The organism is Bifidobacterium catenulatum subsp. kashiwanohense JCM 15439 = DSM 21854, from assembly GCF_001042615.1.
Classification (GTDB): Bacteria; Actinomycetota; Actinomycetes; order Actinomycetales; family Bifidobacteriaceae; genus Bifidobacterium; species Bifidobacterium catenulatum.
Genome location: NZ_AP012327.1, coordinates 173,014 through 288,356, shown reverse-complemented (window position 1 = coordinate 288,356; position 115,343 = coordinate 173,014). Strand labels below are relative to the sequence as shown.

The window sequence follows — 115,343 nt, the reverse complement described above, 5'->3', positions numbered from 1 at the left end:
TGTGGAACATCTGATTAAGAACATCGTCGATTTTCCCGACGATGTTTCAGTGAAGTCCCATGAGAACGCGCGTGGCGAACTCATTCGCGTGCGCGTCAACCCGGAAGACATCGGTCGCGTCATCGGACGCAGCGGACGCACGGCAAATGCGATTCGCACCGTGGTGCAGGCACTGGCCGACCACAAGGTGCGCGTCGACATCATGGACGTGCGCAGGTGAGATCCTAGCGTGGTGCGTGATATGCATTCTGACGACCCTCAACAGCCCGAGCTGCTGAGGGTCTGTCGTATCGGGCGTGCGCAGGGACTCAAAGGTGAAGTCACCGTGCAAATCTTTACGGACGAACCGGAATACCGGTTCGCTCCCGGTGCTGTGTTGTACACGAAAGACGGCGAAGAAGAGTATGTGGTGGAGAACTCCCGTACCTTCAAAAACCGTTGGATCGTCAAGTTCGAGGGCATTGACAACCGCGACCAGTCCGAAGCGGCCAACGGCATTGTGCTGTATGGCGAGGCGGACGATCCGGAAGACATGCTTGAAGCCGACGAGTGGTATCCGAAAGACCTCATCGGCCTTGAGGTGCGACTAGCCGAAAACAATATGCTTGGTCTCGAACCGGGCGTGGTGGTCGGCAAAGTCGTTGACGTGATAGAAGTGGCCCAATGGCTGCTGAAGATTCGTCTCGCCAATCCGGTGAAGGATGCCGACGGCGTTGTGGTTGAGAACAGCGCGCTTGTGCCGTTTGTGGATGAGCTCGTGCCGGACATCGACCTCGAAGAGGGCTATCTGACCCTCGATCCGCCCGGAGGACTTATTCCGGGTCTGTGATCGTTTGCGATCACATATCTATCTCAAGGTGGGCATTGGATTTCCAGTGCCCACCTTTACGTTTTCCGTCACTTGGCAGACATCCCGGTATTCTGAACATTATGAAGATCGATATCGTGTCTGTTTTCCCGGAATATTTCGAAGTGCTGAACCTCAGTCTGCTCGGCAAAGCGCAGACGAAAGGTCTTGTGGAAGTGACCGCGCACAATCTGCGCGACTGGACGCACGACGTGCACCATTCCGTCGATGACACTCCTGTCGGCGGAGGCGCGGGCATGGTGATGAAGCCAGAGGTGTGGAGCGAATGCCTTGACGAGCTGCTGCAGCTTCAGCCGGCTACAATCGAAAATACGAAAAATATGGAAAATATGGAGGATTCCGCAGATTCCTGCGATACTTGCGATTCTGGCAATTCTGCAACTGTTGCAGTTCCCGCAGAATCCGGCAATTCCGGAAAAACTGACACTGCACAATCGTCCGCAGGTCCTGTGCTGATTTTCCCGAATCCTTCCGCCCCACTGTTCACACAACAGGATGCGACGGAATTGAGTCATGCCGATCATCTGCTGTTCGGCTGCGGCCGTTACGAGGGGTATGACGCGCGTATTCCGCAGTATTACCGCGCGCAAGGCATTGACGTGCGTGAATATTCGATCGGCGATTATGTGTTGAACGGCGGTGAGGTCGCGGTTTCGGTCATGTTGGAGGCAATTACGCGACTGCTGCCCGGTTTTATGGGCAATGCAGAATCGATTGTTGAGGAATCGTATACGGGCGAGAACGCGCTGTTGGAACATCGCCAGTACACGAAGCCTGCCGAATGGCGTGGCATCAAGGTTCCGGACGTGTTGCTTTCCGGCAATCATGCGAAAGTGGATCGTTTCCGCCGTGATGAGGCGCTCCAGAAAACCGACGAGTTGCGTCCGGATCTGATCGAAGCGCTGGATTGCACCAAACTCGACAAAGCCGATCGCAAGACGCTGATGGCGCTCGGTTGGGAGGTTTCCGCCGCTCACCCGCGCAAACGCTAGCTTTCAAACGCTTGTTTTTACGCGGAATAATCGCAAGTTTTTTGCGATTATTGCTGATCGTTATCGGAGATTGGCTCGCTGGGTTCAATGTAGTAGACGGCGGTTTCGCCATAGTCGCGCCGATCGGTGATTTCCCAGTTTGCGGGGGCCGTGGGAGCTTCGGAACGGGTAGATCGTTCCAGCATGATCACCGTGTTGCTGGAGGTCAGTCCACGGCTGGCAAGATCGGCGAGCAGCTGGTTGCAATCATTCGTTTCGAAGGCGTACGGCGGGTCGATGAACACCATGTCGAACGGTTCAACGGCCGAAGCCGAAGCCGCGTATTTTTCCGCGCGGGCCTTCACCACGCGGGCGCTCATGCCATGTTCCCACGAACGGTTATGCTTCAACGCGGTCAGCGTCTGCGCGATCAATGCGGCCGCCGGAGCGGAGGATTCCACCGCTACCAGCTCTCGCGCGCCACGGCTCAATGCTTCGATGCCCAAAGCGCCGGTTCCTGCAAACAAATCGAGCACGCGGGCATCGTCCAACACTCCCCACGAATCAAGGTGCGAGAAAATCGCCTCTTTGGTGCGATCTGTAGTCGGTCGGGTACCCGACTTCGGTGTGGTCAATGCCACACCTTTGAATCGTCCTGAAATTACGCGCATACGCACTACTTTAGCGTGGCGGGCTTAATTTTGGCGCGCCCGGCTCTTTTAGGCGTGCCAAACTAATTGCTGGTCAGGAACATTTCGTTGCCGCGCGTGAAATCCAATACCGCTCCAGCCAACTGCACAAATCCAAGCAAATCGGGATCGGCCGCAACAAGCTGCGTGGCCTCGGCCCGTGCCTGTTCGATGATCTTCATATCCTTGACCACGCGCAGCAGCTTCAATCCCGTTTTTCCGCCGGATTGCGCATCTCCGAGCACGTCGCCGGCTCCACGGAATTCCAAATCGGCCTGTGCGATTTCAGCACCATCCAACGTGCCCTGAATCACGTCAAGACGGCGGGCGGCGTCACTGTCCGCAGGCGCACGCGAAATCAGGAAAGCCCCCGAATCGGTGCCGCCACGGCCGACGCGCCCTCGCAACTGGTGCAATTGCGAAAGTCCGTACCGATCCGCGTCGAAGATCACGATGCAACTGGCTTTCGCAACGTCCACGCCGACTTCGATCACCGTGGTCGCCACTAGAATCGGCGTTATGCCGGCTTCAAAATCAGCCATAACCTGCGATTTTGTGGTGTCATCGTCGCGCCCGGTCAATGTTGCGAATCGAATGCCTTTGAATTGCGGCAACGATTGCAGACGCTCCACGATTTCTGCGACGGAATGCAACGGGGGGCGTTGCGCGCGCTGTTCATCGTCTTCACCAAGATCGTATGCTTCGTCAAAGGCGGGAACCGGCGAGCCCGTGGTTTTCGAGCTTGAAGCAGCCGACTCCGCCAACACGTCGTCCGCATTCTCGGAATCGTCGTCGATACGCGGGCAGACCACGTAGGCGCGCTCCCCCGCATCAATGCGCTTACGGATCAGGGCGAACATTTCGCCCATCAGCGACGCATTGCTTTCCGGCACCACGAATGTGCGAATCGGCTTGCGGCCGCCAGGAAGTTCGGTCAGCGCAGAAATATCAAGATCGCCGAACCAGGTCATGGCTGCGGTGCGCGGAATCGGCGTGGCCGTCATGACCAGCAGATGCGGCGCAGTAGCCCCCTTGGAATTCAACGATTCGCGTTGCTCCACACCGAAGCGATGCTGTTCGTCGATTACCGCCAGTGTGAGGTTCGGTGCCTGGAAACTCTTGGAAAATGCGGCGTGCGTCGCCACGACGATACAGGGCATGCCTGATGCGGCTGCGGCGAGTACGCGGCGACGTTCGGCAAGTCGCATGCCTCCCGTAAGGAGAAAGACGGGAATTTCCCCATCTTTTGTGCCGAATATATCGTTCCCTTTGCTTGGAATACCCACTTTTTGTGCATCGGAAATATGCGATTGCTCACTTCGTAATGTAATCGAATTGTCGTTATTTGAGTTATCCACATTGGAAATTTCGGCTATGTCAAGCAGATCGGCAAGTTGTGCACCTTTATCCACAGCATTATTGTTGATAGTTTGTTGTGCGGATTCCCCATTTTGTTGGATTGCTGACGCTTTCGTTGGCGCAGTATTTTCCCGGATTTCAGAAGCTGTTTTATCGTCTGCATCCGTCAATTTCGCCACCATTTTGGAAATGCTCGCATAATGTTGTTCGGCAAGAACCTGCGTTGGCGCTACAAGCACGGCCTGCCTGCCTGATCCCACAGCCTGCATCATGGCTGCGACCGCGACCACGGTTTTGCCGGATCCAACCTCGCCCTGCAGTAATCGTTGCATGGGGTAGTCGCGCGTCATATCGGCGGAAATATCGGCAATAACCTGCCTTTGGCCGCTCGTCAGAGCAAACGGCAGTGAGGCAATGAAATCGTCTTTCAACCGCGTTACGGAACATGCGGTCGCCTTGTTTTTGCGTGATGCGTCGCGTGCTTTGACGAGTGCGGTCTGGCAGATCAGCGCTTCCTCGTATCGCAACGTTTGCAGGGCGTTGTCGAAATTCTTGCGATCGACCGGATCATGAATCGCCATGAATGCTTCAGCGCGATGCATAAGCCCATATTGCTCACGAAAATCTTCCGGAATAATGTCGGGAATAGCAACAGACAACGATTTAATCTGCACTTCACGATCTACTTGAGGAGCGTCAAACTCCCCTTCTTGTGCGATATTATCCGAGGAATTATTTGGCGTTTGCGATGGCAAATACTCGCTTCCACGCAACGCATCCATGTATTTCAATACCGATTCGTGAATATGTTCGCTGGAAATCCTGGAATTCGCATGATATACCGGTCGCGGACGGCAGACTCGTTTCAATGCTTCATCAACCGTTTGCGCATCGTATTTCAGATTACCAAGCGGTGGATTTGCAGGATCGCCGAAACCGTCATTCCATTCCCCGCTTTCTGCCTGCGATTGCACGGGATTGATGGTAAGCAGGTCGGGATGTGTGAATTGCAAACGATTGTCATACACGCTTGGCTCGCCTGCGACGACCAGCAGCGCTCCCGTGTGCAATTTGCGCTGCACCCAGTCGACATACGATTTGCGATATGAGAAGAAAACCAGCGACGCCAACGATTTTGGGGTGTTGCGACGGGCTGCGAAATCATCGTCGGTGACTGTTGCGATCAGACGGAAGCCACGACGAGCCATGGGGAAAACACGCGTTTCGAGCACATGCGCGGCGAATGCCATTTTCTCCCCGATTTTCGCCTCGTGCAGTGCGTGTGCTGGAACGGGGTCGGTTACGCGGAACGGATAGTAGGTCAGGGCGTCGCCTACGGACACCACGCCAAGCGATTTCAGCGCGCCAACCCTGCGGCGGTTGCTTTCGATTGATGAAATCGGTGTTTCCAGTGTGGTGCTCATAACGCACCATTCTCCCCATTTATGCCGACAGATGCGGTTTCAGCGGGCAAAATTCCCCACCCACTGGAACAATCCGGACGCTCACAAGCCCTTCAACGGGCAAAATCCTCCACCCACTGGAACAATCACCCCGCAAACAAGCCACTCAACGACCCAAAACGTCCACCCACTGGAGAAATCCGGACGCAACACAGCCTTCCGACGGGAAGATTGTTCCACCCACTGGAAGAATCGGTACGCTCAGAACCCCACCAACGCTCCAAAACCTCCACCCACTGGAACAATCCGGACGCTCATGACCTAGGCGCACAAAGCAAAACCCCGGCGACCAGTGGTCTACCGGGGTTTCAAGCTGTTATTTCGCGATTCACGCTTCAACGCGCTGAACCTTGCCAGCCTTGATGCACTTGACGCAAACGCGAACGCGAACGTTCTCGCCGTCGATGGTGGTGCGAACCGGCTGCAGGTTCGGGCGGAAGGTGCGCTTATTGCGAATATGTGAGTGCGAAACGGTGAAACCGGTCTGCGGTCCCTTGCCGCACACTGCGCAACGAGCTGCCATAATGGACTCCCTATAAATTACTATTGACTTGCAAGTCTGCGCGTTCGACACCATACAACTGAATGCACGGCAGAACACACAACTTCTCAACTATACAACCAGCCCCAGCCAATCGCAAACCAGATTGCAAACCTGTGGATAGAAATCGCCTTGGATTCCCCGGAGTCATGGCGCTTGTTCACAATACTGAACATCAATCACGCATCAGTCGCAATGTTCATGCATTGTTCATGCGTAACGGCAGAGCGCATCCCTTACGTCCATTTAAGATGAACTGTAGTGTATACAACAGTGAATTGACGGTTTATTCGAAAGAGTCAACAATCATGTCTGAACGCGCAACAGCGCCCACAACTGCGCCCGACGCAACTTCCACGCCCGCAGCTTCTGCAACATCCGCAACATCCGCAGAAAATCTGCTGAAACCCAACGCAAAACTCACCACCCGCGAAAAAAAGTGGATCGTCTACGATGTCGGCAATTCCGCATTCGTGATGCTGTCGACCGCCGTCGTGCCAATCTACGCGAACTCGCTGCTGCAGTCCGCCGGCCAATCGAATATCGTGTCAACATGGGGGTACGCGCAGACCATCGCGTCGCTGATCATCGCGGTGATGATGCCTGTGCTCGGATCCATGGCCGACGTGCAGGGCATGAAGGTGAAGTTCTTCACCGGATTCTTCCTGACGGGCGTGGTCGCCTGCTGTGCGATGGCGTTGCCGCTCAGCTGGCTCGTTTTCCTGGTGGTGTGCATTCTCGCCACGGTCGGCCTGAACGGTTCTCTCACGTTCTACGATTCCATGCTGGTCGATATCACATCGAATGAGCGTATGGACCGTGTGTCCTCACATGGTTTCGCATGGGGCTATATTGGCTCCACGATTCCGTTCATCGCCTGCATCGCGCTGATTTTCGGCGGTCCGTCGTTGTTCGGATGGTCCACGGTGGCATGCACGCGCGCTTCGTTCGTAATCACCGCATTGTGGTGGGTGGCGTTCACCATTCCGCTGCTCACCAGCTATAAGCAGGTGCATTACCGCGCTACCGCGGGTCAGACCGGTGAGGCCATCCGCGGCACACTCGCAGAGCTCGGCTCCACTTTTCGCGCAATCCGCAAGAACAAGCCGCTGTGGATGTTCATGATCGCGTTCTTCTTCTATATTGACGCGGTGAACACGGTGATTTCCATGAGCACCTCATACGGCACGCAGTTAGGCATCGACTCCACGCATCTGGTAATGGCGCTGCTGGTCACGCAGTTCGTGGCATTCCCGAGCGCAATCGCGTACGGCAAGCTGGCTGGGCATTTTGGCGCAAAAACCATGATCGCCACCGCCGTGATCGCTTATATCTGCATTGTGCTGTTCGCCGCGTTCTTCTTGCGTTCCGCTACGGAATTCTGGATTCTTGCGATTCTTGTCGGCTTGTTCCAAGGTGGTATCCAGGCGTTGTCGCGCTCGTATTATGGCAAGATCATCCCAAAGAACCGTGCCAACGAATATTACGGTTTCTACGATATTTTCGGCAAAACCGCTTCGATTATCGGCACTTTCCTCGTTGCGACCACCACGTCGCTGACCGGCAACGCTTCGGTAGGCGTGCTTTCAATCGCAATCCTGCTGATCGTCGCCCTCATCTTCCTGCTCCTGCAGAAGGACCCAACGCAAGCGTAATGTCCAATCAGCAACAGGAACGCCGAAGCAGCGATAAAACGGCAGACCCTACCGCCCGAGCAGCGACCTGAAACAATTTAGCCCTGCACAACGCACATATTTTGACAGGGCGGTAGTTGTCGCAAATTCTGCGACAACTACCGTTGGTAAATCGAACGCTATAATCAGAAACTTTCAGATGCTGAGTTCCATGCAGTACCCCCTGTGACCGCAATGCGGGCAGGTAAGCTTGCGTGTCTTGGGCGTGTGTGCGGCGAATACGAACTCTCGCATACCCGGCTGGAAGGTCTCATGGCAAGCCGGACATAGGTACTGCACGCGGGAGCGATAGTACTTCATCGCCGCAACAGTGAGCGCAATCGCCAGCAGAACGGCGACCGGCAGCGGCCACCATACGTCTGTCATCACACCGATGACGAGGCATGCAATTTGCAACAAAGTCGCGGGCAATGCGATTGCCAGCATGACAAAATATGTGGTACGCAGGGAATGAGTGGTTGTGGTGTTCATAACGGTTGCCATGTCGGTTAATGTTGACGATACGAAGTCCGACGCCGAGACCGTCAGTGCTTTGCGCAGCTGCAAGCAGTCATCAAGACGTTGCTTCTGCTCGGCGATACCCGACTGCAAGGATGCCGTCTGCTGATCCAGCAAATCAACCAGCACCCGTTCCGGCCGCTCGTCCGACAGAATCGAGCGAATCTGCTCCAGCTTGAAGCCGAGTCCTTTGAGAAAAAGGACTGTAGAAAGACATCCGACCATCGCAATTGCGCACTGGTTCACAGTGAATACCCCGAACCAGTTAGACGGCAGAACAGAATTACAGCCACACCTGTTCTTCAGGCTTTACCTCGCCGACCGCATTGGCCACACGTATGGCATCATTCCGACTCAATCTACCGGTGAATCCCTGTAGATCCGACCGGAGGAACCGCACCAGCTGCGCGCAGCGAGCGGTCGTCAGATGGGTAAGCCCGGCATGCTCATACTCGGGCAGTTGCACATCGCCCGCCCCATGCCAGGTTGGATTGCTGGTCAGTTTCACAGCCACTCCACCGTCGTCGTCGGCTTGTATGACGATGGCGGCCACGTAATGGTTGCGTGATTTCGTCGGATCATCCTCGAACCGCACCTGCATGCGATACACGTCGAAGACATGCAATTGCTCCGGAACCGGCATCAATTCCGGAATATCATGATTATTCGCCATCGCGCCACGCCTTGGGCAGTACGGCAACACCATCGGCGCCCCGGCTTGGATTCAACACCATGGCGTTCGGCACTTCGACCACCGGATATCCCTGTTCGTCGACCCCACGGTACGTAACTCCATTGGCGGCAACACGTCCCACGCGAGGCAGCACGGGTTCAGGCGCCTTCACCTCGAACGGAATACGACGCTGCGACACCAACTGCACGCTGGCCATATTCACGAACGTATTGAAATTCAATCCCATGGAATCAAGAATGGCGTTCACTTCGGCTTTGAGATCATCATCCATGCGAACAGTGGTAGTGCTCATAATGAATCCTTTCCAAAGCCAATTATATTACTAATGACTTCTTTTCTCAATATAATCCGTAGGATGCTTAACGCTTTTGCATCATGACCTTGACATCGGGACAATCCCGCGTGAAACCAATCTCTGACTTTGCGCTCATCAGCTGGGGAGCTCACGGTCACACTCATACGTCGCAGACCACGGGCCTCACGCGCTTCCTCATTCCACATCTGTGTTAACAACATGTGTTAATCGCATGCATCGCCACCATGATTCCCCGATGATTTCAAGGGTTCCCCGGTCTCACTATTGTTTCTTCCCTAAGACCGCTTCGACCATCGGCACCTCCCTGGTGGCCACGACCACGTCGCTGACCGGCAACGCTTCGGTAGGCGTGCTTTCAATCGCAATCCTGCTGATCGTCGCCCTCATCTTCCTCCTCCCGCAAAAAGACCCCACCCGTAAGTAGTACTTGTCTACTCAATGCGCATGTAGATTCAATCGCCACAACCGATTGATTCTGCGTGCGCATTCCTAGGTGATGCCGTTTTTCCGATGTCAACTTACGTCTGAAAAGTCATGCATGGCAAGAGTCGACCGCGTAGTAATCGCAATTGCATTCTTCTTCAGAGTCTGCGAAGAAACGCAATGTTGATTCGAAAATCAGAAGAAATTGAGGGCACGTGCCACTTCGTCGACGATGTCGAGCATGGCGCTGCGCGCACGTTCAGGCTCTCCCTTGGCGATCGCGTCGGCTACGGCATCATGCGCGTCAAGCGCGGCGGACTTCGGCTTCATCGGGTATTTGCCGAGTTCCACGCGCCCGCGCAGCACGGTGGCGATGGTATCGGAAAGCGCGGCGAACAGCTCGTTGCCGCTTTCATGCAGGATCAGCGTATGGAATTCCACGTCAAGATCATGGAATTGTGCGAGCCCGGCTTCGCCTTCCTCGTTGGCTTCGGCGATCTGCCGCATTTGCGCCGCGTACACGGGGAATTTCGCCTTGACGTCGATGGGGGCAAGACGTGCGGCGGAAGCTGCTGCAGCCGGTTCGACCGCTAGCCGCAGTTCGGTGAGGGACGACAGCTGCTGCTCGCGTTGCGCGGAGTGGAGGCGCCATTCAATCACCTGATGGTTGAGCGCCTGCCATTCGCCGAATGGGCGTGCGACAAGTCCGATGCGACGTTTGACGAGTACCGCATTCATGGATTCCAGTGTTTTCGCGACTTCTCGCGCCACGGTTCTGGAAATACCGAAACGACTTTGCAAGGCTTCCAACGTAAGGCTTTCGCCAGCCTTCCACTCGCCGTCAAGCATTTCGATGGCGAGCGTTCGACTCACCGAATCCTGCATCAGCTCACCGCCGGCATTTTCTGCGATTACCGTGCCTTCAGCCATCGATCGCTCCTCCCTTGCCCACTCCACAACATGCCTGCTTTGTTTCACGGTATGTTTCACATATTCTGCGACACGCACAGCAATCACAAATCGCAGATGATTGCATATCTGCGATTGCGTAATTTACCGCCATTTTGCACTATCTCCAGCATAGCAAGTCACACGATTTTTCCAATTCGTAGTACTTTTTATTTGACTGATACTACTTTTACGGTTTATAGTAATCTTATTCCTGGTGCGAAGCGGCACAGGATCGTCAATAGCAAGGAGAGCAACATGAGCATTCACGTAGTGGTGATGGGCGTTGCAGGATGTGGCAAATCCACCGTCGCAGAAGCCATCCATGAACGACTCGGATACGTATACGCGGAAGGCGACGACTTCCATCCGCAGGCAAATATCGACAAAATGTCAGCCGGCATTCCACTCACCGACGAGGACCGCTGGCCGTGGCTGAACGTCATCAACTCCTGGATGGTGGCACGCGAGGCGCTCGACGAAAACACTGTGGTGTCCAGCTCCGCGTTGAAGCGCAGCTACCGCGAGGTGCTCGCCAAGGACGTGCCCACATTCTTCATTCACCTCAACGGCAGCCACGAGCTCATTCAGCAGAGACTCAGCGAACGCAAGGGCCATTTCATGCCGCCCGCGCTACTGCCAAGCCAGTTCGCCATTCTTGAGCCGCTTGCTCCCGAAGAGAACGGCGTGGAAATCTCCATCGAAGGCAGCGTCGACGAAATGGTCGACCGTGCCATCGAAGCGCTGAACGCCTATGCGGCAACCGTGGCCGCGACCGTGACAGCCCAAACCGCAACCCAGGCCGCCTAACCCGCCATCCCCTGGTCCAAATGTGTCCGATTCTGCCGAAACGGACAGCCACACACCCAAAACCAGCCTGCGAACGTCCGATTCTGCAGAAACGGACACGTACGCACCCAAAATGGGCTTCCATATGTCCGAATCTCCAGAATCGGACAGATCTAGCACGCCAAACCCATGAATCGAGGAGGATTCATGAACCTCATTGCAGCGGCGATCATCGGCATCGCCATCATCGTTCTACTTATCGCGGTATGCAAAGTGCATCCGTTCCTCTCCTTGCTTGCCGGCTCGTTCACGATGGCCGTATGTGCAGGCGTGGAATACGACGAAGCGTTCGGCAGCTTCACCTCCGGCGTCGGCTCCACCATCGCCAACGTCGGTCTACTCATCGCGTTTGGCTCGATCATTGGCACGATCCTGTTCAAGTCGGGCGGCGCCGACACCATTGTCGACACCATCATGGCCAAAACGCCGTTGCAACGCTTGCCGTGGGCAATGGCACTGATCGCGTTCATCGTCGGCATTCCCATGTTCTTCGAAGTCGGCGTAGTCATTCTCATTCCGGTGGTGCTCTTCGCAGCCCGCCGCGCCAAGGCACCGGTTGTGCTGCTGGGCATTCCGGCCCTCGCAGGCCTTTCCACCCTGCACGCGTTCGTGCCGCCGCACCCCGGCCCGCTCACCGCAATCGGCGCATTGAACGCCAACCTTGGCATCACCCTGGCACTCGGCCTGCTCGTAGCCATCCCAACCGTAATCATCTCCGGCCCGATCTTCGGCAAACTCGCCGCCAAGTGGGTGCCGATCACTGCCCCCGAAAACAAGGCTGAGGCCGAAGCGCCAAAATCCGCGGAAAACCGCCCGTCCTTCGCATCCGCAATCGCCGTCATCCTGCTGCCGGTCGTGCTTATGCTCGCCGCTTCCATCGTGGATCTGACCGGTCAAAGCGAAACCACGTGGGGTCGTGCACTCGCTTTCATCGGCACTCCGTTGACCGCGCTGCTCATCACCACCGTCTTCGCCATGGTCGCCCTCGGCTACCTGCAGAAGTTCTCCCGTGACGCCGTCAACGGCATGGTCGGCCAATCCTTCAGCTCGGTCGCCGGCATTATCTTGATTGTCGCGGCCGGTGGTGGCTTCAAACAGACGCTCGTCGATTCCGGCATTGGTGACGTGATCGCCAATTCGATCACCGAATCCGCCATGAATCCGCTGATCGCAGGCTGGCTGGTCGCCGTGCTCATCCGCCTCGCCACCGGTTCCGCAACCGTCGCCACCGTCACCGCTTCCGGCATTATGGTGCCGCTCGCCACCGGCATGAGCCCGACGCATTTGGCACTGCTGGTGCTTGCCATCGGCGCAGGATCCGTGTTCTTCTCACACCTGAATGATGCTGGATTCTGGCTGGTCAAGGAGTATTTCGGCATGACTGTCGGCCAGACGTTGAAGACCTGGTCGTTAATGGAAACGATTCTGTCGGTCACCGGCTTGGGTTGCGTCATGCTGCTTTCGCTAGTGCTTTGACGCACGATATTCCACACATGAATTGAGATATACGATTCGCACGTCTCATATCTGAACAACATATCTGAGATGCAGAAATTACAGACCTGCCGTCCATCTGTTGCTTGTCGCCTTCTCTTCTGCATTGCGGAAGGCGACAGCGATGTACGGGCGGCACCAATCCCAATCAAATCCACAATTCCACATCAAACACAACCGTAGAAAGAAGAACATCATGCAGTTGGCAATGATCGGTCTGGGCCGAATGGGTGGCAATATGGCGAAGCGCATCACGGCAGCCGGGCACGAGGTGGTCGGATACGACCGCTCCCCCGAATCGGATCGCACCGTGGCAAGCCTCGAAGAGATGGTGACCGCGCTCACCGCGCCGCGCATCGTGTGGGTGATGGTGCCCGCAGGCGAGGCGACCGACAGCACCATCAACGAATTGGCGGAACTACTTGAGCCCGGCGACATGATCATCGATGGCGGCAATTCCCGTTACACCGATGACGCGCGTCACGCGGCCGAACTCGAGCCGAAGGGCATTCACTTCATGGATTGCGGTGTTTCCGGCGGCGTGTGGGGCATCGACCGCGGGTATGCGCTCATGGTGGGTGGCAGCGAAGAGGATTTTGAACGCGCCCGACCGATTTTCGAAGCGCTCAAGCCTGAGGGCGATTCCGGACTCGTGCTCGCAGGACCGGTTGGCGGCGGCCATTTCGCCAAAATGGTGCACAACGGCATCGAATATGGCATGATGCAGGCGTTCGGCGAAGGTTTTGCCACTATGGTGAAATCCGACCTCATCAAGGATCCGGCCGCCGTAATGAGCTCGTGGCGAGACGGCTCCGTAGTGCAGTCCTGGCTGCTCGATCTGCTGGCCATCGCGTTCAAGTCGGATCCGACACTCCAGTCCATGCCGCCGGTGGCCAACGAATCCGGCGAGGCGAAGTGGATGATCGAAGCGGCTCTCGAACTGGGCGTACCAACCCCCGCCACCGCGGCCGCACTGTACGCACGTCAGACTTCCCGCGGCGGTGCGGATGACATTCTGCGCGTAGTTTCCACCATGCGCGCCCAGTTCGGCGGTCACGTCACCAAGATTGACGAAATTGCCACACACTGATTGCGTCATGGTCGGCGAGCGCCACGTACCACGCGCCGACCATGCATCTCGTTTCGTAGATTTCGCCCGGTCTCCCGCCTCCACCGATTTCGGGCGAACCCATATCCGCACACATCAAAAAACAATATTCGTTATATGTGGCAGATTCCCCATCTCAGGAAAGATGATATTCGCTATATGTGGCAGACCTACTAGGCCAAACGTCACTTAGGGGGCAGGTTTTATCCCCCCTAACCGTCGTTTTCCGCATAAACCTGCCACATATAGCGCAAACGACTTTTTCAGCGGCCGTAGACTTCGTGCACGAACTTTTCAAGCGCGGCGATGGAACGCTCCACCTTCTCCGTGTTGATGCAGTACGCCATGCGGAAGTAGCCGGGCACACCGAAACTGTCGGACGGCACGAGAATCAGATCGTAATCCTTGGCTTTCATGCAGAACGCGTTCGCATCCTCCTCAAGCGCCTTCGGGAAGATGTAGAACGTACCACCCGGGCGCACCACGTCGAATCCGAGCCTCACCAGCGCGTCGTACAGGAGGTTCATGTTCTTTTCGTATACGGAAAGATCGCTGGTCTCGTCCACCACCTTGGCCACAGCCAGCTGCACGCTGGATCCTGGGCAGTTATGTCCGGTTTCGCGGCTGACCTGCCCGCACATCGGCACGATCAGTTCGGCGTCGGTGGCACGCGGATTCACCGCCACATAGCCGATGCGCTCGCCCGGCAATGACAACGACTTGGAGTACGAGTAGCACGAGAGCGTATTGTCGTAGAACTTGCTCGGATACGGCTGCACACCCCCATCGAATACGATTTCGCGGTACGGTTCGTCGGAGATCAAGAAGATGTCATGGCCGTATTCAACTTGCTTGGCACGCAGGACTTCAGCCAGTCGTGTCAGCGTTTCGGCGGAGTAGACGGCTCCGGAAGGATTGTTCGGCGTGTTGATGAGCACCGCGGCGGTACCCGGGTTCAACACCTGTTCAAACGCTTCGAAGTTGATTTGGAAGCTTTCGGTATCGGCTGGCACCACGGTCAGGTGCGCGCCGGTTCCGTTGACGTATGGCTGGTACTCAGGGAAGTAGGGGGCAAACGTGATGACTTCGTCCCCCGGCTTGGTCACCACGCGCAGTGCGTGGGCCAGCGCGCCAGCTGCTCCTGTGGTCGGGAAGATGTAGTCGGCCGTGTAGTCCATGTCGAAACGACGGTTGAGGCTTTCTGCAATGGCCGCACGCACCGAGGCAATGCCCAGCGACGGTGAGTATCCGTGCAATGCGACCGGTTCCACCCCCTGGTACAGGGCGATCATCTCGTCGGTGAAGCTTTGCGGACAGGGCACGCTCGGATTGCCCAGCGAATAGTCGAACACGTTCTCATAGCCGATTTCGGCGCCGCGCACGGTCGCATATTCGCTCAGCTCGCGGATTACGGATTTTCCGCCGAGCATGGCTTTGTAGGCTTCGTTGATCATGGACAACCTCCCCGTCGTTCGTTCATTTCGCGCTTTCGCACGTTCGCGCTGCCACGCACGTTCGCATGTGTTCGCACATTTGCGTTTTTCGCAGGGCAATCCGCGGAAAAACGCCGCTATATCGTTTTTACCACCGGATTGTCACAGCCGGCTTTCGATGGTCACTTGGCAGACGGCGGCTGCTGTTGCGAAATCGCCATGCTGGGCACGAATCCTTCGCTGAAGATCCTGCGCCAATATTCGAGCATGTCTGCTTTCGACATCGACATGAACATGCCTGCCGCAAGCACGGCGACGTCCTCGTTGAATACGGTGTCGATCGGCAGTTTCTCATGCAGTTTCGGCCAGCGCTGCAGTACGGAAAGCATTCCGCCGACTGTGAAGTCAAGCATAAGATCGGTTTTCAGATCGAGATTGTCGGCGTTCAGCCCAAGTACGGAAATCATGGTGAGTCGCCCGAATTCCTTGAGTGACGAGACGAGTTCCGGCGAGCTGTGCGGGCCGGCTAGCAATGCCAGTCGGTCGAGGCGCTGGCGCTGTTCCGGATCGCGCAGTAGTGCGGTGACGTGTTTGCGCCATTCGACGTCCGGATCGAAATCTCGTCCCGGTACGCCCGGCATTGGCGTGTTTTCAACGGCATGCAGGATTGCGGAGTCGGCGAGTTCCGGCAGTCCGGAGAAATGGTAGTAGAAGGAATTGCGATTCACGTCTGCCGCGCGAACGATGTCGGTGACGGTGATTTTGTTGTACTCGCGTTCCGAAAGCAGCTCCCAGAATGCGTTTTCGAGACGTTCTTTCGCCGGCAGGATTTCTGAGTCTCTGCGTGGTCGTGGCATCAGTACCCCCTGATAATTAGTCACGCTGCCTTATAACCACATTTATTGTACAAGCTGTCTAGACCAAATTTCGGCAAATGTCGTATACGAATTCACGCTTACGACACAAGTACGCTACATGCACAGCGCCCGCCCATGTTCGCACAGTGCTCACACCTCATTCGCACTTCACTTTCGCTGAACTTTCGGATTGCGCGCGAGCGCCGCCTGCAACAGAATCACCAGCGCCTGATTGATGTTGCGCCGATCCGCACTGCTCAAGCCAACATATGTGCCGAGCATTTCGGGAATTACTTTCGGACCGGCTGCCACGATCGCGGAAATACTGCCCGCCCCGGAAGCTTCGAGCACGGAGAACAGCGCGTCGACCGCATGCTCGCGCTGTTCTTTGGAAAGTCCCGCAAGCCAGCCGTTCAGCGACTTGTTGAACACCACTGAACTGTCGGCCACATCTTCGGCCTTGGCGAATTCACCCCCGTGCATCTGCCACGAGAAGGCGAAATGCTGCATGATGCCATCCACGTCGGATTTCACCACCACGCAATGTTCGGGAGTTTCAAACACCATGCCCACCACCGAGGAGTCCGGCACGATTTTCACGATGCGGTCGCTCACGCTCGCATATTCGAAGCTTTTCACCACTTCCTCGGGGAAGCCCGGCCCGTCGAGCGAGTAGATGCGTTCAACACGATCCTTGATCTCGTCTTCGGCGTTCATGGCCGCATATACGGCCAGATTACCGCCTTTGGAGTGACCGGTCAGCAGTATCGGCCCATCCCACAGCGAGGCGACTTTTTTCAGGTATTCAGCTGCGGAAACCTGTGCTGGAACCGGGTATTGGAAGGCCATGTTGAAGTCTTCCTTCCATCCGACCAGCGAATCATCGGTGCCTCGAAACGCCACAACCAACGTTCCCGACGGTAGCCGGAAAGTCACTGCCGCGAACTGCGTTTGCGCGTCGCCATCAAACTGCTCGCAGTACGCGCTCATTTCAACGTCGGAAAACCGCGGGTTCGCCGCCACAGCATGGTAGAAGTCGTGCGTCACCTGCGGATCGACCAATCCCACGTTCTCCACGTCATGGTCGGCTACGGGCTTGTCGTGGTTCAGCTCGTCATCGGCACGCGCAATCGTCGCACCGCCAAACGGGGGCGTGCGCAGCATACGCAATGATGCGATCGGACGTCGAATATCGAATTGCTTCGCACGCGCCTGCAACGTACCGTATTTCGCTACCAAATCGTCCAATAGCAGCACGCATTTCGGCACTTCGTCGTACGAAAGCTGTGCCAACACCAATGCGTCGGCCTCGCGGAACGGCAATGCCTCGAAACTGCGCGTTTCCGTGCGCGCATAGTCAATAATGTTGCCCATCACGCATCCCCCTCCTTGTCGTTGCGCAGTTCACCGACAGCGACTTTCGCCGCACTGGCTGGAATCGCCTTGAGCACATCTTTGATGAGTTCGCGCGTTTCGACGTCGGTGCCCCTGGCGGCCGCCACGATTTTCGGCAGCGAATCCGTCCAATTCGCCGCCAAATCAGCGATATTACCGTACCCCGCTGCTGCGAAGATGTCGTACATCTGGTTGATGGCCCGTTCGCGCTGTTCCTGGCTTACGCGGTCGAACCATCCATCAATGGTTTTGCCGATGAGTTGCGCGCCGCTTGTCAGCTCGCTTGCCCGCTCGAATTCGCCGGATTGCGTCACCTGCCAGCTTGATCCCATATGCTGCAGAATGCTTATGGCGTCGGCTTTGACGAGGGTTGGTTTGATTTGCGATTGCAGCAGCATGCCGATGATGGAGGATTCCGGCACGGTCTTGTCGATTCGTGCCGCGATTGCCTGATATGCGCGGCTATGCACCATGACTTGCGACATTCCAGGCCCATCATGTGAGAAGATGCGGGAGATTCTGCAGTTGCGTCCCGGCACGCTTCCGCCGAGTGCCGGTAGCAGTCCGAGCCGCTGCGCGCGCTCGCTGGTCGCTGCAATATCGCTTTGTGTGATTTGCATGGCCGCGTATACCGCCATGTTGCCGCCTTTGGAATGCCCGCCGATCATAATGCCGGGCGATTCTTTCGCCGAGAGCAAACGTTCCGTCCTATCCAAAATTGAGTCCGCATATCGATATGCCGATTCTTGCGACGGCACTGGGCAACGCACCGCCATATTGAAATCCTCTTTCCAACCGACGAGCGTGCCGTCAGTGCCACGGAACGCAACATATAAGCCGAAATCGGCACCCAAATCGAAAGTCATCGCAGCGAATTGCTGCTGCTCGCCCTCATCCAAACGTTCGGCATACTCCCCCACCCGCAATCCGCGGAATCGCGGTGATTCGCAAACCGCACGCAGCAGCGAAAGCCGGTAATCATTCATTTCAGAGGAATTCGAAACAAACATCTCATCGTAGCTTTCGGCGCGCAGCAATTCACGAATCGGCACGGTCGCCACCGACTTGGCCTCGCCGAATACTGGAACCAAACCCAGCAATCGCATGTAGGAAAGCTCGGAAAGCACCAAGGAATCGACATTGCTGAACGCCAATTCGCCAAACCCGCGGAACTCTCGGCGCACATAATCCACCACATTGCCCATGCCTCAACTTTAGCCCGTTCGCGGCTCCGACCACATGCCACCACGCGCATTTCCCCACATGTTCTCGCACACACCCCCGTACACCCACGCTCAAACCGACTCAGCCACACACTGTAGGATATGTGCGAACACCAGTTGCAAACACACATCGCAGGTGCAGCGAACGCAAATCGAACGCACCAGTAATGCATGCAACAAACTTATGAAGGGACGCTCCAGAACACCATGGAACCGATTGAAATCGCTGTGGATTGGCTGAAAACCAATTCCGGAAAAATCATTCTGCTCATTGTCGTCGCACTGCTTGCGGCCGTTATCGACAAGGCGCTTACCCGAATCGTGAGCAAAGTGCTGGACCGTTCGCAAGTGCCGAACGCTTCGATTTTCATCAATATTCTGCGCGCGGTGGTGTGGACGTTGGCTGTGGGCACTGTGCTGCAGCCGGTGTTCGGCATTAATCCGACCACGATTTTCACCGCGCTCGGCATCGGCGGCCTTGCGGTGTCGCTCGGCATGAAAGATACGATCGCGAATATCATCGGCGGTTTCGGTCTGATGCTTGGCCGTGTAATCCAGCCGGGTGATCTGGTGAATGTGGCGGGCACCGATGGCGTGGTCGAAGATATCAACTGGCGTCAGACCGTGGTGCGCGAGCGCAATGGCAACGTCAAGATCATTCCGAATTCGATTCTGAACACCACGTCACTGGAAAAACTCAATCCGTCCAATGAGATGCTGGTTCGCGTGCCGTTCACCGCCAAGGCCGGCACCGACATCGACGAGATGACCCGTCAGGTGGTTCAGGCCGTGCAGCGCGATACCGCCGATTTGGCCGATCCGCGCTTCCCTCCGAAAGTGAGACTGACCGGCTACTCCCCTTACGGCATCAATGTCGAAGTGTGCGCGTACGCCAAGCCGGGATCGTTGCTTCCCGACATGATCAACGCCGTGGCACGTTCCATCGCCAATGCTGATTTTCTTGAGAATCGCGCCATCAATGGGGAATCATAATCCCCTCACGAACACAAGAAATCGCGATTGACCCATATATATAAAAAGTGCCGCATGCAGTATTCCACATGCGGCACTTTTTTATACTGGAATTATTACCTCATTAGGTTGATTGCCGTAAGAATAACCGTCACTACAATGTAAGTAATTACACCGACGTTCAGTATTGCCGTTCTCGTGCGAACGCCGCGAGGCAGTTCTTCCGGTGCGGTATAGAATACAAAATTCTTACGTTCACGAATAAGCAGCACCACACCCGCAATGATCAGACCGTAATACAGCAGCATATAGATGCCGAATATCATCGTTCCCGTCGCATTCTGGCCCATCCACTGCATCATGGCTGTTCCGTCGCCGTTTTCCGCACTGGTCAGCACGTTCATCAGACTGTCGATGTCAATGTTCGTCACCACCCATGGCGCGACCACGCCGCCCATGAAGTTGACGCACATGTGCATGACCACCGAATAACGCAGTTTGCTGGTACGCACGTACACGTAGCCGAACACAAGACCCAATGCGAATGCGTAGAAGAACTGAAACAGGTTCATGTGCACTAGGCCAAAGAACATCGCGGAGAACACGATCGCGGTTTTTTCGCCGTATTTGCGCGTACGGCTGATGAGTTCCTTGCGGAAGATCCATTCTTCGAACAATGGTCCGAGAATCACGAGAAACACCACGTTCCACACGTCGAATTGCATGGCCAGATCACTTACCGAATTGCTGGCTTTGCCTCCGGAAAGCAGCGACGCCAGCATATTGCCGATGAGACTGCCCACATACATGAGCGGGAAGCACATGACCAGCAGTTTGAAGAATTGGCCCGGCTTCATGTCGAACTTGCGTGTTTCAATGACCGACGATTTGCCCATGATCAGTACCGTGAGCGGCATGGCCACGAGATACAAAGGGGCATCCGACGCCACATACACCGCCCAATTCGGCAGATTCGTGGTGTGCAGTACCTGATAAAGCACGCCGGAAATCACCGTTGCAAGCGCATACCAGATCACCACCATCAGGCACATGCCTACGCCGATGCGGGAGAACACGCTTTTCACGCGCCTGAGCCAACGTTCATAAGGATTAACTTGCGGCCGCGGATACTGCGGTTGTTGCTGATATTGGAATGGCTGCTGCGGATTCTGCTGTTGCGGCCGCTGCGGATATTGTGGGTACTGCGGAAACGTCATATTTGCCTTTGCGACGACGTGCACGGGGTGCATATACGAAAATGCTGATATTCAGCACCTTAATACAGGAATGCTGAATATCAGCTTACAATCTCATGACCGTCGTCATGGGCGTCCGCAACGAAACAGCTCATACGGCGAGCGCGGCGATCGGACGCGGAGCCACCACCACTTCGGATCCAACCGTCAGACCGGCAGGAAGCTCATTGGCTGGCAGCTGCACGGTGACGGGCAGGTGGCCCGCACCTGCGGCAACCGTCAAGTCAACGCGGACGAGCGCGCCGAGGAAGTGCACCATGTCGACGCGACCACGCTCGCCTACCATGTTGCCATCGTTTGCGGCCAGAGTGATCACAAGGTTTTCCGGCCGCACGAGCACGGTGGAGGCGTCGCGCTTGGAGGCTTCGAGCAGCGGCACGCGCTGACCGAACACCACGGCTTCCTCACCATTCGTGATGCCGGGGAGCCGGTTAGTCAGGCCAATGAAGGTGGCTACGTATTCGCTGGCCGGACGGCGGTACAGCGTCTGCGGGTCGGCGATCTGTTCGATACATCCGTGGTTCATTACGCCGATGCGGTCGGCAACGGCGAGCGCTTCTTCCTGATCGTGGGTCACGAACACGGTGGTGGTGCCGGCTTCGAGCTGGATGCGGCGGATTTCGTCGCGCAGCTGCACACGAACTTTGGCGTCAAGTGCGGAAAGCGGCTCGTCGAGCAGGAGTACGCGGGGGTTCACGGCCAGTGCGCGGGCGAGCGCCACACGCTGCTGCTGACCGCCAGACATCTGCTGCGTGTATTTGCCGGCCTGATCGGCAAGGCCTACAAGTTCCAGCTTCTCCATGGCCTGCTTACGTCGTTCCGTCTTGCCCATGCCGCGGATCTCCAAGCCGAATTCCACGTTCTGCAGAGCGGTCATGTGCGGGAACAGCGAGTACGCCTGGAACACCATGGCCATGTTTCGCTTGTTGGCGGGCACACCGGTCACATCTTGCCCGCCGACGAGAATCCGACCGGCCTGAATGTCTTCCAAGCCTGCGAGGGAGCGCAGCGCGGTGGATTTGCCGCAGCCGGAGCCGCCGAGCAGCACGACCATTTCACCAGGATTGATTTCTAGGTTGAAGTTGTCGAGCGCCTTGTTGGTGGCTCCTGGGTAGATTTTGTCTACATTAAGCATTTGCACGCCGCCGCCGCGTTCCGCGGAGTCGTTGAGGACTTCGCGTGCGGCTCGGGTTACGGTTTCGGCACTCAGATCGGCGTCTACGAACGCTTCCGAAGTGCGTGCTATGGTTGCTTTCTGATCAGCGAGAGTCATGATTCGTTGCTTTCTTTGGATTTACGCAGTGCGTCGGAAATAAGATCGAGGGCTACCAGCAGGATCACGCCGAACAGTAGTGCCAGCAGCGACATGGCGGTGGAGATTTGGGAGTTGGATTGACCAAGCTGGTAGAGCGCCACCTGCAGGTTCATGCGTCCAAGCAGCGATGCGACGGTGTATTCGCCCAGCACCACGGCTATGGAGATGAACGATGCGGAGAGGATCGACTGCCACAGGTTAGGGATGAGCACGCGGAAGAACACGCGCGGCCAAGAGGCTCCGAGCGAGCGGGATGCCTCGCACAGCGTTTTCACGTCAATGGAGTTGAGGCCCACGGCGAGCGCGCGGAATGCAAATGGCATCACCAGAATAACGTAAGCGAAGCACAGCCAGATCGGGTTGGTGTTGAGCACGTCGGCGCTGAGCCAGCGGTAGATCGGTCCTAGGCCGACTACGAGCACGATGGCGGGGATGGTCAGCGGCAGGGTGGCCACCCATTCGATGGCGCGTTCCAACTGCTTGGAGCGAATGTGCACGATCACCATGGTGGGTACCATGAGCAGCAGCATGATGACCACGGTCACCACACATAATCCCATGGACGATCCAAGACCGTTCCACAATGTGGACAAGTCAGCACCAAGCGCACTGCCATCGCCGGTGAAAATCGCAATCCACGGATCCAAACTCCACTTGCCGGAAAGCGGGTGTCGAATCGTGAACACAAACATAGACACCAGTGGCACGAACAGAAACAGCAGCGTGAACGTGAGAATGATCGCCTTGATCACGCGCTGCTTGCGCACGCGGGCGGCACGCAGCTGCGGGGGCATTGTTTTAGTATGATTCACTGCCATTGTCCGGTCCTCTTTTCTACAGCGTGGCTCAGCATCATCACCAGAGCGACCACGATGATCATCGCGAAGGCGAGAACTTGCGCGAATCCCTGCTGATTCGGATCCATTTCGTTGCGCATGGCGCCCTGAATCATAAGCGGCACCAGAATCGAACGCTGTGAGAACAATGCGGCGGCTGTCGCATATGCGGAGAACGCACTGGCGAACAGCAGCAGCAATGCGGAAATGAAACGCGGAACCAGTATCGGCCCCGCAACGCGCGTCCAATACTGGAAGGTGTTGCCGCCGAGCGATTCGCAAGCCTCACGCCACTGCGGACGAATCGAATCGACTGCAGGCAGGAAGATGATGATCATCAGCGGAATCTGGAAGTAGCAGTAGACCGTGATTAGGCCAGGCAGGGAGCTCAACCAGTTCGGGTTGACGGTCAGTCCGGTCAGCTGGCGGATCAGCATGGTGCCGACGCCATTGATGCCGATGGTGGCGATGAAGGCGAAAGCGAGCATCACGCCGCCGAACTGTGCAAGCACCGACGAAATGGCACTGACCATGCGGCGCAGCAGTCCGTTCGGTTTGCTGCCAATCACCAGCGCATACGAGGCGACCGCACCCACGACCGCGCCGATGAGTGCGGAGATCACGGAAACGAGAATGGAGGTGGCGAACGCGGCGATGGTGTTCGCTTCGAAGAGTTTACTGAAGTTATTGAGGGTAAATCCGCCATCGACGTTCTGGAATGCGCCGACAATCACGATAACGGTAGGCGCGAGCAGGAAGCAGGCGGTGTAGGCGAAAAACGGGATGGTCACGACGAATGTACCGATTTCGCGGCGATGCGTAGCGAAATCGGAGGTTGCGGAGGGGCCGTTTTCTCGCGTCCCTCGGGCTTCGCGTACGTTACACCCGCCGATAACTCCCGCTTTGGGGGTGATTGCTGCAGTCATGGTTGCATGCATGCTTTCATACGATTGATATGCGGTGAGATTGCATAGGATTGTGGGATTGCGCTATTGCGCTGGAGACATGCTTCAAGACCGGCTGTTGCGGCAGAAGACGTCGGGGAACTTACTTCAGCCCGTCGTATCCGCCGGTCTACCGGCCTTGGATTACATTGTTTCCGATTGTGTTCCAACGCTCGTTTGCATTGCTTACGAGCGGTTGCCAATCAGTTGCCGATGGTCTTGTCCCAGTTGTTCTGGAGCCATTCGGTGATGCGAGTGGAATCGTCGTTGGTATAGGTCACTGGATCGCCTTCGATGGTGATGGCGGTCTTCAGGGTGTCCTGGTCAACCGTGCCGTCTTCCTTCATGGAGTCGAGGAGCACCGGGTTGGCACCACCCTTGAACCATTCGTTCTGAGCGTCGGCGGTGTACAGGTATTCCTCCCACAGGCGTGCTGCGGCCGGGTGCGGAGCGTCCACGTTGATGGCCTGGTTGTAGTAACTGACCACCTGGGCGTTCTTGAAGGTCTTGAACTTCCAGTTCACGCCCTTCTCCTTGAGGCTCTTCTGGTAGGAGGCCTGGTTGTAGCTCCAGTCCATCACCACGCCAGTCTGGCCGGAGTCGATGGTTCCGTCGGTCACGTCAATGGTGGTGAGGTTGCCAGCGTCCTTAAGCTTCTTGCAGTAGTCGAGACCCGGCTGCAGGTCGTTGATGTCACCACCTGCAAGCTGGTTGATCATGAGGTAGCCGTTGAATGCGGCGCCAGCTTCGGCAGGCTTGCCGTTCAGAGCCACGGTGCCGGCGAACTTCGGATCCATCAGATCGTCGAGGTTGTTGATGTCGCCGTACTTGTCGGCGTTCCAACCGATCGACATGATGCCGGTGTAGTCGGCGTAATACTTGCCGTCGGCATTCTTCACGGAATCCGGAATCTTATCCCAAGCCTGCACCTTGTAGGAGGCGAAGTTGTCGGTGCTGGTGGAGGCCACGGCCAAGCCAAGGTCGAACACGTCGGGAGCAGCGTCGGTGCCTTTGTTGGTCTTGGCTGCGTCCACTTCTTCCTTGGATGAGGCGTTCGGGTTCAGCTCGTTGATCTTGATGTTCGGATACTTCTTCTTGAAGCCGTTGATAACCTCGCCATAGTTGGACCAGTTGTGAGGAAGTGCGATGACGTTGAGCTGGCCTTCCTTTTCGGCGGCGGCAACCAGATCGTCCATCGTACCGAAATCAGCCAATGAAGTAGCCTTTGCGGACTTTTCATCAACCTTTACGGCCTTGCCGGAAGTGGAATCAGCTGAGGAATCCGTGCTGTCCGATCCGCAGGCGGCCATGGAGAAAGCCAGAACGGCAGCAAGGGAGCCGGCAGCCAGTTTGCGCAGAGAAATCATGGAAATCAATATCTTTCTTATGCCTTGTTCATAACAACAAGAAAGAAGATAAGCCCTCAAATCAACGCGATACTGACCTTACAGTAAATATGCAGTTTATTTTGAATCGGAAAAACTAAATTTCCCCAAACTGCAGGTAAATTGGTGAAATATGTCAACTGGCACCAACGCAATGTCAGCATTGATGCCAGTCTCATGCAAATCGAATCAGCCTAAAGCAGGCCAATATAAATCAAGCCACCACACAATCGAAATTAGCGCAGCACGCCTTCGATCAGCGTGGTGATCAGGTCGGTATAGCTCACGCCGGTCGCCTCCCATGCCTTGGGATACATGGAAATCGGGGTAAAGCCCGGCATGGTGTTGATTTCGTTGACCATCACTTCGCCATCGGCCGTCACGAAGGTGTCGACACGGCTCAGACCGGCACCGTCGACCGCGATGAACGCTTTTTTGGCAGTTTCGCGCACGCGGTTCAGAGTTTCTTCCGGCAGGCTTGCGGGCACTTCCACATGGCTTGCGTCGGAGTTCACGTACTTGCTGTCGAAATCATAGAACTGGTCGTCGCCCTCGGCACGCTTGTCAAGCACGATTTCGCCCGGCCAACTGGCCTGCGGAGCCTCGCCGGCCTTCGGGCAGAGCACGGCGCATTCGATTTCACGCGCGTCGATACCCTGTTCCACAAGCACACGCCAATCATGATGGGACGCTTCGAACACGGCGGCGGCAAGCTCGGCCGCATCGCCCTCATGCTCGACCTTGGTCACGCCGAAGCTGGAACCGGCGCGGGACGGCTTCACGAACAGCGGGTACTGCAATCCGGCCTGCTGCACCGCGACAAGCATCTCGTCCGCTTCGGCGGCGAATTCGGAAGCGGCATCATAATTACGCACATCCAACGTGATGCCGGGAGCCACGGGAATACCAGCCGCAGCCAGCAATACCTTCGTATAATGCTTGTCCATGCAGGCGGCGGAAGCGAGCACGCCGCAGCCAACGTACGGCACGTTCATCATGTCGAACAGGCCCTGAATCGTGCCATCCTCACCGTACGGACCATGCAATACCGGAAGCACGGCGTCCACGTGGCCAAGCGAAGTCAGCGTGCCGTCATCTTCACGAGCGAAGAAACCATCCTGTCCGAGTGCCACATCCAGCACCACATCTTTGGAGGAATCCGTCTTCTCCGCCGTCGGCAGGCCTTCGCTCATGTTCCACTTGCGTGGATCCTCGCCGCCTACGATCCACTCGCCGTTCTTGGTGATTCCCACCTCAATGGCTTCGAACTTGTCAGTATCCAACGCGCGCAGCACGCCCGCCGCAGAGATGCAGGAAATCGAATGCTCGTCGGCTTTGCCGCCATACATCACCACAATGCGCTGTTTTGCCATCTTTGTCTTATGCTCCATAAGTTGGTCCGTTGAACGCACACGCGTCCAACACCGTCTGCCAATACTGTCTGTACTGTCTGTCTTCGCGATATCGCGCCGGTTCGCACTTCTGTTCGCCCGCGATACCACGCATTCGCAATATCGCAGTTCAGTATACAAACCGCACCGGTCTATCGTTCAAAGAACATACGTTCCGCGTCCACCAATTTCAGCGAATTGTCCTGTTCAGCCTTCGCAATCGTTGCATCTCCGGCTTTATATTTGGTGAACAATACGTATTGTCGTGCATAGTTGCTTTTAATGAGCGGCGAGCACGATTGCAATGTTGCGATGGTTTCGCTTTCGTTCACCGTATTGCGCCACTTGCATTCACCCAACAGCAGCTGTTTGTTGATGGAATCTTCCATAACGATATCAATATCGGCTTGGGCTTTAGCTTGCGGATCGTTGCCCCACCATTTGCCGATTGCGGTTGGCAGGAACGCCATTCGCGCTTCCTTGCATTCACGTACCAGCCATTGCACGCACATTTCTTCGAATTGCTGCCCGACGTATGTGGAGAATGCCGCTCCGGACGTGCTTTGCATCGCCGCCGCGTGCGCCAATCCGCGTTCGACCAGCACTGAGGCGGGGCTTACGAAACGGTACCAATAGAAGAAGAATGGGTCTTTGAACTGCCATAATCCCTTGCGCGAAACCGCCGCGTTCTCCCCGAACGGCACTTTGCGTTCGACGATGCCAAGTCCCGCCAAGGTGGCGAGATATGTGCTCACCGATGAACGGTCCATGCCGATATAGTCGGCGATAACGGTCGGCGTATTACGCCCCGATCCAACCGCATTCAGCAAGCCGTTGTACAACGCGGGTTCCCGAAGTTCCTGCCGCATCAGCATGTCTGGCTCGGCATACAGTATGCCGGAAATGTTGAAGCAGAGTCGTTCGATGTTTTGCGCATACGAATATTGTTCGGAAAGTTGTTCCAAATAGTAGGGGGTACCACCGAGCGTTGCGTAATAGTTGATTTTGTCTTCCCAACTTGCGTTGGACGGCATAAGTTTGTCCGCGTCGAACAGATCGAAGGGTTTCAGTGGAATCTGTGCGGTTCGCCTGCCGTAGAGCGGACTTTTTCGTCCGAGTACTTCGCTTTCCATGAATCCTTCGTTGCTTCCGCACAGCACCATTGTCACGTTAGTGTTTTTGAACGCGTGATCGATGACGATCTGCAGCGTCGACGGCAGCGACTTTTCAGATTGCGCGGCGTACGGGAATTCGTCGAACACCAGCACGAACGGGTGTTCGCGGTCCCCCTGCGCCCGCATTGCCACATATTCGAAGGCGTCTTTCCAGTTGGCGAATGATCCGGCGGTTTCAGGTATGCCGAAGAATGCGTACACTGCTTGCGAGAAGTCACGAAGATTTTCGGATTTGCTCAATTCTCGCGCGGTGAAGGTCAGCGCACGTTTGCCTTGGCAGAATCGTTCGATCAATGCCGTTTTTCCGACTCGCCTACGGCCATAGATCACAACCATCTGGAATGCGTCTTTGCCGTACGCCTGTTCCAGCGTTTCCAATTCCGCGTTTCTCCCAACGAAATTCATATATTCCGCCTTTCATCTGCGGTCATCTTCTGTTGCCATCATGCTTTTCGTAAAGCCGGCCGTCACCACATAAAGTTTGTCTAATCACGATTATACTAATTACGATTAGACTATTTTTATACAGATTTACTATTATTGTCGAATATACAGCGATTGACGATTGACAAATTCCGATTGACGTTTTACGCAATCGCATGCCTCGAAAAATAAAAAGACCGCACCTGAAAGTGCGGCCTTATCTGCAATTGCGATGTTGCGGAAAGCTTATTCTTCGCTGATACCTTCGCCGAAAAGTTCTGACAGCATTTGCGCGCAGGAGATGCCGTCGGAAAGTACGTGGCTCATGGCGGTGGCGAGCGGCGTAGGCACGCCATACTGCTTGCCAAGCGCCACTACCGCATCGGCGGTCGGCACGCCTTCGGCCACGCCGTTGCTCACCTTGGTGGCTTCCTCAACGCTCAGGCCCTTGCCTAGGTTGGAACCGAACGTGTAATTGCGGCTCAACGGGGATCCGCAGGTGGCGATCAGGTCGCCCACGCCAGCCAAACCAGCGAACGTCTTCGGATCGGCGCCTGCCGCCTCGCCCAAGGCGGTCAGTTCGGCTAGACCACGGGTTTCGATCATGGCGGCAGTGTTTTCGCCGTAGCCGGCGCCGCGGGCCATGCCCACGGCCAGCGCGACCACGTTCTTCAGCGATCCACACATTTCCAAGCCGATCACGTCGCGGGTTACGAACGCACGGAAATAGTCGGTGGTGCAGGCGGCTGCGATCTTACGCGCATTGTCGAGATTTTCGCAGGCGACCACGGTTGCGGCCGGCTCGCGGTCGGCGATCTGCTTACTCAGGTTCGGTCCGGAAATCGCAGCGAAGCGGTCGACCGGCAGGTCGAGAGTTTCCATAACGACTTCATCCATGCGCTTGTCAGTGGTGCGTTCGATGCCTTTCATCAGCGAGGCGACGAGTGCGGTTTCGGGAATCAGGCCCTTGAATTCGGAGAGCGCCACGCGGGCGAACTGTGCGGCGATGGCCACGATCACAATGTCGGCGTTGGCCACGGCTTCGGCACGATCGCCGGTGGCGGTCATGTTGCTTGGCAGCACTTTCACGCTGGGCAGGCGAACACCGTTGTGATGGTGGTCGCGAATGCCTTCCACGATCTCCGGTTCGATGGCCCACATGGTCACATTGTTGCCTGCATCGGCAAGCACCTGACCGAAAGCGGTTCCCCAAGCTCCTGCGCCCAGTACCGTCACGTTCGTCATATTTGCTCCTTGCATCGCTCCGGGCATCATTCATAGCCGGAGTCTTGGCTCGAAAATTGCTTTTCCTATGCTACCGCCGGCTGCGCACACCGCGATGCATACTGCAATACGCGCCACACGTACGCGCAATCGGCTGGCAGTATTTCGATTACTTCATTTCAGCAATCGAGTGTTCGGTTTTTCGATTCAGTCCTTTTCGATTCGGCCTTCTTCGATTCAGTCCTTCACTCGGCTCATCGTGCGATAATCCCAATATCCGTCGGGGGCTTGTTCGCCGCGGATTTCGGCCATGACTTCGGTCATGCGTACGCGGATGCGTCGAGTGAGTTCGTTGGCGAGATCTTCCGGCACTTCCTCACCCCAGGAATCGCAATCGGCAAGCAGATCAGCATAATCAAGCGCCTCGTCGTAGCACATGACCACGTTTTTACGCGGCCACGGCCACCAATGGTTGATGCTTGCCGCACCCCACGTTACCGCGCAATATAGCGGAATCTGGTAGCCGAGTCGGCGTGAGGATTCGAGGGCGATTACACCCACGCCGTTTTTCATGCTCATCGGCCACTTCTGCGGGTCTCGCGTTACCGTGCCTTCCGGCCATACGGTTAAGGGCCGGCCGGAGGTGAGGATTTCCACGGAGGTCTCCTCAATGGCTTTCGCCTTGCCCGCACGTCGTTGCACGGGCTGCATGCCTACCAGCTGGAACCATTTGCCAATCAGCGGCCACGAGGCCATTTCGGCTTTGGCCATATAACGCGGGCGGCGGCCTTGGTGGAATATGGAGATCATGGGCACGAACACGTCGAACATGGTGACGTGCGTGGCCGCGGTGATGAACGGACCGGTTTCCGGCACATGTTCGATGCCCCACGCCTTGAGTTTGGTGCGATTACGAAATACGATGTCGCATCCGGTGAGCAGACGGTGGGTCGCTTTTGGATTCTGCGCCGCGATTTCGGCTTCATTGGCTTTGCGCGGCCCGCATGGAAAATCATGGGTCGGGTCTACAAGATGATGCTTCTGCGCGAGTTTTGCGACTTGCTCGTCGCTCAGTGGCTTCACTGCAGAGCGCGGCGACGGTTTTCCTTTGGATGCCATGGTCTCCATTGTGCCACCGGCCGCCGATACGTATGGAACCGTATCGGCATCAGTTTTCATTCATGGCATCAAGCCGATGCTGCAACTCATCGATCTTCTCCTGCAGCATCGCGATTTGTCGTACTTGCTGGTAGATGATCAAGTCGCGCACGTCGAACATCTTTCGTCCGTTTTTACTGGCCCCAATAGCCATGAACGCCGCATTGGCGATGTTGTAATTTTCCAGCATGGTCTTGGCTTTGGAATCCCCCACCCCCCAGATTATGTTTAATCACCCGTTATGCAATGAAATTGCGTATCTTCAACGGTTTTCGTAAACCCGTCGAAAGGGGAAAGACCTGTAAAGTTGGTTCAGAACCCGAAAGAAAACACCATTTCGATTGTTCTATTTTTCAAAAAAACATCAGATTTATTGCAAAAGGTTTCATTGTTTTCTGCCCCATTTTCTTATCAAATGATGCAGAAAAAGAAATCATGAGGCAGCAAGATCAAAACACAGGAAGACTTCGCACATCCACAGCAATCGCCAGAAAAACAGAACCGGCACCCGCGTGAAGCGAGTGCCGGTGAAAGGCGGTACGGACGTTCGACGCGACCATTCAATCGCAAATCATCAGCCACGACTGGTCAGTCGCAATAATCGATCACACTCCACCAATCGCGATCGGCCTATCGGACCAATCAGAGCCGATCAATCGGAATCGGCGAGCATCTCATGCTTCCGCTTTCTTATAACGACGGTTGCGGGTCTTGCCTAGGGCGACTAGGCGTCCCCGTTCAACCAATTTACCGACTTTGCGTCTCACAGCACGAACATCAGAGCCGCTCAATTCTGCAATTTGGGCAATGGTGATTTCCTCGTTATTGGACAATAAGCACCTGACAGCATCCTCAATACTGTTAGTTGTATCACCCGTTTTCCCAACCACCCGCTCAGCCATGTTTTCATGCTCAACCTCATGCTCACGGATGGGTACAAATGCCGTAAATACTAATCCATCATTAAAGACCGGCTCACCCCCAGAATACAGCTTCGTATACTTCATAAGATTCCTTACCCCGCTACCCAGCTCCTCAGCAAGACCAATTTGCATAAACACATCGGCAATCACAGGATTCTTAGGTACAGGTGTGAAGTTGTTTAAATCAATCTCACCCTCAAAAACCGGGCGGCTGGCATTGCGGGTCTCAATTCCTTCATTCGTAATGGTAATTTGAGCCGGAACCGGACTGGAATATTCACGGTGCACGAGAATATTCGACACCAATTCTCTAATGATCCAATCGCGCGCACTAACAGCAGTGCCATTTTCCGCGTGGTAACGATCCGGTAATGACTTGCGCATAAACGCTGAAAGTTGACTATACGCATCAATTAGATTGGTGCGAACTATAAGCCGGTCATCATATCGGTTCAGATTTTCACGTCTCACCACGGCATCCGTCTTGTACGCAGGAAGCAAATCCGCAATTACTTCATCCTTGCCCAGCAAAAGTCCCGCAGCCAATGTCAGCCCTTCAGCTTTGCTACCATAATCTCTCGCATATAGACGAGCACTACGCAACAAGGTTTGATCATCCATTCCACCCCACGGATGATCAGGAGTCTTTCTCTCCGCCATCGCACGAATTCTAGCTATCAAATTCAAATCAAGATCGTCAATCGACAATCCTGGATAAATACGCTGTTCCGTGAATATGTTCTGTTTGCGAATATACATCTGAGTAATCTGCATCTCACCGTCAATTCGCCTATCAGCATCCGCGACGCGATCCCATATCTGCCCTTTATAACGGAACACAGATGAAGTCGGCGGTACCCATATGCGGATCACGGTTTTCCCGTCATATTGGAAACGTTCCGTTTCCACAAATAATGTCGGAGAAAATGACTGCGGTTGTCCGGTTACATTAGCTATATTGCGCTCAATACTCAACGCTGACTTATTGGGAACCCCTAGTACTGTGCCATCATCCTTTACACCAAGGAAAATAGAACCTCCAGCATGATTGGCGAATGAACATATCGTCTCGTAAGTGTCATGTTCAGGATTGCCACCGCACCGTTTAAATTCCACAGTCGAACTCTCACCCGCATGAAGAATGCCCTCAAACTCTGCAATATCCATTGACTCACCTCATCACAGAAGTCATTCACCAACTTATTTCGACCGCGATTCGACCGCGATTCGACCGCGATTCGACCGCGATTCGACCGTTTAATTCACATTAAACCACACTATAAAACTATATGCGTTGACTCCTTTTGCCAGCACGAAAACCAACACCTATAGGATCTCGACAAAACAGCCTCAACGATGCAAAGTAACGCAATATCACCACACAAAAACAAAACCGGCACCCGCGTGAGGCGAGTGCCGGCGAAAGGCGATATGGACGTTCAACGCGACCGTTCAATCGCGAATCATCAGCCACGACTGGTCAGCCGCAACCGATCCTGACCGATCACGGCGAATCAGTCGAAATCTGCGCCGAGAGCTTCAAGCTTGCCACGGAAATCGGCATAACCACGGTCAATCAGGGAAATGCCCTGCACATTGGACGGGCCCTTTGCCGCCAACGCGGCGATCAGATGGCTGAAGCCGCCACGCAGATCCGGCACGTCAATATCGCGGCCGGCCAGCGGGGTCGGTCCGAAAATAACCGCGGAATGCTTGTAATTACGCTGCTGGAAACGGCATGGCAGCGATCCGAGGCATTCACGATACAGCTGAATCGTGGCACCCATCTGCACCAACGGCTTCGTGAAACCGAAACGATTCTCATACACCGTTTCATGCACAATCGACAGGCCCTTCGCCTGCGTCAATGCCACCACCAGTGGCTGCTGCCAGTCGGTCATGAAGCCCGGATGCACGTCCGTTTCGATCGCGACCGGCTTCAAATCGCCGCCCGGATGCCAGAAACGAATGCCGTTATCGGTGATATCGAACTCACCACCGATCTTGCGGAACACGTTCAGGAACGTCATCATTTCAGGCTGCGTGGCACCTTTGACGAAAATGTCGCCATGCGTGGCCAATGCCGCGGAAGCCCAGGAAGCAGCCTCGATGCGGTCGGTCAGCGAAGTGTGCGTGTAGCCCTTCAGTTCCTTCACGCCCTCGATACGGAACGTACGATCCACATCCACGGAAATAATCGCGCCCATCTTCTGCAGCACGCACACCAAATCCATGATTTCCGGTTCGGTGGCAGCGCCGGAAAGCTCCGTTTTGCCTTCCGCAAGCACTGCGGCAAGCAGTGTCTGCTCGGTAGCGCCCACGGACGGGTACGGCAGATGGATCTTCGCGCCATGCAGGCCGTTCGGCGCGGTGATATGAATGCCGTCCTTATGTTCTTTATCGACGTTGGCGCCCAACTTGCGCAACGTTTCCAGATGGAAATCGATCGGACGACCGCCGATATTGCACCCGCCGAGAGCCGGAATGAACGCCTCACCTAAACGGTGCAGCAGCGGGCCGGAGAACAGAATCGGAATGCGCGACGAGCCGGACAGCGTATCCACGTCGGCCACATCAGCAAGCTGCACATTCGTGGCATCGATCGTGACCACGCCGTGATCGCCGTCCACCGTAACGTCCACGCCATGCAGACGCAGCAAGTCGGAGACCACATGCACGTCGCGAATCTCCGGAACATTCTTCAACACGGACGTGCCCGGGGCGAGCAGCGCCGCCACCATGGCCTTGCTCACGAAGTTCTTCGCGCCACGCACCTTGATGGTGCCGTTCAGCGGCTTGCCACCTTCGACGTGCAGAATGTCGTTGTTATTGTCAGACACGCTCAACCTCTTTCGACCCGCTATCGGATCAAATTTAAAGAAACACTGCCTTTCAGTTTGCCATAAGGCATGTAGCATATTCGCGGAAAACGGAATTCAGCGCAGTGTCTCCTTAATTTCGCGCGCGAGATTCGCGTCCCACATGGCACCCGTGGCACTCATCACCGCATTCGCACCAGCCTTACGGTACGCCTTGTAATCTTCCGGACGAATCACACCGCCCACGCCGACGATCGCAAAATCAAGCCCCAGCTTCTCACGAATCGCGTTCAAACGACCGACCATATCGAGGCCTGCGCCACGAATCGCATTGCCACACACGCCAGAACGGTCACGGCCCGCGCCAGGCAACGCCTGATTGCCGTTCGCATCCACCAGTTTCGCGGAAATCGTGTTGATCGTGGAGAAGCCCTGCACCGCGCCGTGGCCTACAGTTTCCTTCACCATGATCTCCAAATCGGTATCATTCGGAATGTATGCGAGCTTCACGATCAGCGGACGATCGCCGATTTCGTTCTTCACCGCTTCCGTAATCTCGCCGACCAAATGCGGATCATGGCACAGCAGACGATTATGCCCCTCATTCGGGCAGCTGGTATTCATTTCCATCAGGCCAGCGCCAGTTTCGGCGACCAAATGCGCGGTGGTGACATGATCGGCAATGTACGCCTCGCGATCCATGCCTTCAACGCGAGATCCCTGAAAGCTCGGCACCAGCAGCTGGCCATCGCCGGCCGCTGCGATCGCCTTTTGCATATCCGGCTGCCACTCGTCCGGATCACGGGAGGGAACGCCAAAACTGTTGGAAATCGAAATCGGAAGCTCATAGCGGGTATCGGCAAGCACACCCTCGTCAAGTTCGGCACTGCCGGGAACCAGCGAACCATCAGCATTCCTCGGATGCACGGCAAGCACGTTCGGGAACGCATTGCAACCCCATGCGCGGGAGCGAACCGTCTTATACACGGCCAAATCGAAGCCCATGAGGAAGGCAGCCGTGGTGAAACGCTCGTTCAGCAGCGGACCTGCCGGAATGCCAAATGGCAGATTCACGCGAAAACCAAGGAATTCCTGAGCTTGAGCCTGAACAACATGGGCAGCCTGATTAGTCTGAGCAGCATGATCTTCACTGTAGGAGTTGGACGCAACCGCATCAACAGGAGCGACCGAATCTACAGAATCAGACGAATCAGCCTTCAACACTTCGGCAAACGCGCCGAACGGCCCTTGCAAATAGTTATCTTCATACGTGCGATTGACATCATAAAACGGCGCGAAACCCTGACTCATATTTCTCTCCGAAAGCTACGAAAGCGCAAAACAATAAGCCCACCATAGCGCGTCTCATATGCAAAACCCGCGCAAATCTCACATAATCAGCAATCCAAACACCTAATCCTTAATTATCAGCCACTAGCTGGTATTTGCGACCACGGCCAACACCAACCGGCTGAATCGTGCCCGCTTTCACCAGGTCGGCCAGTATTTCGCGTGTGCGCGTGAGTCCCAACCCCAGTACCTGCGCCAAATACGAAGTTTGACAAGGTCCTTCATCAATCAGCGTACGCGTGATTTTCTCCACGTAGCTCTTCGACTTGATCGCAGATTTTCCCATAGTTTCCACATCTGAATCATTCCCAGCGCTTCCAGCATTCTCATGCAAAGCATTCTCACGCTCCACATCACAATCCAGAGAAGAATTATCAGTCACCACGCGAATACCGCCAACGGAAGAGCCAGCTGAAGTTCCATTTGAAGGCATCACATTATAATCGGCATAGTGCGGGAACGCACGCGGATACAATGTGAGCTGTACCCGGCCTGGATTATCGGTCACCCTCAATTCGGGAACCGCAGTACCGGCAAACTCACATCCAGCACGCATTACGTCGAAACCACTTCCCGCTTTTTCCCCAACGCCAATCAGATTGAATATCTTCATCAGCGTAGGATTGCGGGCATCCGAAATACCGCCATACACAACCTCGTCAACGGAAAGACGCAATCCACCTGGATTCGAAAACACAATTCGATCCGCATATTGCACGATCACCGTTCCGCGACGAACGTAATAATCCGCATGAACAAGCGTATTGGTCACAGCCTCACGCACCGCTTTATCCATTGGATTATCGTCTATTCTGTGCATATCTGCACCCAGCTGGAACGGATGCGCAACCGCGTACCGCAACCGATTGACCACTTTCTCCCAGAAATCATAGATATTGCCGGACCAGTCCCCATCATCCGAAGTGATGCGATCACTCCAACGATCCGCACCATTAAACATCTCACGATAATCCAAAAAATAGTAGGGAAACTCTTCAATAATATTCCAGGCATGTCCGAACATCAGCAATCCGGCACGAGTGGGGCGAGCAAGAGAACCGTCAAGCGAAAGCGCACCAACACGCAAGAGAAAATCCTCATCCGGAATCTCAGCCCACGGATGCCCCGGCCGTAAACCACGAAAACGCTGACGGTATGCGCGAATGGAGTCACCATTCAGCACATCCCCGGTCATGCCCCCAACAATCTGCCGATCCAGTGGCTTCAGTTCACTATCACGCAGCATGGCACGCACGTCTTCCTCATCACATAGATAATCACCATCACCATTGCGCCTGTAAGACCCTTCCATCGGATTAGGACCGACATACACGGGGACCCTCTCCCTAGACGCGCGCGGAACATTAATGCAAATAACGTTTCCATGACTGGTGTGACGTATGTTGACATCATCATCGCTAAGGACCACCGAACTGATTTTCGACGTATCGTGCACGGTATTCCAAAAATCCTGAACCATCTTGTGTGCATCATCAACACCCGTAATGCTCAACGAATGATCGGAATTTTCAGAAACGCCGAGCAGAATCATTCCACCATCAGTATTGGCGAAAGAACTGTACGTCTCCCAAATACTATGCGGCAGACCACCTTTCGCACGCTTTGCCTCAAGACGGTTATGCTCACGCATGCGAGGAATCTCTCGCTCCCACCACTTATCTTCATCTTGCAATTGCAATCGAGATTGGGACACCATTGCCACCGCCTTTCCACTCAGCATTGTGCGTTACCAGCAATTTTACCACCGCTTTTAGAATTTACCATCGCTTTTTGTAAATTTATCACCGCTTTTATTGCGACCTCTCCAAAAAGCGACGGCAAAAGAAAAGGCTGGTGCGGCCCGCTCTCCATCACGGAACGAAACACACCAGCCTGAAGCTAAAACCCCGAAAGCTAAGAAGCCGCAGCTCTAGCCAACTCAGATAATGCCGCGATCGGCAAGCGGACCCTGCCAATCCGGGTATTCGCCTTCGCGCGCAGAAGCGATCGTCTGCTCCGGTTCGCACTTAACCGGCAGCGTCTTCGGCTTGAACGGGAACTTTTCGGCACGCATCTTTTCGTATGCCACGATATCGTCTTCATGCTGCAACGTCAGATCGATGTCGTCGTAGCCGTTCATCAAACGCCAACGGGTGTAGTCGTTCACCTCGAACGGCAGCGTCACATCGCCGCACGTCACCGTGCGATCCTCTAGGCTCACGGTCATTTCACGGCCCGGCTCCTCGTCGAGCAGCTTCCACAGCAGCTCAACGGATTCCTGCGGCATAATCGCAGCCAGCACGCCGTTCTTCGCGGTGTTGCCATAGAAAATGTCAGCGAAACGAGACGAAATCACCACGCGGAAACCGTAATCGTGCAGCGCCCACACGGCATGTTCACGCGAAGAGCCGATACCGAAATCCGGTCCGGCAACGAGAATCTTGCCCTGCTTGTATTCCGGCTGGTTGAGCACGAATTCCGGATCGCGACGCCATGCGTAGAACAGCGCGTCGTCAAAACCGGACTTCTGCACGCGCTTCAAAAACACGGCGGGAATAATCTGGTCGGTATCGACGTTGGAGCGGCGAAGCGGCACGGCCACGCCGGTAAGAGCAGTCAGTTTTTCCATTTCAACATTTCTTTCGATTTACGATTCACAGGATGCCGGAAATCCAAGATTTTCCGAGGATTTCCAAGGATTCACAGGTCGGCCGGAGACGAGATGGTACCGCGGATGGCGGTTGCTGCGGCGACTGCCGGTGATGCCAAGTGCGTACGCGATCCCTTGCCCTGACGTCCTTCGAAGTTGCGGTTCGACGTGGAAATGGAACGTTCGCGGGCCACCATCTTGTCGGGGTTCATGCCCAGGCACATGGAGCATCCGGCGTTACGCCATTCGGCACCGAAGTCCTTGAATATCTTGTCGAGTCCTTCCTTTTCCGCCTGCAAGCGCACACGCGAGGAGGCCGGCACCACGAGCACGCGGTGAATGTTCTCGGCCTTGTGATGCCCCTTCATAATGGAGGCGGCCACGCGCAGATCCTCAAGGCGTCCGTTGGTGCAGGAGCCGATGAACACGGTATCCACGGCAATGTCTTTGATGGGCGTGCCCGGAGTCAAACCCATGTAGGCAATGGCACGCTCGGCCGCGGTGCGCTCGGTCTCGTCGTTGAACGAGGCCGGATCCGGCACCACGCCGGAGATCTTGATGCTCTGGCCCGGATTGGTGCCCCAGGTCACGTACGGTTCGAGGTCTTCAGCCTTGATGGTCACTTCCTTGTCGAACACGGCGTCATCATCGGTTTTCAGCGTCTTCCAGTATTCGACGGCCTTGTCCCACATTTCGCCTTCCGGCGCGTGCGGGCGGCCCTTCAGGTATTCGAACGTCACTTCGTCCGGCGCGATCATGCCGGCGCGGGCGCCTGCTTCGATCGACATGTTGCAGATGGTCATGCGTGCGTCCATCGACAGTTTCTTGATGGCTTCGCCGCGATATTCGATGACGTGCCCCTGGCCGCCACCAGTGCCGATCTTCGCGATAATCGCAAGAATAATGTCTTTTGCGGTGACGCCCTTCGGCAGCTCACCTTCGATATTCACGGCCATGGTCTTGAACGGCTTCAAGCTCAGGGTCTGCGTTGCCATAACATGTTCGACTTCGGAGGTGCCGATGCCGATGGCCATGGCACCGAACGCGCCGTGCGTGGAGGTGTGCGAATCGCCGCACACAATCGTCATGCCCGGCTGCGTCAGACCCAGCACCGGCGCGAACGCGTGCACCACGCCCTGATCGGCGTCTCCCAGCGGGCACAGACGTACGCCAAAATCCTTGCAGTTCTTTTCGAGCGTGCTCAGCTGCAGCGCAGAGATCTTATCCGGATTCGGGCGGTCGATGTCGGCAGTCGGAGTGTTGTGATCTTCCGTTGCGATCAGCTGGTCAAGGTGACGCGGCTTGCGTCCGGCCAATCGCAAGCCTTCGAATGCCTGCGGACTGGTGACTTCGTGCATGAGCATCAGATCAATGTACAGCAAGTCGGGAGCCCCATCACTACCCCTGCGTACCAAATGATCGGCCCAGACCTTCTCGGCCAATGTCGTTCCCATTGCGGGACCTCCTCGGATTTTTCCTCGCTTTTTCCTCGCAGGTATTGCCAACCCGCGCTGTTCGTGCTATAAGCCTATGGTGTTTGAGCCCGGTTCGAATGCGTCTATGCCGGTATATGAGATACTTGCATGCAACGCACGTATCATGCATGCGTCGAGTTCACGTTAATTCACGCTAAAAACACGCAAAATGCGACATACCTCTCCGTATGAGCCAACATAATCGTTGAAAAATCAGCATTTTCCCAACTTTTCCTTTGCTGAATAAAAGTTAGAAAATTTCTGCTTTACCGCAGTCCGACATTGCATATATTTTGCATTTCAATATGTGAGATGGCATAATCCCTCTTATGACTTCTTCGAATACAAGCACCACCATGCCTGAATCGCAGTCAGATGAGACTGAGCTTCAAGCTGAGACCCACCACACGACGTCTTCTCAAAGCAACGAGATTCATTCCGGCGTGGGCGTGCTTGACAAGACCGTCAAAATCCTTGACGCGCTTGAATCCGGTCCGGCAACGCTCGGACAGCTGGTTTCCTCAACGGGCTTGGCTCGACCGACCGCACATCGACTGGCGATTGCGCTGGAGCGTCACCGTTTTGTGTTGCGTGATCAACATGGCCGTTTCGTGCTTGGTTCGCGTTTTGCGGAATTGGCCGCAGCCGCCGGCGAGGATCGTTTGCTGACCGCAGCCGCGCCGATTTTGCAGACGTTGCTGGATCGTACCGGCGAATCCGCGCAGATTTACCGCCGTCAGGGCGATATGCGCGTGTGCATCGCCGCTGTGGAGCGCGCATCCGGTTTGCGCGATTCCATTCCGGTTGGTGCGATGCTGTCGATGGCGGCCGGTTCCGCAGCCCAGATTCTGCTGGCTTGGGAGGATTCTGAACGCCTGCATCAGGGGTTGCGCCACGCCAAGTTCACCGCGTCCAAGCTTACCGCCGTGCGCAAGCGCGGTTGGGCTGAATCCGTGAACGAGCGCGATGAGGGCGTATGCTCGATTTCCGCGCCGATTCGCAATGCTTCCGGCCAAGTGATTGCCGCGATTTCGATTTCCGGTCCGGACGGTCGTATGGGGTCCAATCCCGGACGCCGTTACGCCCCGCTGGTTATGGCCGCTGGTAAATACCTGACTGACGCCCTGATTAAGGCTTCTTCCGGCCGCTGACAGGCGGTTACGATCTTACGACCGTATAGCTTCGTAAGCTTTTCGACCGTGCTTTGCAACGCATGCAAGGTACGGTTTTTCATTGGCGGTTTTCATTTGCCGCGATTGCCGTTTACTTGCGCAGCCAAGACAGCAGTTTGCTCCACCAGGTTGACCTATGCAGCAGATCCACGCCTTCGGATTCGGGCTTCGACTCGCTGGTCATACCATATGCGTACGCCTTGCCCGCGCTCGGCTTGCCCACCAATTCGCCGTATTCCAGTAGCTGCGTGCGCGGCTCGTACGGATGTCGAATGTCGAACTCAATCAGACGTGCGGCCCTCTTCTGCGGAACCGGACCGTACGATCCAAAACCGCTGGTGGGCGACGCGATCATCATCAGCCTGTCAATCACCTTCGGTGGAACCTTCGCCGTCTGCGCATCAGCGGAATTCTGCGAAATCGGTACTGTTCCAACGAACGCATTGCGGTGATCATGCCCCGCGGAAATCGCGAAATACCCGTATTGCTCCAAAATCGCAAATTCGCCGCTGTCGGCATCGGGGCAGCTGATGCCCTCCCCCAAATAACTGCCGGGAAGCGTTTTTCCCTCGTCCAAAACGTAGTGTTTCCCAGCGTAATTGCGGTAGCCTTCGATCGCGCGCGCCGCATTCGCCGCAGCCGGCTTCAACAGTTGGTAATACTGTTGCACCGGAAAATGCTGAAATACCATGCACGGCACCGCCTGTTCCTGCGATTTCGCGGTTTCGTGCAATTCTACCTTTTTCTGAGATTGCGTGGCCATCATTTCCGGCACTTCGGCAAGAAATCGCAACGCCTCCGCCGACGGGCTTCCGTACCCGCCGGAACGTGCGTAATCGCCTGAATCCAGCAATACCAGGCCAAGCACGGACGTCGTATGATCCACGTCGGAAACCGGTAACGCGAATGTGCCCGGCTCGCAGGCAAACACGCGTTGGCTCGGCAAATATTGCTCCGTCTGAAGTCGCGCAGGATCAGGATTCAGGCATCCAGGAACTTCCCTGCAAATGCTTTCGATTTCCGCATTGCCCAACCCGCACTGAAAATCATGATTGCCGAAGGTCACCGCCCACGGAATACCGCGGTCGGCAAGCGGACGCACGAGCTGTTCGACGGTAGCACGCACGGATGCGCGTGTACGTTCCAGCGCGGCTTCGAACCATTCTGACGCTTCGGAAGACTTGGATGAGGCGGGCTTACGCACAGTTCCGACAGAAACGCTCCAGCGACGCTTGCGCGTGGTTTGCGCGTATGCGGGATCGTATCCTGCGATCTGATTGCCGGTGAAGATAACAATATCCGGACGTGTGGCATCCAGCGACGCTTCGATGAGTTTGACGGTGTCTTTGCTGACTTTCGGTCCGTCTTGGATGTCGGTAAGCTGCAGCACGCGGAATTTGCCGGATTGGTGGAATTGCAGTCGCCCCAGTCGCGCGGATATGGAAAGCGGACGATCGTCGCCTTCTTCCGCCGGTTGGATGCGCGGTCGCGTGGCCGCGGCTTTTGCTGCGTTCTGCAATTCAGTCATGTTTCCTAGGGTAGTGCAATTTTCTTGGACCGTGCCATAGTGACAGACTTTACTTGCAAAAAACAAAAAACCCTCGCATCCGCGAGGGTCATTGGCTGGGATGCCTGGACTCGAACCAAGAATGGCTGAACCAGAATCAGCTGTGTTGCCAATTACACCACATCCCAATTTGGCAGGCGTGGCAACTCCGAAAAGTTGTCCGTCGTACCCCCGACCGGATTTGAACCGGTGTTGGCGCCGTGAGAGGGCGTAGTCCTAGACCGCTAGACGACGGGGGCTTGAGTTATCGCTGTGATTCTCAGCCAAGCCGTGAACCGCAACGAGTGATAAATATACGCGAATCCTCAGAAGTGCGCAAGTCACGGCGTGTCGCACCATTTTCCACCATTCTTAAGCACCATCTCAGGAACAACAAAACCCGCTGGAACAAAACATTCCAGCGGGTCAACAGTTATGCAGTCATGCAAACGCACGAATCAGCGCATCACAGGTGCTCGCGCAAACCCTGCAGGCGAGCGACGGCAATCTCCTTGCCGACGATCTCCATGGATTCGAACAGCGGCGGAGACACGCGGCGGCCGCTCATGGCCACGCGCACAGGGCCGAATGCCAGACGCGGCTTGTAACCGCCATCCTCGATCAGCGCCTTGTTCAGCGTCTCATGCAGGAAGTCGGTCTTCCAATCAGCCTCATCGACAGCGGAAAGCGCGGCAATGGCGGCGTCGAGCACCGCCGGAGCGGAATCCTTCAACTGCTTCTTGGCATCGTCGTCAGGCTCGATATAGCCCTCGGTAGAGAGCAGCGAGCCGACCATGCCCGCAACCTCGCCCAGCAGGCGCACGCGCGGCTGCACGAGATCTACGGAAGCGGACAGCACTTCGCGCTCACGGTCGGTCAGCGCATCCCAAGAATCAGCGGAAACCACGCCATCACGGTTCAGATACGGCACGGCACGGTTCAGGAAGTCCTGCGGTTCGAGCATGCGAATGTGTTCGGCGTTGATGGAAATGGCCTTGTCAATGTCGAAACGGGCCGGATTGGCCTTGACATCACGCACGTCGAACTTCTCGATCATTTCTTCCATGGAGAACACGTCGCGGTCGGCGGCGATGGACCAGCCCAGCAGCGCCAGGTAGTTCAACAGGCCTTCGCGAATGAAGCCGTTGTCGCGATGCAGGAACAGGTTGGATTCCGGATCGCGCTTGGAAAGCTTCTTGTTGCCCTGGCCCATCACGTAAGGCATGTGGCCAAACAGCGGCATTTCCTTGGCCACGCCCAGCTCGATCAGGTAACGGTAGAGCACGATCTGACGCGGGGTGGAGCTCAACAGGTCCTCACCGCGCAGCACCACGTTGATATTCATCATGGCGTCGTCGACTGGATTGGTCAGCGTGTACAGCGGATCGCCGTTCGGGCGCACGATCACATAATCCGGCACGGAACCGGCCTTGAATTCGATGCGGCCACGGATCAGATCGTCGAACGCGATATCCTCGTCGGGCATGCGGATACGCAGGGCGGGCTTACGGCCCTCCGCACGGAAAGCGGCCTTCTGCTCTTCGGTGAGATTACGGTCGTAACCGTCGTAGCCGAATGCCTTCGGGCGGCCTGCAGCCACGTTGCGGGCTTCGATTTCTTCCGGAGTGGAGAAGGATTCGTACGCATAGCCGGCTTCGAGCAACTTGGCTGCGACATCCTTGTAGATGTCGCCACGCTCGGACTGGCGGTACGGACCGTCAGGACCGCCTACGTTGATGCCCTCATCCCAGTCGATGCCCAGCCAGTTCAGGGCTTCGATGATCTGGTTGTAGCTTTCCTCGGAGTCGCGCTGGGCGTCCGTATCTTCAATACGGAACACGAACGTGCCCTTGGTGTGGCGGGCCTCAGCCCAGTTGAACAGTGCGGTACGGACCATGCCGACGTGCGGAATGCCGGTCGGAGACGGGCAGAAGCGCACGCGAACATTCTCAGGAAGTTCCGGTTTGGTGTTTTCAGCTTCAGTCATAGGTTCCATTGTGCCCCGCAAACCGGACGTGCCGCCCATCCCCACACACCGGCTCGTCAACAACGCCGACAACAATCAGTTTCTCAAATCGTCAATTATATGTATCTTATATCTTATTGCTGATAAAATATAAAATACATATAATTAAGTCCGAGGGCCACCATGAAATACACGCCGACAAAAGTAAGCAGAACACTGCGAAAGCTTGGTGAACACACACAAATCCAACGAAAACTCCTTCGCCTCACCTTGGAGGATGTAGCCATCCGCGCGGGAGTCAACATCAATACGGTGCGCAGCATCGAAAGCGGCAAACCAGTGCGCACCGACTCGCTTTTCGCAGTCATGAACATCCTGCAACTTATCGACCCAATGATCGAAGCCACCAATCCCTACAACACCATGCTGGGCATGAGCCGCGCCATCGACGAGCTCCCCCAACGCGTCAGAAGATAACCCAAGTCAGAAAACAATTCTCATGAGCCAAACCATACAAGTGCACACTACGTTGCAGGGGCAAGACGTACAAGCGGGCACCATCTTCGCCCAAAACAACCGCATCACTTTTCGCTACACCCCTGAATTTCTCGCGTCAGACAATGCGTACGACCTTACGCCGGCATTGCCGAGAGTATCCGACGCGCCGTTCTTCTTCGAGGGGCTTGGACCATTCTCAGACAGCGCGCCAGACCGGTGGGGCAGAAAACTCCTCAACCGCGCGCTCAAACGCAAGCGTGTTTCCGAAATCGAGTACCTGCTTGGCGTCGACGACGCGACCCGACAAGGTGCGCTACGCTACTACATAGATGGCACCCCTCAAGCGAGCGGCAATGACATACCAAAACTCACCGACCTGCCAAAACTACTCGACACAGCCGATGCGGTGGGAGAAGACCGCGAAGTCGCAGACATTGACCTGCGCCGACTCTACCGCGCCACAGGCTCGCTCGGTGGGGCTCGCCCTAAGGCATGCATCTACGACAAGGGCATGCTTTGGCTGGCGAAATTTCCCAAACCATCCGGAGACGAATGGGATATTACTGGCTGGGAAGCAGTAACCCTGCAACTAGCTGATATGGCAGGAATTCGCGTGCCGAATCACCGTACCATCAGCATTACTGACAGCCAAGATCGTCACCGCAGCGTACTACTTACTTCAAGATTCGACAGACAGCCTTCAAAAGAGGGTCCATCATTCATGACGCGAATCCCCTACTATTCCGCAATGACAGCGCTCGACGCACACGACGGAGAAGGTGGAGATTGGCTTGATTTGGCGGAATTTGCACGCAGTATGGGATGCGATCTTCATGAGCTTTGGCGTCGAGCCATGTTCGGCGCTGCCATCGGCAATTGCGATGACCATCTGAGAAATCACGGGTTCATACGAAAAGACAGTACATGGGAGCTATCTCCCGCATTCGACCTCAATCCAGAGCCCTACGATGAAAACCTATCGGACGAGCATCAGCTTACATTGTTTGGAGACGGACAAGTCACCCCCGAACTCCTCATGCGCAAAGATGCCCTGGCTTTATTCGATATTCCCACGTCAGCTGCAATCAGCTATACAGAAAAACTTCGCTCCGCATTGAGCCAAGCGCTATCTTTGGCACGCAAGACACGCATAGACAGTCATTCGCTAGCCATTATGTCAGGTCGTTTCCAACACGGGTTGGAAACGTTGGGATGCCTTGTCTGAGCGCCCGCAAGCCATGCACAATTCAAGTACGGTCAGACGGGATTTTGAGGAGGTTGTCAGGACTGTTTCGTACTGCAATACTTTTCGGTATTTCTATACCTATAATGAAAGAGTATTGATTTCACTTTTGATGTCGATTCACTTTCCGAAAGGGTATCTAATGACGGACCCCAACCAATATAATCCACAAAACCCGCAGCAACCCCCGCAATACGGCGGCTACGGCTCCTACGGGCAGAATGATTACGGCCAGCAGGCACCGCAATACGACGCACCCGACTACGGCCAGCAGGCACCCCAGTATGGCTCACCGCAATACAGCGCACCGCAGTACAACAATGCCGCCGGCTACAACCAACAGCAGCCGCAGTACGGCGCGCCTCAGCCTCAGGGGACCAACGGTTTCTTCGCGCTGACCGCTCCGCTCGATCAGCCGGCATATAACTGCACCATCGGCGAGGCGTTCATCCGTTTCTGGAAGAAATACGCCACATTCAAGGGTCGCGCCTCCCGCGGCGAATTCTGGTGGTGGATTCTGTGCAACTGCATCATCATCGCGGTTCTGGACGCCATCATCGATGGCGACGCTGCCAACGGCATTCAAAGAACTGTCAACGCCATTTGGGGACTGGCAACGATTATTCCCTCCCTCGCACTTTCCGTTCGCCGCCTGCACGACATCAATAAGCCAGGTACCACACTGGTCATCCTCTATGTGGCTAACCTCATTGGCGCAACTGTCATTGGCGCAACTGTCATCGGCGTCTTTTTGATGGGTATCCGCTTTATCTCAGCAATGGATGGAGTTGGCAAATCAGATCTTGCCGGACTTTTACTGTTCCTTTTTGGCCTCGTCACCTTCCTGGCCACGTCGATCATATTCATCGTGCTCATGGCCAGGAAGACCGATCCGGCCGGCGTACGCTTCGACGACCCTGCAGCCGGCAACGGTTATACCCCAGTTCCGGCGGCACCGACCCCAACCCCTGCAGCCACAAACGCTCCGTACGGCACCCCGTATGGTTCCGACGGATCCGACGACCCTACCGTGGAAGGCAATATCCGTCACTGACGAACGTCGCGCACAACCCAATCACAACCACGTCACAGCAAAATATTATCTGCAACAATCAGTAATAAAAATCCCGGTACCGAAGTCGCAAGTGCCGGGATTTTTATATTGTCACGTCAATACCATCATTCGATATCGCGACGAGATTTCATATTCTAAATTTATTTTCAGAATATCTGTTTTGCAGTATTTTGATTATTCCGAATCGCGTTCTGAAGTGCCGCCTTCCGCATCTTCGGTTTTCGCAACGTCTGAAGCTTCGCTCGAATCAGACGAATCGTCCTTCGTCAATTTGAACTTTTCAGCAAGCGCCTCCTTGCTCTTACGCTCGTCCTCTTCCTTGGCTTCCCGTTCGGCCTTCTTCGGATCCCAGCGCAGGCAATCCGCATGATACGACCATTCCAAGCCCGCCTGCGGAATCATCATGTTTGCGGTTATAAGGAAAGTCCGCTCGCAGAAGGAATTGACCTCGACCGGAACGATTCCATCCATGTGGCGTATGGAATCGCGCATTTCAACCAGTTGCAGCAGGGCCGCATCACCCATGCAGGTCGGCGGAATGGCCATCTGCTCGCACAGCTCGTTGGCGTACAGCAATACCGGCAGCACACGTATGACCTGCTCGCCCAAATCGTCAATGCCGTCGCACATGAGATTCATCAGTCCGTCGCACACCGCAACAGATGCAAGGTAACGGCCGGTGAGCTGCAACGGATCAACTGTGGTGGCATAACAGAAGCTGACGTTCTTCGACGCCTCGCCGTCGAATTCGAATCCGGAGCTACCGCGAATGAGGTGAGTGACGCTTTTCATCACACTGCGGATGCTCTTTTCGACGTGGGCGTCGATGAAGATACCCAGAATGTCGGCCGCTTTGAAGAACAGGTCGGCATTGTTGGTTTCGGAATAATCGCGCATCACGTCGTACGCTTGATTGGCTTTCTTCAGGGCCTGCACCACTGCTGGATCGCAGCCCGGTATCTCATCCATTCCCTCATATACGGCTTCCGCCACGGATATGTCGACTTCATCCGGCAAGCGCAGCAACGCCCTTGCCATCATGCAGGAGAATCCTACCTGCAGATCTTCCATATACTTGGCGTCGTTCTCCATCTCCTGCGCGGTTTGCAGCGGCCACAACTCCACCACTTTGACGCAATATTCGATAGCCAACTGCGTATGAGGCATATTGTAGAGCGGGTAAAGCGCTTCGTTGTTGATCTTAAAAGGCATTCGTGCTCCTTTGCAGCCTCGACGTCCATATCTTCGCTAAGCCCATCAGGAGACCCAGCCCTTCAATAATGGCATGGAATCCCCTTCCTTTCAACAACCGACGCACGTTACCTGCCGCATATCAGCCACCACAACCATCCGCCGCGCGTTTCACGCATTATTTCACGCCGGCAGCGGGGTCGACATACGTGATCGACAAAACCTTTCGCGTATCGCAATCGTAGGTAATGGAAGTAATGGAGGCGAGCGCCGTGTGGCGTAGCAGCATATTATGTTCCGGGTGCCCAGTTTCCAGCATATGCCTGTAGCTCCAGATGGGCGATTCGTGGCTGACTACAATGATTTGCTCACCCGGATGCTCCCCCACTTTTTCAAGGGCGAACGCTTGCACACGATGCGCGATCGACTGGTAGCTTTCACCCCAGCTTGGCTTCCACAGGTTGCGCACCAGCTTCCAGTTACCGTTTTTCCAGAGCGCGCCTTCGCCGTAGCCGATGCGCGTGCCGCGGAATTCATTGCGCGCTTCGATGATGCGCTCGTCGGTGGTGAGTTCCAGCGGCTCCTCGCCACGGGTTTCACGCACTTCGTTGAGTGCGGTGAGGATTTCGCCGGCCGTTTCGCGCGTGCGTTCCAGCGGCGACGAGTAGATGGCGGAAACCGTGTTGAGTTGCGGACTGACGGCAATGTAATGCGCGGTCGCCTGCGCCATGCGCACGCCCACTTCCGACAGGTGAAATCCAGGCAGTCGTTCGTAGAGCAAATGCCCCGGATTTTCGACTTTGCCGTGACGTACGAAATGGATGGTTGTTGCGGGCATCCCTACCGCCTTTCCGCAAGATGCTGCCGGACTGCTGACGTTGACCGATGGAACGAAAATCCTGCAATCGCAAGCTTTAGAAGCGTTGCGTAACCATTTTGCAACAACCGTCTTTCGCCCGCCAAACATCTTTTCGCCCACCAAGTGAACGTGTGTTGAGTACTTACAAAATAGCCAATCGAATTATGTCTGCCAACCTCAATGTACCGCGTGTTGCGACAGTACCTCCGCATAAAGTTGTCTAAGTCAAGAAAATGACACACAACCAATCTCCACCCCCTATGCAACACGCCGAAGCGTCAATCGATTGACGTTCAAGCAAGGTTGAAGAGAGAGACTGGGACTGGAGAGAAAACAACAGAAAAACAATCAAGGCAGAACAAGGGTATATCAAGCGGTCTGCGGCAACGCAAAGCGGCGGATGCAAGCACCAACCGTGAGCAGAAAGGAGCGGCAAAACATGACCAATTCAGTCCTCGCCGGTGCCAAAAGCATCGGCCAACGTCTTTTCGGAGGGTATGCGGAGCTTCTTCGCATACCGCACACCGCCCGATTTTCGGTCGGTTCAGTAATCGCATGCATGCCGTTCCCGATGGTCGGCATGACAATCACGATTTCCGTGCAGCATTATTACGGCAATTACTCGCTGGCAGGCGCACTGACGGCCGTGCAGGCGATCGCGCTGGCCGTTGCAAGCCCAGTGCTTGGCAAGTTGGTTGATAAGTTCGGCCAGCGCCAGGTGTCGATTCCGACGATCATTGTGTGGATGATCGCAGCGACCGCACTGGTTTCCTGCATCACCGCGCGAGTGCCCTCATGGATTCTGTTCTGCATCGTGCCGTTCATGGCGGCGATTCCGCCGTGGGGCGCGATGAGCCGTCAGCGTTGGACGACGCTGCTTAAAGGCGATACGGAGAGAACGAACCGTGCGCTTTCGCTTTCCGGCGTGTTCGACGAATGCATGTGGGTGATCGGCAATCCGCTCGCCTCCACGCTGGCCGTGATTTCCGGCCTATTGGCGTTCTCGTTCACCGGCGTGTGCGTGGTGGTCGGCGCGCTCATGTTCCTCACTGAGCTTTCCACCGAGCCGAAATCGCAGACGCAGCTGGCTCGCGAAGCGGGCATGACCCGCAAGGAATACCGCGAGCGCGAAGCCGCCCGTTCCAAGGCGTTGCAGGCTGAAGCGGCAATCGAATACGCTCGCGATCGAGCACGTTCCGAAGGCAAAACGGCTGCGGAAGTGCAGGCCGCCATGGATCAGGCCGCCGCGGATGTGAATGCCGGGCGCAAGGAGTCGATTTGGGGGCCGGGACTGATTGCCGTGTGCGTGACATGGTTTGGCTTGGGTGCGTTCCAGTCGGCTGCCGGCATTTCGATCGTCGCGTTCGCTACGGAAGCGAATATGAAGCAGTACACGGGTTTCGTGTTCGCCTGTTTCTCGTTCAGTTCGCTGATTGGCGCACTCGTGTATGGTGCGAAGAATTGGACGATTCCGCTGTGGAAACGTTTCTACTTCTGCCTTGCCGTGGTCGATCTAGGCATCGGCTCGTTCATGTTCGCCAAACATCTGTGGGTGATCATGATCATCTACCTGTTCATCGGCGTGTGCCAAGCACCAACGTGGGTGAACGGCAACCAATTGATGCTGCACTTGGTGCCACCCACACGCTTCACCGAAGGCATGGCCTGGATGGGTGCGATGAACTCGATCGGCGGTTCCGTCGGTTCGGCGATTGCCGGCCAGTTCATCGACCGTATGGGATCACACGGTGGTTTCATTGTGGTGACGGCTTTGGCGCTCACCTCGCTGGCGATCGCCCTGTTCGGCTTCAAGCAGATCAAGGACTCCACTGAGCAGCCCATGCTCACCACCGTAAGCGTGTGACCTTTCGCGCTTAAAGCATGCAAAGCATATGAGAAGGCGGTGCCTCACACCTTTGTATAGGTGTGAGGCACCGCCTTTTCATATTCAGGACTGCCAGGACGTCTGCACAATTCGGAAATCGGGGCAAATTTCCGAGTTGTGCAGACAGATTTTCCGAATTCAAGACTACTTGGGCCAGCCGTTGGGAGTGTGCTCCAGCGACCATATACCAAGCTTGTGCGAGAAGCTGTTCTGCCACTTGGCTTCCAACTCCTCCGGAGTCAGGCGGTTGTCGGCTTTGCGCAGACGGTTCATGGCGTTGGTATGCGTATCGTCGAGCAGCCATTTGCGCGTCAGGAAGTTCCACACCATCACTACGGCGGTTGCGATGAGCTTGCCGACATTGGTACGGATCAGATATTCCGTGCTCTGTGACACGTATGCATCATGGTTCATGCCATACGTGGAGATCCAAATAATGGCGTCGTTCATGAACAGGCCGATCAGCGCGCCAATCACGAAAATAAGGATTTCCATCCAGCGGGCCATGTCGTCACGGTGCTTGAACACCAGTTTCATGCTGGCGACATAGTTGAAAATCAGGGAAATAACGAACGAGATGGTTGCGGCGAGCACGTTGTGCATGCGGAATACGCCGACGAGAAGATTCAGAATGCCCCAGTCGATAATGAAGGCGATTACGCCAACGAGGCCAAATTTCATAAGCTGTTCAATCAGTTTTCTCACAACGAATATTTAACACGCGCACGCAGACCACCTTGGAAGCCATTCAGACAAAGCCCAAAATTTCTCACGCAACCACCCCGACTGCGCCGTTCGACGCCTAGACTGGAGGTGAACCGCAAAGGCTGATTTCAACAATTCAAGGAGAGCATCATGCCAGTCATTCATACCCATGTTTCCGTGTCCACCACCGCCGAACAGCGCGAGGCGCTGAAGTCCGCATACGGCAAGGCGATCACCGCCGTTCCCGGCAAGTCCGAAGGCTGGCTGATGTGCCCATTTGAAGACAATATGCCGATTTATTTCGGCGGCGACGATTCCAAGCCAGCCGCATACGTCGAAGTGAACGTGTTCGGTCGTTCCGTGCCCGGTTCCACCTGGGAGAAGCTGACCGAGCAGATCATGGCCGCATTGGAGAAGGAACTGGGCATTCCAGCCGACCGCACGTACATCCGTTACACCGCCACCACCGACTGGGGCTGGAACGGCGGCAACTTCTGACGAAGTTACCATCGTTCCTTCGGGGTTCGCCCATATTGCGAACCTCTCACCTCACCTACGGGAAACACACCGTGTTTCCCGCCTCACGGTTCGGGGCGACAACTTCTGACGAAGTTACCACCGTTCCTGCGAGGTCATGGCGTTGCGACGTTCGCTAGAAACCGCCAAAATTAGGGTGCAAAAAGGGCGACCACCTACGTATATACGTAAGCGGCCGCCCTAAAACGTTGCAATCAGAACGCTACGACTCGTTTATCACACGATCTTCGGCATCGGCGTAGTCAGCGAAGTGGTGAGATTCACATGCACCAAACCGGCACCGGAATGCACCTCAACCTTCTTCAACGTAACCGTACGCTCCTCAGCCGGAGCAGAATCGTTGTCAGTCATCGTGGCCGGAGACTTCACCGCAACCAGCGCGAGCGAACCGAAGTCAACGTCGGCGCTGGCGCACAGGTCCATCGCCTTATTAAGCGATTCAGCAAAACCGTCCTTCAGAATCACACGGTCCGCCGGCACACCGTACGCGTTTTCGGCAACCCAACGCACGTTCTCCACCAGAGCCATACCCTTGCGGCTGTGCGGCGTGGCCGGCATGGAACCGTTCACCACCGCGTCAACAAACGCGTCAAGCTGCGGGGCGAGCGCATTGCCGCCGTCACGATACAGGTTGCCGATAATCGGTTCACGGAACTCCAGATCCTTGGCGGTCTGCTGCAAAGCCGGAATCTGATCGTCTTCGCCATCCCACAGGTTAATCAGCGGGAACGTAGGAATATCCAGACCTTCCAAGCGCTGCACATGGAACGGGTAACGCCAAGCGAGCGCCGGATCGTCACGCCAAGTGGAAGCACGAGTCACCACAATCGCAGCGGACGGCCACTGTGCGCCATACTCGCGGCAAGCAATGTCAAGCCACTTCTGAGCGCCCGCATCAGTACCGTAACCAGCCTCAACAATCACCACGTCGTGCAGAGCGCACGCCATTTCCACGGAAACCAGCGTCGGAATACCGATAGACACGTTCGCGAACGGACCGCCGTGCACATACACGGGAGAACCATTCACCGTTTCCGTCTTCGCCGGCTTCACCGCATCGGAAAGAATGCCGGTAATACGCCACAAATCAACGAATTCACCGAATGTAACGGCCTTACCGTCCTTCGTACCGGCAATCATCTTGGAAACACGATCGGCGATCTCATCCATGGAACGAGAGAGCACCACAATCTGCATGAGCTCGCAGGTCGGAGTGAGTACCACGCGCTCAGCCACGTCGCCCTTGCCACGGTCCACTGCGATCTGGCGCAGGGAACGGGACGGCACTTCGGAGACGCGCGGCACGAGAATGGTGTCCAGCTTGCCGTCGTCGATGGCCTTCTCAGCGAAGGAAACCAGCAGGTTCTGGGCCGCTTCGATAGCGCCCATTTCGCCGCACAGACCCCAGTCGATCAGCTCAGGGTGGGTCAGGGAAGCCTTGCCGCCGCCCGAAGCGCCACCCTTGGAACCGGCAGCGGTAATGCCCATGCTCGGCTGACGGAGCACTGCGGCCGCATCAATGCCACGCTCACGCAACGCGTCGATCAGCGCGATCGTGGTGGTGGTCTTGCCCTCGCCGCGAGACGCCTTCAGCGGAGTATCGGCGGTGACGAGCACGACCTTGCCATGCTTGCGTGGAGCATCCGGATCATTCTTCAAATAATCGAGATAGCCGAACGCATCAATCTTCTGCACCAAGCCGTACTGGCTGGTGAAATCCTCAATGCTGGTCACTGGGGTTCCTTTCTTCAAATTGGAATGCACGTCATTCTAACGATGTTGTATTGCGGAAAATAATTGGCTCCCGCAACGTGGTCACGAGAGCCGAATAGTGAGATTTTAGAAGTCCGACATGTGGAAGCCGTTCTTCATGTTCATGCTGGCGGTGTACAGCACGGAATCAAGAAGCTTGTCGGTTTCCTCCTTGAGCTGCGCGGCCATGGTCTCGTTGGCTGCGGCAAGGATTTCACGGGCTTCGCCGTTGCGCACGGCTTCGATGATTTCATCCGGTTCCATAGGCTGAACATCGCCGATTTCGTCTTCCGCATCGAATTCGTCGGTCACGTCACCCACCAAACGTTCGATCTGCTCGTCGGTAGAGGCAACCATGCGGTGGCCCATCGCGCCGGTCTTCTCCTGATAGCGTTCCACGGCGTTGGCGGTGTCGGCGAAGCTGGAATCGCACAGGGCCGCGATGATGCGGTTCTCCCAATAGAAGTTTTCGGACGTGACGCGCGTGGTGGTGTCTTCCAAATACTTCGGCGTGGAGTTGACGTTCGGGAAGAACGGCACGAGCGTGTTGAACGGATTGGAACCATAGGCGATCCACTGGATCGCACGGCTCACCTGCGGGCGGTACGGGCGGATCTGCATCACCGCAAGCTGGCTCTGACGGTTGATGCCGATCGGGCGGAACATGTGGCGGGTGCGCTGGTCGCCAAGCTTTCCATACGGATCGTACGGAGTGCCCTGATAGTGGGAGCTCAGCACATACTTCACATCTTCGATGGTGATTTTGCGTTCCGGCTGGCGAGCCCACGGAATATCGTCGGAAACCGGCTTGTGGTCGGCATCCTGACCATCCCACTGCTCGTCGTACGGGTTAAGGAAACGCTGCATGTACCAGGCACGCGGAGTGTTGTACACGTGGTCGGAATCGGAGTGGGAGCCGAACGCGTCACGCGGGTTGAACGGAGTGGAATTCTCCACCGACAGGTCAAGATGGTTGCGTTCGATGAACTCGGCCAGATCGGCGGAGCACATGTGGTCCTCCTGCTCGCCAAGCGCATCTTCAAGATCAAATTCGTCAATGCCCAGCTGGTTCGGCATGGTCACATACGCTTCGTCCGGCACACGCTTGGCGATCCAATGATGGCCGCCAACGGTTTCCAGCCACCAGATCTCGTCGACGTCGGAGAAAGCAACGCCGTTCATCTCATACGTGCCATACTCCTCAAGCAGAGCGCCCAAACGTTCCACACCCTCACGGGCGGTGGTGACGTACGGCAGCACGAGAGTAAGGAAATCCTCTTCGCCAATGCCACCGGCGACTTCCGGCTCATAGCCCTCTTCGCCTTCCTTGCCTTTGGCCGGCGTGAGTTCCACGAACGGATCGGCACCGAGCACACGCTCATTGGTGGTGAGCGTTTCGGTGGCGCTCATGGCAACGTTCGCTTCGTTCACGCCAGCTTCGCCCCAAATGCCTTCCTTCGGATCGGCATTCGGCACAGCCGTATACTGCAGCGGATTGTCAGGAAGATCGATTTCAACATGCGAAAGCACGCTCTTGTACTTGCGCGGCTGATCTTCAGGCTTGACTACGATGAAGCGCTTCGGGCAAAACTCACCATTTGCACTATCTTCATTACGGGCGATGATGGTCGATCCGTCATAACTTGCGTCTTTGCCAACCAAAATCGTGGTGCACGCCATAATTATTCAGCAATCCTTTCGATTATTGTCAATACGTTTTCGTCGGATATATTTCTGATTTCCGCATCTTTATATCGTTATATTGTTGCGGAAATCAAATTTCTGGCCTTACTTGAGATCCTCTTTCACAAATCAGGCTTTTCCAGTGAGGAAAATAGCGCCCTGATCAACGATTGTACCGGAAGTACGCAGCGCACGTTCCATTTCGTTGAGCCAGAATCCCTGATTGAGGCCGGCGAGCGGAGCCGTGGTACCCCACACATGCAGATAGTAGTCATGATCCTGATCTGGCGGATATGGACCGTTGTAACGCATCGTCACTGCGGGATCACTGCTGCGGCCCTGCAGCAACGGCGAGGCGGCGGACGTGCGTCCCTGAACCGTTTCAGGAATCATCGCGGAAACCGTGCGCGAGAAATCAGCCGGAATCGCGAGCGCGTGAGAATCGTTGAAATCGTACATCAGCGCATCCACGGGCAGGTTCGCGAGGGACCAATGATTCCACTGGAAACCGCATACCGGAATTGAATCCGGATCAACGAATTCCCAATGCAGGAACTGCACTGCAGGATCAAGCGCATCAATGTAGAAGGGGAAGGAAACAATCGGCGTACCGTCGATGCAGTTCTCAGGCGGCGCCGCCTTGGCAAACGCGTCGGGAATGACGGTGAAATCTGCGGAAATCTTCATGCACCCAGTATCCCTCAAGCGTCTGACTCATACAAGGTTTCAATTGACGGCATAACGAAACATAACGAAACGACCCCTGCGGCGAGCCTGTGGGGCACGCGGGCAGGGGTCGGTCCGGGAAACAGGGCCTATCAGACCTCACATCGCTTGAAAAACAAGGCGTTACAGGCGATAGGCACAGCTAGTACGGCTCAGTTGGCCGGGTGGTAGAAGTCGCCGTTAAGGGCGGCTTCGGCACGGGCCTGAGCCTCTTCGAAGGTGACTTCGGCAAGGGAGGCACGCACGTCGTCGAGTGCCACCGGAGTCATGGACAGGGAGTTCACGCCAAGACCGGCCAGCACTACGGCCAAGTCCGGATCGGCAGCGGCCTCGCCGCACACGCCCACCGGCATGCCCTTGGCGTTGCCCGCGTCGCAGATCATCTTGATGGCACGCAGCACCGCCGGATGCCAGGCGGTCTGATAGTTGGCAACGGAACCGAGCGTACGGTCGGCGGCCAGCGTGTACTGGGTCAGATCGTTGGTGCCGATCGACACGAAGTCGGCCACGTCGGCCACCTTATCGGCCATAAGCGCGATCGACGGCACTTCAGCCATCGCACCCACGAACTTCAGACCGAAGCTCTTGCCAAGCTTCACGAAATAGTCAGCCTCATGCTGGTCGGCAACCATCGGGGCCATGACCCACAGGTTCGCGTCGGTGGCGGCATCGGCTGCGGCGAGCGCCTTGAGCTGGCCTTCGAGCACGTCCATGTGGGCGCGCAGGGTGCGCAGACCGCGCAGGCCGAGAGCCGGATTCGGCTCGTCTTCCGGAGTGAGGAACGGCAGCGGCTTGTCAGCGCCGGCATCGAGCATACGAATCACGACCTTCTTGCCCGGGAACTGGCTCAACAGCTCGGTGTAAGCGCGGGTCTGCTCTTCGACGGTCGGCGGCTCGGAGTTGCCGATGAACAGGAATTCAGTACGGAACAGACCAACGCCTTCAGCGCCATATTCCAGCGCCTTAGCTGCGTCGGCCGGCTTGCCCACGTTGGCGAGCAGCGGAATGAGGTGGCCGTCCTTGGTGGAGCCCGGATTGCCGCGCAGTTCCTTGGCTGCGGCCGCGCGGGACTTGGCGGCTTCGGCTGCGGCGATCTCCTCTTCGGTCGGGTCAACGACAAGTTCACCCTTGGCCGCGTTCACGACCACGGTAGTGCCGTCGGTCAGGGTTTCGGCTTCAGCTGCGGAAACAACCGCCACAATGCCACGAGCGCGCGCCAGAATAGCGGTGTGCGAGGTCGGGCCGCCCTGCGAGGTGACGATGGCGAGGGTCTTGCTCATGTCGAGCGCCGCGGTATCAGCGGGGGAAAGATCTTCGGCGACGAGCACGAACGGGGTTTCGCTCTGCGGCAAGCCCGGAGCGGGAGCGCCCATAAGGTCGGCGATCACGCGCTGTCCGACATCGTGCAGATCGGCGGCACGCTCAGCCTGATAGCCACCGATGGCACGGAACATGTCTTCCACTGCGGCGAAGCCTTCGAGCACCGCACGTTCGGCGGTCTTACCCTGCTGAATCAGACCCTTGATGGATTCAGCCAGCGACGGATCGGAAGCGAACATGGAGATGGCCTGCAGAATCGGAGCGGCCTGCTTGGCACCTTCGTCACCATTGGCGGCCTCTTCGGCACGACGGTTCAGGTCGGCGTTCACCAGTGCGAGGGACTTTTCAACGCGGGCGATTTCGCTTTCGGCAGCAATGCCTTCCGCACGCGGAGCGTCCGACGGTTCCGGCAGTGGCTGCGCCATACGGATGACCGGGCCGACTGCAACACCGCGACCAATGCCAACACCTTTGATAATCATGTGAACTCCTTTGACCTGTTTCCTTGTTTTGTTGTTTGCCCGCGAAAGGAACGCGAACCGAACGTTTGTTGTTGTGATTTCCGCGCTTGCTTTGCGCGTCGAGTTACTGCATGATTCCCACCGTCTTTGCCGGTAAATCATTTTCAGCCTGCACACAGTATACACACTTTAAGCCGCAACACACAACCGGTAAACGTTTTCTGCGTTTCGTGAAAAAGGTGCTATAGTAATTATTAGCGGCGCACCGAGGCATTTCGCTCGGCAAGCAGCACGACTTTCAAATAACACAACCAAAAATCAACACACGACTCAAAGGAGTGTCCATCATGGCAACCCGCACCACCGTCATCAACGATCCCGTCGGCATCCACGCCCGTCCGGCCGCACAGTTCACCCAGGCCGTCACCGCCTCCGGCTGCACCGTCACCATCGCCAAGGAAGGCGGCAACCCGGTTCCGGCTAACTCCATCCTGTCCGTCATGGGCCTGGGCATCAAGCAGGGCGATTCCGTGGTCATCGACGTGCAGGGCGCCGATGACGAAACCGTGGCAGACAACCTGCTGAACATCCTCGTCAACGCCGAGTGATCTTCCTTTTGCTGAAGATTTCAGAATTTCGCACGATATTCAACAATCTTCAGTTATTGCATCGCAATTATGAAATCGCAATGCAACATGCATGATTGCGATACTTGCTTCCAGCCACCTGCCGCTTTCGACGGGTGGCTGTTTTATTCTTGAATACGCGATTGAGATACGGCAGTAATTCGAATAATCCGAGTTTTTCGAGCATTTCGAATATTTGTGGTGAGGAGAGCATGGCACGTACAACCGACAACGCTTCGGCTTCGGCAACTTCGGCGAACAGTTCGATTACGAACGTCGCAGCGCTAGCCAACGTCTCCATCGCCACCGTCTCCCGCGTCCTCTCCGGCAAACGCACCAAAAACGACGACATCGCACGCCGCGTGCGAGCGGCCGCGGCACACCTCAACTATTCGGTCAATTATGCGGCGAGCGCGTTGCGCAGCACCGTCACCAACACCATCGGCCTGGTGATTCCGACCGCCAACGACCCGTTCTGCGCGCAGCTGCTTGACGAAATCGAACCCGTCATCGACGTGGATTCGCAGCAACTGCTGCTGGGCATCGGCGGCGATCAGGCCACGCAGATTCAACGCATCGAGTCGTTGGTAGACCGCCATGTTGACGGTCTGATCGTGCTGCCCGCCTGGGAGGCCTACCTTTCCGCAGAGCTTGAACATTACGCCTCCACACTGCCGATCGTGCAGGTGGGTGGACGCCAATGCTCGTTCCGCACATCCATGGTGAGCGTCGACGAAAACGCAGCCATGGAAATCGTGATCGGGCATTTGGCCGAACGTGGCATAGCATCCGTGGCATACATGGCCGGCAAGGAAATCTCCTTCGAATCGGCGGAACTGTTCACCATGTTCCACACTCAGATGCGAGCGCACCATCTTGCCACCGAAACCGAATGGAATAAGTTCGGAGACCGTAGCGTGCAGCGCGGATTCGACTGCGCCATGCGACTGTTTTCCGAGCCGCTCGTGCAACCGGAGGCCGTGGTGTGTGCCGACGATGCGATCGCGTTCGGCGTGATGGTGGCGTTGCATTCGCTTGGGCTTCGCGTGCCTGAAGATGTGCTGGTGGTCGGCTACAACGATTCACCAATCGCGCGCACCACCATGCCGCCGCTGACCAGCGTGCGCCCACCGTTCAAACAAATCGTCCCCGAAGCGCTACGCCTACTCAACGACGGCCCTGACAGCCCCGCGCATATCTCACTTGCACCGCAACTGATCGTGCGCGAATCCACCAACTACCAGCGCTGAATCGCATTTTTTGCAATTTTGCCGGCAGTTATCGCACGATAGCAAGCCAGAATCATCAGCCGAACAACCATTTCTTCCACTCACTGGAGGAATACGGACGCCAGAAGACCTGCCAGCGGGAAGATTCCCCGGTCAGTGGAGGAATCCGGACTCAACAAAACCCGTCAGCGAGAAGATTATTCCAGCGACTGGAAGAATCAAGACCCTAAAAGCCCTGCCAGCGGGAAGATTGTTCCAGTAACTGGAGGTTTTAGGACGATCAGAAGCCTCTTAGCGGGGCAATTCCCCCAGTGAGTGGAGAAAACCGGACCCTAAAAGGCCAATCAGCGGGAAGATACCTCCAGCAACTGGAAAAACTGCCCGCCGGAAAACAGTATGCTCCAACGCCGCTAGCCTTAGCTGGCGATGAGGGAGCAGAAGAGGGCTTCGAAGACCAGTATGGGATTGCCATTGCCGGCCAGGCGGCGACGTGCAACGGCAATATCCTCCAGCCGCCGCACCGCTCCCCCACGCGTAAGCCGCACCGACAGTTCGGTGATCGACGAACGATTCTCCAAATTGATCAGCCCCACCGAATCCTCGGCATTGTTCTGCAGCACAGCCACATCACGGTAAATACTGGCAATCGAGTTCAACGCACGGTCGAGCACATCACGTGTAAGTCGCGTAGTCTGACGCTTCAGCTCGTCTTTTTTGGCAATCGCATTGTATGCGCCACGCAGCTTCGGAGGAATACGATCCTTCGCCCCAAGCCCATTGACTCTGCGAAAATCAGCTTCCGCCTCTGCCGCTTTGACCTTCACCTCCGCTTCGGCCTGCGCCTTCGCATTGTCGATAAGATTGCCGGCAAGCAGCACCGCATCCGACGCGCGACGCAATCCAAGCACGCCCACAATCAGCTCGTCGCGGTCAGACATCACCTGCTCATTCTCCGCATACAAGCGCGCAATGCCGATATGCCCTTCCGCAAGACGTGCGGCACGCGCCGCGATTTTCGGCTCGAATCCGCCATTTTGCTCCAGAAATGCAGCCACCGCCTGCGTGGAGGGCACGGCAAGATTGACGATGCGAGTGCGCGAGCGAATCGTCGGCAACACGTCCTGCGCACTCGGCGCACACAAGAGCCAAATCGTATGCCCGCTCGGCTCCTCAATCTCCTTGAGCAGCACGTTGGTGGTGCGTTCCAGCATGCGATCGACATCTTCGATAATGATGATGCGCCACGGCGCAGTGCTTGGCATCTGCTCGGACGTAGTGATGATGTTTCGCACCTCGTCGATGCCGATGGTCACTTTGTTGGTGGCCAGCACGGTCACGTCGGGGTGAGTGCCGGCAAGCACCTGCTGCGCGGCTTTGGTCGGCTCGTCGCCAAGACCATGATCGGGGCTCTCCAACGCCGCCGCGAACGCGCGCGCCACATTGGAACGGCCCGATCCGGGAGGGCCGCAAATCAGCCAGGATTGCGCAATGGCTTTCGGATCGCCACTTGCGATGGCTTTGAGTTGTTCGACAACCTGCTGCTGGCCGACGATCGAATCCCACACGCTCACTGGGCGGCCTCCGATTGGAAAGTTTTCATTTGACTGATTTGCGCAAAATCAGACTGAATATGCGCCCATACTTCATCGATGGATTGGCCGGCATCAATCACGCGGAAGCGTTGCGATTCCGCCTTTGCCAAGTCAAGAAACGCCTGCCGTGTACGACGTTGGAAATCGTCTCCCGCGGATTCCATACGATCTTCATCATGCTGCAGGCGCGCATGCGATTGCGCAGGGTCAAGATCCAGCAGATACGTACGATTCGGCAGCAGACCGCACGTCGCCCACATGCTCAAGTCGCGGATTTCACCTGCCGTCAATTCGCGGCCGCCAGCCTGGTATGCAAGAGAAGAATCAAGGTACCGATCGGTAATTACCACGGCACCGCGTTCCAGTGCAGGACGAATCACCTCGGCAACATGCTGGGCACGGTCAGCGGCGAACAGCAGCGCCTCCGCACGCGGAGCGATATCCGCATCGGAACCTTCCACGCCGCCAAGCAGCAACTCGCGAATCGCCACGCCAAGCACAGTACCGCCTGGCTCGCGCGTGACCACGCATTCGCGCCCCTGCGCCTCAACGTACGCACGCAACCGTTCAACCTGCGTGGTTTTGCCGACGCCGTCTACACCTTCGAAGGAGATGAATATGCCTTGCATATTCATCACTCTACATTGCGGCGTTCGCAACGCTACCGCTGCTCACTGCTACGAACAGTCCACCGGCATCTCTCATGCGACGCTCATCAGCTATCGCTACTCGCTGCCAAGTACAGTCCACTGGACTGTACGTCAAAGGAGATGAATATGCCTTGCATATTCATCACCGGGCGGGAACTACGGCGGGACGGGTGTAGCCTTCGTTGGCGGCAAGCCATTCCACATCGGCCTTCACCGTGGTCGGCGTGGAACCGATCTCCTTGGCGATACGGGTGTTGGCCCAACCCTTATCGGCCAACTCGCGCACCTTGGCACGGCGATCGGCACGAGCCTTATCGACGGAAGCCGCCTTGGAAGTCTTAGAAGCCTTGGCAGCACCAGCCTTCTTAGCCCCGCCCTTGCCGGCGGCGGTCTTACGTCCACGCCTTTTCGACGGGCCCTGCGCACGCTTCTCAGCCAGCAAACGGAACGCCTCGGCCGGTTCGATCGACTCAGGAGCATACTGCTTCGGCAACGTACGATTCGTCTCACCATCGGTGATATACGCGCCGTAGAAGCCTTCCTTGATGGTCACCTGCTTCTGCGTTTCCGGATCGACGCCCAATTCGCGCAGCGGCGGCTTCGCAGCACCACGGCCACGCCCACGGCCATACTTCGGCTGGGCGAACAGTTCCTTCGCCTTATCCACATCAACCGTGAAAATCTCATCTTCCGAAGCAAGCGAACGCGTATCCGACTTGCCATCGGCACCGGTTTTCGTCAAATACGGACCGTAACGACCATTATTGGCCTGCACGGTAACCGTCTGCACTTCACCGGTCTGCGCATCCACCTCTTCATACGAACCGACTTCACGCGGCAAGCTCAGCAGACGCAACGCATCATCCAACGTCAACGATTCCGGACTCATCGTTTTGAACAACGACGCCATCTTCGGGCGATCGGCAGCGGCTTTCTTCGCACCCTTGCCGCGCTTCGGCTTCTCACTAGCGCCACCGGCAGCATCACCAGCATCGCCGGCATCGGCAGAAGGCATCACCAGCGCAACATACGGCCCGAAACGACCATTACGCACTTCAACGGTGCCTCCGGAAACCGGATCGACGCCAAGAGCGCGCGGACCGCCGGAATGGTTCTCGATCAAATCATGACCGACTTCCACCGTCAGCTCATCCGGAGCAAGCGTATCCGGCAGCGAGGCACGCTTCGGATTGCCCTCATCATCCAGATGGTTCATATCCTCCAAATACGGGCCATATCGACCGACGCGCACATGCAAACCGTCGCCAATCTCAATCGTATTGATCTCGCGAGCGTCGATTTCACCCAACTGCGCGACCTGCTGCTGCAAACCGGCATGCGCCTCGTCCGCAGACTGCGCGGCACCCTCACCGGAACCGAAATAGAAGCGGGTCAGCCAATTCCTGCCGGTCTCCTGACCGCTCGCGATCTGGTCAAGACCGCTTTCCATATCGGCAGTGAACTCGTAATCCACATACCGCGGGAACTTCGTTTCCAGCAATTTGACCACGGAGAACGCGAGCCACGACGGAATCAACGCACGACCGCGCTCATACACGTACCCGCGATCGATGATCGTGGAAATAATGCTCGCATACGTGGACGGGCGGCCGATTTCCTTCTGTTCCAACGTTTTCACGAGCGACGCTTCGGTGTAACGCGCCGGAGGCTGAGTTTCGTGTCCGTCGGCACCAACCGCCACCGCGGCGAGCGCATCGCCCGGATTCATCGGCGGAAGCGACACATTGTCATCCGACTTCTTATCCGCTTTGCTGGATTTACCGGATTGCGCAGCCTGTTCAACGCTTCCAGCAGCATCGCCCTTCTTCGATTCGGCGGATGCGCGGCGGCCTTCACCGGTCGCCTTCATAAAGCCGGGGAATTCGATGACAGTGCCGGAAGCCTGGAACATGGCTTCCCCATTCGATTCGGTCGGTGCAGACAGTCGCACGGTCGCCGTGGAACCGGTTGCGTCTGCCATCTGGCAGGCAAGCGTGCGCTGCCAGATCAGCGTGTACAGCTTGAGCTGGTCGGCCGGCACTTTGCTTGCGATTTCCGCAGGATCGCGGAATTTCGCACCCGCCGGCCTGATGCATTCGTGGGCTTCCTGCGCGCCCGCGGTTTTTGTGGCATATTGTTTCGGCGCGTCCGACAGATAGTTTTCGCCGAAATGCTTGACGACCGCTTCGCGTGCGGCTGCGATCGCTTCCTGCGACAGCGTCACCGAATCGGTACGCATGTAGGTGATATAGCCGTTTTCGTACAATCCTTGCGCAGCACGCATGGTCTGACGCGAGCTCATGCCGAGACGATTGCCGGCGGTCTGCTGCAAGGTGGACGTGGTAAACGGTGGAACCGGACGGCGACGGTACGGCTTGGTTTCCATCGACGCGACAGTAAACGTTGCAAATTCCAATGCCTGCGCAATCGCGGAAGCCTGCGCCTCGTCCAACTGCACGACCTGATCCTTCGCACCGGCCGCAGTCAGCTTGCCATCGGCGCCGAAATCCTTGGAACCAGCTAAACGACGGCCACCCAACGACACCATACGAGACTCGAACGCAACATTATTGCCATCGGCATCCGGCGCCTCCAACGTTGCGGTGACATCCCAATACGGGGCACGCACGAACGCCATACGCTCGCGCTCGCGCTCCACGATCAAACGCGTGGCGACGGACTGCACACGGCCCGCGGAAAGACCCGGCCCAACCTTGCGCCACAGCACCGGAGAAAGCTCATAGCCGTACAGGCGGTCCAGAATACGGCGGGTTTCCTGGGCGTCGACCATGTCGTCGTCAACGTCGCGAGTATTGTCAAGCGACGCTTTGATGGCTTCCTTCGTGATTTCGTGGAACACCATGCGCTTAACCGGCACTTTCGGCTTGAGCGTCTGTACCAGATGCCAGGCGATGGCCTCTCCCTCGCGATCCTCATCGGTTGCGAGGTACAGGGTGTCGGCTTTTTTCAACGCGCTTTTCAGCTCGGACACGGTTTTCTTCTTGTTGCCGTCGACGATGTAGTACGGCTTGAATCCGTCTTCCACGTCAACGCCGAACTTGCCGAATTTGATTTTGTCGGCGGCCGGCACCTGGCTCGGCTGCGCAAGATCTCGAATATGGCCGACCGAGGCCATCACCGTATATTCGGAGCCCAAATACCCACCGATTTTCTTGGCCTTGGTGGGAGACTCCACAATCACGAGCTTGCTGCCGGTAGCCATAGCCACTCCTTATTACTAGCGTTTGCAACGCAATAATACTCACTGACCGTATGCAGTTGGCAAACCGTCCGTGTGGCGCGAGCGACCGGTGCCGGAAATTTTCGGTGCACTCGCAGGTATGGACGTCAGCGTTTCGGCGGTGCCGGAGGAGCCCCCACCAGCCCAAGTTTCGTCAGTGGCGAGGCGGTCAGCTGACGCATAGCCAACACCAGGCCGAACGTCAGCGACGCGATGGAAGCAGTCAAAATCACCGTGGAAAGATGCGCACCGGAATTCGTCCATTCCGCACTCATCGCAAGTCCCGGCTGAATCTGCCAAATAATGTACGCGCCATACAGGGTTCCAAGCACGCCGAACGTCAGCAACACGCTGCCGACAATCTGCACGGAAGGCGACGACGCACGCGATCCGGGCTCATCCATACCGTTCGCAAACGTTGCGGCGAGCATGAGCATGCCCACTCCGCCGACGATCAGCAGTGCCATGATCACGTCAGTCGGGCGGTGCCACTGCCCCGCGATCACAGACAATCCGACAAGCACCGCGTACGCCCAACCAATCACCGCAACCAATGCACGGCACATGCGAGGCACGGCGCACAACAGGATCGCCCCCGCCGTCGCAGCGAGTATGACATGCCCGGAAGGCGCGGAATTATTGGGATTTGATTCCAGATTAATCAGGTACGGACGTGGCAGCAGCGGCTTCAGCAACTCCGCCGCGGCAAAGCAGATTCCGCCGAAAACCGCCAGTTGCGCGATCAACAGCCATCGTTTTCTTACGATGAGCACGACGAGGGCGATTATCGACATAATCACGCTTGTTGCGACTACAACGGTGGAAATGGTGAAGACATGTACGACCGGTTCCAGCCATCCCGGCAGGGCCGCGTCGAATTTCGACCAGACCATATCCTCATAGCTTTGGCCTTCCATCGTGCGCACGCCCAACCACCAGACGCCCGCTGCGGCGGCAAGCAGCAGCAGACCGAACGCCACGCTGAGCACGATGCTCGATACGCGCGGGCGACGGGTCAGCGGATCGACTTTGGCGAGTCCTGCGTTCACTTCACGTGGGGAAAGCACCTGTTCGATCGGATCGACTTGGCCGGCTTGCGCAATCGGCGAGACCGGTGCGGCTGATGCAACCTGCGCAGTGTCGGAAAATTCCAGTTTTTGCCAAGACTGCGAGGATTGTTGATCCGACGCGGGTTGCGCGGGAATCGGCGCGGACTGCGGCGATGATTGTTGGGAAGCTGTCTGCGACGATGGCGGCTGCGGTGCAGGAACGGGCGCGACCGGCTGCTCCAACATATTCGCGGACTTATGCGGGTCTCGGATGATTGGCTTGAATTCGTCGGTCATAATCATTGAGAATACGACATCGGCTCTACGGTATGCAGGAATGGCAAGAAGATATAAGAAAACCTCCACGCACCCGGAAGAGGCCACTTACCCTTGCTGCATTCCTGCCCTGGGGGAGTTGGGTGACGTACCGCCACGCGGAGGCAAAGACCAGTGTACACCATGCCCGGACCGAACCGCGCCGGAAACCCACGTAGGCCATGCCATAGGTCGCCATGCAGGCCTCGCCATACGAAAAAATCGAACGTCAAAAATGCTGCACCCCATGTTAAGGAGGATGGACGGGTATGCTTGATGAGGAATCGCACACGAATATTGTGTGTTTGTTTGAGTTCGGAAGGTTGTTCTTATGACTGAATCGGTGGAGTATCCCGATCTGGTGGTCGTGGGCGCGGGCCTGTTCGGCCTGACCGTGGCCCAGCAGGCCGTGGAGCATCTGGGCGCGAGGGTCGAGATCATCGACGTGCGTGACCACATCGGCGGCAACGCGTACAGCTACATGGACGAGGAGACCGGCGCGGAGATCCACAAGTACGGCGCCCACCTGTTCCACACGTCCAACAGGCGCGTGTGGGACTACGTGAACAGGTTCACCTCGTTCACCGACTACGTGCACCGCGTGTACGCCACGCACGACGGCGAGGTCTACCCCCTGCCGATCAACCTGGGCACCATCAACCAGTTCTTCCATGCCCACTACACGCCCGCCGAGGCCAAGGCGCTCGTGGCCGAGCAGGCCGGCGAGCTGGCCGGCAAGGATCCGGAGAACCTCAACGACAAGGGCATCTCGCTGATCGGCCGTCCCCTGTACGAGGCGTTCATCAAGAACTACACGGGCAAGCAGTGGCAGACCGACCCGAAGGACCTGCCCGCGGGCATCATCAACCGCCTGCCGGTGCGCTTCAACTACGACAACCGCTATTTCAGGGACACGTGGGAGGGCCTGCCCACGGACGGCTACACCGCGTGGATGGAGCGCATGATCGACGATCCGCGCATCCACGTGACCCTGGAGACCGACTTCTTCGACGCCTCGCAGCCGTTCAACAGGAAGGCTTTGGCCGCGGCCGGCGTGCCGGTGGTGTACACGGGCCCGGTGGACCGCTACTTCGACTACTCGCTGGGCGAGCTCAAGTGGCGCACGGTCGACTTCAGGGAGGTGCGTTACGACGAGGGCGACCATTTCGGCTGCCCGGTGATGAACTTCTCCGACGCGGACGTGCCGTACACGCGCGCGATCGAGTTCAAGAACTTCAATCCGGAGCGCAGGGATTCGCAGAATCCGGACAGAACGGTGGTGTGGGAGGAGTACAGCCGTTTCGCCGAGCGCGGCGACGAACCGTACTATCCGATCAACACCGAGGCCGACAAGGCGCTGTACGCGAGGTACGAGGAGCTCGCGAAGGCCGAGCCGCTCACCGTGTTCGGCGGCCGTCTGGGCACGTACAAGTACTACGACATGCACAACGTGATCGACACCGCGTTGACCGCGTACGAGGAACAGGTCGAACCCCTTCTCAAGAAGTGACAATACGCATCGTTTCCAAATCGTAATTAAAAATCCCCAATCCACCGACGGTAGATTGGGGATTCCTCATATCAGGCGAACCAAAAATCAGGCACGCCACACATCCTTACCAGCTGCCTTGGCGGCGGCGACATCGGCGTCAAGCTGCTCTTCGCTGCCCTCAACGCTACCCTTGATGAACTCCTCCACCAAGCGGCGCGCCTCACCATCCTCGTGCTGGACGGCCGGCGACTTCATGAAGTAGGAGCTCGGAGCCAGAATCGGACCGGCCAGATGGCGATCGAGCGCAATCTTGGCGGCACGCACGGCGTCAATCACAATACCGGCGGAATTCGGGGAATCCCACACCTGCAGCTTGTATTCCAAGCTCAGCGGCACATCACCGAACGTGGTGCCCTCAAGACGCACGAACGCGAACTTGCGGTCGTCAAGCCATGCCACGTAATCTGACGGGCCGATATGCACATTGTGCGGGTCCATATCGTGCGGCACCACGGAAGTGACGGCGCGAGTCTTGGAAATCTTCTTGGATTCCAGGCGCGAACGCTGCAGCATGTTCATGAAGTCCATGTTGCCGCCCACATTGAGCTGGTACGTGCGGTCCAGGCGCACGCCACGGTCTTCGAACAGGCGGGCGAGCACGCGGTGCGTGATCGTGGCGCCAACCTGGGACTTGATGTCGTCACCGACGATCGGCACACCGGCGTCACGGAACTTCTGCGCCCATTCCGGATCGGAGGCGATGAACACCGGCAGGCAGTTCACGAACGCGCAGCCGGCGTCCATGGCGGCCTGGGCGTACGCCTTGTCGGCCTGCTCGGAACCGACCGGCAGGTAGGAAACAAGCACGTCGACCTTCTTGTCACGCAGCACCTGGGCCACGTCGACCGGCTCGGCGTCGGACTCGTCGATCATCTGACGGTAGTATTCGCCCAAGCCATCGTTGGTCGGACCGCGCAGCACCTCAACGCCTAGGTTCGGCACGTCGGCAAACTTGATCGTGTTGTTCTGCGACGCCTCGATGGCTTCGGACAAGTCCTTACCGACCTTCAGCGCATCCACGTCGAACGCGGTGACGAATTCAATGTCACGCACGCGGTATCCGCCGAAATTGTTGTGCATCAGACCGGGAATCTTATCCTCGTCCTTCGTGTCTTTGTAGTATTCAACGCCCTGCACCAGCGACGAAGCGCAATTGCCAACGCCGGCGATAGCCACACGAATGCTCATCTGTAAACGACTCCTCTGTATATGTGTATGCGTTACAGGTACCAATTCTCAAGCATACCTGCGAAACAGCGAAAAGGCACCTGAAAAACTGACAAAACCCTGAAAATCAGCCGATATTGAGGCAACGTCCTGCAAACTGTCGATTTGTAAAAGAGCTGCGCAAAAAATGCCCCCGCCAAGGCAAACGCACCCCATTTTCACCTGATTTCTCAAGTCAATCAGCTACGGTGGGACCTATGGTTTCACACACACGAAGCGTAAGCTCACGCTCAAGAAGCGCCCACAACGGTGGCGCCAGCAGCAATCGCAGCAACGCATCCCATAGCGCGCCCAAGCCGCAGAACCACGGATCGCACCGCGCCAACGGACCTAAGAAAAAGCAGAACAAGCGCAAGCATCTCGTACTGAAGTGGGTACTCGGCATCTTCGCGGCGCTGCTCGCGGCAGGAATCGGCCTGTTCGCTTACATGTATATCACCACGGAAATCCCCGAACCGGAGAAGTTCGCCCTCGCCGAAAAAACAACCGTCTACTATGCCGACGGCACTACGGAAATCGGCAGCTACGCGGAGCAAAACCGCGAAATCATCGACTGCGCGGTACTGCCTGATTACGTGAGCAACGCGATCGTCGCATCGGAAGACCGATCCTTCTACACCAACAAGGGCATCGACCTGTATGGCATCGCGCGAGCGCTGTATACGAACTTGACCACCGGCAGCAGGCAAGGTGGTTCGACCATCACTCAGCAGTATGCGGAACGATATTATCTGGGCGAAACCACGTCGTATTCCGGCAAGCTCAGGGAAGCGTTCCTGGCCATCAAGATCGCACAGGCGCAAGATAAAAGCCAGGTGCTGTGCAATTACATGAACACGATTTACCTTGGTCGCGGCGCGTATGGTATCCAGGCGGCGGCGAAGGCGTATTTCAACAAGAACGCCAGTGATCTGACCTTGTCGGAATCCGCTATGCTGGCCGGTATCATTCCTGCGCCGAGCTCATGGGATCCAGCCGTCAACCCTGAGCAGGCTGAAAAGCGATACGACCGCGTGCTCAACATCATGAGGGAAGATGGCTACATCACCGCCAAGGAAAAGAAGGAAGCACAGTTCCCCGCCGTGGCGGAAATCCAGCAGAACAACCAGATGTCGGGCGCCAACGGGTATCTGCTGACCACGGTGAAGAATGAACTGGTCAATTCCAAGGCGTTCACCGCCGATGATTTGGAAACCGGCGGCTACAAGATTGTCACCACGCTTGACAAGGGCATGCAGGACGAAATCCAACAGGTCGGCGACACCCGGCCGGAAGGCATGCCGGATAGCATTCAGGTGGGCGGCATTGCGGTCGATCAGAAAACCGGTTCCGTCAAGGCCATGTATGCGGGCAACGATTACCTCACCAAGCAGCTCAACAACGTCACTCAGGCCACGTTCGAGCCGGGCTCCACGATGAAGCCGTTCGGTTTGCTGGGAGCCGCTCAGGAGGGTGTGAATTTCAACACGTTGTTCAACGGTAATTCCGGCCTGACGTTTGAGACGACTCCGGGAACCACCGCGCAGGTGCCGAACGCACTTAACACCAACTGGGGGTATATCAACCTCTATCAGGCGACCGCGAATTCGGTGAACACCGTGTTCATGGATGTCAACAAGCATCTCGGCGCCGCGAATCTCGCCAAGATCGCGCATCAGGCGGGCATTGAGGGAGACATTGCCGAAGACACCACCTACAACATTTTGGGCATTAACGGCATTACCGTATGGGATCTGGCTCAGGGCCACTCCACCATTGCCAACGATGGCGTGAAGAACACGTTGCACATCGTTGACAAGGTGCTCATGTCCGATGATTCGAAGGAACTGTACAGGACGGCGCAGGAGAACCAGCAGGTGTTCGAGGCGAACGATTGCCACTTGGTGCAGAAGGCCATGCAGGGCACCACCACGTACGGCACCGCTGCAGGCGTTTCGGCACGTCTCGGACGCCAGGTGGCCGGCAAGTCCGGTACCGCGAACGACGAGAAGGCGGCTTCGTTCGTAGGCTACACGCCGCAGCTGCTCAATGTGTGGGCCATTTGGAATCCTGCGGAAGACGGCAGCGCGCAGGAAGTGCCACCGTTCGCAGGCTATGGCGTTTCCTCCACCGGCTACCCGTCGCATCTGTTTGAGGAGTTCATGTCGCTCGCCCTGCAGAATCAGGAGGTGCTGACCTTCACCGAGCCGACCGACAACGGCAAGATCGGCGGCCCGGACGGCACGTGGGGCACCGGCGCGCAGAAGACCCAAACACGGCAGAGCCAGGAAGTGCCGAAGGTCGAAGAAAACACCGAGCAGACCACGCCTGATCCGACGCAGAACAGCGATCAGAACAGCAGCGGCAGCGGAGACGGAAACAATTCCAACAACGGTGGGACCAGCGGGACCGGCGGTAGCGACGGCAACAGCGGAACCGGCGTCAACAGTGGCAACAGTGGCAACAGTGGCAACAGTGGCAACAGTGGCAACAGTGGCAACAGTGGCAACAGTGGCAACAGCGGCAACAGCGGCAACAGCGGCAGCGACGGCAACAGTGGAACCGACGGCAACGACGGCGGAAACCAGCCGAACGGAGCCCAATAACCGACGTCTGCAAGCAAATTCGGTCGCTGTTGGCGGAATCACACGAAAAAGAATAGGAAAACAAAAATCAAAACACAAAGGGCCTGTGACGCACTCACCAACGAAGTACGTCACAGGCCCTTACTTCTATGAAAAACGGAAACCCGCGGAAATCAGCGCTCGGAACGGTTGATGGCCGAAATAATGGCCTTCAGCGAGCTGGTGACGATGGACGTGTCGATGCCGACACCCCACACAATCCGCGGATCGTCTTCCTCACCGATCTGGCATTCCACATAGGAAGCGGCCATGGCGTCGGTGCCGACGGACATGGTGTGCTCCACATAATCCATTACGGAAGCCTCGATACCGAAATTGCTCAGCGCGTTCAGGAAAGCGGCAAGCGGGCCATTACCCATGCCGGAAACCTCACGCTCCACCGGCTCATCAACGCCGGCGTTCACGCCACGGTCAAGAATCCTGGCCTTCAGCACGGTATCGGAACCATCTTCACCGGAAGAGACCGACACCTTCAGCAGCTTCAAACGGCCCCACTGTTCGAGGGATTCATCCTTGCTGTCGCCGACCACAACGCCCGCGGCGGTGGCACCAGACTCTTCAACCGGCAGATACTCGTCCTTGAACAGACGCCAAATATCCTCGTCCTTGACTTCCTTCTTGGTCTCATCGGCGTACGCCTGCACAACCTTGTCGAACTCGACCTGCAGACGCTTCGGCAGATCAAGATTGTGGTTGGTCTTCAGCAGGTAGGCCATGCCGCCCTTGCCGGACTGGGAGTTCACGCGGATGATGGCCTCGTACGTGCGGCCGATATCCTTCGGATCGATCGGCAGGTACGGCACCAGCCACACAAAGCTGTCAAGATCGGCACCGGCGCGGTCGGCAGCCACCTGACGAGCCTCAAGACCCTTCTTAATGGCATCCTGATGTGAGCCGGAGAAGGCGGTGAACACGAAATTGCCGGCATACGGGTGACGCTCGGAAATCTTCAGCTGGTTGCAGTACTCAACCGTCTTGCGAATCTCAGGAACATTGGAATAATCGATCTGCGGATCAATGCCCTGCGTGAGGAAGTTCAAACCAAGCGTAACCAGATCGACGTTGCCGGTACGCTCGCCGTTGCCCAGCAGGCAGCCCTCAACGCGGTCGGCGCCGGCAAGCACGGCCAACTCGGTGGCGGCCACGCCCATGCCTTCATCGTTGTGCGGGTGCAGCGACAGCACCACGGCGTCGCGCGGCACCAGATTGTTCGACACGTATTCCACCTGATCGGCAAACACGTTCGGGGTGGTCATTTCCACCGTTGCCGGCAGATTGATGATCATCGGATGCTCCGGAGTCGGCTTAATCACGTCGATCACCGCATTGCATACCTCAACGGCGTACTCCGGCTCGGTGCCGGTGAAGGATTCCGGAGAATACTCGTAATACAGGTCGATGCCCTGTGCCTCGCCCTCAAGCTCCTTGCACAGAGTGGCCGCGTCGGTGGCGAGCTTCTTGATGCCGGCCTTATCCTTACGGAACACGACCTCGCGCTGCAGCACGGACACGGAGTTATAGAAGTGCACGACGGCGCGCTTGGCACCCTTCAGGCACTCGTAAGTCTTGCGAATCAGGTGCTCGCGAGCCTGCGTCAGCACCACGATCGTAACGTCGTCAGGAATGAGCTCACGCTCGATCAGCATGCGAATGAAATCATAATCGGTTTCGGAAGCCGACGGGAAGCCGACCTCGATCTCCTTAAAGCCCAACGACACCAGCAGATTCCAGAAACGCAGCTTGCGCTCGGAATCCATCGGGTTGACGAGGGCCTGATTGCCGTCACGAAGATCGACGGAACACCAACGCGGTGCACGCTGCAGTCGCTTGCCCGGCCACGTACGCTCCGGGTAATCAAACGGCACCTGCTTATCGTATGCGACGTACTTGTTGTACGGCATCTTGCTGGGCTTTTGCGGAGCTCCAATATAACGCGCCGGAGGCAGCAGCGGGTCGTTGTTCCCTCCGTTGGACGCCGCGGCGACTGCCGCGAGATCAAACACTGACGATTGATCCTGACCCATCACTCCTCCTTATCTGTAAAGCTGGGCAGGCCTTCTGCCGGCCCACATTGTTACGTGCATGTTACCTACCTGCACTGCCGCCCATAGTAGCTGCAACCAATCCCATATATCGCCGGCATTCCGCCATATGACGGGCAGACCGCGATTTTCGTCTCTTTTTCACCCCATATCCAGATTTCGCGCATTACAGTGAGCATCATGACCTTGCGATTCAACAGCGACGGCACCTTCCGTGTGCTGCAGATGGCCGATATTCAGGACGGACCGAACGTGCGTGAAGACACGATCCGTCTCATCGAAGCCGCCATCAAGAAAACGCATCCCGATCTGATCGTCTTCACCGGCGACCAAATTCGCGGATACGACCCCGCGTACATCGACACGTTCCTGCGCCGCCGCGGAGAGCAGCCGGGCACGCACATACGTGCGGTCACCGAAATCGAAGCGAAAATTCGCGGCATCAAACGCCATCCGCTCGCCAAAGCGTTGCTCGAACAGCCCCCGACCGACGACAATTGGATGATCGACGGCATCGGCACCGACTCGCCGAAACTCGTGAAACGCAACAAGCGCAACGGGCGCGACGGATCCGCCAACAAACTTGAATCATGGGCGCAATCCATCAATCGCGCGACCGCCGCAACCATACTCGACAGCACACGGCAGAAAGTACGAGACACATTCGCAGCATTCCTCGGACCTGCATTGGAAGCGCGAATCCCCTTCGCGGCAACCTACGGCAACCACGATTTCCAGTGTGGCATTCTCGCAGACGAGCAGGATGACATATACCGCGAGTTTTTCGGTTGCATGAACCCTGTCGCCGGTTCTTCTCCCCTGGCGCTCGAACCAGGCACGTTTGCGATTCCGATTGAAGCTTCCGACGGGTCAGGACGTATTGCGATGAGCGTGATGATGGTGAATTCCGGCGATTATGCGGATAATGCGTTTGACAGCGATCGCAGCATTTCCAACGATTGCGAGCATGCTGGAAATACTGGTAAATCCGGCAATACTGTTAGCAACACTGCCGGAAATACTGCCGGCGGACGGGAATCGCTGACATCCTACGCAAAGTATGCATCGAATTCACGCGGCTGGGATTTGGCCGATTCCGACGGCTACGGCACACCTTCACCGGAAGCGATCGAATGGCTGAAGCAAGTGCAACGCGAGTTGGGCGAGCGCAACGGCGACGGTTTGGCGGTTCCGGCGATCGCGTTCCAGCATATTCCGCCGCAGGAGTTCTACGATTGCCTGCGCGAAGTGCCCGCATACACGCCGAATGCGGTAGAGGGCGCGCGAACGTTCGCAGGGCATTGCTATGTGTTGGATCGTGACGTGTGCAGGCCTGGCTCAAGGCTTGGAGAGGCAATCGGATGCGCGGATGAAAACGTTGGCGAAGTGCAGGCGCTGCGCGATGCGGGCGGCTATTTCGCGCTGTTCTGCGGGCATGACCATAAGAACGCGTTCGTCGGGCATGTGCACGACATTGATCTTGGCTACGCGCCGACCTGCGGATTTGAATGCTACGGTCCGAAATCGCGACTGCGCGGCATTCGTCTGTTTGAATTCCGCGAAAACAATCCGGTCAGCTACGTGACGCGCATGCTCACGTGGGGAGACCTGGTCGGACGCTACTCCAGCAACGAATTACGCGTGTTCTTCGAAGACCATTGCGTGACCGATCTGATCGGTATCCGCAACGAATTGCGCCGCCCGCAGGTCACCGTCACACTGCTGGGCATCGGATCGGTGATGTGCGCCGCAGCCGGCCACGCCATCGCCAAACTGTTCAAGCGCTTCAAACGCTAGGCGGTCAACAGCCGAACCGGCGGAACAACGGGCTTTGCATGCCGCATATCGTCAGACAATCGCCAATCCGTGGAACGTGGAATATCAGCGGAAAAGCAATGGAAATCCAAAGATCAATGGAACAGGCTGACGCCACGACGAGATACGCAAAATGCGTTGCCTAGCCATGTATGTCGGGAATTCGGCCACACCGCACCCAATCGCGGCGCGGTCTGACTCATCCAAATACTCGGCACACGACCATCCGCGGAACGCGATCCCAACAAATTAAAGCCGTTCTCCTCCAGCAACCATTCCGGATGCTGCGTGGCAATCGCAAGTCCCTCTTCCAACGTAAGCGGCAAACGCTCGTCGGAATCGATCAACTTGCGCGCCACATCGGGCTCGCGATTGATGTAGCAGGTGCCGGTATGCGGTTCGACCACCAGGTAGAACGGGCCTTCCGGAGGTTCGAAACCATCCTGCGGAAGGAAACTGGCGATATCGCGCGGCGGCATGGTGGTGAATCCTGCCATACGGTTGATGGAAGTACGGGCAATCAGGGATTCAGGAGACACCAGTTCGCGCGTAGGCACCAGCAGAATCTGCGTGCCCAAATCTGAATCCTCCAGCGCACGGATGAGCGGGCGCGCCAAAGCACGAAACGCGGCGGCCGACATATCGGCCACATCCGGATAGCCCAACGCCACGATACGGTCCAACTGCTTTTGCGCTTCTTCTGATGCCTTCGACATGGCTTCCAGTGTACGCGAGCGATACGCCCAAAGCACGAAAAGCCTCGCAGCCCGCGCAGCCAGTTCCGCATCAACCTCAAAGACATCGGAGCCATATACCAAAAAGCGCGCGAAGTAGACTTGCGCGCTCTGGAAGCAGAATGATTCCCTTTTTTCATATTATGCACAGCAACGGCAAACATGCTCCGCAAAAACATTCGTTGCACTATTCAGCGCCGGTATTTGTTATTGCTCCACGCGCAGACGAAAGGCTATGCAGCGTTCCTGTGAGGCAGGAAGCATCCTGCGTTCAAACCAATCTGACAAACATACTGTTGGAACCAGGGACGTCACGGAAGCCAAAATGCTGGTAAAAGCCACGCGAGACATCATCATAAGGATCAACAACAAGTGCGCGGGACCCGATTTGGCGGCCTACTGCAAGAGCTCGCTTGATTGCATCCTGCAGCAACATCCATCCCAGCCCCTGATGCTGAAAACGTGACTCCACGCCCAGCATTCCTAACAGAATCACAGATATTTTGGCAGGGGCATTCCGTTTAAGCCATCCACCTCTCACGGCATCACGATCAATTGAATACGCACTAATCGCATAGAAGCCCGCAACTTCCCCACTTGTTGTGAAACACACGTATGGAACCGCCGTACCCCGCTTCGCCGCATAAGGGGCATGGCGATTCGCCCAATTGTCGATCAGTTCGACACCACACGAGAAACCTTCAAGCGTCTCGCCAGGATTCAATCTTCGCGGCTCGAGAAACCTCACTTCAGTTACGCCCATTGAGGTTCCCTCCGCATAAGTTCCTTCGTCTCAGCCGGAATAGGCTCATCGAGCGCACGAAGAAACGCATCAAACGATTCATTCTCAAGTTTGAGTGAGGAAGCCTCCTCTATTTCCCGTCGTGCGGCATCTAGTAGATGCTGCGCCGTCCATTGTGTTATCGTGGACCCCTTCAGCGAGACAGCGCGCTCAATCAACGAACGCTGCTCCGCTGTTAAACGAATATCCAACCGCGATGTCCTGTTACTTGTTACTGTAGCCATACCAATAGTGTACGTCATTTTGCCACACATAACAATCGCCAAACGCATACTCGGCGCAGACCAGCATACGGATAGGAGAACATGCTTGTTCCGCGAATTTCGTAAGATTAAACAACGCATGTGGCCGCCCACGGAGTCGTTTGGGGCCGGCTGGTCGACCTCAAGCGTGAAATCATACGAAACCGTTCCAGCATAAGCGAGAGGTTGTTATGTCCGAAAAGATTAAGGTCGGCATTCTCGGAGCTACGGGCATGGTCGGACAGCGGTTCGTCACGCTGCTCGAAAACCATCCGTGGTTCGAATTGGTCACCCTTGCCGCGTCCGCGCACAGCGCCGGCAAGACCTACGAAGAGGCCATCGGCGGTCGCTGGAAGATGGAAACGCCGATGCCGGAATTCGTGAAGAACATGGTCGTCAAGAACGTGGCTGACGTGGAAGACGTGGTCAAGAACGTCGATTTCGTGTTCTCCGCAGTAAACATGCCGAAGGCTGAGATTCGCGCCATCGAAGAGGAATACGCGAAGACCGAAACGCCGGTCGTGTCGAACAACAGCGCCCACCGTTGGACTCCGGACGTGCCGATGGTCGTGCCGGAAATTAACCCGGAGCATTATGAGGTGATCGAGCACCAGCGCAAGCGTCTCGGCACCACGCACGGCTTCATCGCCGTCAAACCGAACTGCTCCATCCAGGCCTACACTCCGGCGCTCGCCGCTTGGAAGGAATTCGAGCCGCGCGAGGTTATCGTAAGCACCTACCAGGCCATTTCCGGCGCTGGCAAGACGTTCAACGACTGGCCGGAAATGGTGGGCAACATCATTCCGTTCATCTCTGGCGAAGAGGAGAAGTCCGAGAAGGAACCGTTGAAGGTGTTCGGTCACGTCGATGAGGAAAAGGGCGAGATCGTGCCGTTCGACGGTGCGCTGAAGATCACGTCGCAGTGCATTCGCGTGCCTGTGCTCAACGGTCACACCGCCACCGTGTTCATCAACTTCGGCAAGAATCCAACTAAGGAAGAGCTTGTCGATCGTCTGGTCAACTACACGAGCAAGGCTTCTGAGCTTGGCTTGCCGCATGCGCCGAAGCAGTTCATCCAGTATCTGACCGACGATGATCGCCCGCAGGTCAAGAAGGACGTGGATTACGAGGGTGGCATGGGTGTTTCCATCGGCCGTCTGCGCGAGGATTCCATTTTCGATTGGAAGTTCGTTGGCTTGGCTCACAACACCCTGCGCGGTGCCGCCGGCGGTGCGCTGGAAAGCGCCGAAATGCTGAAGGCGCTCGGTTACATCACCAAGAAGTGATAACGATCTTCATATGTTCTGCAGTTACGCATGATCATGCATGATTGCACATGGTGATATCTGATTTCTGCAGAACATAATATTGCGGAGGATTGTTGATTATTCAGCGATCCTCCGCTTTTTATTTGCAGATTATCTGCAAAAAATATCTGTAAAACAGATATGGGAATAACAAAGACTTGGCTGAGATGCCTCAAGCAATCCAGTCAAGTCTTTTTTTGATTGATATTACGTGCTATTGCGTCAACGACCGGTACCGCCGTACACCACGGCTTCCACCTGCTCGGCGTCCAAGCCGTAGGCAGTGTGCAGCGCGCGGACGGCGTCCTGCAGCTGTTCGAGCGGAACCAGCGCAGCGATGCGGATTTCGGACGTGGAGATCATCAGCACGTTCACGCCCTCGTCGCTCAGCGCGTTGAAGAACTTGGCAGCCAGGCCGGAGTGGGTCTTCATGCCCACGCCTACCACGGCCACCTTGCCCACGTTGGCGTCAATGTCGAAGGACTGGTAGCCCAGTTCATCCTGCTTCTCCTGCAGCACATCCCGCACCTTGGCCGCGGCGGAACCGGGCACGGTGAAGGAAATGTCGGCGGTGCCGGTGGAAGCGGAGGCCTGCACGATCATGTCGACGTTCACGCCGGCCTCAGCCAGCATCGTGAACACCTTGGCGGCCATGCCCGGCTCGTTCGGCACACGGCGCACAGTGGCCAGCGATTCGGTGTTGTCGTGCGCGACGCCGGAAATGATCGGGACTTCCGGTCCCAGATCGGGGAACAGGTCACCCAAGGACTGGTTGTTGTTTTCGCTCATGTTCTTACCTTTGTTTGTAAAGTCTTAGCTTATTTTGCGTTTTTGCGATTGCCTGCAATAAATATCTTGCGATGCCTTGTGATTTTTTCTTGCAAATCTCAGATATTCGGCAATACGCGCGGATCGACACCTTCCGGCACGATCAGCGTGCCGCGGCGGTGGGAGAAAGAGCTGCGCACATGCAACGGCATATTGAATCGCTGCGCGTATTCCACGCAACGCAGGGCAAGCACCTTGGAACCGCAGGACGACATTTCCAGCATCGACTCGTAGTCGATGACGGGAATACGACGTGCAGTCGGTACAATACGCGGATCGGCGGTGAACACGCCATCGACGTCAGTGTAGATCTCGCATACGTCGGCGTCCAGCGCCACGGCCAAAGCCACTGCGGAGGTATCAGATCCGCCCCGGCCGAGCGTGGTGGCGTCGCCACCCTCGTTCACGCCTTGGAAGCCGGCCACAATGGCCACTGAACCCTTGCCGAGCGCACGACGCACACGGTCAGGCTTCACGGCCTTGATGTGCGCGGTACCGAACTGGGCGTCGGTCATGAAACCAGCCTGGGAGCCGGTGAAGGAGTAGGCGTGAGCGCCGGCCGCATGAATTGCCATTGCGAGCAAACTCATCGAAATACGCTCGCCTGCGGTCATCAGCATGTCCATCTCGCGCGCCGGCGGGTTGGAGTCGATGCTGAGCGCCTGATCGATCAGGTCGTCGGTGGTGTCTCCCATTGCGGAGACCACCACGGCCACGTCATTACCGGCGTTCTTCGTTTCGATGATGCGTCGGGCTACGCGCTTGATCGATTCTGGGTCGGCTACGGAAGAGCCGCCAAATTTCTGCACGATGAGAGCCACAACTTATCCAATCTTCTTCAATGTGTTGCCTGCCGACCATTCTAGGCAGGCTGGTCGATTATAGGAAAAATTCGATTTGTCAAGCCCCTGCACGCCCAACATACGGAACAGTATACGGAATCCTTGCAAATCCTCCGCGCGTTTTTGTACATACGTTCCGCACGGGTCTTCCATGATCGCCGCGCAACGTCTGCGCGATCGTTAGCATATGCCGGCAATGTGACGATCGTGGCGAATGCGACGAAGGCAATGTCAGACGACCGCGCGACGCCCGGCCAGCGCACGTCCGAGTGTGATTTCGTCGGCATATTCGAGATCACCACCGACCGGCAGACCGCTCGCCAAGCGCGTGACCGTGATGTCGGTTTGCGAAAGCAGCTGCGAAAGGAAGCTGGCGGTCGCCTCACCTTCCACGTTCGGATTGAGCGCGAGAATCACTTCGGTGACTTCGCTGTCTTTGAGTCGTTCGATGAGTTTGGCGATGTTGAGGTCGCTGGGCTGCACGTTGGCCATCGGATTGATAACGCCGCCGAGCACGTGGTATAGGCCGTGATATTCGCGTGTGCGTTCGATGCTCATCACGTCTTTCGGTTCTTCGACCACGCAAATCACACTATGGTCGCGACGCGGATCGGCGCAGATCGAACATGGGCTGGTTTCGCACACGTTGCCGCAAATGTCGCAGAATCGTATTTTTTCCTTGACTTCGGTGATGGCGTCGACCAGGGTCTGCGCTTCCTCGTCGGATGCGTTAAGCAGGTAGAAGGCGATGCGTTGCGCGCCTTTCGGCCCGATGCCAGGCAGGTGCGCGAATGCGTCGATCAGTCGTTGGATGGCGCCGTCATAGGCCAGTGCCATGGTTCACCTTTCCTTGGTTTCCGTAAGATTCGCAGTTGTTTCCGTGGGATTCGCGATTGTGCCGTTACTCGTCGAGATTCTTCTTTTGCTGCATGTTGCGCGGGTTTTTGGCGTCGTCGGGGCCGAAATCCTCGACTTTTTTCACTTCGAATAGTCGTGTCAGATCGTCAACACTTAACGCGTTGGACGCTCCGATCGATTCGTCGCTCATGGAATATTCGTCATCTTCCGCGGCGACCTGCGGTGTCGGCTGCGCAGGAGCGGAGAACTGTTGGCTCCATGGATCGGCGTTCGGCTGGTTTTGCTGCGACGCCGCTTCCTGCCGAGGTACGCGATGCTGGTGATTGGCATGCTTAGGGGCCGTTTCAGGCTCCACTGGCACGGGCATGGGGTCCGCCGGTCCAGCCTGAACTGGCATGGGGGCACCCCAAGGATCGTCGTCCTCCGACGGTTGCTGCGGTACCGGCGCTGGCACGGCCCAAGGGTCGACATTATCGCTAGTATCGGGAACAGCCACATGTTTCGTGTGTTGTTCCGGCGCTTTCACGTCGTTGACGCCGCTTGCGATTACCGATTGCGATTGCACCTGTTGCGCTGGCACAGCCCATGGATCGTCATCCAGTTGCGATGGGACTACTGCGGCCTGTTGTGAGACCGCCCACGGATCGTTTTCAGCGGTTGCGTCCGCAACGGCTCGGTGAGCCTCCTCATCGTTAGAATCCCCTGCATTACCACCATCCTCGGCTTTCTGCGCGCCCTCAACCGCCGGCTCTTTGCCGGAAGATTCAAGACTTGCGGCAGTGCCAAGATTCGCGGTCAGCAGTGTTGCGGATTTGAGTCGCTCCTGCGCCAGCTGCACGTTGATCTTGCTTTGCTCTTCCGGGCTAAGCTTGCTCCACGGCACCGATTCGGAACCGTCCGCCAGCTTTTTGGCGGGGGCAAGCGTGACATTCGGGCCAAACATCTTATGCACTTCGGCGCGGACGATTTTCACCACTTCGGTGGTTCCATCCACCGACTCCTTCGCCACGCCCTTAGCGAACGCATATTTGCTGAGCGCCTTGTCGAATTTGATCCACAAACTGTCGCCTCGCAACAGCACACGAGGCACTTTTTCGCGATTCACATAACCGCGCACATCCTCAGGAAGCGCGGCTACCAAAGCATCCCACTTCTGATCGGGGGTACGGTCGTCATGTGCCGGAGCAGGCACTGAAGTTGCGGCAGGCGCAGTGGCTGCAACGGAAGACGTCGCATTCATCGCCTGCTGAACATCCGCAAGCATGGAGGCCACACCGGAGGCGACGGCGTCAGCGGGATTCATCGGAGCCGCAGACGGCTGCACAGCCGGTTTCACAGGCTCGGAAGGAGCATCAATTGCCGCCGCGGAATCCTGTGGCCGAACACCGTCGGCATATCTCGCTGTACGGCGGCGCGAGCCGGCCATAGATCCACGCAGCGATTCTGCAGCGGCGGAAGCCCCGGAATCGCCAGCAAAATCAGGCATACCGGAAGATGACGCAACGGCAGCCATCCCTTCCTCACGCCCGGCCAGCAAGCGAGCGGCAAGCAATTCCAGTCGCATGCGCGGCGAAATCGCACCGGTCATATTAGCAAGCGTCGCATTAATCGTGTCAGCCATCTGCGTCAACGCAGACAATCCCAAAGCGGAAGCCTGACGATGCAAATCATCCATGTTCTCGGCGGCCGCCTCGTCGGAAAGCACGCTTTCCGCGCGCGTTCCGCCCAACGTGAGCACCAGCAAATCGCGCACGCGGGCAAGCAAATCCTCAACGAATCGACGGGGATCGAAACCGCCGACCACAACCTTCTGAATCACGCCATACAGTGCTTCGCCATTTTTGTCGGCAACGGCGTCGATGGCCTCGCTAATCAGAGCGTCAGGCGTGAAACCGAGCAAAGCAACCGCGGAATCGTATGCGATGCTGCCGTCAACCGCACCAACCATGAGCTGGTCAAGCACGGAAAGCGTGTCTCGCACGGAACCGCCGCCGGCACGCATGGCAAGACGCAGCACGCCTGGCTCGGCCTCGATATGCTCGTCTTCGCAGATCTGCTCGAGGTACGGGCCCATAACCTCCTTCGGCACCAAGCGGAACGGGTAATGGTGGGTGCGCGAGCGGATGGTGCCGATCACCTTGTCTGGTTCGGTGGTGGCGAAGATGAACATCACATGCTCCGGCGGCTCCTCCACGATTTTCAGCAGCGCGTTGAAGCCTTGTGGCGTAACCATATGGGCCTCGTCGAGAATGAAGATCTTGTAGCGGTCGCGGGCCGGCGCGAAACCAGCGCGCTCACGCAGCTCACGGGCGTCGTCCACGCCGTTATGCGAGGCCGCGTCGATTTCCACCACATCGATGGAACCGGGGCCGCCCGTGGCGAGATCCTTGCAGCTTTCACATTCGCCGCACGGATGCGAGGTCGGACCTTTCGCACAGTTGACGCATCGCGCAAGAATGCGGGCGGAACTGGTTTTGCCACAACCGCGCGGGCCGGAGAACAGGTATGCGTGCGTGAGCTTGTTCTCGTCGAGCGCGCGCATGAGCGGAACCGTGACCTGGTCCTGACCGATCACGCCGTCGAACGTGTCGGGACGATACCTTCTATAGAGTGCCAGTGCCATCGCAATTCCTTCCGCAGTAGTGCCACTAGGCTACCGATTAATTACGACACGTTTTTTCGCAAAGACCGGCTGCACAGCCTGCCCGTAACAGTGCAGCGCGTGTCCCCGGAGACAAGCCTCGCAGCAACGTTTAAGCTGGGATTAACAACAGCGACACTATAGAATTGACATCATGTCAATTTCCGTTTTAGACTGAGGACAGTCAAGAAATTGACAGAGTGTCAACGTGTCGCACAGGTGAGAGACGCCACTCGAGCGAAGGAGAGAGCCATGGACGGACAGCACAACGCTTCCGCGATGACAGTCGGAGACGCACGCCGTGCGCAAATCGTGCGCGCAGCACGCGAAATCTGCCTGGAAAAGGGCTTTTCGAAAATAACGATCAGCGATATCGCAGGCCGCGTAGGCATGACCAGATCTCTCTTCTACCACTATTTCCAAGACAAAGACCAAGTCGCGGACGCCGTACTCGACGACGTTATCGACGAAGTCATCACACACCTGGAAGAGTGGAACGCGAATCGCGAAGTCGGCAATATTTCGAAAGCACTCGACGACGTGGTGCGGCTGACCCGCTCCCTCATCACCGATGAAGGACCGTTCAGCCAGCGCATGATCGAAGACGGCAATGCGGGACTGTACGTCAAATTCATCGACCGCGTGGCCGATCGCATTGCGGAATACATCTGCAATTCGACAGTGCGCGATTTCGAAAAATTGCATGGCATGCCCATCACCAACGAGCACGAGACGTTCTACACGCTCATCGTTGGACTGATTTCGCTGATCAGACTGCACCCAGACATTGAAGACACCGTCATCAGACAGGTCGCAGCGCAGACGCTGCACCTGAACGAATACATGTAAACGCGGGCTGCATCGGCTTCATGGCGCTCAAATACAAGTGGGGCACGATCGGCAAGTCCGAATGGTCCAAACGCTTCCCGTTCGCGCTCGTGGCCAATGTGCACGCACTACCGCGAGCGCTTCGCGTAGTAGATGTCGGTTTTGCCGGTGACCGGATCACGGTGATCACGCTTGATGGCTTCCAGCACTTTCTCTTCAGTGTTGGCGGCTTGGCTTTCCGCCACGGCCGGCGGCACCAGCACACGCAACGCACGGTCTTGAACTACGACCTTGACAGGCAGGCGACCAACATATTCGCCGTCCGCCATCAAGACCGGCGGCTCATCGCCCTCCTGCGCGCGGGTGATTTCGATATCGCGCACACGCTTCCAGCCAAACACCCTGCATCCGAGGATCTTGCCGCTGTAGGCGCGCGCCACCGCATCCGCGCATTCGGCGACATTGGGCACATGGTCGAGCCACACCAAGTCAAGCAAACCATCAGAGAACCGCGAATACGGCGAGATCTCAATACCTCCGCCGATATGCCGCGAATTGGCCACCGTGAGCAGCGGCGAGATAATGTCTTCCTCTTCCACCGTGCCATCGGCCAACGTGGCTTTGATGTGGTACCCATACTGCTTCATATGGGTCAATTCCACAAGCACGGCCGCGAAATAACGCAACGAACCGTTCGGCAAACGCGAGTGATTCGCACGGTCGTTGACGCTCGCATCCAAACCGCACGAGAGCATGCCCGCATAGAAGCGATTGACCGCCGGACGCAATGGCACATCCGAATCGCTGACCAGCTCATCACCGGTGCTGGAATTAACGGCATATCCACCCTGCAACGACGTGGCCAAGCCCATATCGACGTCAATATGTGTGCCGCGCACAATCGCGCCGACAATGCCATCGACAGCGGTTTGGACACGATTGACCGGCAATTCAAGTCCGCGCGCGAAATCGTTGCCGGAACCCGTCGCCACTATGCCGAGTGGTTTGCCGGAGCAGCCCACGGCATTGGCGCCGAGCGCGATCATGCCATCACCGCCGACCACCACCAAGTAGTCATATTCGTCTCTACGGTTCCTGGCGTTCAGCAAAGAGCCTTCAAAACTCTCACCGGTCACATCGATGACGTTGAAGCCATGCTTGCGTCCGGCTTCCCGCAGCAGACCGATCACCTGATTGCCGACTTCGGTGCCCTTGCCTTTGTTCGACGTCGGATTGCCGACAACGGCAACGGTCGCATTCACATAGGACGTTTCGCTCATACTTCAGTACGATAATCGCGATTCCCGTCACACGCCACATGCGAACGGATTTCCAGACAGATGACCACGTTTTGCGTGACGTTTTTCCGTCATAAGACGCTTTTCCAGGCGATGCTTATTCGCAGACAATCGGTCCCGCTCTCGACCGCTTGCTGACGTGGGATACGAATGGCACTTGTGTGCCGACCTGCGCTTCGACCAGCACATCCTCACCTTCTATCGTGCAAGATCCGATCGCCGCATCATTACCGGAAATGGTACGTTCCGCCACGTAACAGGGGTCGGCAGAGCCTCCATATAGCGCGTTGGCCGCCGCCACCGACGCTAGATCGGCCGCATTCTGCGCGCGATGCAGGCAAAGCAACAGATTGCCTGCCGACGCAACCGCACTCAACATGATGGCCGCCACCGCGATCAGCACCACACCGGATATGGTTCCCGAACCTTCATCGGATTCGCGAATCCAAGCAAACCAATGTTTCACAAAGTGTTTCACATCACCCGTTCCTTTCTGATTCGAGTCCATCGGACGCTCTCCGACAGTGTTTTCACGGCATGTTTCACATGTCGTGCTTGCCAGTTCCCGAAACCGAAGACCCACGTATACATCCCCGCATCACGCAAATGTAAGGCACAGGCGCTAGAAGTAGCGGGTCGCTTTGCCTGTGACTCGTGTGGGAAGCATGCCGGTTGGGTCAGGTATCACAGGGCATTGCACCGTAACAGTGACGGAATCCGTGCCACGGTCGAACCGTACCGTCGCCGAATCGCCGGCAGCAGCCACAGCGGCAGCCCTTGCTTTCGATTCTCCGCCGGTGTCATCAACCGCGAAGGCCCGAGCACCGGCCGCGGCCGCATCCTGACAGTTCATCGACACCACGGACGCACGCCCCAAGCACAACACCAAAATCGCCACCGCCGCCACGCAGGGGAGCACCACCGCGAATTCCGCGGTGGCCGCTCCCTCATCGGCATCATCAGCATGGCATTTCCACCATTGCCTCACCATGGATTACCCGACGCTGAGTGCTTTCTTGATGATGTTGGTCAGCAGCGTTTTGATGGCATCGGATTTCATGATGCCCACCAAGACGGCGGCGAATCCGGTGGCGGCAACCAGCACCACCGCATATTCGGCGGTGGCGGCACCTTCTTCCGGTTCGGCGGTCAGCGTGCGCATACGCGCATCCAACAGGCATATCGCCTGGTCGGCCCGTTCCCGCATGGCATGCAGCCGTTGCCCCGCCCTGCCTATCAGGCCTGGCAAGCCATCGACATTGATTGGCGTTACGTTGTTCATGGCGTTCCTTTCGTTCGAACAACCCCGGCCGGACGGCCGAGTGCACCCAGTGTTGCGCACTATCACGCTTGCAGGAGCATTTTTCCGGGGTTGTGGTCGGAGGATGTAAGTTATCCACACCATCGGCGTGTCATCCACAGTTATCCACAGAACTCCGTGAATTATCGTCTCCCGACATTCCCCACCTTTCCGCTGTCGTTGCACACCGTCATTGCACAAACGACATGACGGACGGAATGATCCCAACCGCAACAAATGCGGGAAGAAAACACAATCCGGTCGGCAGCAACAAACGAACCGACAATTTCGCCGCAGCCTGTTCGATCTGCGCGCGTTCATCCCAATCCAATTGTTCGACGGCTGTTTCCAAACGTTCCACCGGAGAGGCGCCACTATGCCATGAGGAGGCGAACGCATCGCGCACCACCGCAAGATCGCCATCATCCGGCCACGCATCATCCCAGGAAACACCTTCGTTCAATTGCTCTCCGGCCGACCGCAGTCCCGCGCCGAATTCTCCTGCCGCAATATCTCCCACGGCAATCAGCGCACGGGGAATGGAAGACCCCTGTCGGATGGCGACGCTGAGCATCTCCAATATCAACGGCAGAGGAAGTTCCCGCATTCGCTCGGCGGACGCAAGGTCGGAGGGCGCGCGAACCGGCCTCCACTGCTTCAGCCATATCGCCTCGGCCGCGCACACCACCGCTGTCAGCATCCATAAGCCAGTCATCATATGGCTCCTTTCATATCATCCTGCCGCATCAACGCACGTATCCAGATAAGTCCGAACGTGTAGCAGCAGAGGGCGAATCCGAGACATGCCAAGCCTTTGATCCCTGAAACAAGGAAAGCCAATGAGTGTGCGCCCATGCCTTCTCCCAAGAGCACAGTGAGCAGCGGCAATGCCATCAGGAGTTTCACTGTCGCTTTGGGCATGGCGAATGCGTTGGCCCGCAAATCATCCAATAAGCGTTGTCGTTTCAACGATTCAGCCACCGCCTGCAGGCAGCGGCCGGTTTCGCATCCAAGCGTCAGGCTCAGCCGGCAGGCCGCATACAGCTCGCCGCTCAGCCGTTCGACCTGGCTGACTTGGCCGCCTTGCCCGGATTGCTCTTTGGGTGGACATCGCCTGCGGATCACCATGGTTATGCGCAGCCTGGTGAGTTCAGGCGTGGCGAACGGTGTTCCTCCCAGTTCTTCGAACGCCTGCACCAACGTGGCTCCGCTGCGCACGGATGCCCGCAGGGACGCCACACATGCCACACATCCGATGGCGGGCAATGCGTTCGACGACGCATTCAAGTCGTCGATTCCTTCGGGTTCCAATCCCTGCTTCCCACCATGTTCCTCGCTCCATCGACCGCCCGCACGCCCCGAACCATCCCCCGTTCGCTCACTTACATCGTACGTGTTTCGGCGTGGCCACAACCATACGGCCAGTCCGAACAATATCGCGGCGATAACGCCAAGACTTCCCATACATCCACCTCGATTCAACGACTCCATGCACGTACGAAATCGGGCCACTGCCGTGAGGCCAGCATTCGGCTGCCGTTCCATCCGGACAGCAGGTTTCCGCGCAATTTGCCTTCCGCAAATTCGAGCCGCCCTATTTGCGTGATGCGCCGACGGCCTCCCACCCGACTCACGTGCAGCACCACGTCGAATGCGTCTTGTGCAAGCGCCGCGGTGGCCTGCGGGCTCAACCCAGCAAGCAGCCCCAATGCCACCAGTCGCGAAGGAACCGCTGCTACTTGATTGGCATGCAAAGTGGTCATACCTCCGCGATGCCCGGAATTCAGCGCGCGCAACAGGTCCACGATTTCGCCGCCTCGGCATTCGCCCACCACAATGCGATCCGGCCGCATTCGCAACGTCGCACATATCAATTGCGATAGTCCTATGGCACCTTTGCCTTCCATGTTGGCGTCTCGCGTCACCAGCGACACGCGATTGTCATGGTCGAGCATACCGAGTTCGCGTACCTCTTCCACAGTGATGATGCGCTCCCCTGGCGCGCATCGCATAAGCATTGCCTTGAGCAGCGTGGTTTTGCCGACTCCGGTGCCACCGGTCACGAGCACGCTGGCCTTGCGTTCCACAAATCCTTCCAGCAAAGGCATCCATTCGCTTGGAAACATGCCATTTTTCGCCAAGGATTCCAGATTGGGCGCAACCGCATCCGGCAATCGTATGCTGATGGCCGCGCCTTGGGGAACGAGCGGTGCGATAACCGCGTGCACGCGCACGCCTTCCACGGTGGAGGCGTCGGCTATCGGGCATGCGTCGTCGAGTCTTCTGCCGAGCTGCGAGCACAATCGCACGGCAAAATCGCGTATGGCTTGCGGGTTGGCGAATGGCACACGCAATGCATACGGCCGCATTCCTTGGCCGCGATCCACCCACACGGTGCCGTCGCAGGTCACCGCAATGTCGGTAACACCCAATTCGGATGCGATGTCGCTAAGCGGGCCGAGTTTCATAGTTGACGCTCTTTTCTCCCAATGCCCCCTGAATGAGATCAGCCAACGTTGCGATTGCTTTTGCATTCGCACGATTGGGTTTGCGCAGGCCGAGCCCTTCCAACAATTCGCTACAAAGTTTGGCGTCCGTTGTGATGACCGCGACGATATCGCAGTTGAGATATTCCGCCGCTTCCTCGGTCGCCGTCACACCATGGTCGCGTATGGTTCCGCGCGGTTGCATGCCTACAAAAAACTCCCGTTCCTGCGTTGCGACATCGTGTTCCCCGATTGAATCGCTTGGATTGCGTTGCGATTGCATGTTCGCTTTGGCACGGGCAAGGCCAAGTACCGTCATTTCGACCACGTTGATGCGGATGGCCTGTCGTAGTTCCGTCAGATCTCGCAGTCCGCTCCATTGCCCCACGTCGACGATGACTGCGCTTCGTACCTGCGATAACGCGCGAATGCACGCCTGCACTTCCCAAGATTGCGGATTTTCGGTTTTCCAAGGATCGCAGGACAGCAGTGGCACGCCATCCCAGACTGGCAGCTCCCGCAGCAACGCCTTGCCGTCGATGATGCCAAGCGGTGCGCTGATTTCCCCAAGTCGCGAGCCGTCTTCGTTCTCCATGCCGAGAAGCACGTCAAGGCCTCCACCTTGCAGATCGGCATCGACAAGCACGCATTTGAGCCCACGCTCGTTCAGCTCACGAGCCAAGATGGCCGCCAGGGTGCTCGCTCCCACTCCCGCCACCACGGAGTCAACGATCACCACATTGCTCACATCGCAGCGTTGTTCTCGCACCGCATGGCCACGCTCGGCAACCATGCCGTACGTTCCAGGCACCGCACCGACCGGTGTCGCTCCCTGGAGTAATCCAGGCGGCGTATAGAACCGTTGCGGAGAGACGGTTCTGCGCTGCTCCGGAGGCGCCATTCTCGATGTGGCCGAGCTCGCAACCGGCATCAGTCCACCCGACGGCAGCGGCACCGGAGGCATATTAGGAAAAGACGTTGCACTACTCATACCGTCGATTGAAAAGTCTCGATGCATACCATCGCAAGCCGAACCGGCCCTGTGGTCGGAGGACGTCAGTTATCCACAACCACGGCATGTCATCCACAGCCATTCACAAAGCATCAAATATCCACGTCTGTCGATTTCCCCGGGAAACAGGACGGGCGCATGCCAGCACGCCTCAAAAATAAAAAAGGAAGACCCGCCGAAGCGAGCCTTCCTTGCAAGAACCTTGAGAGCAGAATCTCTGCACAACAACATCGTCGTAACGGTAAGTCTATCCAATGCCCGTCCAACGTAACGACCTATCTTGGCCATACACTCTTTGTGGGCTCTGCTCTTAAGTTGTTCTCGTACTTTGTAATTATGCTCAGCAATCCGGCAATCGCAAACCGAAACCGGCTGATGTTCCCTATTTATCGCAACTGTTGCTTTGCGATCGCAAGAATCACGAAAATGTTTCATCATGTGCGAAACGCGCGGTGTGTTTGTTCGATTGCGTGCGTTTGCAGCGAAAATGCGGCGTGTCGACGCTTTATTTTGCATAATGAACGAACGAATGTTAACTCCTGCTAAATTTTGACACTTCTGTCGGCATTTCCAGCTACTTAAGGATAAAGTAGGAAAGTATGGCACAGATTTTTGACGCACCCTCGAAGGCGATCTTGCGCAGCCAGATAGCTGAGCATATCGCCGAGACCGATAAAAACGACAAGCGTGAGCTTCAGGCCGGCGAAGAGCCGTTGCCGAACGACCGCTTCTTCGACCGCGAGTTGAGCTGGCTGAAGTTCAACAAGCGCGTCCTCGAACTCGCTCAGGACGAAGACCTGCCGATCATCGAACGCGCAAGCTTCGCCGCGATCTTCGCGAACAACCTCGACGAGTTCTTCATGGTTCGCGTCGCAGGCCTGAAGCGCCGTATCGACACCGGCATCGCCGTGACGGCAGCCTCCGGTTTGAGCCCAAGGCAGCAGCTGCGCGCCATCAGCGAGCAGGCGCACCGCCTGCAGGACGAGCACGCGCACTACATGATCGATCACATTCTTCCCGACCTAGCGAAGGAACAGATCGTGCTTCTGAGCTGGGATAAGCTCACCGCAGCCGAGCAGGAGCGCCTGTCTCGCTACTACCGTCAGCAGGTATTCCCTGTTCTGACACCGCTCGCCGTGGACCCGGCCCATCCGTTCCCGTACATTTCCGGCGGTTCCATCAACCTCGCCGTGCTCGTGGAGAATCCGGCTTCCGGAAAGTCCCACTTCGCACGCGTGAAGATTCCTGGAAACCTGAACCGTCTCGTGCCCGTCGACGACATGACCGACGACGATGCCACCGACGTGCGCTACGGCTTCATCACCATGGAGAATCTGATCATCGCGCATCTGGAATCCCTGTTCCCGGGCATGATCATCAAGGAAGCACGTTCCTTCCGCGTCACCCGTAACGAGGATATTGACGTGGAAGAGGATGATGCAGAGAACCTGCTCAACGCCATGGAGAAGGAGCTGCTGCGCCGTCGTTTCGGACCGCCGATCCGTCTTGAGATTTCCGACGAGACCAGCCCGTTCCTTTCCCAGCTGCTCGCCGACCAGCTGCGCGTCAGCGCCGATGAGGTATACCGCCTGCCGGCACCGCTCGATGCGACCGTGCTCTTCGAGCTTGGCGGCATCGACCGCCCGGACTTGAAGTACCGTTCGTTCGTACCGACCACCAATCGTCAGATTGCTGAGGTGGAGTCGTCCCGCGCGCAAGACATTTTTGCAGCGATTCGCGAACGCGATATCCTCCTGCATCACCCGTACGATTCGTTCTCTACCTCCGTTCAGGCGTTCCTAGCGCAGGCTGCGGCGGATCCGAAGGTGCTCGCCATCAAGCAGACGTTGTACCGTACGTCCAGCAACTCCCCGATCATCGACGCGCTCATTGACGCGGCGCATGCGGGCAAGCAGGTGCTGGCGCTGGTCGAAATCAAGGCACGCTTTGACGAAGACGCCAACATCGCATGGGCACGCAAGCTGGAACGCGCCGGCGTGCACGTGGTGTACGGCATCGTGGGCCTGAAGACCCACTGCAAGCTGAGCCTTGTGGTACGTCAGGAAGCCGACGGCCTGCGCCGCTACTGCCATGTGGGCACCGGTAACTACAACCCGAAGACCGCCCGTATCTACACCGATCTCGGCTTGCTGACCTGCGATCCGGTGGTCGGTCAGGATATGACCCGCCTGTTCAACCAGCTGTCCGGTTATGCTCCGAAGTCGAGCTTCCACCGTCTGCTGGTGGCGCCGCGTACCGTGCGTTCCGGCCTGATTCAGCGCATCCGCCGCGAAGAGGATGCCGCACGCGCAGGCAAGGAAGCATGGATCAAGATCAAGGTCAACTCCATCGTTGACGAGAAGACCATTGACGCGCTGTACCGCGCAAGCCAGGCCGGCGTGAAGATCGACATCGTGGAACGCGGCATCTGCGCGCTCAAGCCGGGTGTTCCGGGACTTTCCGAGAACATTCGCGTGCGTTCCATTCTGGGTCGTTTCCTCGAGCACAGCCGTATTTACGCATTCGCGAACTCCGATGGCCCGCAGATCGGTGAAGGCCCGGCCGCAGGTCCGGAAGTGTGGATCGGTTCCGCCGATCTGATGCACCGCAATCTCGACCGTCGAGTCGAAGCGCTGGTGCGCATCACCGCTCCGGAGCAGATCGACGAACTGATCAAGTACGTGGATCTGCAGATGGCCGATTCCACCACCTCGTGGCATATGGCAGCCGACGGCACCTACGTGCGCCATGCGAAAGATGAGGAGGGTCGCCCGCTGGTCGATTCCCAGGAATATCTCATCAAGAAGCATACGCGCCGACCGGCAAGGCACTAAGTTTCGAGAAAATGGCCGATTCTGCAATTGCGGGATCGGCCATTTTCGTTGCGCAATCATGAACAATAACCGCGCCTACCACTTACAATGAAAGATATGAGCGAGAACATGAGACGTGTCGTAGAAGCCGCCGGGGGTATTGTATGGCGGTGGAAAGCCGGTAGCGAAATCGCTGAAAATCCAGCAATTGCAGCACAGAAATCTCCAAAAGAACAACTCAACAGCATTGAAGTGTGCATCGTGCATCGACCAAAGTACGATGACTGGAGCTGGCCGAAAGGCAAACTCGAGCAGGGCGAATCGCATCGTCATGCCGCAGTGCGAGAAATCGGCGAGGAGACAGGCGTTTCCATCGCCCTCGGCCCGTATCTGTGCGAAGTCGAATATCCGCTGTCCGAAGAAGGCAAGAAAACCCGGCATTCGCACGATCGCACCGTCGACACCAAGCACACGTTGTATTGGATGGCGCAGCCAATTTCCGGAGATGATGCGGAACATCTGCTTGACGCATTCGGTCCCGTGCATCGCGCGGATGTAGGCGAAATCAACGATATCGTGTGGGTTTCCGTACGTGAAGCACGTAAAATCCTCACGCATTCCACCGATAAAGACACCCTCGCCATCTTCGTGGACCGCGTACAGGAGGGTGCCGTAACCGCGCAGAATCTGCTGATCGTGCGCCATGCCAAGGCTGAATCGCGCAAATCATGGAAAGGCACCGACGCGAACCGACCGATCACTCCGAAAGGCGCGGCCGCGGCATTCGCACTCAACCGCGAACTTGCCTGCTACAACCCAACCCGCCTCGCAACCTCACCATGGCTACGCTGCCAGGAAACACTGCAGGTGCTTAGCTGGCAGACCGAACGCCCGATGGAACACATCGACGCGCTCACGGAAGACGCCTTTGCCGAACACCCGACCATCGCATGGCTGGCGTTCCTCAAGCAGATCCAGCTCACGCTCAAAACCCGCGAAACCACGGCGATCTGCATGCACCGACCGGTAATCGGGGGTATGTTTGACCATCTGCGCGGACTGTGCGCTCGCAAGGCGCTCTCCAAGCAGCTCATCGCCAAAACGCCGTTCATGCCTACCGGCACCGCCGTAGCGCTGTTTATAATCGATACGCCGCAAGGTCCCAGCATTATCGACATTCAAAAGGTTTCACCCATTGTCTACTAACATGCATTACGGTTCCGGCTCGGTTATTCCAAGCCGTTCCGCCGGTTTCACCAACACTGGATCGCCGCGCCCGGCCCGCCCGGGGCAACTCGACCAGATGATGGCCGACAATATTGCGGGAGGTGCCGATCCGGCACAAATCAACGAGATGAGCCACGCCTCGGCGGCCGCGCTGCTGGACCGCGTGCATCACACGCAGGACGCCGAACTCGTGGAACGCGTGCTCACGCTGGTGGACCGCGAAGGCGTTGACGTAATCGCCGAATTATGGAGCAAATCCGAGCCGGATTCGCTGCCGGGCATTCTATGGCGACTGTATGTGCTGCGCACGTGGATGCGGAAGAATCGTGAGTCGATCGCACGATTGTGGCGCGTCGGAGAACCGGTTGCAACTACCGCTTCGGCAATTGCCGGAGTCGACCAAGCACCCACGGAAGATGACATTGCACACACCGCCGATTCGATTCTGGCGGGCGCATTCACCGGCGATTTCGCGATTGCGTTGGAACGTGCGGCGGCGTTCACCGACGTGGTTGCGTTGGGATTGCGCATTGAGGCACGAAATATGGCCTCACGCTTGGAGGCGGTGAATTCAGAGGCCGTACAAGCGGAAAGCTCGGACGCCACGAAAAAGCAAGCACGCACGAAAGCGGCCCGCTTGATGCACACGGCCGGCAATCTGTTTGTCACCGCCAAGGATTTTCGTCATGGGGCGAATCTGTGGAGGCGAGGAAAACTGGAGTAGCGCAATCTGGAGTAATGCAATCCACTTCTCTTATCCCCTAATAAAAGTGCCGCACACCAATCGCAATATCAATTCGCGACACGGCGTACCGTGCGGTCTGCAGCATCTGTAGAATAGGAATTCGCGCCGGGCCATGCATAGCCCCGGGCTCCATTTTTTGCCGCTGCGAGCGGCCTTTGCGCCGACAGGCGCTTTCGTGGTTCGGCGCTTTCCCCTCTTCTTAAATTTCGTTGCTTTTTTCATACGATTTTTCATCGTCTTTCTTGACTCCTTTCCCAGCTCCCGCGCTTTTCCTCGCAATTATGGACTACGCTTAGAAAATATGGATATTCATGTTTTGAACCACCCGCTGGTGGACCATAAGCTCACCGTTCTTCGCGATAAGAACACCCCGTCCTCCACGTTCCGCGAGCTCGTTTCCGAACTCGTGATGCTTGAGGCTTACGAAGCCACCCGCGACATCGCAGTCGTGGACAAGCCGATTGAAACCCCGGTCGCTCCGATGGTAGGCAAGCACATCGCTTCCCCGGCACCGATCATTGTGCCTGTGCTGCGCGCGGGTCTGGGCATGCTTGACGGCATGACCAAGATGATTCCGTCCGCCGAAGTCGGCTTCCTCGGCATGAAGCGCGACGAGGAGAACCCGACCCAGCAGATCACGTACGCGAACCGTCTGCCCGACGATTTGAGCGGCCGTCAGTGCTTCCTGATCGACCCGATGCTCGCCACCGGCGGCACGCTGGTCGCAGCAACGCATTACCTGGCCGAGCGTGGCGCGAAGGATGTTACCGCCGTGTGCATTCTGGGCGCTCCGGAAGGCCTGAAGTTCGTTGAAGAGAACCTCGACCCGTCCATCAAGTTCAAGCTGGTGCTGTGCGCCGTCGACAAGAAGCTCAACGACAAGTGCTACATCGTGCCAGGCTTGGGCGATGCCGGCGACCGTCTGTATGGCGTGATCGACTGACCGAAGCAGAGCTCAACCGAATCGGTCCAATCAGTCAATCGAGTAAATCGAATAAAAAAAAACGGCCTGCCACAACGCAAATCATGCGACGGCAGGCCGAAATCATATGTAAAACCTCTACTGCTCGTCGGGCACGAACGCCTCGAAAATATGATGGTCGAACCAGTCATCGCACTGGGCGAGCTCATCGCGGCTACGCACCGTCCACGACACGGGAACGGCACCCATGAAACGAGCCAACCGCACCTGCGGACTGTTGCCACCATGCCAGTCGTAGGCGACGAAATCAGGGCGGGAAATCCAGTCGAAAATCAACGCACCGGCCGCATATTCCTTGGCGAGCGCACCCGGATCAGACGGCTTCTCCTCCCCCTGCGGCCACCAGGAAAGCTGGCCACGGCACACTTCCGGACGGTTCTCCTTATACCAGTTGACGGCGGCCGGATTGAACGATTCGATCACATACGCGCCGGAATAGGCTTGCAGCAGTGCGTCGCCCTTTTCCATAAGCTCGACATCGCGCGGACCCCACTTGGAATTGTCATCGAACTTGTATTCAACGATCAGCGGCACACGGCCCGCCACTACCTTGAGCACGTCGGTGAACAGCGGCACATGCTGGAAGTATCCGTCCGGAGCACTGTCGGGAGTAGTGACCAGCGGCGGCTTCTCCAGCGAGCCCGACAACGGCGCTGCCACAGCGGCACCTGGGGCATCGGTTGGGAACAGCGGGATGCGAGTCAGCTCATCGTAGGTGAGATCGGCCACGCGGCGTGGATCTCCGGCGACGCGCATCAGATCGCCGTCATGCACCACCACGATTTCGCCGTCGGCGGTCATTTGCAGGTCAAGCTCGATGCCATAGCCGGCTTCGCAGGCCGCTGCGAATGCCGCAAGCGAGTTCTCCGGAGCGATCGCCCCGGCTACACTAGGGCTGCCATAGCCCGCCTTCATGGCCATGCGACGTGCCAGCGCCACATATTCGCCGCTTTCGTTGGCGTACTGCGCGGTCAGACCGGAACCTGCGTCATGCAGACCGCGATGCGCATACCACGCGTCGGGAATGGACGGCACATAGTTGCGGCGCTTGTCGGAGAAGGTACGCGGCGCGATCGCCCATACTGCGGCTCCTGCAGCGAGCGCACCGCCCACCAGCACTTTGTTAACGAATGATTTGGACATGGGCTTTCCTCCCTTACGCGGCCGTTCGCGCATTCTCTCGCGTTGGTTCGCACCGTTCGCGGCCATCGAATCTGTCTCTTCTGAGATTAGCCTATAAATCACAAAAAACTACCGTTTTTTGTTGGAACGCCCCTTGAAGTAAATGTCGAACACGATCCAGACGGACAAAATGAACGCGATCACATAGCCGAGGAAACCAACGATCGGAATACCGAAAATCACCGGTTTGATGCCCGCATAGTACACGATCGACGAGCCGATGAACAATCCGACGACAATCAGCGCCATCGTAAGCCTGTTCACCATGTTGGCAAGCAGATGGATCGGTTCCTGCGAGCCGACCAGCTCCATATTCACGCGCAATTGGCCGCGCGTAAGCATACGGGAGGCCACTTTCAGCTCATTGGCGGCAGCGAGCAGACTGTGCAGTGCCTGATGACCTTCGATAACCAGTGATTTCGCCTCATCCTTGGCGAAATCCTTCTTCGACGTACTTGCGGCGATATGGTCGGAGATGATCTGAATCATATTCACGTCTGGAATGAACTCGTCGAGCAAGCCTTCCAAAGTGACCAGCGCACGCCCGACCGTGGTGACAGTGCTCGGCACTTCAATGCCGTGTCGTTGCGCCATTTGCGTCAATGCGGTGAGCATGGCGGCGATATCCAGCTCGGCCAAATCCACTGTGCCGAATTCCTTGACGATCACGTCCAAGTCGGCCAATAACGCCGGATAATCCTCCGGATCGGCCTCGGCGCCGGCGAAACGCAGTAGACCGTCGGCAAGCGCGGGCGAATCCTGTTTGGCGACGGCAAAGATCATATCCTTCAGCACGGAACGGGTTTTGGCATTAAGCCGACCCGTCATACCAAGGTCAAGCAGCACGATCTGCCCGCCGCGCACCATGATGTTACCCGGGTGCGGATCCGCATGGAAGAAGCCTTCGTCAAGCACTTGCGTGGCGTAGTTGTCCACAAGTTTGGTGCCTATCTCCTTCAGATCGTAGCCCGCTTCGATAAGTTCGTTGGGGTGCGAAACGGAAATGCCCTCCACATAGTCCATGACCACCACATGCTCGGTACACAGTTCCGGGTAGGGCTTCGGGCAGTCCATGTATTTGTAGCGTTCGCAGAATCGTTTGAATTCCGCCAAATTGCGGGTCTCGATCAAAAAGTCGGTTTCCGATTCAAAGGTGTCCCACAATTCCTCGACCACGCCGGAGAGATCGACCACTTGCGCACTGTGCATGGTTTTGGCGGCTATTCGTGCGATGGTGCGCATGATGGACACATCCTGCGCCATGGTTTCGCGCACTCCCGGCCGCTGTACTTTTACGGCCACGTCCTCGCCGGTGGAAAGTTTCGCGCGATGCACCTGTGCAAGACTCGCTGAGCCAAGCGGCGTGGCGTTGATATGTTCGAAGATCTCGCCAACAGGACGACCATATTCGTCCTCAAGCACCTGCAGTACCGTACCGTACGGCATAGGATCGGCATCGGCACGAAGTTTGGACAGCTCGTCGCAGAATGATTGGGGCAGGATTTCGGAGCGCATGGATAGGATCTGTCCGACTTTCACGAAGGTCGGGCCGAGCGCTTCGAGCATGAGACGCATTTTGATGGGCGTCAGTCCGTGCACAATGTCGAACTGGTTGACGATTTGTGCGATTTGCGTAAGTCGTTTCAGTTTGCCACGTCGCGTTAGGTGGTAACGCTGCGAGAAGGAGTCTTTGCGAGAGCCAAACAGTCCGATAGTTTCGGGTTGCGTAAAAGCTGCGCTGTTCTGTTTGCGCGATTGCGGCATTCCCGTTTTTTCCGCGAATTTGGCTGCCGTTGCCGCCGCCGCGTCAGGCGAGGGGTCCGCCGTCGGATTGATCACCGCGTTGACTCGGTCAGAGAGCGTGACCGGTTCCACGCTTTCGGGGCGGGCCGCATCCGGCTCGATTGGGGAATTCAAAGACATATCGCTGCTCGCAAACGTTGGTCGGATTACGATGAGTGGGATTCATGGGGGCTTACGTATCGCGTATTTCATGCGATTCGCACGTTTCATGCGATTCGCACGCGGTTTTTCGCACGTTTCGCATGCCGTGCAAGGTCCGCATAGCAAATCGCCGTCTGAACGTGATGCGACGCGCAGACGGCGATGGGAACGATTGAACGTTACTCAGCTTTGGCTTCAGGCTCCGCTTCCTTGGTTTCCTCTGCAGCCTTGGCTTCGGAAGCTTCCTTGACCTCCGCGACCTTGTGCTTGAGTTCGGCGTTGAGGGCCTTGCCCTGTTCGACGGTCAGCTCGCCCTTCTTGACGAGATCGTCAACGATTTCCTGGCTCTTCTCAACTGTGGTCGCCAAAGCGCCAACGCCGGCGAGGAAGACCTTACGCAGGCCGTCACCAAAATCAAAATCAGCCATGATTACCTCCTTAGGTGATGGTAGTACCCACTCTATCGCATTATCTTCACAGATAAAGTCAACGAAACTGGTCAATTGTCGCAATTCTGCGGAAGGCTCGCTGCCGTATGCTCACAGCGTACGGAAAACGAAAACGAAGCCGCGAAAACGCAGGACAGCGTAATCGTGCGAAACTCGCGCAAAAACGAACAACCGATCAGCGCGGGCGCGCCATGGCCACGCGACGCGCGTTGCCTGCAATCGTATTGATGCTGTCAAGTTCCGCACGCTGCGCTTGCGTTTGCCCTGCAGCAACCGGATCGAACGAACCATATCGGCGTTCCACGGCGGTACGGATCAGAAAATCGGCGATCGCGGGATTCTTCGGCAGCAGCGAACCGTGCATGTATGTGCCAATCACATTGTTGACGCGCGCGCCTTCCGTATGATCCTCGCCATTGTTGCCGGTGCCGTCCGCGTCGACAGTGCCGAGCGGCTGCACGCCTTCGCGCAGGAAGGTCTGGCCGGAATGGTTTTCGTAACCGACGATGTCGCCGAAATCGGCGGAATGCTCGGTCAGATTGCCGATCATGCGCACTTCCTGACCGACCGTGTACGCGCCGATCACGCCGATGCCGTCGAGTCGGGAACCATCCACCGTTTCGAAATATTCGCCGAACAGCTGGTACAGGCCGCAGATCATGAGCATGGGGGTGCCGTCGGCAGCCAGCGAGCGCAGCAGGTCGGCGCGTTTGAAGAAGTCGTCGATGATTTTCTTCTGGCCGGTGTCTTGGCCGCCGCCGCCCAGAATCATATCGACATGTTCGGGCCACGCGTCGCCCTGATTGTAGGCGTGCACGTGCGGTTCGTAGCCGTACAGCGCGAGTCGGCGCTGGATGGTGAGTACGTTACCGGAGTCGCCGTAGATGTTCATGTCTTTCGGATATAGCGACACGATGTCGATTGTCTGGCTCATATCGTCTCCCTCATGCGTTTCATACGTTTTCATGCGTTTTTCGCACGTTTTGCCGGATTGCGCGGATGCGCGCCGTCACTTGCCCACGCCAGCGTCGGCGACTTCGGCGATTTTGCCGAGCGCCGCTCGCGTTTTGAGCATTGCCGTGTATGTGCAGTAGATGTGCTTGGGAGTACCCGGATTCGCGTTCACGAACGTTGAGACAGCCTCTTCAAGTTCCGTGTTGACGCTGTTCACCGGCACCTGATCGTATTCGAGGCGCAACGCCATATCCCATGCGCGCACGCCTGAAACCATGGCCACACCAGTGGCTCGCAGCGAGGAGAAGTCCACGTCCCACAGCCAGCTCATGTCACGTCCGTCGGCGTATTCGTCGTTGATGGCGATCATGGTGTCGCAGCCTTCGGGGGTGAAGGATGCGAGCGAGAGGCGGAATCCCATGGGATTTTTGACGAGCAGCAGCTCCACAGGTGAACCGTTCACGTCGATGACTTCGCCGCGACCGAACGCCGGAGTGACTTCGGCTGCCGCGTCGATCATGGATTGCGTGGTGGAGTGCGCGAAATCGATCATGCGCTGTGAGATTCCCACTTGTAGCAATAGTCCGTCGGTTACGTTCTCTTCGAACGGCAGGAACATTGCCTGCGCGTCGGCTACGACCGCGCGTACGACGGCCAGTGCGGCTGCCGCGTTGTACAGGTTGTACACACCTTCCAATTTCACGCCGGTTTCGTACGTTTCGCCGTCGATGCCGAAGCTGGCACGATGGTCGCCTACGGCAAGCAGGGTCACGTCAGCCGGTAGTTGTTCCGCAGAGTCTGCATGTTCCGATTTTTCTGCATGTTCCCCAGTTTTTGTAATTGCGGAAGCATCATCACTCTCAATATTTTCGGACGATTCTGCAGATTCGGACAAGTCAATACCAACTGCCGCTTCAGTATCAGTTGCCGATTCCGTATCAACCGTCGTGCGCATGTCATCGTCGGAAGGGAAGAATCTGCGCAGCGACTTGTCAAGTCCGAAATAGCGCACTTCCACACCATCTTCAGTATGCGTGACGTCTGCAAGCCGTGCGATGCGCGGATCCTCACGATTGAGCACCACGGTTCCGGTGGTCGCTTCGGCAGCTTTGCTCAACAGTTTCGCGGTATTGTCGATTTCGCCGAAACGGTCGAGCTGGTCACGCATCACGTTGAGCAGCAGGCAGTAGTCGGGTTGCACTTGTTTGACGAAATGCACCGCGTACGCTTCGTCGAGTTCCAACACGGCGATATCGGCGTCCAGTTTGCCGCCAAGCGAGACTTCGGACAGCAGCGACGAAACCACGCCACGGGTGAAGTTCGATCCGGTCGGGTTGGTGAACACTTTTAATCCCAACGATTCCAGCATGCTTGCCACCATGCGAGTGGTGGTGGTTTTGCCGTTCGTGCCGGATACGAGCACCACGCCGAGCGGCAGCTGCCGTAGCGTGCGTGCGAGGAATTGCGGGTCGATCTGTTCCACGATTTTGCCGGGGAACGCGCTGCCGCCACCATGCGCCAAGCGGGAGGCCGCTCGCACGGCTTTGCCGATCAGCGGCGTTGCGAATGAGTTCCACGCCATGCTTATACCTCCTGCTGGCTCTGATAGTCCTGCGGCATATCTTTGAACTTGGAGTACGCGCCAAGGAACGCGAGGTTGAAGGTATCGGTCGGACCGTTACGATGCTTCGCCATGATAATGTCGGCCTCGCCCGGGCGATCCTCCTTGTCGTAGGCGTCCGGCCTGTGCACGAGGAACACCACGTCGGCGTCCTGCTCGATAGAACCAGATTCACGCAGGTCGGAAAGCTGCGGCTTCTTGTCCTGACGCATTTCGGGGCCACGGTTCAGCTGGCTCAGCGCCACCACCGGCACTTCCAATTCCTTGGCAAGCAGCTTCAATGCACGCGAGAAGTCAGACACTTCCTGCTGGCGGCTTTCCACGGCTTTGCCGGAAGTCATGAGCTGCAGGTAGTCGATCACCACTAATTTCAGATCGTTCGTCTGCTTCAATCGGCGGCATTTCGCACGGATCTCCATCAAACTCATGTTCGGACTATCGTCGATGAATAATGGTGCGTTCTGCAGTTTATCTTGCAGATTATTGAGAATATTCCAACGTTCCTGTGTAATATCTTCCGCTCGGCGCATGGCTGCCAACGGAATATTCGTTTCCGCGGAGATAATTCGTTGCGCAAGTTCGTTTTTGCTCATTTCCAAGCTGAAGATCACGGATGTCATATTGTGGTGCAACGCGGCGGATCGTGCGAAATCGACGCCGAGCGTGGACTTGCCCATGGCGGGGCGTCCTGCCACGACGATCATCTGGCCCGGCTGCAGGCCTTGCGTCACTTCGTCGATGTCGCGGAATCCGGTTGGCACGCCCTTGGAGACTTCGCCGTTCTGCAGTCGGTCGATTTGGTCAAGGGTGTCGGTGATGACGGTGCCGATCGGCGCGTAATCCTGCCTCACTTTGCCGGTCGACATTTCGTAGACTTCGGCCTGCGCCAGGTTGACGACGTCTTCGGCTTGGGATCCTTCGGCTGTGTAGCCGAGCTGCGCGATTTTGGTGCCGGCTGCGATCACATTGCGCAAGATGGCGCGCTGGTGAATGATGTCGGCATAAAAGGTTGCGTTGGCTGCGGTCGGCACGGATGCGACGAGGCTGTGCAGATAGTCGGATCCCCCCACTTTTTCGAGGTCGCCGTCTTTGAGCAGTTGATTGGCTACCAGCACCGCGTCGACGGGTTGCGATGCGGAGAACAGGTTGATGATGGCTTCGTACACGGTTTGGTTACGCGGCTGGTAGAAGTCGGTGATGTCGATCATCTGTGAGACTTCGCCGATGGCGTCTTTGCTCATGAGCATGCCGCCGAGCACCGCCATTTCGGCGGCGTCGTCATGCGGCGGCACACGGTCGAAGATGGCGTCGCGAATGGCCGCTCCGGATGTTCCGGAAGTGCTGCCATTGCCCGAAAAACCGCGGTCTTGCCCTTGATTCAGGCCGTTGTTCCAAGAATTGCTCTCCGCCATGTTTCTCCAGCTCTTCGATGTGTGGTGTACCGGGAAAAACCATAATACCTGTGCCACTTCACGAATGATGTTGCGATGAGATTCTGGAGGAATCTCCGCATTGCTGGAGTTGATGATGCACGACACGCGCGAATCGGTTCGCTGTGGATAAGAAAGCCGGAAAAACCCGAGTTATCCACATACTGGGGATAACTATGTGGAAAACATATCGAGTTATCCACCAAATGGGGATAACCAAGTGGACAACTTGGGGACATCTTTCGTACGGGTGTCTATTCCCCTGGTTGTGACTTGCTTAAGTGAACTGAAGGTGATATGTTCCCCACTTTTTCTTAAACGATGGGTTTCCGACGACGCGACGGGTACCGCGTCGTCGGAAACCATGTCGCTTTGCTGGGCATTCGCTCACAGCCTACGCGGCCTCACATGTGGTAGCGGGTGGCGTTGTACATGGTTCGGACGAGGGTTTCACGCCATTTGCTCCAGCCGTACTGTTTGGAAATGGTCTCACCGGACGTGGCGCCCAATGACGAACCGTCAGCACGAGTCAGGTCAAAGAGCATGTCAAGCAGCAGCGGATCATGATCAAGACGAGAAGCCAATTCGTCGCCAACATTCGGATCATTAGGATTCTGACCAGTCGCAAACTCCGACAACGTAAGATGCTCGCGCACCAGCAACGTGACCCACCAAATAATGTCACGGTCAAAACCCATACGTTTCAACACCGTAGACGCATGCCGGGCACCCTCCGCAGCATGATCGGCAACCCCCGGACGCTTACCGATATCATGCAAAATACCAGCCAACAGCAACGCCTGATAATGTCGATCATCATAACGGTTTCCACGAGGTGTTTCACGACCAAGCCGTGTGACCACCTCAACCGAATGACGGTCAATCGTGTAACGATGAGCAGCCGAAGCGCTCGGACGATTACGAATCGCCAACCATTCCGGAATCAAACGACCCGGAATATCAACAAAATCAATCTCCTCCCATACCTGCAACAACGCGGGACCGCTCGCAAGCAAACGCAAGAACAGACTGCGCGACTCATCATTCCAAGTGCGATCATCAATCGGACATGACTTCAGATTCTGCAACGTGCCGGGCGCAATCGGCAGACCAAACTCAGCCGCAGCAACAGCCGCACGCAATGCAAGGCACGGATCAGACTTCGGATCGGCACCCGGCGCAAGCACAATCTCCTCCTCATGCTTGGCAATACCGGGCGCGACCACATCAAACGTAGGCGCCTGACGCTTGCCACCGCCACGAGGCTGGAACACCTGGAAAAACGCAAAACGAGGCTTCTCATGAGTCAACGAATGCTCGGCTCGGGAAGCCGTGGAATCAAGCGAAAACGCAATCTGACGGCCAACACGCGCAAGCAACGTCTGCAAATCATCAATCGACTTCGCCTCACGCTCGCCACTCGGCAACGTCGGATCAGCCAAACCCAACATCGCCGAAACCCTCGCCTGATAGGGAGCCAGCAGCATATTCGTGTCTTTATTGGCAACCAAATGAATGCAGTCACGCACATCCAACAACCGTTCGACAGCATCGTCATACTGGCCGTGCGGGCGGTCGGCAAGCCAAGAAGCGGCAAGCGCGGATACCAGCACGGAATCGCGCAAACCACCGCGAGACTCCTTAATATCAGGCTGATTACCGTACGCCATACGGCCGAACTCGTCCAAACGAGACTTGGCGGAACCCAACAATTCGGGCAAGCGCTTACGGGCGGCCCTACGCCAACGTTCCAAAATGGAGACGGCCGTGGATTCGATCAACTGCGCGTCGCCCGCAATCGGCACCACATCCAGCCAACCCATCGCGGCAGGCAGATCATGGTCGGTGACCGCCTCGCACTGCGCGCGGGTACGCACCGACTGGTCAAGATCAAGGCCAGAATCCCAAATCGGATACCACAATTTGTTGGCAAGCTCATTGAGCTGCTGGTCAGTAAGCGCGTGAGGCTCATAAATAACCACCAAGTCAAGATCGGAACTCGGTCCAACTTGGCCGCGAGCCAACGAACCGACCGCACCAAGACCAATACCAACTTGCGGAACGTCAAAAGAAACCGTCTGGCAGGCCTCCTGCCACAACTTCGTCAGACAATCCATGGCCAGATCCGTACGAGCCTTGCGCTTCGCCGCACCATTGCGGTACACGCCGTCGGCATCCGGCTGACTTATATTCATGAAACGTTGTTTAAGACCATCAACCGCTGAAGTCATAGCAAATCCTTATGAATCTTCGCAAAAAACAAGTAAACCTGAGCAGATAAAAGCAAAAGTGGGGAAATCCGAAGCAGAAAAACTGACGCGAAAATCGTATGAAAATCCCCGCACGGCACAAAGCACGTACGGGGATCCGTCTATTGATAGCCCGAGCCTAAGCTCGGGGTCTTTAATATCTATCCGAATGAATTATCAGATAGCGGCAGAGCCGGTCTCGCCGGTGCGCACGCGGGTCACCGAATCAAGCGGGGCAACCCAAACCTTGCCGTCGCCGATGGTGCCGGAGCCGGCGGACTTGACGATCACACCAACCAGGGTCTCGGCGTCAGCGTCGTCGGACAGCACCTCGATACGAATCTTCGGAATGAGATCCACGGTGTATTCTGCGCCACGGTAAACCTCGGTGTGGCCACGCTGGCGGCCGTAACCGTTAGCCTCAGACACGGTCAGACCGTGAACACCTGCGGCAGCGAGGGCTTCCTTGACATCGTCAAGCTTATGCGGCTGAATGATAGCGGTAATGAGCTTCATCTCACTTCACCTCCTTGAGAACAGAGCTGGCGGTACCAGCAAAATCGTAAGCACGTTCGCCCTGATCGGCAAGATCAATACCGCCGACTTCCTGAGCTTCGGTGACACGCCAGCCAATCGTCTTCTCCAGAGCGAAAGCGATGATGCCGGTGACAACAGCGGACCAGATGATGGCAACGAGGGCAACGAGAAGCTGCACAACCAACTGCTTCCAGTCGCCGCCCGCGAACAGGCCGGTACCTTCGCCGAAGAAGCCGATGAGCACAGTGCCGGTGAAGCCGCCGACGCCGTGGACGCCGACAACGTCGAGAGAATCATCGTAGCCGAGCTTGAACTTCAGGCCGCAAGCGAGGCAGGTGAGCACGCCGGCGATGGCGCCGAGCACGATGGCCCACAGCGGGGAAACCACATCGGCGGCCGGGGTGATGGCGACCAAACCTGCGACGATACCGGAAGCGGCACCCATGGCGGTGTAGTGGCCGGTGCGAATCTTCTCAGTGAAGCCCCAAGAAAGCATTGCGGCGGCGGTTGCAGCGGAAGTAGAAACCCAAGCGTAGCCTGCGGTGCCGTTGGCGGCGAACGCGGAACCAGCGTTGAAGCCGAACCATCCGAACCACAGCAGGAAAGCGCCAAGCATCACAAACGGAACATTGTGCGGACGGAACGGCTGGGTGCCGAAGCCCTTGCGCTTGCCGATGATCAGCACGATCACCAGAGCGGCGACTGCAGCGTTGATGTGCACGACCGTACCACCTGCGAAATCGTGGGCGGCAGCGCCGATGGCCTGGGAGATCGCGCCGTCAGCGCTCAACAGACCGCCATTCCACACCATGTGGGCAAGCGGAGCGTAATCGAAGGTAATCCACAGCGCGACGAAAATCATCCAAGTGGAGTACTTGACACGTTCAGCGATAGCGCCGCAAATCAGAGCGACGGTAATCATGGCGAATGCGGATTGGAACGCCACATCGACGCTGACCGGGTAGTTGTTGGAGTTCAGCGAAGCCGACGTGAAGACACCGCCGTCGGAAACCATGGAATCCTTCAGCAGGAAGCCCGTGGCCGGATCACCGAAGACACCGCCGACCGAAGTGCCTGCGTAGGCGATGGACCAGCCCCACAGCACCCAGATCACCATTGTGACGGACAGAGCGGCCGCCTCCATGATCATCATGTTCAGCACGGCCTTTGCGCGGACCATGCCACCGTAGAAGAACGCCACACCCGGCGTCATGAGGAACACAAGGGACGCGGAAGTCAAAATCCACGCGGCATTTCCAGAATCAAGCTGACCCATGTCACCCTCCTCTTTCTTTCTTTTTGAGTTCACATTTCCGGCCCCATCGTATGGGGCTGACAAAACGGTATGGAACGCCGCCCGCGTTTTGAAAACGTTACGACGTGTTACAGCAAGGTAACGCCATCTCGCCATTACGTCAACCGAAAACGTTGGAATAAAGCGGCTAGCACGTTTTGTTTCAGATTGCGCAACGCTCCCAGACAAAACCAATATCAGCCCACTTTTCAGCGTATCTGCCATATATGGGCGAGATAAAACTGGTCGGGGTAAAAAGAAAGCCTCCCACGCGGGGAGGCTTTCTCGGGAGCACAATCAGCTCAGGCGAGGATGCCGTCAACGAAGCCTTCCGGATCGAACGGGGCGAGATCGTCCGGGCCTTCGCCGAGGCCGACAAGCTTGACGGGCACGCCAAGCTCCTTCTGCACGGAAATCACAATGCCACCCTTTGCGGAGCCGTCGAGCTTGGAGAGCACCACACCGGTAATGCCGATGGCTTCGGCGAACACCTTGGCCTGGGTCATGCCATTCTGGCCGGTAGTGGCGTCGAGCACGAGCAACACCTCATCAACCGGAAGATTCTTCTCGGTAACGCGGCGGATCTTGCCGAGCTCGTCCATGAGGTTCGCCTTGTTCTGCAGGCGGCCGGCGGTGTCGATGATGAGCACGTCGGCGTTCTCTTCCTTGGCCTTGGCACTGGCCTCGAATGCGACGGACGCCGGATCGGCGCCGTCCTTGTCGGAACGCACGACCGGAACGCCGACCTTGGCGCCCCAAGTTTCCAACTGGTCGGCGGCCGCCGCGCGGAAGGTATCGGCAGCGCCCAGCATGACCTGCTTGCCTTCGGAAACAAGCAGGCGGGAAAGCTTGCCCGCAGTGGTGGTTTTGCCCGTGCCGTTCACGCCGACCATGATGATGACGCTCGGTTTGTTCGCGCCTTCCTTATCGGCATTGAGGCGGCGATCCGTGTCAGTGCCTACGAGCTTCAGCAGCTTGTCTTTCAGCGCGGCACGCACTTCGGCCGGGTCGGACTGGCCTGCGATTCGGGCGTCGTTGCGTAGTTCCTCGACGAGCTGTTCGCTGGCTTCCGCGCCCACGTCGGCAAGCAGAAGGGTGTCTTCGACGTCCTCCCAATCGGCTTCGGAGAGCTGATCTTTGGCGAGGATGTTGAACAGGGCCTTGCCGAACGGATTGCCGGATTTCGACAGACGCGCCTTAAGACGCTGCATGCGCGTGCCGGCGGATTCGGGGGTTTCATGAACCGGTTCGGGCTTGGCTGCGGTGGCTGGTGCAGGAGCCGCCGTTTCGTAAGAGGAAGCTTGAGCTGAGGACTTCTGCTGACTTTCAGCCGGAGCTTTTCCAGCTGCATCAACATTGGAATCAACGGACGGCTTCACCGTGGAAGAATCAGCCGCAGACGACTTTGCTTCCGCATCAAGACGGGCATCAGCAGCCGCTTTCACATCCTCAGTGGACTTGTTGACGGCGTTCTTGCGGGTCTTACCGAGCCACCATCCGCCGATCACCAGAATTGCCGCGATAACAACAACAGCGACAATCGCAATAATCACATTCGTATCCATGACTCCAGCCTAAAAAGCGCAACGGACACTCTTCACCTACCGTTCAGAATGTCCGATTCGGGAGAAACGGACAAGTAAGCACCGTCAAACGCACCACAGTTGTCCGATTCTGCGGAATCGGACAGACTATCCACGGGACGTGAAAAACTGGACGGCATGGCTAACACATCCAGAATGACGTCGTATCAGCGGCGCGAGCAGCTCATCGAAATCGGTCGTTCGCTGTTCGCGTCGAAGGGTTTCGAAGCAGTGAGCGTGGAGGAGATCGCCGCCACCGCAAAAGTGTCAAAACCCATTGTGTACGAGCATTTCGGAGGTAAAGAGGGCCTGTACGCCGTGGTGGTGGACCGCGAAATGCGCGCGCTCACCGACACCCTCATCAACGCGCTGTCCGATCCACAGGCGCATCCGCGGCAAATCGTCGAACGCACCGCCCTCGCACTGCTCACCTATGTCGAGGAGAACGCCGAGGGATTCCGCGTGCTCACCCGCGATTCGCCGAAAACCGATCCCGCGGGATCATTCAACTCGCTGCTCGGCGACATCTCCATCCGAGTCGAAGACATACTCACCGAGGCGTTCAAGCGGCAGCATCTGCCCGCCAAGGGCGTGCCGTACTACGCACAGATGCTCATCGGCATGACCGTCTACACCTGCCAATATTGGGCCGACCAGCGCAAGCTCAGCAAGGAGCAGCTCGCCGCACACATCGTGAATCTGGCCTGGCATGGCTTGAGCCGCATGGAAGCCAAGCCGGAACTGCGTTTCGAAAGCGACAAAGCCGCAAAAGAGGCGGAAAAGCAGGAAAGGCGCGAAATCAAGGAAATCGCGAAACGTGAGCGCAAGGCCGTAAAAGAGGCACAATCACAAAACAATACGGAAAGCCCAGCCGGTCAGAACGCTGAACAGAACACCGAACAAGGCGCAGCCGGAAGCCAAGACACACAAGCCGAACAGCAGCTGTAAAACCCCGCCGCACCCTGTCACCGCAAGCATCGCAGCCCACGCCAACAGATGCCCGGCGCAGGAATTAAATAGTGCCCGCAACAGAGGAATCGTAAGCAGCACAAAAGCCAATAAACATCGACGAAAACCGACAAATCGTCAACAACGATACCCTTAAGGGAAATTTCAGGTGCAGATTGAACTATTCAGGGCGCCTATTGCGCACAAACCGTTCCCCTGAAGCGAACAAGGTGCTACGTTAGTTTCGTTACGCAGTGACCACGCGCACGCGGAAGGTCACCTCGGCCGACCAAGGAAGACTATGCAGGAGAAGAAGACGCTCACCTTCGTGGTGCCCGCGTACAATATGACCGAATATTTGGAACGATGCGTCATGTCGTTAATCGCAGCGAAGCGCAACGACGATATCGAAGTGCTGATCGTGGATGACGGATCATCCGACGGCACGCTGGAAATGGCACAGAAATTCGAAGCCCGCTATCCAGGCATCGTACGCGCCATCCACCAGGAGAACAGGGGGCACGGCGGGGCCGTCAACACCGGCATCGCGGCGGCACGCGGCATGTATGTGAAGGTCGTGGACGCCGACGATTGGGTTGGCCCCGAATCACTCGAACAGGTCATGGCCGTGCTGCGCGAAGAGGCCGATTCCACCGAGCCGATCGACATGCTCGTCACCAATTATGTGTATGACAAGGTTGGCAAACGCAACAAGCATGTAGTGAACTTCCGCCATGCCATGAAGGCCGGCGAGCGCCTGACTTGGAACGATCTTGGGCATTTCGGCTTGGCTGAATACATTCTCATGCACGCGCTGACGTACCGTACTGCCGTGGTGCGAGAGTCCGGCATGCAACTGCCGGAGCACACGTTCTACGTGGATTTCATTTACGCGTACCAACCATTCCCGTGGGTGAAGACCATGAAGTATTTGGATACGCCGTTCTACCACTATTTCATCGGGCGCGACGGGCAAAGCGTGCAGACCGATGTGATGATCCGCCGTGTCGACCAGCTGCGCCTCGTCAACCAGTGCATGGTGCGCGCCACTCCGGAACGCGACACGGTGCCGGACGGCCTGTACCGTTATATGATCCACTTCCTGGCGATTGAAAGCTCCGTGGCAAGTGTGTTCATGATTTTGTCTCGCGATCCGGAAAATTATGAGAAGAAAAAGGATATGTGGGACGACATTAAGGCGTACTCCCCCACTATTTACAAGGATGTGCGCAAGAAGGCCATGTCTCGTGCGCTGAATTTGCGCGGGTCAATCGGTCGTTTCGTGATTCGCAAGGGATATTTCGTGGCGGAACACGTCGTCGGGTTCAACTGATCGCGATTTCCGACGATTTGACGGTCAATCGACGGTCTGGATGGCACTATCTGCCTTATATATGGCAGAACTGACGTACGGGGTGAGGATGCAGCCGTGAGGCTGTTGGAAGCAGCACTGACGCCTCCAACAGCCTACGTTCATGCAAACCCGCCCCGAGCGCGGAAACCTGGCTCATTGGGACGGGTTTTGCCGGATTTCAGGACTTTATGCTCAGTTCCAGCGGTCGGACATGGCGAAACTGTTGTGCATGAGATTGCTGGACGTATAGAGCACGTCGTTAAGCAGTTTCGTAACGTGAGTGCGCAAGTATTCCGCCATTTCTTCGTTGGACTGCTGCAGTCTGGCGATGATTGCAATACTTGCGTCTTCCGTAATCTCCGTGGTTTCTGTACTCTCTTGCGATTCGGACACGCTCGATGGTGCGGTCATCTCACACAATTCGGCATCGGTACGTTCCACCAGACGATGGCCGTAAGCGCGGGCCGATTCCGCAAATTCTTCGATCGCATTGCTGGTTTCGTAGAAATACGCGTCGGCGAGCGCGGCGATCAAACGGTTCGCCCAGTACAGGTTGTTGGTCGAGACTTCCGGCGTGGTGTCGCGCAGGTAGGCGGGCGTATCGTCGACGTTCGCGTAGAACGGCGTGGCCGCGGTGAAGGGGCCGGAACCGTACGAAATCCACATGATCGAGCGGCTGGTTTCCAGCACGTACGGGCGGATCTGCATGGCCACCATATGCCCGGTGCGGTTGATGCCGATCGGACGGTAGCGATGGCGGCTTTCCGACGTTCCGAGAGTACCGTACGGGTCGTAAGGGGTTCCCTCGAAGTGTGCGCTCATCAGGAAATCGACGTCTTCGAGCGTCACAGCGTTCTCAGGCACGCGACACCACGGAATATCGTCGGACGCGGGCGTGTAGCGGGCGGACGGCGAATCCCAATCCTCGCTTGGATTGAGGTAGCGCTGCATGTACCAGGCACGCGGAGTGTTGTAGATGCGGTCTTTGGTGGTGGCGGTGCCGAAAGCCGTGCGCGGATTGAAATGGTTGCGTCTCAGCGTCGCGCCGCTGCTGCTATTACTGCTACCGTTCATATTGACGTTTCCGAAAGCGCTCGTCGGCTGGAATCCGAAGCCACTACTTGCAGCCACGCTCATAGTGCGGTCAAGGTGATGCGCATCCATGAATTCACGCAAATCGGCACTGCACATGAACTCACGTTGGGCGTTGAAGGCGTCGTCGAAGTCGAAATCGTCGATGCCGAGCTGGTTGGGGATGGTCGCATAGCAGTCGTCCGGCACGCGGCGGGCGATCCAATGGTGCCCGCCGATCGTTTCGACATACCAGATTTCGTTTACGTCGGAAATGATGATGCCATTCGATTCGTAAGTGCCGTATGTTTCAAGCAGTTCGGCGAGACGTGCGACGCCTTCGCGTGCCGTGGTTACGTAAGGCAGCACAAGGGTGATGATGTCTTCTTCTCCGATTCCGCCCGGAATCTCAGGGGTGCTAGTGGCTTCGTTCGCCGGTTGCAGTTTAACAAGCGGATCAGCGGCTAGCACGCGCTCGTTGACTGCGATGGTTTCGGTGGCGCTCATCGCCACATTGTGCTCGTTGACGCCCGCTTCCGCGAGAATTCCGCGATTTGGCAGCACGTTCGGCACAATGCTGTATCGGCATGGATTGTCGGGAAGATCGATTTCGACATGACTGAGCACACTGCGGTAATGCCTAGGTTGGTCTTGCGGTGCGACCGCAATGAATTTCTTAGGGTCGTAACGGCCGGAACCGGAATCATCGTCGCGTGCGATGATGGTGGAGCCGTCGTAGCTGGCTTTCTTGCCTACAAGAATCGTGGTACATGACATGCATTCCACTGTACGAGCAGATATGCAGAAATGATGCTGCGATTCACGGGAATTCGATGATGATTCGGCGATGACTTGGCGATAATCCACGTTTTTTTGTTACTTACAGCTGATCTGTGTGGCGTTTTGCGTAAATATGCTGTATACTGGCTCTTTGTTGCCCCTCTAGCTCAACGGTTAGAGCAGCGTCCTTTTAAGTCGTGGGTTGTGGGTTCGAATCCCACGGGGGGCACATGCGAAAAGCCTCGGAAGTCAATGTTTTTAACGGTTTCCGAGGCTTTCTTGTTTTTGCAGCCTAATGGATC

Annotated in this window: 96 protein-coding genes, 3 tRNA genes, 1 other RNA gene and 3 pseudogenes (1 of these 103 running past the window's edge); 31 read left to right on the top strand and 72 right to left on the bottom strand. The window is 56.9% G+C overall.

The genetic code is table 11. The features are described 5' to 3' along the window. From BBKW_RS01120 to trmD, 3 genes are all read left to right on the top strand, one after another. A protein-coding gene (locus tag BBKW_RS01120; protein WP_003811858.1) for an RNA-binding protein crosses the window boundary here: on the top strand, positions 1–220 show its 3' portion. It extends 14 nt beyond the left edge of the window; the window shows 220 of its 234 coding nt (coding positions 15–234); its start codon lies off the left edge, out of view; it ends in the stop codon at positions 218–220. A gap of 21 nt (positions 221–241) precedes the next feature. Next, positions 242–829 (top strand): ribosome maturation factor RimM, encoded by a 588-nt coding sequence (gene rimM, locus BBKW_RS01115; RefSeq protein WP_033500809.1) that lies wholly within the window; start codon positions 242–244, stop codon positions 827–829. 101 nt (positions 830–930) lie between these two features. Then, complete coding sequence (trmD, locus tag BBKW_RS01110) at positions 931–1,860, top strand: tRNA (guanosine(37)-N1)-methyltransferase TrmD (RefSeq protein ID WP_033500728.1); 930 nt, start codon at positions 931–933, stop codon at positions 1,858–1,860. Between the two features lie 47 nt (positions 1,861–1,907). Here the strand turns inward: trmD and rsmD are convergent, their stop codons facing one another. The 3 genes from rsmD to rpmB form a co-directional block, all read right to left on the bottom strand. After that, complete coding sequence (gene rsmD, locus BBKW_RS01105) at positions 1,908–2,516, bottom strand: 16S rRNA (guanine(966)-N(2))-methyltransferase RsmD (RefSeq protein WP_269446988.1); 609 nt, start codon at positions 2,514–2,516, stop codon at positions 1,908–1,910. Positions 2,517–2,572: 56 nt separating this feature from the next. Beyond that, positions 2,573–5,311 (bottom strand): ATP-dependent DNA helicase RecG, encoded by a 2,739-nt coding sequence (locus BBKW_RS01100; protein ID WP_033500726.1) that lies wholly within the window; start codon positions 5,309–5,311, stop codon positions 2,573–2,575. Between the two features lie 367 nt (positions 5,312–5,678). Next, positions 5,679–5,873, bottom strand: a complete 195-nt coding sequence (gene rpmB, locus BBKW_RS01095; RefSeq protein WP_003807649.1) for a 50S ribosomal protein L28 — start codon at positions 5,871–5,873, stop codon at positions 5,679–5,681. A 326-nt stretch (positions 5,874–6,199) separates the two neighbouring features. Here rpmB and BBKW_RS01090 point away from each other — a divergent pair, with 326 nt between their 5' ends. Next, positions 6,200–7,546 carry an MFS transporter gene (locus BBKW_RS01090; protein WP_144314072.1) on the top strand — a complete coding sequence of 449 codons (1,347 nt, stop codon included), beginning with the start codon at positions 6,200–6,202 and terminating at the stop codon, positions 7,544–7,546. 174 nt (positions 7,547–7,720) lie between these two features. Here BBKW_RS01090 and BBKW_RS01085 read toward each other — a convergent pair whose 3' ends face one another. Genes BBKW_RS01085 through BBKW_RS01075 form a run of 3 tightly spaced genes read right to left on the bottom strand, consistent with a single transcriptional unit; the run spans position 7,721 to position 9,069 of the window. Further along, positions 7,721–8,308 (bottom strand): MerR family transcriptional regulator, encoded by a 588-nt coding sequence (locus BBKW_RS01085; RefSeq protein WP_284699136.1) that lies wholly within the window; start codon positions 8,306–8,308, stop codon positions 7,721–7,723. A gap of 58 nt (positions 8,309–8,366) precedes the next feature. Next, entirely contained in the window at positions 8,367–8,756 is a 390-nt protein-coding gene (locus tag BBKW_RS10665; protein ID WP_033500725.1) for a hypothetical protein, read from the bottom strand. Continuing rightward, positions 8,746–9,069, bottom strand: a complete 324-nt coding sequence (locus tag BBKW_RS01075; RefSeq protein WP_033500724.1) for a type II toxin-antitoxin system RelB/DinJ family antitoxin — start codon at positions 9,067–9,069, stop codon at positions 8,746–8,748. Before BBKW_RS01075 ends, BBKW_RS10665 begins: the two co-directional genes overlap by 11 nt. 259 nt (positions 9,070–9,328) lie before the next feature. Between BBKW_RS01075 and BBKW_RS10005 the strand changes: the two genes are divergently transcribed. Then, complete coding sequence (locus tag BBKW_RS10005; protein WP_081962249.1) at positions 9,329–9,517, top strand: Vacuole effluxer Atg22 like protein; 189 nt, start codon at positions 9,329–9,331, stop codon at positions 9,515–9,517. Positions 9,518–9,711: 194 nt separating this feature from the next. Here the strand turns inward: BBKW_RS10005 and BBKW_RS01070 are convergent, their stop codons facing one another. Then, positions 9,712–10,446, bottom strand: coding sequence for a FadR/GntR family transcriptional regulator (locus BBKW_RS01070; protein WP_033500723.1), 735 nt, complete (start codon positions 10,444–10,446; stop codon positions 9,712–9,714). 276 nt (positions 10,447–10,722) lie between these two features. Between BBKW_RS01070 and BBKW_RS01065 the strand changes: the two genes are divergently transcribed. The 3 genes from BBKW_RS01065 (at position 10,723) to gnd (ending at position 13,897) form a co-directional block, all read left to right on the top strand. Beyond that, a complete protein-coding gene (locus BBKW_RS01065) occupies positions 10,723–11,274 on the top strand; it encodes a gluconokinase (protein WP_033500722.1) in 552 nt (183 codons plus the stop codon). A gap of 186 nt (positions 11,275–11,460) precedes the next feature. Then, positions 11,461–12,789: a GntP family permease gene (locus BBKW_RS01060; protein ID WP_033500721.1), complete on the top strand. Its 1,329-nt coding sequence runs from the start codon at positions 11,461–11,463 to the stop codon at positions 12,787–12,789. 214 nt (positions 12,790–13,003) lie between these two features. After that, on the top strand, positions 13,004–13,897 hold the full coding sequence (gnd, locus tag BBKW_RS01055; protein WP_033500720.1) for a phosphogluconate dehydrogenase (NAD(+)-dependent, decarboxylating): 894 nt from the start codon (positions 13,004–13,006) through the stop codon (positions 13,895–13,897). Between the two features lie 281 nt (positions 13,898–14,178). On the opposite strand, the gene BBKW_RS01050 is transcribed toward gnd, so the two are convergent. The 4 genes from BBKW_RS01050 to BBKW_RS01035 all read right to left on the bottom strand — a co-directional run bounded on the left by BBKW_RS01050 (position 14,179) and on the right by BBKW_RS01035 (position 18,805). After that, positions 14,179–15,369, bottom strand: a complete 1,191-nt coding sequence (locus BBKW_RS01050) for a pyridoxal phosphate-dependent aminotransferase (RefSeq protein WP_033500718.1) — start codon at positions 15,367–15,369, stop codon at positions 14,179–14,181. 161 nt (positions 15,370–15,530) lie between these two features. Beyond that, positions 15,531–16,205: a TetR/AcrR family transcriptional regulator gene (locus BBKW_RS01045; protein ID WP_033500717.1), complete on the bottom strand. Its 675-nt coding sequence runs from the start codon at positions 16,203–16,205 to the stop codon at positions 15,531–15,533. A 168-nt stretch (positions 16,206–16,373) separates the two neighbouring features. Further along, the gene (locus tag BBKW_RS01040) at positions 16,374–17,579 is read right to left on the bottom strand and encodes a DUF2974 domain-containing protein (protein ID WP_033500716.1); all 1,206 of its coding nucleotides are present in this window, start codon (positions 17,577–17,579) and stop codon (positions 16,374–16,376) included. After that, the gene (locus tag BBKW_RS01035) at positions 17,579–18,805 is read right to left on the bottom strand and encodes an Mbeg1-like protein (protein WP_033500715.1); all 1,227 of its coding nucleotides are present in this window, start codon (positions 18,803–18,805) and stop codon (positions 17,579–17,581) included. The genes BBKW_RS01040 and BBKW_RS01035 overlap by 1 nt, the downstream gene beginning before the upstream one ends. A gap of 225 nt (positions 18,806–19,030) precedes the next feature. Here BBKW_RS01035 and BBKW_RS01030 point away from each other — a divergent pair, with 225 nt between their 5' ends. Continuing rightward, positions 19,031–19,816, top strand: a complete 786-nt coding sequence (locus tag BBKW_RS01030; protein ID WP_033500714.1) for a mechanosensitive ion channel family protein — start codon at positions 19,031–19,033, stop codon at positions 19,814–19,816. A gap of 95 nt (positions 19,817–19,911) precedes the next feature. Here the strand turns inward: BBKW_RS01030 and BBKW_RS01025 are convergent, their stop codons facing one another. The 10 genes from BBKW_RS01025 to BBKW_RS00980 all read right to left on the bottom strand — a co-directional run bounded on the left by BBKW_RS01025 (position 19,912) and on the right by BBKW_RS00980 (position 31,116). Continuing rightward, positions 19,912–21,012 carry a CPBP family intramembrane glutamic endopeptidase gene (locus BBKW_RS01025; RefSeq protein ID WP_033500713.1) on the bottom strand — a complete coding sequence of 367 codons (1,101 nt, stop codon included), beginning with the start codon at positions 21,010–21,012 and terminating at the stop codon, positions 19,912–19,914. A gap of 130 nt (positions 21,013–21,142) precedes the next feature. Beyond that, positions 21,143–22,324 carry an ABC transporter ATP-binding protein gene (locus BBKW_RS01020; RefSeq protein ID WP_033500712.1) on the bottom strand — a complete coding sequence of 394 codons (1,182 nt, stop codon included), beginning with the start codon at positions 22,322–22,324 and terminating at the stop codon, positions 21,143–21,145. Next, on the bottom strand, positions 22,321–23,184 hold the full coding sequence (locus tag BBKW_RS01015) for an ABC transporter permease (protein ID WP_033500711.1): 864 nt from the start codon (positions 23,182–23,184) through the stop codon (positions 22,321–22,323). The genes BBKW_RS01020 and BBKW_RS01015 overlap by 4 nt, the downstream gene beginning before the upstream one ends. Beyond that, a complete protein-coding gene (locus BBKW_RS01010) occupies positions 23,175–24,128 on the bottom strand; it encodes an ABC transporter permease (protein WP_033500806.1) in 954 nt (317 codons plus the stop codon). Before BBKW_RS01010 ends, BBKW_RS01015 begins: the two co-directional genes overlap by 10 nt. A 221-nt stretch (positions 24,129–24,349) precedes the next feature. After that, the gene (locus BBKW_RS01005) at positions 24,350–25,513 is read right to left on the bottom strand and encodes an ABC transporter substrate-binding protein (protein ID WP_033500710.1); all 1,164 of its coding nucleotides are present in this window, start codon (positions 25,511–25,513) and stop codon (positions 24,350–24,352) included. A 254-nt stretch (positions 25,514–25,767) separates the two neighbouring features. Further along, positions 25,768–26,904 (bottom strand): D-alanine--D-alanine ligase family protein, encoded by a 1,137-nt coding sequence (locus tag BBKW_RS01000; protein WP_033500709.1) that lies wholly within the window; start codon positions 26,902–26,904, stop codon positions 25,768–25,770. A 170-nt stretch (positions 26,905–27,074) separates the two neighbouring features. Then, positions 27,075–28,502, bottom strand: a complete 1,428-nt coding sequence (locus BBKW_RS00995; protein WP_033500708.1) for an ATP-binding protein — start codon at positions 28,500–28,502, stop codon at positions 27,075–27,077. A gap of 264 nt (positions 28,503–28,766) precedes the next feature. Then, positions 28,767–29,765, bottom strand: a complete 999-nt coding sequence (locus BBKW_RS00990; protein ID WP_033500707.1) for an NAD(P)H-dependent glycerol-3-phosphate dehydrogenase — start codon at positions 29,763–29,765, stop codon at positions 28,767–28,769. A 216-nt stretch (positions 29,766–29,981) separates the two neighbouring features. Further along, positions 29,982–30,863: a lysophospholipid acyltransferase family protein gene (locus BBKW_RS00985; RefSeq protein ID WP_033500805.1), complete on the bottom strand. Its 882-nt coding sequence runs from the start codon at positions 30,861–30,863 to the stop codon at positions 29,982–29,984. A gap of 49 nt (positions 30,864–30,912) precedes the next feature. Next, positions 30,913–31,116 (bottom strand): hypothetical protein, encoded by a 204-nt coding sequence (locus BBKW_RS00980; RefSeq protein WP_051920337.1) that lies wholly within the window; start codon positions 31,114–31,116, stop codon positions 30,913–30,915. A gap of 32 nt (positions 31,117–31,148) precedes the next feature. On the opposite strand from BBKW_RS00980, the gene BBKW_RS10405 reads away from it, so the two are divergent. After that, on the top strand, positions 31,149–31,418 hold the full coding sequence (locus tag BBKW_RS10405; protein ID WP_128832438.1) for a hypothetical protein: 270 nt from the start codon (positions 31,149–31,151) through the stop codon (positions 31,416–31,418). A 158-nt stretch (positions 31,419–31,576) separates the two neighbouring features. Here BBKW_RS10405 and BBKW_RS00975 read toward each other — a convergent pair whose 3' ends face one another. The 6 genes and pseudogenes from BBKW_RS00975 to leuC all read right to left on the bottom strand — a co-directional run bounded on the left by BBKW_RS00975 (position 31,577) and on the right by leuC (position 40,098). Continuing rightward, positions 31,577–32,992 carry an RNA-binding domain-containing protein gene (locus tag BBKW_RS00975; RefSeq protein WP_033500706.1) on the bottom strand — a complete coding sequence of 472 codons (1,416 nt, stop codon included), beginning with the start codon at positions 32,990–32,992 and terminating at the stop codon, positions 31,577–31,579. Positions 32,993–33,339: 347 nt separating this feature from the next. Beyond that, entirely contained in the window at positions 33,340–34,665 is a 1,326-nt protein-coding gene (gene murA, locus BBKW_RS00970; protein ID WP_033500705.1) for a UDP-N-acetylglucosamine 1-carboxyvinyltransferase, read from the bottom strand. 96 nt (positions 34,666–34,761) lie between these two features. After that, positions 34,762–35,736: pseudogene (locus BBKW_RS00965) on the bottom strand (diguanylate cyclase); the annotation flags it as partial. Positions 35,737–36,064: 328 nt separating this feature from the next. Then, on the bottom strand, positions 36,065–37,711 hold the full coding sequence (locus BBKW_RS00960; protein ID WP_048349486.1) for an ATP-binding protein: 1,647 nt from the start codon (positions 37,709–37,711) through the stop codon (positions 36,065–36,067). Positions 37,712–37,933: 222 nt separating this feature from the next. Next, positions 37,934–38,623 (bottom strand): 3-isopropylmalate dehydratase small subunit, encoded by a 690-nt coding sequence (gene leuD / locus BBKW_RS00955; RefSeq protein WP_033500702.1) that lies wholly within the window; start codon positions 38,621–38,623, stop codon positions 37,934–37,936. A 71-nt stretch (positions 38,624–38,694) separates the two neighbouring features. Continuing rightward, complete coding sequence (gene leuC, locus BBKW_RS00950) at positions 38,695–40,098, bottom strand: 3-isopropylmalate dehydratase large subunit (RefSeq protein ID WP_033500701.1); 1,404 nt, start codon at positions 40,096–40,098, stop codon at positions 38,695–38,697. Positions 40,099–40,448: 350 nt separating this feature from the next. On the opposite strand from leuC, the gene BBKW_RS00945 reads away from it, so the two are divergent. Beyond that, positions 40,449–41,270: an IclR family transcriptional regulator gene (locus tag BBKW_RS00945; RefSeq protein WP_033500700.1), complete on the top strand. Its 822-nt coding sequence runs from the start codon at positions 40,449–40,451 to the stop codon at positions 41,268–41,270. 112 nt (positions 41,271–41,382) lie between these two features. Here BBKW_RS00945 and BBKW_RS00940 read toward each other — a convergent pair whose 3' ends face one another. The 4 genes from BBKW_RS00940 to gltX form a co-directional block, all read right to left on the bottom strand. Further along, complete coding sequence (locus BBKW_RS00940) at positions 41,383–42,819, bottom strand: metallophosphoesterase (protein ID WP_033500699.1); 1,437 nt, start codon at positions 42,817–42,819, stop codon at positions 41,383–41,385. Between the two features lie 92 nt (positions 42,820–42,911). Continuing rightward, positions 42,912–42,986, bottom strand: a tRNA-Gln gene (locus tag BBKW_RS00935). A gap of 38 nt (positions 42,987–43,024) precedes the next feature. Then, a tRNA-Glu gene (locus BBKW_RS00930) sits at positions 43,025–43,097 on the bottom strand. Positions 43,098–43,303: 206 nt separating this feature from the next. Beyond that, positions 43,304–44,824: a glutamate--tRNA ligase gene (gene gltX / locus BBKW_RS00925; RefSeq protein ID WP_033500698.1), complete on the bottom strand. Its 1,521-nt coding sequence runs from the start codon at positions 44,822–44,824 to the stop codon at positions 43,304–43,306. A 249-nt stretch (positions 44,825–45,073) separates the two neighbouring features. Between gltX and BBKW_RS00920 the strand changes: the two genes are divergently transcribed. The 3 genes from BBKW_RS00920 to BBKW_RS00910 all read left to right on the top strand — a co-directional run bounded on the left by BBKW_RS00920 (position 45,074) and on the right by BBKW_RS00910 (position 47,598). Next, a complete protein-coding gene (locus BBKW_RS00920) occupies positions 45,074–45,280 on the top strand; it encodes a helix-turn-helix domain-containing protein (RefSeq protein WP_231858499.1) in 207 nt (68 codons plus the stop codon). Positions 45,281–45,302: 22 nt separating this feature from the next. After that, the gene (locus BBKW_RS00915) at positions 45,303–46,526 is read left to right on the top strand and encodes a type II toxin-antitoxin system HipA family toxin (protein WP_048349485.1); all 1,224 of its coding nucleotides are present in this window, start codon (positions 45,303–45,305) and stop codon (positions 46,524–46,526) included. A 160-nt stretch (positions 46,527–46,686) separates the two neighbouring features. Beyond that, on the top strand, positions 46,687–47,598 hold the full coding sequence (locus BBKW_RS00910) for a DUF805 domain-containing protein (RefSeq protein ID WP_051920336.1): 912 nt from the start codon (positions 46,687–46,689) through the stop codon (positions 47,596–47,598). A gap of 195 nt (positions 47,599–47,793) precedes the next feature. On the opposite strand, the gene BBKW_RS00905 is transcribed toward BBKW_RS00910, so the two are convergent. Both BBKW_RS00905 and BBKW_RS00900 read right to left on the bottom strand, forming a co-directional pair. Continuing rightward, positions 47,794–48,831, bottom strand: a complete 1,038-nt coding sequence (locus BBKW_RS00905; protein ID WP_033500696.1) for a hypothetical protein — start codon at positions 48,829–48,831, stop codon at positions 47,794–47,796. Between the two features lie 157 nt (positions 48,832–48,988). Further along, positions 48,989–49,648 carry a histidine phosphatase family protein gene (locus BBKW_RS00900; RefSeq protein ID WP_033500695.1) on the bottom strand — a complete coding sequence of 220 codons (660 nt, stop codon included), beginning with the start codon at positions 49,646–49,648 and terminating at the stop codon, positions 48,989–48,991. A 460-nt stretch (positions 49,649–50,108) separates the two neighbouring features. Here BBKW_RS00900 and BBKW_RS00895 point away from each other — a divergent pair, with 460 nt between their 5' ends. Then, complete coding sequence (locus tag BBKW_RS00895) at positions 50,109–51,533, top strand: MFS transporter (protein WP_033500694.1); 1,425 nt, start codon at positions 50,109–50,111, stop codon at positions 51,531–51,533. Positions 51,534–51,698: 165 nt separating this feature from the next. Here the strand turns inward: BBKW_RS00895 and BBKW_RS00890 are convergent, their stop codons facing one another. Further along, the gene (locus tag BBKW_RS00890) at positions 51,699–52,235 is read right to left on the bottom strand and encodes a GtrA family protein (RefSeq protein ID WP_033500693.1); all 537 of its coding nucleotides are present in this window, start codon (positions 52,233–52,235) and stop codon (positions 51,699–51,701) included. Between the two features lie 174 nt (positions 52,236–52,409). On the opposite strand from BBKW_RS00890, the gene BBKW_RS00885 reads away from it, so the two are divergent. After that, complete coding sequence (locus tag BBKW_RS00885; RefSeq protein WP_033500692.1) at positions 52,410–52,757, top strand: phenylpyruvate tautomerase MIF-related protein; 348 nt, start codon at positions 52,410–52,412, stop codon at positions 52,755–52,757. 255 nt (positions 52,758–53,012) lie between these two features. Here the strand turns inward: BBKW_RS00885 and BBKW_RS00880 are convergent, their stop codons facing one another. The 4 genes from BBKW_RS00880 to ptsP form a co-directional block, all read right to left on the bottom strand. Beyond that, entirely contained in the window at positions 53,013–54,530 is a 1,518-nt protein-coding gene (locus BBKW_RS00880) for a formate--tetrahydrofolate ligase (RefSeq protein WP_033500691.1), read from the bottom strand. 105 nt (positions 54,531–54,635) lie between these two features. Further along, entirely contained in the window at positions 54,636–56,228 is a 1,593-nt protein-coding gene (locus BBKW_RS00875; RefSeq protein ID WP_033500690.1) for a C69 family dipeptidase, read from the bottom strand. Between the two features lie 132 nt (positions 56,229–56,360). Next, on the bottom strand, positions 56,361–56,918 hold the full coding sequence (locus BBKW_RS00870) for a YbhB/YbcL family Raf kinase inhibitor-like protein (RefSeq protein WP_004220257.1): 558 nt from the start codon (positions 56,916–56,918) through the stop codon (positions 56,361–56,363). A gap of 191 nt (positions 56,919–57,109) precedes the next feature. Then, the gene (ptsP, locus tag BBKW_RS00865; RefSeq protein WP_033500689.1) at positions 57,110–58,759 is read right to left on the bottom strand and encodes a phosphoenolpyruvate--protein phosphotransferase; all 1,650 of its coding nucleotides are present in this window, start codon (positions 58,757–58,759) and stop codon (positions 57,110–57,112) included. A gap of 326 nt (positions 58,760–59,085) precedes the next feature. Here ptsP and BBKW_RS00860 point away from each other — a divergent pair, with 326 nt between their 5' ends. Together BBKW_RS00860 and BBKW_RS00855 are read left to right on the top strand one after the other, a co-directional pair. Further along, positions 59,086–59,346, top strand: coding sequence for an HPr family phosphocarrier protein (locus BBKW_RS00860; RefSeq protein ID WP_003836316.1), 261 nt, complete (start codon positions 59,086–59,088; stop codon positions 59,344–59,346). A 230-nt stretch (positions 59,347–59,576) separates the two neighbouring features. After that, on the top strand, positions 59,577–60,614 hold the full coding sequence (locus BBKW_RS00855) for a LacI family DNA-binding transcriptional regulator (RefSeq protein ID WP_048349484.1): 1,038 nt from the start codon (positions 59,577–59,579) through the stop codon (positions 60,612–60,614). Positions 60,615–61,009: 395 nt separating this feature from the next. On the opposite strand, the gene BBKW_RS00850 is transcribed toward BBKW_RS00855, so the two are convergent. The 5 genes from BBKW_RS00850 to ffs all read right to left on the bottom strand — a co-directional run bounded on the left by BBKW_RS00850 (position 61,010) and on the right by ffs (position 67,572). Continuing rightward, positions 61,010–62,164: a DNA polymerase III subunit delta' gene (locus tag BBKW_RS00850; protein ID WP_033500688.1), complete on the bottom strand. Its 1,155-nt coding sequence runs from the start codon at positions 62,162–62,164 to the stop codon at positions 61,010–61,012. After that, positions 62,161–62,814, bottom strand: coding sequence for a dTMP kinase (gene tmk, locus BBKW_RS00845; RefSeq protein ID WP_033500800.1), 654 nt, complete (start codon positions 62,812–62,814; stop codon positions 62,161–62,163). Before tmk ends, BBKW_RS00850 begins: the two co-directional genes overlap by 4 nt. 163 nt (positions 62,815–62,977) lie before the next feature. Beyond that, complete coding sequence (topA, locus tag BBKW_RS00840) at positions 62,978–66,058, bottom strand: type I DNA topoisomerase (RefSeq protein ID WP_033500687.1); 3,081 nt, start codon at positions 66,056–66,058, stop codon at positions 62,978–62,980. A gap of 125 nt (positions 66,059–66,183) precedes the next feature. After that, positions 66,184–67,422: a phosphatase PAP2 family protein gene (locus tag BBKW_RS00835; protein WP_033500799.1), complete on the bottom strand. Its 1,239-nt coding sequence runs from the start codon at positions 67,420–67,422 to the stop codon at positions 66,184–66,186. A 53-nt stretch (positions 67,423–67,475) separates the two neighbouring features. Beyond that, positions 67,476–67,572, bottom strand: an RNA gene (gene ffs / locus BBKW_RS09940) — signal recognition particle sRNA small type. 199 nt (positions 67,573–67,771) lie between these two features. Between ffs and glf the strand changes: the two genes are divergently transcribed. Next, entirely contained in the window at positions 67,772–68,950 is a 1,179-nt protein-coding gene (glf, locus tag BBKW_RS00830; RefSeq protein ID WP_033500686.1) for a UDP-galactopyranose mutase, read from the top strand. Positions 68,951–69,037: 87 nt separating this feature from the next. Here glf and BBKW_RS00825 read toward each other — a convergent pair whose 3' ends face one another. Continuing rightward, positions 69,038–70,180, bottom strand: a complete 1,143-nt coding sequence (locus BBKW_RS00825; RefSeq protein WP_033500685.1) for an inositol-3-phosphate synthase — start codon at positions 70,178–70,180, stop codon at positions 69,038–69,040. Between the two features lie 236 nt (positions 70,181–70,416). On the opposite strand from BBKW_RS00825, the gene BBKW_RS00820 reads away from it, so the two are divergent. Continuing rightward, positions 70,417–72,804 carry a transglycosylase domain-containing protein gene (locus BBKW_RS00820; protein WP_033500684.1) on the top strand — a complete coding sequence of 796 codons (2,388 nt, stop codon included), beginning with the start codon at positions 70,417–70,419 and terminating at the stop codon, positions 72,802–72,804. A 152-nt stretch (positions 72,805–72,956) separates the two neighbouring features. Here BBKW_RS00820 and leuA read toward each other — a convergent pair whose 3' ends face one another. Beyond that, a complete protein-coding gene (gene leuA, locus BBKW_RS00815; RefSeq protein WP_033500683.1) occupies positions 72,957–74,867 on the bottom strand; it encodes a 2-isopropylmalate synthase in 1,911 nt (636 codons plus the stop codon). A gap of 195 nt (positions 74,868–75,062) precedes the next feature. On the opposite strand from leuA, the gene BBKW_RS00810 reads away from it, so the two are divergent. Continuing rightward, entirely contained in the window at positions 75,063–76,682 is a 1,620-nt protein-coding gene (locus tag BBKW_RS00810; RefSeq protein ID WP_414635061.1) for a metallophosphoesterase family protein, read from the top strand. A 113-nt stretch (positions 76,683–76,795) separates the two neighbouring features. On the opposite strand, the gene BBKW_RS00805 is transcribed toward BBKW_RS00810, so the two are convergent. From BBKW_RS00805 to BBKW_RS00795, 3 genes are all read right to left on the bottom strand, one after another. Next, positions 76,796–77,416, bottom strand: coding sequence for a DUF5701 family protein (locus tag BBKW_RS00805; protein ID WP_033500681.1), 621 nt, complete (start codon positions 77,414–77,416; stop codon positions 76,796–76,798). A gap of 289 nt (positions 77,417–77,705) precedes the next feature. Further along, complete coding sequence (locus BBKW_RS00800) at positions 77,706–78,197, bottom strand: GNAT family N-acetyltransferase (protein WP_033500680.1); 492 nt, start codon at positions 78,195–78,197, stop codon at positions 77,706–77,708. Continuing rightward, positions 78,188–78,460: a type II toxin-antitoxin system TacA family antitoxin gene (locus tag BBKW_RS00795; RefSeq protein WP_065440131.1), complete on the bottom strand. Its 273-nt coding sequence runs from the start codon at positions 78,458–78,460 to the stop codon at positions 78,188–78,190. Before BBKW_RS00795 ends, BBKW_RS00800 begins: the two co-directional genes overlap by 10 nt. Positions 78,461–78,669: 209 nt before the next feature. On the opposite strand from BBKW_RS00795, the gene asd reads away from it, so the two are divergent. Next, a complete protein-coding gene (gene asd / locus BBKW_RS00790) occupies positions 78,670–79,764 on the top strand; it encodes an aspartate-semialdehyde dehydrogenase (RefSeq protein WP_033500679.1) in 1,095 nt (364 codons plus the stop codon). Between the two features lie 243 nt (positions 79,765–80,007). Here the strand turns inward: asd and BBKW_RS00785 are convergent, their stop codons facing one another. The 4 genes from BBKW_RS00785 to dnaX all read right to left on the bottom strand — a co-directional run bounded on the left by BBKW_RS00785 (position 80,008) and on the right by dnaX (position 84,936). After that, the gene (locus BBKW_RS00785; protein WP_033500678.1) at positions 80,008–80,574 is read right to left on the bottom strand and encodes an ACT domain-containing protein; all 567 of its coding nucleotides are present in this window, start codon (positions 80,572–80,574) and stop codon (positions 80,008–80,010) included. 98 nt (positions 80,575–80,672) lie between these two features. Next, positions 80,673–81,434 (bottom strand): aspartate kinase, encoded by a 762-nt coding sequence (locus BBKW_RS00780; protein ID WP_033500797.1) that lies wholly within the window; start codon positions 81,432–81,434, stop codon positions 80,673–80,675. A gap of 252 nt (positions 81,435–81,686) precedes the next feature. Further along, positions 81,687–82,292, bottom strand: a complete 606-nt coding sequence (gene recR, locus BBKW_RS00775; protein WP_033500677.1) for a recombination mediator RecR — start codon at positions 82,290–82,292, stop codon at positions 81,687–81,689. A 64-nt stretch (positions 82,293–82,356) separates the two neighbouring features. Next, positions 82,357–84,936, bottom strand: a complete 2,580-nt coding sequence (gene dnaX, locus BBKW_RS00770) for a DNA polymerase III subunit gamma/tau (RefSeq protein WP_033500676.1) — start codon at positions 84,934–84,936, stop codon at positions 82,357–82,359. A 270-nt stretch (positions 84,937–85,206) separates the two neighbouring features. Here dnaX and BBKW_RS00765 point away from each other — a divergent pair, with 270 nt between their 5' ends. Together BBKW_RS00765 and BBKW_RS11190 are read left to right on the top strand one after the other, a co-directional pair. Further along, positions 85,207–85,803: a TetR/AcrR family transcriptional regulator gene (locus tag BBKW_RS00765; protein WP_033500675.1), complete on the top strand. Its 597-nt coding sequence runs from the start codon at positions 85,207–85,209 to the stop codon at positions 85,801–85,803. 5 nt (positions 85,804–85,808) lie between these two features. After that, a pseudogene (locus tag BBKW_RS11190) lies at positions 85,809–85,898 on the top strand (DUF5692 family protein); the annotation flags it as partial. A gap of 12 nt (positions 85,899–85,910) precedes the next feature. Here the strand turns inward: BBKW_RS11190 and BBKW_RS00760 are convergent. The 8 genes from BBKW_RS00760 to BBKW_RS00725 all read right to left on the bottom strand — a co-directional run bounded on the left by BBKW_RS00760 (position 85,911) and on the right by BBKW_RS00725 (position 91,659). After that, positions 85,911–87,062: a diacylglycerol/lipid kinase family protein gene (locus BBKW_RS00760; protein WP_033500674.1), complete on the bottom strand. Its 1,152-nt coding sequence runs from the start codon at positions 87,060–87,062 to the stop codon at positions 85,911–85,913. A 115-nt stretch (positions 87,063–87,177) separates the two neighbouring features. Beyond that, entirely contained in the window at positions 87,178–87,558 is a 381-nt protein-coding gene (locus BBKW_RS00755; protein WP_231858498.1) for an Rv3654c family TadE-like protein, read from the bottom strand. Positions 87,559–87,702: 144 nt separating this feature from the next. Next, positions 87,703–88,071, bottom strand: a complete 369-nt coding sequence (locus BBKW_RS00750; RefSeq protein WP_003836742.1) for a TadE family type IV pilus minor pilin — start codon at positions 88,069–88,071, stop codon at positions 87,703–87,705. A gap of 3 nt (positions 88,072–88,074) precedes the next feature. Next, positions 88,075–88,362, bottom strand: coding sequence for a DUF4244 domain-containing protein (locus tag BBKW_RS00745; protein ID WP_033500673.1), 288 nt, complete (start codon positions 88,360–88,362; stop codon positions 88,075–88,077). A 208-nt stretch (positions 88,363–88,570) separates the two neighbouring features. Next, a complete protein-coding gene (locus tag BBKW_RS00740; protein WP_033500672.1) occupies positions 88,571–89,095 on the bottom strand; it encodes a type II secretion system F family protein in 525 nt (174 codons plus the stop codon). Further along, positions 89,095–89,844 (bottom strand): hypothetical protein, encoded by a 750-nt coding sequence (locus tag BBKW_RS00735; protein WP_414835668.1) that lies wholly within the window; start codon positions 89,842–89,844, stop codon positions 89,095–89,097. Before BBKW_RS00735 ends, BBKW_RS00740 begins: the two co-directional genes overlap by 1 nt. A gap of 14 nt (positions 89,845–89,858) precedes the next feature. Continuing rightward, positions 89,859–90,848 (bottom strand): CpaF family protein, encoded by a 990-nt coding sequence (locus BBKW_RS00730; protein WP_033500670.1) that lies wholly within the window; start codon positions 90,846–90,848, stop codon positions 89,859–89,861. Beyond that, positions 90,829–91,659: a P-loop NTPase gene (locus tag BBKW_RS00725; RefSeq protein ID WP_033500669.1), complete on the bottom strand. Its 831-nt coding sequence runs from the start codon at positions 91,657–91,659 to the stop codon at positions 90,829–90,831. Before BBKW_RS00725 ends, BBKW_RS00730 begins: the two co-directional genes overlap by 20 nt. 818 nt (positions 91,660–92,477) lie before the next feature. On the opposite strand from BBKW_RS00725, the gene BBKW_RS00720 reads away from it, so the two are divergent. The 4 genes from BBKW_RS00720 (at position 92,478) to upp (ending at position 97,606) form a co-directional block, all read left to right on the top strand. Further along, positions 92,478–94,712, top strand: a complete 2,235-nt coding sequence (locus BBKW_RS00720) for an RNA degradosome polyphosphate kinase (RefSeq protein WP_033500668.1) — start codon at positions 92,478–92,480, stop codon at positions 94,710–94,712. Between the two features lie 87 nt (positions 94,713–94,799). Continuing rightward, complete coding sequence (locus BBKW_RS00715; RefSeq protein WP_065439053.1) at positions 94,800–95,897, top strand: NUDIX hydrolase; 1,098 nt, start codon at positions 94,800–94,802, stop codon at positions 95,895–95,897. A 1-nt stretch (position 95,898) separates the two neighbouring features. Next, on the top strand, positions 95,899–96,642 hold the full coding sequence (locus BBKW_RS00710; RefSeq protein WP_033500666.1) for a hypothetical protein: 744 nt from the start codon (positions 95,899–95,901) through the stop codon (positions 96,640–96,642). Positions 96,643–96,964: 322 nt separating this feature from the next. Beyond that, entirely contained in the window at positions 96,965–97,606 is a 642-nt protein-coding gene (gene upp / locus BBKW_RS00705; RefSeq protein ID WP_033500665.1) for a uracil phosphoribosyltransferase, read from the top strand. 117 nt (positions 97,607–97,723) lie between these two features. Here upp and BBKW_RS00700 read toward each other — a convergent pair whose 3' ends face one another. The 11 genes and pseudogenes from BBKW_RS00700 to ftsY all read right to left on the bottom strand — a co-directional run bounded on the left by BBKW_RS00700 (position 97,724) and on the right by ftsY (position 110,870). Further along, entirely contained in the window at positions 97,724–98,788 is a 1,065-nt protein-coding gene (locus BBKW_RS00700) for a glycerophosphodiester phosphodiesterase family protein (RefSeq protein WP_033500664.1), read from the bottom strand. 108 nt (positions 98,789–98,896) lie between these two features. Continuing rightward, positions 98,897–100,750: an ABC1 kinase family protein gene (locus BBKW_RS00695; RefSeq protein WP_033500663.1), complete on the bottom strand. Its 1,854-nt coding sequence runs from the start codon at positions 100,748–100,750 to the stop codon at positions 98,897–98,899. 200 nt (positions 100,751–100,950) lie between these two features. Next, positions 100,951–101,199: a phasin family protein gene (locus BBKW_RS00690; RefSeq protein ID WP_033500662.1), complete on the bottom strand. Its 249-nt coding sequence runs from the start codon at positions 101,197–101,199 to the stop codon at positions 100,951–100,953. A 196-nt stretch (positions 101,200–101,395) separates the two neighbouring features. Next, positions 101,396–102,154, bottom strand: a complete 759-nt coding sequence (locus tag BBKW_RS00685; protein ID WP_033500795.1) for a type 1 glutamine amidotransferase — start codon at positions 102,152–102,154, stop codon at positions 101,396–101,398. A gap of 75 nt (positions 102,155–102,229) precedes the next feature. Then, entirely contained in the window at positions 102,230–102,595 is a 366-nt protein-coding gene (locus BBKW_RS11240) for a DUF1727 domain-containing protein (RefSeq protein ID WP_414835669.1), read from the bottom strand. 207 nt (positions 102,596–102,802) lie between these two features. After that, a pseudogene (locus tag BBKW_RS11235) lies at positions 102,803–103,756 on the bottom strand (Mur ligase family protein); the annotation flags it as partial. Positions 103,757–103,758: 2 nt separating this feature from the next. Continuing rightward, positions 103,759–105,207, bottom strand: a complete 1,449-nt coding sequence (dnaB, locus tag BBKW_RS00675; RefSeq protein ID WP_033500660.1) for a replicative DNA helicase — start codon at positions 105,205–105,207, stop codon at positions 103,759–103,761. A 422-nt stretch (positions 105,208–105,629) separates the two neighbouring features. Beyond that, entirely contained in the window at positions 105,630–107,456 is a 1,827-nt protein-coding gene (locus BBKW_RS00670) for a [protein-PII] uridylyltransferase family protein (protein ID WP_033500659.1), read from the bottom strand. Positions 107,457–107,651: 195 nt separating this feature from the next. Continuing rightward, complete coding sequence (locus BBKW_RS00665) at positions 107,652–107,990, bottom strand: P-II family nitrogen regulator (protein ID WP_003807443.1); 339 nt, start codon at positions 107,988–107,990, stop codon at positions 107,652–107,654. Between the two features lies 1 nt (position 107,991). Then, the gene (locus tag BBKW_RS00660; protein WP_033500658.1) at positions 107,992–109,287 is read right to left on the bottom strand and encodes an ammonium transporter; all 1,296 of its coding nucleotides are present in this window, start codon (positions 109,285–109,287) and stop codon (positions 107,992–107,994) included. A gap of 320 nt (positions 109,288–109,607) precedes the next feature. Next, positions 109,608–110,870: a signal recognition particle-docking protein FtsY gene (gene ftsY / locus BBKW_RS00655; protein ID WP_033500657.1), complete on the bottom strand. Its 1,263-nt coding sequence runs from the start codon at positions 110,868–110,870 to the stop codon at positions 109,608–109,610. 156 nt (positions 110,871–111,026) lie between these two features. Between ftsY and BBKW_RS00650 the strand changes: the two genes are divergently transcribed. Together BBKW_RS00650 and BBKW_RS00645 are read left to right on the top strand one after the other, a co-directional pair. Further along, positions 111,027–111,836, top strand: coding sequence for a TetR/AcrR family transcriptional regulator (locus tag BBKW_RS00650; RefSeq protein ID WP_231858497.1), 810 nt, complete (start codon positions 111,027–111,029; stop codon positions 111,834–111,836). A 301-nt stretch (positions 111,837–112,137) separates the two neighbouring features. After that, complete coding sequence (locus BBKW_RS00645) at positions 112,138–113,169, top strand: glycosyltransferase family 2 protein (protein ID WP_033500655.1); 1,032 nt, start codon at positions 112,138–112,140, stop codon at positions 113,167–113,169. Positions 113,170–113,382: 213 nt separating this feature from the next. On the opposite strand, the gene BBKW_RS00640 is transcribed toward BBKW_RS00645, so the two are convergent. Then, entirely contained in the window at positions 113,383–115,038 is a 1,656-nt protein-coding gene (locus tag BBKW_RS00640) for a C69 family dipeptidase (RefSeq protein ID WP_033500654.1), read from the bottom strand. 159 nt (positions 115,039–115,197) lie between these two features. On the opposite strand from BBKW_RS00640, the gene BBKW_RS00635 reads away from it, so the two are divergent. Next, a tRNA-Lys gene (locus BBKW_RS00635) sits at positions 115,198–115,270 on the top strand. The last annotated feature ends 73 nt before the right edge of the window (positions 115,271–115,343 follow it).

Bases quoted from the DNA above. Each gene is read 5' to 3' on its own strand.
- BBKW_RS01100 (WP_033500726.1), bottom strand. From the start codon at position 5,311: ATGAGCACCACACTGGAAACACCGATTTCATCAATCGAAAGCAACCGC.
- BBKW_RS01025 (WP_033500713.1), bottom strand. From the start codon at position 21,012: ATGACGTTTCCGCAGTACCCACAATATCCGCAGCGGCCGCAACAGCAG.
- BBKW_RS00725 (WP_033500669.1), bottom strand. From the start codon at position 91,659: ATGGTTGCCGAGCGTGGCCATGCGGTGCGAGAACAACGCTGCGATGTG.
- BBKW_RS00710 (WP_033500666.1), top strand. From the start codon at position 95,899: ATGCATTACGGTTCCGGCTCGGTTATTCCAAGCCGTTCCGCCGGTTTC.
- leuC (WP_033500701.1), bottom strand. From the start codon at position 40,098: ATGGGAACGACATTGGCCGAGAAGGTCTGGGCCGATCATTTGGTACGC.
- BBKW_RS00910 (WP_051920336.1), top strand. From the start codon at position 46,687: ATGACGGACCCCAACCAATATAATCCACAAAACCCGCAGCAACCCCCG.
- BBKW_RS00750 (WP_003836742.1), bottom strand. From the start codon at position 88,071: ATGGTGAGGCAATGGTGGAAATGCCATGCTGATGATGCCGATGAGGGA.
- gltX (WP_033500698.1), bottom strand. From the start codon at position 44,824: ATGACTGAAGCTGAAAACACCAAACCGGAACTTCCTGAGAATGTTCGC.
- tmk (WP_033500800.1), bottom strand. From the start codon at position 62,814: ATGCAAGGCATATTCATCTCCTTCGAAGGTGTAGACGGCGTCGGCAAA.
- BBKW_RS00875 (WP_033500690.1), bottom strand. From the start codon at position 56,228: ATGGCGTGCACCACGATTTTGGTTGGCAAAGACGCAAGTTATGACGGA.
- BBKW_RS01065 (WP_033500722.1), top strand. From the start codon at position 10,723: ATGAGCATTCACGTAGTGGTGATGGGCGTTGCAGGATGTGGCAAATCC.
- BBKW_RS00975 (WP_033500706.1), bottom strand. From the start codon at position 32,992: ATGGATATTGCAGAGTTTGAGGGCATTCTTCATGCGGGTGAGAGTTCG.
- BBKW_RS01015 (WP_033500711.1), bottom strand. From the start codon at position 23,184: ATGGCAGTGAATCATACTAAAACAATGCCCCCGCAGCTGCGTGCCGCC.
- BBKW_RS00820 (WP_033500684.1), top strand. From the start codon at position 70,417: ATGGTTTCACACACACGAAGCGTAAGCTCACGCTCAAGAAGCGCCCAC.
- BBKW_RS00670 (WP_033500659.1), bottom strand. From the start codon at position 107,456: ATGACTTCAGCGGTTGATGGTCTTAAACAACGTTTCATGAATATAAGT.
- BBKW_RS00960 (WP_048349486.1), bottom strand. From the start codon at position 37,711: ATGGTGTCCCAATCTCGATTGCAATTGCAAGATGAAGATAAGTGGTGG.
- BBKW_RS00895 (WP_033500694.1), top strand. From the start codon at position 50,109: ATGACCAATTCAGTCCTCGCCGGTGCCAAAAGCATCGGCCAACGTCTT.
- BBKW_RS00685 (WP_033500795.1), bottom strand. From the start codon at position 102,154: ATGAGCCAGACAATCGACATCGTGTCGCTATATCCGAAAGACATGAAC.
- BBKW_RS00745 (WP_033500673.1), bottom strand. From the start codon at position 88,362: ATGAACAACGTAACGCCAATCAATGTCGATGGCTTGCCAGGCCTGATA.
- BBKW_RS00695 (WP_033500663.1), bottom strand. From the start codon at position 100,750: ATGTCTTTGAATTCCCCAATCGAGCCGGATGCGGCCCGCCCCGAAAGC.
- BBKW_RS00885 (WP_033500692.1), top strand. From the start codon at position 52,410: ATGCCAGTCATTCATACCCATGTTTCCGTGTCCACCACCGCCGAACAG.
- BBKW_RS00890 (WP_033500693.1), bottom strand. From the start codon at position 52,235: ATGAAATTTGGCCTCGTTGGCGTAATCGCCTTCATTATCGACTGGGGC.
- BBKW_RS00720 (WP_033500668.1), top strand. From the start codon at position 92,478: ATGGCACAGATTTTTGACGCACCCTCGAAGGCGATCTTGCGCAGCCAG.
- BBKW_RS00740 (WP_033500672.1), bottom strand. From the start codon at position 89,095: ATGACTGGCTTATGGATGCTGACAGCGGTGGTGTGCGCGGCCGAGGCG.
- BBKW_RS00735 (WP_414835668.1), bottom strand. From the start codon at position 89,844: ATGGGAAGTCTTGGCGTTATCGCCGCGATATTGTTCGGACTGGCCGTA.
- leuA (WP_033500683.1), bottom strand. From the start codon at position 74,867: ATGGGTCAGGATCAATCGTCAGTGTTTGATCTCGCGGCAGTCGCCGCG.
- BBKW_RS01085 (WP_284699136.1), bottom strand. From the start codon at position 8,308: ATGGTCGGATGTCTTTCTACAGTCCTTTTTCTCAAAGGACTCGGCTTC.
- BBKW_RS00860 (WP_003836316.1), top strand. From the start codon at position 59,086: ATGGCAACCCGCACCACCGTCATCAACGATCCCGTCGGCATCCACGCC.
- BBKW_RS00645 (WP_033500655.1), top strand. From the start codon at position 112,138: ATGCAGGAGAAGAAGACGCTCACCTTCGTGGTGCCCGCGTACAATATG.
- trmD (WP_033500728.1), top strand. From the start codon at position 931: ATGAAGATCGATATCGTGTCTGTTTTCCCGGAATATTTCGAAGTGCTG.
- BBKW_RS01000 (WP_033500709.1), bottom strand. From the start codon at position 26,904: ATGGCAAAACAGCGCATTGTGGTGATGTATGGCGGCAAAGCCGACGAG.
- BBKW_RS10005 (WP_081962249.1), top strand. From the start codon at position 9,329: ATGATTTCAAGGGTTCCCCGGTCTCACTATTGTTTCTTCCCTAAGACC.
- BBKW_RS00690 (WP_033500662.1), bottom strand. From the start codon at position 101,199: ATGGCTGATTTTGATTTTGGTGACGGCCTGCGTAAGGTCTTCCTCGCC.
- leuD (WP_033500702.1), bottom strand. From the start codon at position 38,623: ATGGAAAAACTGACTGCTCTTACCGGCGTGGCCGTGCCGCTTCGCCGC.
- asd (WP_033500679.1), top strand. From the start codon at position 78,670: ATGTCCGAAAAGATTAAGGTCGGCATTCTCGGAGCTACGGGCATGGTC.
- BBKW_RS10405 (WP_128832438.1), top strand. From the start codon at position 31,149: ATGAAATTGCGTATCTTCAACGGTTTTCGTAAACCCGTCGAAAGGGGA.
- BBKW_RS01050 (WP_033500718.1), bottom strand. From the start codon at position 15,369: ATGATCAACGAAGCCTACAAAGCCATGCTCGGCGGAAAATCCGTAATC.
- glf (WP_033500686.1), top strand. From the start codon at position 67,772: ATGACTGAATCGGTGGAGTATCCCGATCTGGTGGTCGTGGGCGCGGGC.
- BBKW_RS00800 (WP_033500680.1), bottom strand. From the start codon at position 78,197: ATGGGCGTAACTGAAGTGAGGTTTCTCGAGCCGCGAAGATTGAATCCT.
- BBKW_RS00900 (WP_033500695.1), bottom strand. From the start codon at position 49,648: ATGCCCGCAACAACCATCCATTTCGTACGTCACGGCAAAGTCGAAAAT.
- BBKW_RS00940 (WP_033500699.1), bottom strand. From the start codon at position 42,819: ATGACTGAATTGCAGAACGCAGCAAAAGCCGCGGCCACGCGACCGCGC.
- BBKW_RS01070 (WP_033500723.1), bottom strand. From the start codon at position 10,446: ATGGCTGAAGGCACGGTAATCGCAGAAAATGCCGGCGGTGAGCTGATG.
- BBKW_RS01045 (WP_033500717.1), bottom strand. From the start codon at position 16,205: ATGCCACGACCACGCAGAGACTCAGAAATCCTGCCGGCGAAAGAACGT.
- BBKW_RS00905 (WP_033500696.1), bottom strand. From the start codon at position 48,831: ATGCCTTTTAAGATCAACAACGAAGCGCTTTACCCGCTCTACAATATG.
- BBKW_RS01090 (WP_144314072.1), top strand. From the start codon at position 6,200: ATGTCTGAACGCGCAACAGCGCCCACAACTGCGCCCGACGCAACTTCC.
- BBKW_RS00715 (WP_065439053.1), top strand. From the start codon at position 94,800: ATGAAAGATATGAGCGAGAACATGAGACGTGTCGTAGAAGCCGCCGGG.
- BBKW_RS01040 (WP_033500716.1), bottom strand. From the start codon at position 17,579: ATGGGCAACATTATTGACTATGCGCGCACGGAAACGCGCAGTTTCGAG.
- BBKW_RS00855 (WP_048349484.1), top strand. From the start codon at position 59,577: ATGGCACGTACAACCGACAACGCTTCGGCTTCGGCAACTTCGGCGAAC.
- BBKW_RS01005 (WP_033500710.1), bottom strand. From the start codon at position 25,513: ATGATTTCTCTGCGCAAACTGGCTGCCGGCTCCCTTGCTGCCGTTCTG.
- topA (WP_033500687.1), bottom strand. From the start codon at position 66,058: ATGGCTACCGGCAGCAAGCTCGTGATTGTGGAGTCTCCCACCAAGGCC.
- BBKW_RS00805 (WP_033500681.1), bottom strand. From the start codon at position 77,416: ATGTCGAAGGCATCAGAAGAAGCGCAAAAGCAGTTGGACCGTATCGTG.
- BBKW_RS00660 (WP_033500658.1), bottom strand. From the start codon at position 109,287: ATGGGTCAGCTTGATTCTGGAAATGCCGCGTGGATTTTGACTTCCGCG.
- rpmB (WP_003807649.1), bottom strand. From the start codon at position 5,873: ATGGCAGCTCGTTGCGCAGTGTGCGGCAAGGGACCGCAGACCGGTTTC.
- BBKW_RS00730 (WP_033500670.1), bottom strand. From the start codon at position 90,848: ATGAAACTCGGCCCGCTTAGCGACATCGCATCCGAATTGGGTGTTACC.
- BBKW_RS00795 (WP_065440131.1), bottom strand. From the start codon at position 78,460: ATGGCTACAGTAACAAGTAACAGGACATCGCGGTTGGATATTCGTTTA.
- BBKW_RS00765 (WP_033500675.1), top strand. From the start codon at position 85,207: ATGGACGGACAGCACAACGCTTCCGCGATGACAGTCGGAGACGCACGC.
- BBKW_RS01030 (WP_033500714.1), top strand. From the start codon at position 19,031: ATGGAACCGATTGAAATCGCTGTGGATTGGCTGAAAACCAATTCCGGA.
- BBKW_RS00785 (WP_033500678.1), bottom strand. From the start codon at position 80,574: ATGAGCGAAAACAACAACCAGTCCTTGGGTGACCTGTTCCCCGATCTG.
- BBKW_RS01010 (WP_033500806.1), bottom strand. From the start codon at position 24,128: ATGACTGCAGCAATCACCCCCAAAGCGGGAGTTATCGGCGGGTGTAAC.
- BBKW_RS00835 (WP_033500799.1), bottom strand. From the start codon at position 67,422: ATGACCGACGAATTCAAGCCAATCATCCGAGACCCGCATAAGTCCGCG.
- BBKW_RS00870 (WP_004220257.1), bottom strand. From the start codon at position 56,918: ATGAAGATTTCCGCAGATTTCACCGTCATTCCCGACGCGTTTGCCAAG.
- BBKW_RS00945 (WP_033500700.1), top strand. From the start codon at position 40,449: ATGACTTCTTCGAATACAAGCACCACCATGCCTGAATCGCAGTCAGAT.
- dnaB (WP_033500660.1), bottom strand. From the start codon at position 105,207: ATGGCGGAGAGCAATTCTTGGAACAACGGCCTGAATCAAGGGCAAGAC.
- upp (WP_033500665.1), top strand. From the start codon at position 96,965: ATGGATATTCATGTTTTGAACCACCCGCTGGTGGACCATAAGCTCACC.
- ftsY (WP_033500657.1), bottom strand. From the start codon at position 110,870: ATGGATACGAATGTGATTATTGCGATTGTCGCTGTTGTTGTTATCGCG.
- BBKW_RS01075 (WP_033500724.1), bottom strand. From the start codon at position 9,069: ATGAGCACTACCACTGTTCGCATGGATGATGATCTCAAAGCCGAAGTG.
- BBKW_RS01035 (WP_033500715.1), bottom strand. From the start codon at position 18,805: ATGGGCAATGTGGTGGATTATGTGCGCCGAGAGTTCCGCGGGTTTGGC.
- recR (WP_033500677.1), bottom strand. From the start codon at position 82,292: ATGGCACTGGCCTATGACGGCGCCATCCAACGACTGATCGACGCATTC.
- BBKW_RS01020 (WP_033500712.1), bottom strand. From the start codon at position 22,324: ATGACTCTCGCTGATCAGAAAGCAACCATAGCACGCACTTCGGAAGCG.
- BBKW_RS00825 (WP_033500685.1), bottom strand. From the start codon at position 70,180: ATGAGCATTCGTGTGGCTATCGCCGGCGTTGGCAATTGCGCTTCGTCG.
- gnd (WP_033500720.1), top strand. From the start codon at position 13,004: ATGCAGTTGGCAATGATCGGTCTGGGCCGAATGGGTGGCAATATGGCG.
- BBKW_RS00700 (WP_033500664.1), bottom strand. From the start codon at position 98,788: ATGTCCAAATCATTCGTTAACAAAGTGCTGGTGGGCGGTGCGCTCGCT.
- BBKW_RS00995 (WP_033500708.1), bottom strand. From the start codon at position 28,502: ATGAATTTCGTTGGGAGAAACGCGGAATTGGAAACGCTGGAACAGGCG.
- BBKW_RS00650 (WP_231858497.1), top strand. From the start codon at position 111,027: ATGGCTAACACATCCAGAATGACGTCGTATCAGCGGCGCGAGCAGCTC.
- BBKW_RS00760 (WP_033500674.1), bottom strand. From the start codon at position 87,062: ATGAGCGAAACGTCCTATGTGAATGCGACCGTTGCCGTTGTCGGCAAT.
- BBKW_RS01060 (WP_033500721.1), top strand. From the start codon at position 11,461: ATGAACCTCATTGCAGCGGCGATCATCGGCATCGCCATCATCGTTCTA.
- BBKW_RS00640 (WP_033500654.1), bottom strand. From the start codon at position 115,038: ATGTCATGTACCACGATTCTTGTAGGCAAGAAAGCCAGCTACGACGGC.
- BBKW_RS00985 (WP_033500805.1), bottom strand. From the start codon at position 30,863: ATGGCATCCAAAGGAAAACCGTCGCCGCGCTCTGCAGTGAAGCCACTG.
- BBKW_RS00665 (WP_003807443.1), bottom strand. From the start codon at position 107,990: ATGAAGCTCATTACCGCTATCATTCAGCCGCATAAGCTTGACGATGTC.
- rimM (WP_033500809.1), top strand. From the start codon at position 242: ATGCATTCTGACGACCCTCAACAGCCCGAGCTGCTGAGGGTCTGTCGT.
- BBKW_RS00915 (WP_048349485.1), top strand. From the start codon at position 45,303: ATGAGCCAAACCATACAAGTGCACACTACGTTGCAGGGGCAAGACGTA.
- dnaX (WP_033500676.1), bottom strand. From the start codon at position 84,936: ATGGCACTGGCACTCTATAGAAGGTATCGTCCCGACACGTTCGACGGC.
- BBKW_RS11240 (WP_414835669.1), bottom strand. From the start codon at position 102,595: ATGGGATTCCGCCTCTCGCTCGCATCCTTCACCCCCGAAGGCTGCGAC.
- BBKW_RS10665 (WP_033500725.1), bottom strand. From the start codon at position 8,756: ATGGCGAATAATCATGATATTCCGGAATTGATGCCGGTTCCGGAGCAA.
- ptsP (WP_033500689.1), bottom strand. From the start codon at position 58,759: ATGATTATCAAAGGTGTTGGCATTGGTCGCGGTGTTGCAGTCGGCCCG.
- BBKW_RS00990 (WP_033500707.1), bottom strand. From the start codon at position 29,765: ATGACGAACGTGACGGTACTGGGCGCAGGAGCTTGGGGAACCGCTTTC.